Genomic DNA, 115,343 nt, shown 5'->3' on the forward strand with positions numbered 1-115,343 from the left:
CAGCAAACATCAACAACATCAATCTTCTTCTTGACAAATGAAGCGATTACGTCCATCAGTCTTAGCTTTTAGTAAGTTTTGATCGGCGCGATCGAGTAAGCTAATTCCCTGCTCGTCGTCATCGGATTTGAGAGTAGCAACTCCAATACTAACTGTAATTTGCAGGGCTAAATTTTTGTCAATCATGAAGGGTTGATCGGCAATTAAGGCGTTAAGACGTTGGGCAACTAATTTAGCTTCTTGAAGTTTGGTATTGCTGAGGATAATTACGAATTCTTCACCACCGTAGCGAAATGGGGTATCCTGAAAACGCAGATTGTGTCGCAAGCGGGCGCTAAGTAATTGTAAAACGCCATCGCCTACTAAGTGACCGTGAGTATCATTAACTGATTTGAAGTAATCTACATCTAAAATTAACAAACTTAGAGGTGTACAACGAATACGAGCATTATCAATTTGTCGAGGTAATTCCCAGTCTAAGGCGCGACGATTATTTAGTTCTGTTAAGGGATCGGCAAGGGCGATCGCTGATAAATAATCATTACTCTGCATCAAATTACGGTAAATTTGTACTTGGCGCACTCCTGTTTGAATCTGAGAACAAAGCAACGAATTTTGTAGCCGCCACTGAGCTTCCGCAAGTCTACAATTGGATTGCTTTGGCGACAAGTAGCAACAAGCATCCGCCCCTGCTTCTAACGCCGCTGCTCTCAATCCTGACTCCCAACTCCATCCAGGTAAAATTGCTTCCACAGCGTTTATTGGTTGATCTAATACTAAAATGCAATATATCCAAGCTAAATTGGAGTTTTGCTTCAGCAGGCGACAAACTTCTAAGCTGCTTGCCTGATTTGCTGCCAAAATCACCAAATCCGGTTTTTTTGCCCCAATTGAGGAGATAACTTCCTTGGCAGAAGTTATCACTTCAAAGCTACAGGTTGCTAAATCACGCAAGCGATTGAGAAGTGTGGCGTAAAATTCAACACTCCCAACTATCAAAATGGAAGTATTCATTTGGTGTAGAAATAAAAAAGAAATGTTATGTACAAATGATTTAACGTGACTTTCATAGGTATGGTAAGCCACTATGAATTTACCGTGCTAAGTAAAGTTATTTACAGAGATGCTTTCCGAGTATATCTAGATTTTGAATAGCCTTATCTAGTTATACATTAAGACTTCCCCGCTAAATTCATATTTTGTTGCATTGAAGCATAAATTTAAGCTATTAGCAACAAAACTGAGAAGCGGGTTGCCGACTTCCTATTGCTGATTAACTTTAACCTCCGATCATCTATTATCTTACTTCAACAAGACTTACACTTCAGGGGGTAAAAAACCCGGTTTAGAGCGTTAACCTCGCTCATCTAAAGCGACAATTTTGCTTTTTAACCGGGTTTTTTTGCGTAAGTCCTCTTCAATTTTCCTATGACCTTGGTTAATTACTTATAGCAACGAACATATCGGTTAGGACATGATATTTTGATTTAAAGGGAACTCCTGAACTCCTGAACAGGGAAATAGAGAAATTGTGGGGATTGCTATATAACCATGACATCGCCTTTTTTCCACCCGAAATCTTTGCAGATTTTGGTTAAAAAGTTAAAAGTTTTATGTCGAAAAAGAAGATTTTTAATCCTTTGTAATCTATTTTAATGTAAGTAATGATTTGTTGAATTACTTGTTCTAGATTTAGCCGATGGAATTAGCAATGACAATTGTAGATCGAAGCAATCAAGGTATATGCTTGCAGACTAAATATTTTAGTTGTCTTAACGGATATGCCAATACCAGTGATTGATGGCTATCAGGTGATGAAAAAAAGCTACGCTCAAAGAAAAAGAGCGCACACATATCGCCATTATTGCCAGTGCTTTTTAGGAAGATCGATCGCTCACCCCAACCGCAGGTTGTGATAATTTTATCCGCAAACCATGCTGAGAAAATGTATTATTTGAAAAAATAGCCAAATATTTAGGGGTAAGCTATATATAGGGCGAACAAAATTTACCAACCCAAGAATTTTGCTCAGTGAATTTACTTAGCAAAATTCCCGAAAAACAAAGCTTCCTGTTCAATGAACAAGCTTTGCAAATAATGCCTAACGAATGGGTTAAACAGTTACATCAAGCGGGTATTTGAGCCGATGAAGAACTAATTTTCAATTACTGAATCAAATCCAGAAAGCAAATGTTAATTTAACCAAGAGTTTAACCAATGCGAGTTAACAAGTTCTGCCTAGATCGAAAATAAATATCACAGAAGAATCTGCCGAATGAATACCAACCAACCAACTCCATATAAAGCCGATATTTTAGTTGTCGATGATAAACCAGATAACTTGCGGTTGTTATCTACCATGCTCACAGAACAGGGATATAAAGTTAGAAAAGTCATTAGTGGTGAATTAGCACTCAAAGCTTGCCAAATCATGCCACCAGATTTGATTTTACTAGATATTAATATGCCCAATATGAATGGTTACATGGTATGCCAAGAATTGAAATCTAGGCCAGAAACTCAAGATATTCCAGTAATTTTTATTAGTGCTCTTGATGGTGTAGTAGATAAAGTAGAAGCTTTTTCTCATGGGGGAGCAGATTACATCACCAAACCTTTTGAAATTCAAGAAGTATTAGCCAGAGTCAAAAATCAACTAACTATTCGCCAATTACAAAAAACATTGCAACAACAAAACGATCTCTTGTCTCAAGAAATTAAAGAGCGCCAACGTGCAGAATACGAACTGCAAAAAGTCAACAGAGAACTGCATCGCCTAGCTACTTTAGACGGTTTAACTCAAGTAGGTAATAGGCGTTGTTTTGATGAAAACTTTAACCTGGAATGGCGAAGACTGCAAAGAGAAAAAGCACCCTTATCTCTAATTCTTTGTGATGTTGATTATTTTAAGCTCTTTAATGATACCTACGGACATTTAGCAGGAGATTTTTGTTTAAAACAAATAGCACAAACAATCAGCGATACCTTAAAGCGTCCGGCTGATTTAGTAGCGCGTTACGGGGGAGAAGAATTTGCGATTATTTTACCCAATACAACTATGGAAGGCGCAGTTCATATCGCTGAATTAGTGCAGCAAAACATCAAACAATTAAAAATTGTTCACGGCAAATCTTCGGCTTCTGAATATGTCACTTTGAGTATGGGAGTTTCTTGCGTAATTCCGCAAGTAAATTTTGCCCCCAATCAACTAATTGATGTTACTGATGAAGCGCTTTATGCCGCCAAAGCTCAAGGGAGAAATTGCCTGGTGACGAAAATATTAGAAATTCCGGCACAGATTAGTAAACATTAACCAACTAATTTTTTGCCACTAGTGGAATCTTCCACTCCTCTTGCTTTAGTTTGAGCATTAATTTTTTCATTTAATTCTCGAATGCGGCGGGAAAGTAACCGAATAATATTAATAGCAATTCCTGGTGTTTCTTCAATGGCATCGTAGAGTTGTTGTTGGGTTAACATTAAACATTCACAATTTGCTAAAGTCGAAACAGAAGCAGAACGAGGTTCAGCATCAAATAAAGACATTTCACCGAAGCAAGCACCAGGCCCAAGTTTAGCTAATTCTTGGTTGCCGATGTGAACTTTTACTTGACCAAGTACTACGATATAGAGCGATCGCCCTTCTTGTCCTTGAGCAAAAATCGTATGTTTAGCTGGAAAAGATAACTCATCCATTACCGAAGCTAATCTCACAAGAAAATCATCCCGCAATTCTTGAAAGATCGGTACGTTTCTTACAAATAATAGTCTTTCTACACTGGTTAACATTGACTGCGAATTATTACTAATTATTTATTGCTGGAATAGGTAGTGGATAGTGGATAGTGGGTAGTGGGTAGTAGGTAGAAGCTGATTACTTATTACCTAACTCTGCCATTAATTGCTCCACTTGAGCAGCTACTAAGCGATCGGGATCTTGTTTTAGCTTCGGAAGTAGTTCAGGCAAAGAACGCGGGGAAGCTACTTTTAGGTAAGCGATCGTTGCTTCTCGCACAAAACCAGTGGGATGACGCAGACAAGCTAAAGTTGGTTCAGCCGTAAGATTCCAACGCATTGCAGCAGCTAAATGGAAACAACAAGCTAAAGACCAATCTGATAAAAAGCGCCTTAAAGATAGCAATCGCCGGATGCGATCGCGTGCCTCCAATGGTTGATAAGCTATTATACCCGCCAGATTCCGCAATTTTTCTTCATCTGAATGTCTTTCCAAAAAAGTTAATAGCTCTCGTTTATTGAAGATATCAACAGTTTGGTCTAATATTTCTAACCCCCTTGCCATATCTGATGGAGAACCCGATCGTAAATTAAACCCTGCTGCTTGAATAGTATCTGGAGAATAAAGAAACTTCATTAACAGAAAACACCTTTCAGCCGCATCTGCCAAATCGCCTTCAAAAGCTTTAAAAATTAAATCTATTTCTTGAACTTCCAAATTCGCTGCCCTCAGGTCTACCATAGCAGCATAAATTTGACCGACGAACATTAATTCTTGACCGATTAATGTTTCTACACCACTCCGACCTAAGCGATCGAGAACAGCGTCAATTCCCGCTTCTTGGGGTAATTTCAGTAAAATTTGTAGGATATGGCGGCGCGTATTTCCCCAAGCTGTCATCAAGTTAGCTACCAATACATTCTGTGCTTCTTTAGTCCCTATTCTCCCCAACACATCCCAGGCATATCTTCTAATTAAATCTGGTTTTTGGATATTAGTTGCTAAACTCACCACCATTGGAATCGCTTCATTATCCAACCTTTCCAAAGCCCGAATAGCTGCTTCTCTGGTTGATTTATATTCCAATCCTCGCAGCAGGGCGGGATAATATTCTTCTAAATGGGTAGCTGCGATCGCTTCCAACAAAGCCCGCCTTACTCGCAAAGATTTATCCTGTAACAAAACCGGAATATTCACCCGCAGCGCTTGTAAATACACCGCATCTCCCAACGCCCGACAACCCATCACCCGTTCTTCTTCTTCAGGATGAGTCAGCATTCGTCTTAAAGCCGAAGTCGCCTCAGCCTTTTGCACCCCATTACCCAACCTCAACAACAAAGCCCCTGCTGTTCCCCGCACTACTGGGTCAATTTCTGGCTCAAGATAATGTTTTAGGGCCCGTAAATCTGGATTAGGTTCAGTTAACCAAATGTAGCGTAACGCCAACGCCAACACTTCTGGCTGAACATTTTTAGGGGTTGGGGGTTGGGGGTTGGGGGAATTTTGGGGGTTAGGGGTTGGGGGTTGGGTGTTGGGGGAATTTTGGGGGTTAGGGGTTGGGGGTTGGGTGTTGGGGAAATTTTCTTCTTCTTCCCTAACCCCTAACACCTGACCCCTATCACCTAATTTCTCCCTAACCCCTACACCCTGACCCCTAACACCTTCTCCTTCTTCACCAATCAGAGCTTTAACGTGAGGTAGATAATTAGTATTAGGAGCAATCAGCATACTTTCCAGACTTTGGTATTGCAAAGCTGGCGGTAAAACTTTTAGTAATGGTGCTAATACATCTCCTACATTTTGCGGATCAATTTGAGTGAGTAATTCAATGCAGGAACGTTTATCTGCTTCCGAGGTTGTCCCTTCCAAAGCTTCTACCACTGCTCGTTTAAGGATGCGTAAATCGACTTCTCCGACTCCGCTTAATTGTCCTCTTTGGGCGCTTAGAACTAGTAGGTCTAGGTAGCGCGATCGTAACAGCCAAACTGTCAGCAACCAAGCCAAAGAAAACAACACTATTCCTAAAACAATTAACCAACCTAGCAGACTTGCTTTAGCGGTTTGGGAACTGTTATGATTTACCCAATTCAATAGCCAAATTACCGCTAAAATCCCAATTCCTGTCAAACCAGTTGCTACAGGTTCAGCAATACCACGCGCTTTTGTCTCAACATTCCCCCGTAAATTATCAGGAATAGGTTGAAACAAAACCGAAGCCGTACTAGCAACAAAAGTGTACCGCAACAACTCATCAGCAAATTTTATAATAATTAAACCAATAAATAACTGTACCAACCCCGTCAGAGGTATTAAACCCAAGGTACTCAACACCGCCCCAGGTAACATAGCAGTCAGAAATACTCCCATCCGTTCAATAACCCGGCTGGAAACGAACCATTGAGTAAGCAGTTCAAAAATCCCAACAATTCCGCTAAATAAACCTAAGAAACTCGCTATTTGTTTGACATCAAATTTTAATTCCAACTGTGTTAAATACTGGAAATCAATTAACAACAGAAGGATTTGCGAAATTATAAAGAATCCAAATAAATAAATCGCATATTCCTGTAACGGCCCTTTCAAACGACGGTTAGTATACTCTGATTGCTCATCCTGCAAATCTCGATAAGGCGCATCAGGGAAAGCTTGTTTATAACGTCTACTCAAATAAAATAATATCCCTGCACCTAGTACCAACATTCCTGCCGATACCAAAATTACATTATTCAACCCTACTAATTTCAGCAACAGAGGTAAAGAAAAACCACTCAATACATCTGCTACTAAAACCCCACTACTAATTAAAGGAAAAGTGCGTTTAATTTCTCGAATATTGAATAATTGATTAGCTGTTAGTGAAGTAGTTAAATGATTAAGAGAATAACCACCATCTACCCAAAGCGGTAACAAAAATATTGTCAACCAACCTAAAGAACCAACCTCCAAACCTAAGCGAAACAGTAATAAAGGAATAGCTGAGATTAAACCAATTAAAACCACAAACCGCCGCAGTGGTAAAACCCTTTGCATCCAGGTAGAGAGAATTCCCAAACCTGAACCCATGACAGCGCTAGCCATGTAAATCCAAGGCAACTTATCTGAGCCATACTGCTCTAAGAACAGAGCTACCGTCGTCGCTTCCAACCACAAAAGACCTACTGAAGTCGTGGTGTAAACAGCAAACATCAGCAAGGTGCGTTCGCTTTCTTCAGCACGAAGATTCAGCCCTTGAAGCAATATCCGTCCCCATCCACGGCTATTAAACAACGGATTTTTCAGCGTCATCTGAATCTCCGAAATCGATACTGCACACCTGCCAATTCTAGCCACCCAGTAATAATAGATTCATGGTTCATCATCATTTCTTACCAAACCAATGAACAATGAACCATCAACAATTCATTATTACTGAATTGCTGCTCCTCATGGCAAAATTTTCCGGCAATGTCTAGTGTGACAAGTTTTGCCGACGATCGCACCACGATAATACGAGAGTATCACGACTTTCTTGCTGATGATTCAAAGGGGGGCAGGGGAGCTCTCGGAGCTCTCGGAGCAGGGGGGCAGGGGAGCTCTCGGAGCTCTCGGAGCAGGGGGGCAGGGGAGCTCTCGGAGCAGGGGGGGCAGGGGGAGCTCTCGGAGCAGTAAGGTAAAAATTCTCAAGAGTCCCCTTGTCCCCTTGTCCCCTTGTCCCCTTGTCCCCTTGTCCCCTTGTCCCCTTGTCCCCTTGTCCCCTTGTCCCCTTGTCCCCTTGTCCCCTTGTCCCCTTGTCCCCTTGTCCCCTTGTCCCCTTGTCCCCTTGTCCCCTTGTCCCTACTTTTTGGGGGCTAACAGTAACATCATGTTGCGTCCTTCTTTTTTGGGCGCTTGCTGCACTTCTCCTAATTCCTGCAAATCTGAAGCCATGCGGTTGAGTAAGTTTTCTGCCAAGTTGCTGTGTTGAATTTCTCGACCACGAAACATTACGGTAGCTTTGACTTTGTTTCCCTCATTCAAAAAGCGCTTGGCGTGAGCTATTCTCACGTTATAGTCGTGGTCGTCAATGTTGTAGTGCATTTTTACTTCTTTGACTTCCGCCGTGTGCTGCTTTTTCCGGGCTTCTCGCGCTTTTTTCTCTTGCTCGAACTTGAATTTGCCATAGTCCATGATGCGGCAAACCGGGGGGTCTGCTTTATCACTGACTAAAACTAGGTCTAGTTCTTTTTCGTTGGCGATCGCCATAGCTTCTCTAGGAGTTATGATCCCTAGTTGAGCGCCATCGGTGTCGATTACTCGAATTTTGGGAAATCTAATCCTTTCGTTGATTTGAGGTTGATTATTGGTGCGTTTTGTTTCGATTACTGTCATTTAGTTGGGTATAAGGTTAACTAACAACTCAATTGAGCCTATAAGCGGTAGTTATTGGGATTACAGAACACATCAACGGCTGAACTTTCAAGTCAAAGCAAGAAACCGCCACAATTATCTACCAGCTTGTCTTTAGATTTTACTGAGCTTACTTTTTTTAGGCTCAATCTTAATTTTATTTTCCATTTGCCTGTTTTGTCTGTAAATAAACGGAACAGGGAACGGGGAAAGTTTTAAGTTATCCCGTTGTCCCCGAAGTTTTCTGCTATCGCTCGCAACACAGACTACAATGAGATTCAAGGGTTAGTTTTGTAAATATTTTTAAAGCAGAGGTTAGTGTGACAGTTTCCCTGCGTTGGCAGCAACGAATTGGAAGTCAGAGGGATTGGGTTTGGCGAGGTTGGCAAACTCGTTATACTTATATTCGTTCTCCGCAGTCTGCGGCTAATGCTACACCTTTAATTTTGTTGCACGGTTTTGGGACTTCGATCGGACATTGGCGGCAAAATTTGGATGTGTTTAGTCAGGTACATCCAGTTTATGCGCTGGATATGTTGGGTTTTGGGGCTTCGGAAAAAGCTTCGGCACGCTACAATGTGAAGCTTTGGGTAGAGCAAGTTTATGATTTTTGGCAAACTTTTATCCGTCAGCCTGTGGTTTTGGTGGGTAATTCGATCGGTTCTTTGGTAGCTTTGACGGCAGCAGCTACCTATCCAGAGATGGTGGCTGGGGTGGTGATGATGAGTTTACCAGATCCTTCTTTGGAAGAGGAGATGATTCCGCAGCAATTGCGATCGCTAGTAGCCACCATCAAAAACTTAGTACTCTCCCCACTACTCCTGAAAACCCTCTTCTATTGGGTCAGACATCCCCAACGAGTTAAAAGTTGGGCGGGACTTGCATATTCTAACCCAGAAGCCGTCACTGATGAACTAGTAGACATTCTCACCGGGCCAGCACAAGACCGAGGTTCAGTACAAGCTTTTTGCGCTATCCTCAAAGCGATGACCACTTCGGGATTTAACCCCAGTGTCAAATCTTTGCTTCCAGCTTTAAACATTCCCCTGTTGCTATTGTGGGGCGCACAAGACCGGATGGTTCCCAAAAAATTAGCACAGCAGTTCACTCAATACAACCCAAATTTACAGGTAATTGAAATCGAAAATGCTGGACATTGCCCTCATGATGAAAGCCCAGAGCAGGTTAACCAAATTATCCTAGACTGGATCGATTCATGGCAGACAGCCACAAATCAATTTCCAACGACACCTCAGCAACTAGTGGTTAAACGCGCTTAGGCATTCATCATCTTTGAATCAGAAAGAACCCAAAAATGCTCAACCAACCTGAACTTGATCGGTGTCTACAGAAGTGGCACCACTAACACCACCAGCAATCGATACCGCTTGGTCTAAAATTTCTTGAGTGGGAACCGATCCTTTCAAAACTACAGTACCACCAGTTTGAGCTACCCAAAGAGTGTTGATGTCATCTAGGCTAGAATCTTCATCGAAAGCAAGGGCAACTCTTTTGGCTAAACCGCTGTCATCATACTCACCATTCAACCCTACTCGCTCTGGGGGAATGTCACCCTCAGTCGGTGTTGGGTTTGTCTGAGCATCAGCAGGTTTTTCCAATCCAAACAATCGCTGTAACCAACCCATTGTATATTCCTCCAATAGCAATTAACATGAACAATTCTAAATTAAACAGTTTTTGCTGTATGGCGGCATGAATCTGTAGAAATATTTATTGATTGTAGGGTTAATCCAAAAGGAATGCGATCGCATTCCGCTACACTAACGAAAATCGAAAGGCTTCCTCTAGAATCAATAAAAGATGCTTAAGTAATTTTTTTAGCCCAACAATGCCAGTAATATAGTAATTATTACTAAAGATGCTTTTGCAATGTTTGGGTCAGCAGAAAGGTCGGTGTTACTAGAAGTGCATCGTGCTGTCCGCAGCAAAAGCTGTCTGCACTGAAGGATTTGTTACGGACAATGAAACACACACTTTCTGTTTTAGTTGAAGATGAAGCCGGGGTATTATCTCGGATTGCAGGTTTATTCGCCCGCCGGGGTTTTAATATTGAAAGTCTGGCTGTGGGGCCTGCGGAACAAATGGGGATTTCTCGGATTACGATGGTAGTGCCGGGGGACGATCGAGTAATTGAACAGCTGACTAAGCAACTCTACAAGTTAATCAATGTCCTGAAAGTTCAGGATGTGACTGAGATTCCCTCTGTAGAGCGAGAATTGATGTTGATGAAAGTCAATGCTACTGCGAGCACTCGTTCGGAAGTGATAGAGTTGGCGCAAATTTTCCGGGCGCGAGTTGTGGATGTGTCGGAAGATTCCTTAACTTTGGAAGTGGTGGGCGACCCTGGTAAAATGGTGGCGATCGTCCAAGTGCTACAAAAATTCGGAATTCGCGAAATTGCCCGCACTGGTAAAATTTCTCTGACTCGTGAATCTGGTGTTAATACCGAGTTCCTCAAGTCTTTGGAAGCAAAACTAGCCTAATAATTTGTGTACGTAGTTGCGCTGTCTTCGCTCTTAATTATCGCTGGGGTAAGAGCGCTCAAGCGCAACTACGTACCTAATCCATCAGTAGGACTAATTTACCTGTAACTGAGCCGGATTCTAGCAACCGATGAGCAGCAGCAGCTTCGTCTAAGGGAAAGGTTTGACTAACGTGGATTTTTAACTGACCTTGCTCTATTAAACGGGCTGATTGGGTTAAAATTTTTGCTTGATGTCGCTGATCTTCGACTAAGCCTTGCAGCATTGGTGTCAGCATTAATTCTAAGCTAATTCGCAGATTGCGTAATCTGGCGGTTTTTAAGTTTCCCTGTGTGGTATCGGGTTCTAAAATGGTGACGAGATCTCCATAAACCTTGACAGCTGGGACGGTTTTAAAGAAGGTTTCGCCGCCTACTGTATCAAAGGCTAAGTCTACTCCTTCTCCTTGAGTCCAATCTAATACTGCTTGGACAAAATCGGTTTGTTTGTAAAAGATAGCTTGATCTGCGCCTAGTTGACGGACAAAATCGGCTTTTTCTTGATTGCTAACGGTAGTGCAAACTTCTGCACCTTGTAATTTTGCTAGCTGTATTGCTACGTGCCCAACTCCACCTGCACCTGCATGAACTAAAACTTTTCTTCCGGCTTCTAGGTGTGCGCGATCGTACAATGATTCCCAAGCTGTAATAATCACTAAAGGTGCGGCGGCGGCTTCCGCAAAGCTGAGGTTTTTGGGTTTATAAGCCACAAATTTTTCATCTACAACTATTTTTTCGGCATAATTCCCTTGTTCTGTGCCTAGCCCACCACAACAAAAGTATACTTCGTCGCCAACTCGGAATTTTTGCACGCCGCTACCGACGGCTTCGACTACTCCCGCGCCATCACATCCTAAAATAGCAGGCATTCGATCGGGGTAAAAGGTTCCTCGTTTCCGCAGTTTGGTGTCAATGGGATTGACTCCTGCGGCATAGAGTCGAACGAGGATTTCTGTGTCTTTTTCGATTTTGGGTGAGGGGAGTTCCTGAAGTTGCAGGACTTCGGGCTCTCCTGCTGCTGTCATTAGTACTGCTTTCACGGCTTTTTTTGCAAGAGTTTATTCATCCAGATTTATCATAATTGAACCGCTCCAGACGCTCCAGGACGCTCCAGAGAAGAAAGCAGCAGCGATCGCACTTCGACAAATAAGTGCGATCGCCATATCTCATTCCAATTTTTCCCTACTTCTTCGCTTCTAATTCTGGCGGATCTTGTGAACTACCCACACTTACCCTACAGGTAAGTGTGGGCTTCCTGCCCAACAGAAAGCACAGTAGTGGATTTCTTACGTCCTCCCCTACTGCGTCTTACATCTGGACAACAGGCTTTATCCCCCGTTCCAGAGGTCAAAATTCGTAGTCCCTCATCCCGAAGATTAATACTAGCGTTGATGTCCCGATCATGTTTAGTTTGGCAGTTTTCACAAGTCCAAAACCTGACATCAAGAGGTAAACTACCAACTTGATGAAGACAAACATGACAGGTTTTAGAACTGGGGAAAAATCTATCCACTTCTAGATAAATCTTTCCATCCATTTCTGCTTTATATTTCAACATGGTGCAGAACATTCCCCATCCAACTTGGTGGATAGATTTAGCTAGTTTATGATTCTGCATCATGCCTTTAACATTAAGATTTTCCACAATCACAACTTGGTTTTCGTTAACTATCCTACGAGATAGCTTATGTAGAAAATCTTCACGGCAGTTAGTTATTTTTCGGTGAACTCTAGCGACTTTCTTTCTCGCTTTAATCCGGTTGTTGGAATCTTTTTGTTTCCTAGATAGTTGCTGCTGTTTCAGCTTCAGGTTCTTTTCATGCTTGGTAAGTATTCTGGGATTGTCAAATTTAGATCTGTCACTAGTAACAGCGAAGTGGGTTAAGCCAAGGTCAATACCAATCGCTTTGCCTTCTGTTGTCTGTTCTGGTTTATCTTTACCATCATTAAAAAGAATAGATGCAAAGTATTGATTAGAGCAGTTTTTGGATACGGTTACGGTTTTGATTTTACCCTCAATCGGTCTATGAATAATTGCCGACACATCTCCTATTTTTGGTAGCTTTAAATAACTATCGGCTACCTTAACATTTTGAGGATACTGTATTGACTGCTTACCATGTTTTGATTTGAATCTAGGGTATTTAGCTCTTTTTTCAAAGAAGTTATTGAAGGCTACTCCCAGATTCAAACAAACTTGTTGCAAGCACTGTGAGTAGGTTAAAGACAACCATTCATAGTCTTTTTTTAACTGCGGAATTATCTTTTTGACTTCGTACCCAGACAATCCAAAACCTGTTTCTTTATATGTTTGGTTCATTAAGTTCAAGCAATAATTCCATAACCAACGACAAGAGCCAAAAGCTTGTGCTAATGACTGTTGTTGTTGGGCATCTGGATATAACCTGACCTTAACGACCTTGAACATATTAGAGTAAACAACGTTTGTTATAAAAAAGTATAACACAGAAATTGTACCCTACGGGAAGCAAGCTACGTTTGGGACCTGTCTTCCTCCCTTGCTGTCGCATTGGTCTCTTATACTGTCGTCAACACAAGAGCAATTCATCTCATCACCTCCCTATCGGATAGGTGAGAAGCTTCTTGCAGATTTAGCTAAAAGAGAAATTGCCAAGTTTTTGGGAATTGCTGAGTCGCTGATTAAAGAAGTGAAAAATTGGCTTTACGTGATTTTTGTTCATCGCTTAGATAAAGGCGGACAATTTATCAGCTATAGGAAGATAGAAAGGTGGCGCAATGCTGTTGCTTGCCAGATTCAAAAATGTGTGAGTTTGGAGGAATTGCAGCAGTTGGCAAATGCGATTCGTAGAGATTGGAAAAAGCATCAGAAACAATACGACGATGTGGTATTGCGATTCATAGAAAAGATCTGGGATCAACGCAGGAAAGTTATTATGCAAGATTTAAATCAAGAATGCAGCCTAGCCAGTTTACCTGCATTATAATGTAAATATATTGAAGCTTCCTGTTTCAAAACAGCTTAGATACCACATAATAAAGATATTAATATCCCCCAAAAGATAGAAATAAATAAATTGATTTATCTAACAATATTGCCATGTATTTTAATTTTTGTTTAAAAGTGTATTGTTATAAAAAGAATTTAGTTAACCTGTTTTATTAACAGATTAAATTTAGTAATAGGGCGAAGAGTGCAGAGTCAGGAGAGAGAAGTAAACAGCTTCTTTGAATCCTGACTCGGATATTTGCATCAAAACTTTTCTCTTTGAATCACAACTTTAACAAGCTCATCCAATCAGAGAAAAAATATGGTTGTCGAAAACAGAGTTGCTAAACCGAGTCTGTCCTACGTTATTTTAATTTCCGATGTGGCTGCGATCGGGGGTTTCCTTTTCGGATTTGATACAGCAGTAATCAATGGTGCAGTGGCATCGCTACAAAGCGCGTTTGCTGCTACCAGTACCCAGACTGGTTTTGCGGTTTCTTCAGCATTGTTAGGTTCAGCGGTGGGTGCTTTTTTCGCTGGACAATTTGCCGATCGCTACGGTAGAGTCAAGTCAATGATGGTGGCTTCGGTTTTGTTCTTCCTCAGTGCGGTTGGTTCCGGGATTGCTGTTGGAATCTGGGATTTTAGCTTTTGGCGTTTGTTGGGTGGTATAGCAGTTGGTGCAGCGAGTGTAATTGCACCAGCTTACATTGCAGAAGTGGCACCCGCCCGTTTGCGGGGAAGATTGGGTTCTCTACAACAACTGGCTATTGTTATCGGGATTTTCATCGCTTTACTGTGCGATTATTTTATTGCCGTCGCCGCAGGTTCAGCTGATGCGCCTTTTTGGTTTGGTGTACCTGCTTGGCGCTGGATGTTTTGGACAGAAATTCCTCCAGCTTTACTTTACGGTATTGGAGCGTTTTTGATTCCTGAATCACCTCGTTACTTGGTGGCGCAAGGAAAAGAAACCCAAGCGGCGAAGGTATTAACCAAAGTCGAAGGTGGCGATGTCGAGAAAATAGTTAACGACATTCGCCAAACAGTATTGCGGGAACGTAAACCTAGATTATCCGACCTTTTAAGTAGAAGTGGTGGTTTGTTACCGATCGTTTGGGTTGGAATTGGACTTTCTATTTTCCAACAATTTGTAGGAATTAATGTCATCTTTTACTACAGCAGTGTGTTGTGGCGTTCTGTAGGTTTTTCCGAAGCAGACTCACTTTGGATTACAGTAATTACCAGCGTGACTAACATTGTAACTACTTTAATTGCGATCGCATTTGTCGATAAATTCGGACGCAAACCCCTACTTTTGTTAGGTTCAATAGGAATGTTTCTTACCTTGGGAACAATGGCAACAGTTTTTGCTAACGCACCATTAGATGCTGCTGGTAATCCCAATTTAACCGGAAATTCTGGGTTAGTTGCTTTGCTAGCAGCTAATCTTTATGTATTTTGTTTCGGCTTTTCTTGGGGCCCAGTTGTTTGGGTATTATTGGGAGAAATGTTTAATAATAAAATTCGGGGTGCTGCACTTTCTGTAGCAGCAGCAATGCAATGGATCGCTAATTTTATTATCTCGACAAGCTTCCCTGTACTTTTGAAAAATTTCGGCTTAGGTTCTGCTTACGGTCTTTATTGCGTTTCGGCAGCAATTTCTTTCTTCTTTGTTTTCCTGTTAGTCAGAGAAACCAAAGGCAAACAGTTGGAGGAAATGTAGTTATCATTCCTAAAACAAGTTTTTTTATAGCTAGCATAGCATATTACTGTTAAAGAGTGCAAGGAAGCACTCTTTTTTTGGGTAGTTCAATTTGTTATTCAAAATAAACTTTTAGCGATCTGCTCAAAAAGCTTAATTATTGGTCGATCGGCAAAGTTACGGTGAAAGTTGTTCCCACATTAACCTCACTAGTGACTGCGATCGTTCCACCCGCTTGCTCAATCACCTGTTTGACAATTGCCAACCCTAAGCCAGTTCCGGGAATCTTACCGACATTGCTGGCACGGTAGAAGGATTCAAACAACCGGGCTTGATCGGCTGGGGAAATGCCAATGCCCTCATCCTGCACTTGAAAGATTGCCACCCCTGCTTGACACTGCAATTTAAGCCGAACGGTGCTTTGGGGGGGTGAATATTTGATCGCGTTAGAGAGTAGATTCGTCAGAACTTGTCGCAGTAGTGCTTCATTGATGCAAGCCGTAAAGCATTCTTCTTCACAGTCGATCTCAATTATGTGATTGCTTCCTATGCCAACTTTAATTTCTTCAACCAAATTGTGGCAGAACGGCTCGATCGCCATCAGCGCAGCATTAGCAGTCAATACACTCACTTCAGCTTTGCCAAACGCCAAAACATCATCGAGTAAAGCCGTCATGGATTTAACCGCCTTGAGAATCCGTTGGGAAAAATCGGCTCGCCGTTCGGATGGCAAGTCGCTCCGCTCTAACAGGCGAGTAAATCCAAAAATGATATTGAGCGGATTGCGAAATTCATGAGAAACCATTGAGACGAAACGAGTTTTTAGTTCTTTGAGTTCGCGTTCTTGCTCCAGTGCAGCTTGAAGCTCAAGGGAGAGCCGCCGCGATCGCAACAGCATTTCCACCCGTGCCTGTAACTCTAACTTTTCGATCGGTTTGCTAATCAGTTCATCGACCGTTTGCCAGAGATGTCGCGTCAACAGTTTGACATCCGTCCGAAGTGTAATCAGCAAGACAGGCAAAAATACAGGCTGCTCTGCCTGTTTTCTTGCCTGGATCGATTCCCATAAGTAATGCAAGGCAGGACCGTCCAGAATGCACAGGTCAAATGGTTCGTTTAGCAGTGAGACGGCATTCCTTGCCTGCACCACAGATTCTCCTACCACCACCTCGTAAGATCGTTCAAGCCACTCTGCCAGGAGGCGGCGATTTTCCCTTTGCTCAACCAAGATCAAAATTCGGTTCATCGCTTACTCACCTTCGAGCAATTCGGGCACACCCGTTAGGATACCTCGAAGCTGATTGAGCGGACTGCTAACTTTAATTCCGTAGCGGCTGATTTGAAATTCGCGTAGCGTTTTTTCAAAATCGCTCATGCGCTTTTTGAGTACGCCGATCGCTCGTCGCAGTTCACCGCGAATTTCCATGTAGCGCAGAAAGATAATTGTGTCTGCTAGATAGCTAATGCCAATTTCGGTTGCCCGAAATTCTCCCGTAATCGATTCAACCTCGTTGACCAACAAGACCGCAACTCCCATGTTTTGCAGATACTTACAGAGGGCATGGAGGTGAGGCGTTAAGTCTTCGCCTCGAACTGAAAGTCGATAGCCAGCCACACTATCAATCATGACAATCCGCGCCTGCTGTTGCTCTACTTCCTGTCGCACGAGATTGGCAAATTCGTCCGGGGTGTAGTGGAGTGGTTCGATTTGCACGATCGACAGGGTGCCGCGCTCCTGCATCGCGTGAACCGGAACATTGACTCCTTGAGCACGGCGCAACAGCGTTTCCTTATTTTCCTCAAAGGTGTAAATCACCGATCGCTCTCCCCGTCCGGCTGCCTCTTTCATAAACTGAAGCCCCAGAGTACTCTTTCCTACGCCGCTCGGTCCGCTGACGATCGCGATCGTGCTGCGCTCTATACCACCATGCAGCAGTTCGTCAATTTCTGGAATCCCAGAGGAAATGGCTTCCGTAGTCAGCAGTTGTTCAGATACTTGGGGAATCAATTTTGGAAAAAGCTGCATTCCGTCACTGGTGAGGCGGAAGCTGTGGTCGCCATCCCGAAAACTACTCCCGCGAAACTTGGAAACCGATAGGGTGCGATCGCCCTTTTTAAAGTCTAAATTCAGTACTCCATCACTCATGAACTGTAGATCGTCGTCGGGGGCTTCGACGCTATGTTCTGAGGTAAACAGAACTGTGATGTCTTGCTCTGTCAAAAATCGGAGAAACGACAGAACTTGCTTGCGAAACTGGAAGGTATCTGTAGCTAGGTAGCGAAACTGCGTCATCGAGTCAATGAAAATCCGCTGCGGCTTCAGGGCTTCGACTTGCTCGACAATACGCTGGGTTGTCGGTTCGCGTTCGACTTCAGCAGGTGAGAAAATATCATAGGTCTGCACTTGAGCAAAAAACTCGGAAGTGGGGCTAAGGTCAAGAAAGGTGATGCTCTGAGTGTCAAACTTCAACCCTTGAGCCGTTCTTTTAAGTTGGGCAACCGTTTCTGCCAAGGTAATGAACAAAACGGATTCGCCGTTGGCGGCTCCTGACGCTAAAAAGTGCAGTCCCAACGTTGTTTTACCTGTGCCCGGTCCCCCGCGAACCAGGTAAGCACGACCGGGAACATAGCCACCGCAAAGAACTTCATTTAGTCCCGAAATTCCTGTGGATAAACGATTAGACATCCGCAAGCCACTCCTCCACTAAGAGTTTAGAACGGTGATGTAGGGTGCCCTTCCTGCGTTGGAGTTGACCATCCAATGAGAGCCAGAAAGCTTAGGCTTCAGTGGGTTGAGACACCTTTTCTGCAAAATAATGAAGGCAGCGATCGCCAGACAGAACCGTAAAGCTATATCTTCCAAGCTAGAGAATACCATTAAGAGCTTAACTTAATAAGAAATTGACCGAATTCCAAATCAAACAATGTAAAATTAAAAAGCGAATTCCCCCAAAAAAAGGGGGAATTAGCAAGTTTTTACAGGGTCAAAGATTGGGCATCATTTTCAATTAATTTCGCCAAATCTTGTAAGAATGCGGCAGCATGAGCACCGTAAATAATTCGGTGATCGGCGGTAATATTTACCTGCATTTGCTGTTTGACTCCGAACATTCCATCAGCGGTTGCTACTACTTGGGGACGGGAAGCACCGATCGCTAAAATTGCCCCTTGTCCTGGTGGTAAAATTGCATCAAAACGGTCTACACCAAACATTCCCAAGTTGGAAAGGGTGAAAGTTCCAGAGTTATATTCTTGAGGTTGGAGTTGTTTGGAACGAGAGCGATCGACCAAATCTTTCCAACTACGCGACAAGGAATAAATATCTAATTTGTCAGCATTTTGCAACACTGGCGTAATCAAACCACCATCATCCATTGCTACTGCAACGGCAACATTAATTGCTGAATTATACTGAATTCCTTGCTCGGTATAACTAGCATAAAGCAATGGGTGTTTAACTAATGTCACTGCCACCGCTTTAGCTAACAATGCCGTCATCGTTACACCTTTGGACTTAATCTGTTTGTAGAGTTTGTCCAAATTATCGGTAGTAATGGTGTAACCAACATGGAAGATAGGCACTGTTAAGCTGGCTACCATGTTCCGCACAACGGCATTTTGCAGCGTGGTAAAGCCAACTACTTGACCGGGAACTGCCGGAACGGGTGCGGGTGCGGGTGCAGGTCTAGCAGCGGGTGCGGGTGCGGGTGTAAAGGTGGGAACTGTAGGTGCAACGGCTACGGGTGCGGGGGCGGGTGCTTTTCCGGCAGCAGCTTCCACATCTTCTGCTACAATTCGACCGTGAGGGCCGCTACCTTTGAGACTATTTAAGTCTACTTTCAGTTCTTTGGCTAGTTTCCGGGCGCGTGGGGAAACTACAATGCGATCGTCACTGCGACTTGCTGCACCATTGGAAGTAGCCGCTGCTACAGCAACAGGTTCTTCTGTCTTTGCAGGTGCGGGAGTTGGTGCAGCAGCAGGACTAGTTTTGCCCGCTGCTTGTTGCTTGGCTGTTTCTATTTCGGCTTCGGTTTCTGCGACTAAGGCGATCGCTGCACCCACAGGCGCAACTCCACCCGCTTCTACAATAATGGTGGCTAAATATCCTCCATAGAAGGATTCTACATCCATATCTGCCTTATCTGATTCCACCACCACAACTGTTTCGCCTTTTTCAATCTTGTCCCCAGCAGATTTTACCCAGGAAACAATCTTGCCTTCGGTCATTGTGGAACTGAGGGCGGGCATGAAAACTTCGTGAATCATTGCTAATTCTTACTTGCTAATTACTAATTGACATTTGTCATTTGTCCTTTGTCATTCGTCATTTGTAATGGGTTTTCACCTATGAACAATGACCAATGACATAAGACTTTTAATCCTAAATATCACCGCGAATTTCTTCTACTACTCCATCTCGTAGCAGAATTTCAACTTGCCATTTATCGAGCAAATTGTCTCCCAATTCCACAGTAAAAATGCTTTCAATTGTGCCTTGACTCACTTCTTGGTTGAGTTCCAATAATTGCACTTGTTGGAGTTGTTGCAGAGATTGATTTTTCTGTTCTAGCAACTCGCTTTTTCTTTGATTGACCTGACTTTGAATGTTGTCTATTTGTTGCATTACTTGAGGGCCAGGGGGCTGAATACTTTGCTTTTGCAGTTCAGTAATTGCCCTTTGTCCTTGAACTTCTAACTGTTGCAATTGCTGATCTAGTTGATTGAGTTGTCCTTGGAGTTGTTGTTGTGCTTCTTCCTTCCAACGAGGAGTGACAATGGCTTTAATGTTAATTGGGCGCTTTAGTAGGAGTTGATTTTTGGGAATATCCATGACTAGGTTTAACTTTTATTGTGGTTAAGGAGCGATGTTTCATCAGTAGAAGTTAAAGGTAAATTGCAAATACATTTAAACTTTTAATTTGCATTTTTACCTGCAATGTGCATTTTAATTGTTCAAGGTGAAAGAGTGAAATAGGCTATTTTCTACTTCACCCTTTATTGTCCCTTATGCTGGGATTTACTCACCAATTACGGAGTCACCCCTTGTAACTTCTCACTGATGTTTTTAGAACATCCCGTCGATCATATCGCGATAGCGTTCCATCACGACAGGTCGGCGGACTTTCAATGTTTGAGTTAACATTCCATTTTCGATCGAAAATGCTTCCTCAAGCAATCTGAACGGGCCAATGCGATCGTCAGGACGGAAACCTGGACGGTTCTGCACTTCGCGAGTCAGTTCTTTACGGAATAATTCCTGAACAATCTTACTATCAAGTTTGATTTGTTCGTGGTCAGCTGAGAAGGTTTCGTTAGGTAGCACTAATTGTAAGTTTTGCGATAGTGCCCATTGCTTGAGGGCTTCAATGTTTGGCACAATTAGAGCACCTAGCGATCGCTGATCCTGCCCCACTAGCATAATCTGATCGATATAAGGGCTACGCAGACAAGCATCTTCAATTGGTTGAGGTTCAATATTTTCCCCATTGGTCAACACGATTGTATCTTTCTGTCTTCCAGTGAGTACCAAATCGTTATTTTCTGTTAACCATCCCAAATCACCGCTATCGAACCAACCTTCGGGATCGATCGCTTTTTTCGTAGCTTCCGGGTTCTTATAATATCCTTGCATCACCTGCGGCCCCCGCAGCAACACAATCCCAGTTTTCCCCACAGGTAAAGGTTGGCGAGTTTCTGGATCGACTATTTTCGCCTCAGTACCGGGAATGGGTTGTCCCGCAGAACCTCTTAAATTATGCCAATAACGACGGGCGTGAGTCACAGGAGAAGTTTCGGTTAAACCATATCCCACCAAAATTTCTAACCCGACAATTTGATAAAAGTTTTCTAAGTGCATCGCTAGAGAACCACCACCACTGATAAAATATTTCATCCTTCCACCAGTAGCTTCTCTGACTGTTTTATATACTAGCTTGTCTCCCAAAAAGTGCAAAGGCCAATAAATAATTGCTTGCAGTCCTCCTAATAGTTTGTCACCCAATGCAGGCGGGTGAGGTTTTAATACTAAACCTTGCCAAATTCGCTTTCCTTGAATGTGACGTAGACTAAATTCAAAAAGGTTATTAACTAATTTTTGCTTATTCTCTGGTTGTTCCCGGAATTTCTTTTGCACCCCTTCATAAACTGATTCTAAAAGTCGGGGAACACCGATCATATATTGCGGTTTAAAGTCTTTGAAGTCTTGTTTAATATGACGAATGCTGGTATAAATTTGGTGGCAACCTTGAGACAGGACATAATATTCCGCAGTCCGCCCAAAAGTATGCCAAGTGGGAAGAATGGAAAGGGCAATATCTCCGACATGAGGTTGGATAACTGCGCCCAAGGTAGTGATTTGATGCAGTAAATTTCCGTGAGTTAGCCTTACGCCTTTGGGTTTTCCGGTGGTTCCAGAGGTGTAAAGTAAAGTGGCGAGGGTGTTGTGATTTTGCTTAATTAGTTTTAACTCTTGAGATGCGCCATCTGCCATTACTTGAGAAAAGTTGAGAACTTTAATTTCTCCAAAACTTTCCAGTTTTTCATCTGAGAGTAAAACTATCAGTTGGATGGGGAACTTTAAAAGCCGATCGCCTAATTTTTTCAGCGTCTTTAAGTCTTCTACTACTAAAACCGTACTGCCGCTATGCTCGATAATATACAATAATTCTTCTGTTTCCGCAGTGGAACTGCGAACTACATCTGCTGCCCCAGCCATCATAATACCTTGGTCAGCAATCATCCACCGATAACTATTGTCAGAAATTAGGGCGACACGGGGCGGATCAGAAGAATCATCACTTTCTACTAATGACAATAAGCCATTGGCTTGCAATCCAGCTGCAAATTGCTGAATTTGCTGGTAAAGTTGGGGATACGTAAGTATAACCTCTGGTTTACTGTGCGGATCGTGGAGGGCGATCGCATTGGCGAATTTTTGGGCTGCGATCGGCCAAATTTCCGGCAAAGATTGGGCAAAAGAGTAATCTACAACGAGTTTTAACTTTTCCCGTTCTAAATCGGACATTCTGTAAGAACTGACAGCACTAGCAGAGTTTTTCATAGTCATTTCTTTAACCACTTCCGCTTTCACCATAACTCTTAGCGAGGCTATTTTAGCGATAATCTGTAGACAGAATCACTATTGTCTGGGTCAATTCCCGATCGTTGACGCACAAACAGCGTACTGTTTAGCTTAACTTATATCATTCACAAGTTATTCAAAAGCCAGTTTTGAACCGTTCTCCAGGTTTTCCGCTAAAAATAATACAGTAGAGATTTTTATCAAGGGGCAATGAATATGACATTAACAGATTGTCTATTACTGACTTTAGTAAACACCGTCATTTGCATTACTTTGCCCAGAGTATTGTCATTTGTCAAATCGAATCAAGCTGAAAACACAGTTAATGTAAACTAATGTTGCAAGAGTACGACTAAAGTCGTTACAACGAACCGTGAGAAATTTGGTTCGTTGTAGCGACTTTAGTCGTCCTTTAAGTAGGTGCAAATAAATAAAGTGATAATAGTTATATGAGGATGGGGCGGGCAGGATGCCCACCCCACAAGAAAGCTATAACTCTTGTGGGGTGGGCATCCTGCCCGCCCTACTTTTCACTTTATTTACCTATACCTACTTATTTATTTTGTTTCTGTCTCCATAAAGCCCGAACTACGCGAATTTCTCCATAGCTGTACTCTTCTTCGAGATATTCGTAAATTGGTTTTAACATTTCTACAGCACCAATGTCTTCCATTGCTTGCCAAATAACTTTTTGTCTTTCAGGAGAAACTAATTGATTGATATCTACCGTTTCTCCCATTTCCCACAATTCTGCTAAATGTACGAAAATAGTACTAGCTTTGAGATTGCGCTGTTGGGCAATTTCTTCAACGGTCAAACCTTGCTGAAATAAGTGTAAACTCATTAATTGAGTTGTGGATGGTGTTGGTGTTTCAATTTTCCCATCATCAGTAGCTACTGATAAACCTTGTTCTTGGCGATAAGCGCGAATTTCTTTTAAAAAAACCGCCCCATATTGCGAGAGTTTACTGCTACCAACTCCCGACAATTCTCCGAATGCTAATAAAGTTTCCGGTTGAACTTGCGCCATTAATTTCAAAGTAGAATCATGGAAAATTACATAAGGGGGAACGCCTTGATCGTCAGCGAGTTTTTTCCGCAGAGAACGCAACCTTTCATATAATACTTCCATCCCGGCTTTTTTCAGGTTTTTCTCTTCTTGAGTTACCTGCTTTTGCGCGGGCATTGCCAGGGAAACTTGCCTCTGTCGGCGCATAACTTCCCAACTTAACCCATTAAGTTTGAGGATAGCATAACCATCTGTGCTTTGCTCTAATAAACCTTGGTGAATTAGCGATCGACCTAAAAACTTCCACTCATCAGCAGTTTTATCCTTACCAATTCCATAAGTAGAAAGTTCATTATGCTTATTCTGTAAAACTTTCTGACCCTTAGAACCCCGCAATACATCAATAATATGATTCATGCCAAACCTTTCTTTACACCTAGCGACACAAGAGAGAAACTTCATCGCTTCAATTGTCCAATCTTCCACAGGTTTGGGATTAGCACAATTATCACATTTACCGCAATTTCCCGCAAAATATTCCCCAAAATAACTTAACTGAATCGTCCGCCGACAGTCCGTTCCTTCAGCATAATCAATCATTCTTCGTAACTGTTGACGGGCGATCATTTGTTCTTGAGGATCGGTTTTTTGATCGATCGCCCATTCAATTTTTTTCAGGTCGCCATAACTAAAATATATTGTACAATGAGCAGGTTCCCCATCTCTTCCCGCCCTACCCGCTTCTTGATAGTAACTTTCGATGTTTTTCGGCAAATCATAGTGAACTACTAACCGCACATCCGGCTTATTAATTCCCATGCCAAAAGCAATAGTGGCAACCATTACCTGCACATCATCTCGAATAAACCGCGTTTGATTAGTGCTGCGTTCTTCATCACTTAAACCTGCATGATAAGGCAAAGCATTTACTTCATCTTTTTGCAATCTAAAAGTTAATTCATCAACCCCCTTGCGACTGAGACAATAAACGATTACTGCCCCTTTAGCTTGCCGAATTTGTAATAATAATTCCGTATAACTGCTTTTAGCTTTGGGACGAACTTCGTAATAAAGATTTTGGCGATTAAAACTAGCAATATGAATAAAAGGATCTTGTAAATGTAACTGTTGTATAATATCTTGACGAACTCTTTCGGTAGCAGTAGCAGTTAATGCCATAACTGGCAGGTCTGGATAACGTTTGCGTAACAATTTCAATTGCCGATATTCAGGACGAAAGTCATGTCCCCACTCCGAAACACAGTGCGCTTCATCAATAGCAAAACCTGCAATTCCGACTTGATGCTGCACTAAATCTAAGAATGGTAAAAACTTTTCACTTAATAACCTTTCTGGGGCAACATAAAGTAGTTTAGTCTGTCCATTGCGAATACTTTCCTCTCGATGACGCACTTGCCAACCATTCAAACTACTATTAAGGAAAGTTGCGGAAATCCCATTATTTCGTAATGCTTCAACTTGGTCTTGCATCAGAGAAATCAGCGGTGACACCACCACTGTTACACCCTTTTTTAACATAGCTGGCAGTTGAAAGCAGAGAGATTTACCCCCGCCAGTTGGCATGACAATTAAGGAATCTTGATTTTTTAAAGCTTGTTCGACTATTTGCTTTTGTCCGGGGCGAAAGCTATCGTAACCAAAATAGTGTTTAAGTGCCTTTTCCAGGGAGGGAAACTGGGACATGATTTAATCAGTAGTGCGCTGACGATAGGAGTATTGTAGAACCATCGCTAGACAGGGCTGATTTGATCAGCGATTAGTTTATCCTAATAATTGTACTGGCAATTTAGCAAGGGAAAAATCACTTATGCCGAAAGCTGTTTGGAATGGTGCTATTTTAGCAGAGAGCGATCGCACTGAGGTAGTCGAAGGAAACCATTACTTCCCCCCCGACGCGATTAACAAAGAGTATTTTAAGGATAGTAGCACTCACACCACCTGTCCTTGGAAAGGTGTTGCCAGTTACTATACGATCGAAGTAGAAGGACAACAAAACAAAGATGCCGCTTGGTACTACCCCCAAACAAAAGATGCCGCCAAAAAAATACAAGGATACATAGCATTTTGGAAAGGCGTAAAAGTCGAAGCCTAACCTATAGCTTGTAGGGTGCGTTAGCGCAGCGTAACGCACCATTCCTTTAATTCCAACTAACCAGAACTAGCCCTAAAACTAATCGACATAGCAGCCAACTGAGCCGTATCAACCGTCCGCACAGTAGAATCAAAAGAAGCATACAAACTCCGACTCCCACGAGTACCCCTATCCAAATCACCCAACAAATCATCAATCACCAAACTAGCATCATCTTCCAAAGACAAAGGCCCCCCTCTTTCCCCCCGACTAACCGCAATAGACTGCAATTTCTTCAACGCCTCTCTTAAAGGACTAGCACTAGCAATTACCAAAACCTCCACATTTCCCAAAGGCTTACCAACAGTAATTTTAAACGAATCTTTCCCCACTTCAGGAATTTGTCGCCTTTCCCCAGCCTTAATTAAAGCAGCATCACTTGTAGCAGTCCAACTATTAGGAAACAAAACCACCATTTCCCCTTCCGGCGTAATTACCAACAAAGTAACATAAAGGTCTTTCTCCTCCTTATTTTCAACCAAAAATTGCACGCGAGTTCCCAAAGGTAAATTAGGAATTACCCCTTGTATTTCCCCGGAATTTGGTTTAAAATTATTAGGTAACTGTGGCGAATTAATAGCACTTCCCCGAACCGTAAAAGCACTCGCCGCCACATCAATTGGTTGCCCAGTTTGGGAATCTAAAACTTTCATCAAAGCCGAAACTTTCAACTTAGATGAATCAGCATTTAAAGTTAATTTAACTAATCTTGCCGCTAATAAAGAGCGAAACTTAGCCTTTAATCTTTCCACACCAGCCGTAACATTTTCCTTAGCAGCACCAAAAGAACCAGGAATTAAATCTAAACCAGGTGCATATAAACCCAAACTTCCAACTGGGGGAATATCAGCAACCTTTCTTTCTTGAAGTTCCTGATAATTCGCCTCAGTCATCCGACCAAAAATATATTGTACTTCCTTTTTTCCTAATTCTGTTGGTTCAATCCGATTCAGGCGAGAAAGGGCTTGAGAAGCTGTTGGTTTATCTGTCCCCAAAGACTCATCTAAACCAATGCGTAAACTTAAATTATTCGGAATTGCCCTAGCTTGTTCTTGTAAGATTAATCCCGGTTTAATTGCCTTTAATTGAGAAGTTTCGAGGATAGTTCCTTGGGCGACTAATCCATTATTTGGATTGCGGGAATCTAAGCGGACAATTCCCAAAATTTTGCTTTGATTATCGACAATAGAAAATAGCGCATTTTTGTTAAAGGCAGCAATAGATTGCGGTTCAATTCCGCCCAACCAAAACTCAACTGATTTACCGGAAACTTTGGTAATCACAGCTTCAGCCGAGGGGAGTTGATGTTTCAGGAAATAAGCAGGTTTTTTCTCGTTATTGCTATCTTTTTTAACTTCAAATTCCGGGATTTGTCGGGTACTAGAAATCCGGGTAGTGCTGCGAGCAACATTGGCGATAATACTATTAATTGGTTCATCAGAGGTAGTTTGCCAAAGATACTGAGTTAAAACATAAGTAAAAGCGCCAGCATGAAACCCATCAAAAGGCGTATCAGCCGCTAATTGACTTCGCGCCGCCGAAGCAATGACAATACCTTTAGCAATACTTTTTTGCCGTTCTTGTTTCAGCCATTCCCGTGATTTCCCCATCTGAGAAAGCCATTGTTCCTGATAGCTTCGTTCCATCGGGCTAGGGTTAACTTTTGCGCCGCCATTAATCGCACGAATAGTTAAATTACCGCGTTTTCCGCCCCCGGAATGACAGCTATCCAGAACTACCGCTACATTTTCCGTTTGTAAGGCAGACATTAATAAAAAGAGAGTTTCTCCCATAACATCCGAGACAATTGTTTGTTCGGCTGATGTGGAAATTTCCCGGTCAATGGGCACAAAGGTACTATTTAATAAGTCAGATGCACCACTATCAGGGTCAAAGACTCGCGAACCATGACCGGAAAAATGATAAACTACCACATCTCCCGGTTTGGCTTGTTTAATTAAGTGTTCTTCAAAAGCTTGTAAGATACCTGCACGGGTGGGTTTAATCGGGGTTTCATCGGTGACTAAAAGAATATCTTTGGGATTAAAACCAAAGCGGTGAATTAGTAATTCTCGTTGTAAATAAGTATCATTGATGCAACCTTTTAAGGGATCATCAGGATAGTTGTTAATTCCCACTAATAGCGCCAGTTTCCGGGGGGTGTTTTGTGCCAAGACTTTTGCATAGCGCCAACTGTGTTGTTGAATATCGAGTTGACTTAATCCCAGAGTGGCGAGGGTAGATGTAGCAAATTGAAGGAAATGACGACGTTTCATGAGGGGCGGGGTTAAGATATGAGGCAATATTTTCTAGAGATAGCTTAACTTAGGACGGGGAAACATCATGAACCAGAAAACGCTGTTGTGGACAACTGCCCTTATCGCCACATTGGGTATTGTAACGGGTGTTCCTGGTGGGATTTTTGCACAATCGTCAACACCTTCAACCCAACAATCTGCTGAACTGGAAGAAGCTAAACGTCTCCAGCAACAGGTTATTCAGCTTTACCAGCAGGGTAAATATGCTGAAGCAATTCCCCTCGCACAACGCTCTCTAGCCATCTTTGAAAAAGTCCTGGGTTCTGAGCATCCCAGTGTCGCTACTAGCCTCAACAACCTGGCATTACTGTACAAAGAGATAGGCAACTACGCCCAAGCCCTACCTCTGTATCAACGCTCTCTAGCCATCTCTGAAAAAGCCCTTAGCTCCGAGCATTCCATTGTGGCTACTAGCCTCAACAACCTGGCAGTACTTTACCGAAACATGGGCAACTACGCTCAAGCGGAACCTTTATACCAACGCTCTCTAGCCATCTTTAAAAAAGTTCTGGGTTCTGAGCATCCTCTTGTGGCTAATAGCCTCAACAGCCTGGCGGAACTCTACCTAGATATGGGCAACTATGCCCAAGCCGAACCTCTTTACCAACGCGCTCTAGCCATCAGAGAAAAAGTCCTGGGTTCGGAGCATCCCAGTGTTGCTACTAGCCTCAACAACCTGGCAGAACTGTACCGACAGATGGGCAACTACGCTCAAGCGGAACCTTTGTACCAACGCTCTCTAGCCATCTTAGAAAAAGTCCTGGGTTCGGAGCATCCCAATGTCGCTACTAGCCTCAACAACCTGGCAGCACTGTACCACCAGATGGACAACTACGTCCAAGCGGAACCTTTGTACCAACGCTCTCTAGCCATCCGGGAAAAAGTCCTGGGTTCGGAGCATCCCAGTGTTGCTACTAGCCTCAACAACCTGGCAGAACTGTACCGAGAGATGGGCAACTACGCTCAAGCGGAACCTTTGTACCAACGCTCTCTAGCCATCTTTGAAAAAGTTCTGGGTTCTGAGCATCCTCTTGTGGCTAATAGCCTCAACAGCCTGGCGGAACTCTACCTAGATAGGGGCAAATACGCCCAAGCCGTACCTCTATTGCAACGCTCTCTAGCCATCACAGAAAAAGCCCTGGGTTCGGAGCATCCCAATGTCGCTACTAGCCTCAACAACCTGGCAAGACTGTACCAAGATATGGGCAACTACGCTCAAGCGGAACCTTTGTACCAACGCTCTCTAGCCATCTTAGAAAAAGTCCTGGGTTCGGAGCATCCCAATGTCGCTCCTAGCCTCAACAACCTGGCAAGACTGTACCAAGATATGGGCAACTACGTCCAAGCCGAACCTTTGTACCAACGCTCTCTAGCCATCCAGGAAAAAGCCCTGGGTTCTGAGCATCCCGATGTGGCTACTAGCCTCAACAACCTGGGATTACTGTACCAAGATATGGGCAACTACGCCCAAGCGGAACCTTTGTCCCAACGCTCTCTAACCATCAGAGAAAAAGTTCTGGGTTCTGAGCATCGTGATGTGGCTACTAGCCTTAACAGCCTGGGATTACTGTACCAAAATATGGGCAACTACGCCCAAGCGGAACCTTTGTACCAACGCTCTCTAACCATCAGAGAAAAAGTCCTGGGTTCTGAGCATCGCGATGTGGCTACTAGCCTCAACAACCTGGCAAGACTGTACCAAGATATGGGCAACTACGTCCAAGCGGAACCTTTGTACCAACGCTCTCTAGCCATCTTAGAAAAAGTCCTGGGTTCTGAGCATCCCAACGTGGCTACTAGCCTCAACAACCTGGCAGGACTGTACCACCAGATGGACAACTACGTCCAAGCGGAACCTTTGTACCAACGCTCTCTAGCCATCCGGAAAAAAGTCTTGGGTTCGGAGCATCCCAACGTGGCTACTAGCCTCAACAACTTGGCAATACTGTACACACAGATGGGCAATTACGCCCAAGCCGAACCTTTGTACCAACGCTCTCTAGCCATCTTAGAAAAAGTCCTGGGTTCTGAGCATCCCAACGTGGCTACTAGCCTCAACAACCTGGCAGTACTGTACCGAGAAATAGGCAACTATGCTCAAGCCGAACCTTTGTACCAACGCTCTTTAGCCATCTTTGAAAAAGCCCTGGGTTCTGAGCATCCCGATGTCGCTCAAAGCCTCAACAACCTGGCAGTACTGTACCAAGCGCAAGGAGACATCGCCCGTGCGCTGGCATTTTTGACTCGTGGAGTTAATCTCGAAGAACAACACCTAGCTGTCAACCTTACCATTGGCTCAGAATCTCAAAAACGTGCCTACATGGATACTCTTTCTGGGACAACAGACGCAACTGTTTCTCTGCACATCCAATATGCAGCCAACAACCCGGAAGCTGCACGCCTCGCTCTAACTACAGTTTTACATCGCAAAGGTCGCATTCTGGAAGTTCTCACCGATAGCCTCATCAGTCTGCGTCAAAACATCACCCCAGAAAACCAAACCTTACTCGACCAACTTAACGCCACTCGCAGCCAACTCGCTGCCCTAATTTTCAACCCACCGAAAAACCTTTCCCTGGAACAATATCGCACTCAAGTTGCCAACCTGAAAACCCAAGCGGAAAAACAGGAAGCAGAATTAGCCCGTCGTTCCTCTGAATTCCGCAAGATTTCTCAACCTGCAACCATTGAAGCTATTCAAAAACTGATTCCGCAAAATGCCGCTTTAGTCGAATTAGTGTTTTACTATCCTCTTGATGCCAAAACTGACAAATTTGGCAAACCTCGTTATGTTGCTTATATTCTCAACCCTGACGGTAAGATTCAATGGGTGGATTTAGGGGAAGCAGAACCTATTAACCAAACTGTCACCGAATTCCGTCAAGCTTTGCAATCTCAATCTCCCAACATTCAAAAAATTGCTCGCACTCTCGATGAAAAACTCATGCAACCAATTCGGCAACGTTTGGGCAATACTCGCACTGTTTTAATTTCTCCTGATAGCCAACTTAATTTAATTCCGTTCGCTGCTTTGGTTGATGAAAATAACCGCTATTTAGTGGAAAACTATTCTATTACTTATCTCGGTTCAGGACGTGACTTATTGCGCTTACAAAATCCCGTCGCTAGTCGTTCTAATCCTGTGCTTTTAGCTAATCCTGATTATAGTAATCCCGGCAATCCAGCGGTGCAAGTTGCTAATAAAACTCGTGGCAATAATAGCCAACGTTCCACCGACTTAGCCCAAATCCAATTCGGCCCTCTACCCGGTACACTCAAAGAAGCGGAAGCTATTACACCTCTGCTTTCGGGAATCCAAAAATTAACAGGTTCTCAAGCTACAGAAAACGCCCTGAAAAAACTTAAAAACCCTCATATTGTACACATTGCGACTCACGGCTTTTTCTTGGAAGATGTGGAATTAGTCGCACCGCCAACTGGGTTTAGTCGCAGTCTTTGGGTTGAACCTGATTTTAGCGTTAAACCCCGTCGTCGGGTAACAGGAAATCAAGAAAATCCGTTATTAAGGTCTGGTTTAGCAATGGCGGGTTTTAATGTTCGTAAAAGTGGGGATGAAGATGGGGTTTTAACGGCGATGGAAGCTGCTGCTTTGAATTTATGGGGAACGAAATTAGTCGTATTATCTGCTTGTGAAACTGGGGTGGGAGATGTGGCAAATGGTGAGGGTGTTTTAGGTTTGCGCCGTGCTTTTGTGTTGGCGGGTGCGGAAACTCAGGTGTTGAGTTTGTGGAAGGTTGATGATGATGGAACTAAGGATTTAATGGTGAGTTATTATCGCCGTTTGTTGAATAATGAGGGGCGTTCTTCGGCTTTGCGTGAGATTCAGTTGGAGATGTTGCGGGGTAATAAGTATCAACATCCTTATTATTGGGCGGCTTTTATTCCTTCTGGTGATTGGAATGCGATGGGCTCGGTGTCGCGTTGATAAAATTTGTCATATTATGTCCGATAAGATTACCCAAAACAATGTAGAGACGTTATATATAACGTCTCTACATTATTTTGGATTAAAGATATTTGGCTGAGCAGCCGGATATGATATAAGGGCGGGTTTTGTTGTAATTCTTTGGTTGTGAATCCCTAGATTAAGGGCGGGTTTTGTTGTAATTCTTTGATTGTGATTACAGAATTTTCTGCTAAACCCGCCCCTACCAAATCAAATCTTTCCCAGTCCCCAGTCCCTAGTCCCCTGTGGAAATATGGTGGAATGGTGCGTTACACTGGCGTTAACGCACCCTACAAATCACATCTTTCCCAGTTCCCAGTCCCTAGTCCCCTGTGGAAATATGGTGGAATGGTGCGTTACACTGGCGTTAACGCACCCTACCAAATCAAATCTTTCCCAGTCCCCAGTCCCTAGTCCCCTGTGGAAATATGGTGGAATGGTGCGTTACACTGGCGTTAACGCACCCTACAAATCAAATCTTTCCCAGTCCCTTTTATTCAGCTAAATCCAGTTTTAATTCTACTCTACCAGTATCATTCAAACGCTCGTTGTCTCGGAAAGGTGCAGCGTTAATCGGTTGGGGAGTTTGCCGATTAATTTGTAATTCTGCGTCTTTCCCTACCTGTAATGGGTTGTGACTGCCTTTTTTTGTCATCTGATAGCTTTCATTAATTTGGATAGCCCCAGCATTTGAGCCAAAAAATTGCCGATAGTCGCCTTCTGCTGTGCGAGTTTCAATTCCTTCTAAAGAGTCACCAGATAAGGTGAAATCATCCGTTTGTCGATCGCGTATTGTCTGAGATTGCGCTTGTACTGAACCAGCTAACACAATACTGGTAGACGCTAAAATTAGTAAAGTAGTTGGAATGATGGTTTTCATTATTTTGAACCCAATTAAATTTGGTTTCTTTTCGGGTTTGAAAACTTATTTATTTATATTTTTATCATATAATAGCTCTCCTCAAAAAACAGTCATCTTCTATACTAAGAAATTTTGATTAATGGAAATATAACTTAAAATAAGTTTTAGTAGTGTATGGGGTTGGTAATCTAATAAAAAAACTCATAATAGCTATTGGTGAGGCTAATTTGTTGATGACGAAAACTAAGTCAAAAGGGGAACAAGTGGCTTTCAAGTTTTTGGAATATGTTTCAAGTGAAGAGTTTAAATTTTAACAAGCGATCGCCACAGGTGTTTCATCGATCGATTAATATGAAAAGTCGGCAGCCGTTTAGTTAAAGGTATGGGTGAAGCGATCGATCTGACTCTCTCAAGGTAACTCGCCGCCAAAACCCGCCGAACTCGCCTGGAATTTATATTTATTTTTGGTTCACTTTGGAAAAAAAATCTGCTATACTGATTTATCGTGTGAATCTGTTAATATATAGATTCGAGCGGATGTGGCGGAATTGGCAGACGCGCCAGATTTAGGTTCTGGTTTCGCAAGAAGTGAAGGTTCAAGTCCTTTCATCCGCATAAAAATTTCATTTTACCGATGCAGTGTTTTTGTGACTTTACCCATAACTTTGCCGCAATTGCAAGCTTATGGTTCCATTTAGGAGTGGCAAACTTATGGTTCCGAATTTCTGAGAAGTGAATCGGGGTCATTCTTGACTTCACTTAGCTGTTTAATCCAAGTTGATATCGTATTTCAGACAAGGCGGCCTCGACTTGTTTCTCTCTGAAATAGGCTGGCTTTGCTAAACGTTTAGCAACTCGGCTCCGAGTGGGTTCCTGTCCTTCAGCATAAATTTCCAAGGCTGTCTGCTGAACATCTTTGCAGAGTTGCTCTATTGTATGGGTACGAACAGTCTTTCGATAGTCAATGTATCGTTCTGAGATCGCACGACACAAATCCAAAAACTGTCTGCGAAGGAACCGAGTATTGTAGCCAAGGCGTTTAGCTACCTCTTCCATGCAAGGCGGCGGATACTCGTCACCATCTTTGATTGCTTCTAGCTTCTGCCTGAGTTGGTCTAGGTCGCAATTGCTTTTGGGAGATATTTCTGTTTTTGGTCTTTGATGCTGAGAAACTATCGTTGCCTCATCAAGCGTCGCAGCGACGCAATCGCCACTCAAAAAATCTAGCAATAAGACTTTTAGGTTGTAACAAATTTGCGTGAGTACGCTAATTTGTGGTAAAGCTTTCCCCGTCTGCCACGTCCAGACCGTATTTTTGGGTTTTCCAATAAGACGAGCAAACGCAGCTATGTTTCCTTCGGTTATCCTGTCTATACATATAGAAAAAGCTTTTCCAATTTTTTGACTAGAAGGTGTCCAAGTCAGATTAGCTTGTGCAGCAACTAGCTCTCCAATACTTTTCACAGCCCAGAGTTGATATCGTAGCTCCTGTTCTGTCAAGCGATCGCAGACAGAAGATTCCGTATCAAGCTTACTACCCAGCCATTGACCGCATTTTGAACAGTAACCAGGTCGCGATCGCCATGCTAAAGGAGAAAGTGATTTCCCGCAATGAAAGCATTGGTGGAGCAGGGGTTGATGATGCTTCATACAAATGTCAACTCCATTGATTGCCCAAAGAAGTGGTTCGTAGATAAGCTGTTGAGCTTCTCGCCACTCCTCATAACAAATAGAGCAATAAGCCCAATTGTTACGTAGCAATCCCTTTGCTGGGAAAACTTCTGCCCAAGTTAGCATAGTCAGGAAGCGTAAATCTTGCCTCTGGGTCAGTATGGATAGCGCTTTCATCCAATTCTCTGCCATTACGCCAATTCCGTTGAATGTTCCTGTGTGACCAAACACACCCGTCCGAGTTCGGTTTTTAGTTAAGTCAATATCAGCAGGGACTTCTTTTATAAGTGGGGCAAGTTCTCTTTCCATCAAAATCCCAGAAGGAACGCAATGAGCCTCGGCTAATCGAGCAATATAACCAGTTAAGCTTTCTACCAATGGAGTACCAATACCTACAGGCCCTAACTGATACAATCGACTACGAGATGGAATGTTTTCCTTTTTTAAATTCCAAGATTCGTAAGTTGTTAATTCATTAGCTAACATCTTGTTGCACTCCAATGGGATCTCTTTTAGGTTTGCGTTTACCAACTTTTCCTCGTGAATGAGTGGTTTTAGGGGCTTCTTCTGGTAGTGGAACTGGTTTTGTTCCCAGTCCTAAAGCGGAACGTAAGTTTTGCACATCTGTTTCTGTTTCCGATAGCTGTCTCTCACCCTCTTGAATTTCTTTAAACATCCGCTGGCATTGAGCAACTGACCATGCACGTTTTTGTAAGTCTTTGAGATTGACAGTTGCTGCTTCTCGATCGAGAACATCTTTAAGAGCGCGTGTTAGCCAATTTTTCAGTATGCCGACACACCCAAGAGTACGTTCGTAAAAATATTCCCAATGAACAACTAAATCTGGGGTTTCTATAAGTGGCATTTGTTGTTGAAAAGTCAACAAAATGCTTTTAAAAGCCTGTACATCTTCTGGAACATCAGCACAATAACGACGAAAATGAATATCTACGCTTCGTCGTGACAGTTGACCGCTCAAATTACGGAATGTCAGTAATTCGTATGTACCTAACAAACAATGTAAGATGCCTGTTGTATTTGCCACAGATTTGAGACAATCTAGTTGATCTTGTAGTTTGTATCCGCTTGCCATTTTCCCGAAATGTTGCGCTTCATCTATGAAAAATACATCTGGTTTACGGTAACTGAGGGCATTTTCCAAAGCCCTGCGTAAGGCAGGTGCAACTACTTTTGGTTCAACATTAATTTTGCCAAAAATATCCCGATAGATGCCTCGAACACCGTAATTAACTTTGTGGTCGATTAGTGGTTCTTCCAAAGCTATTAAGGCGCGTGTATAGTAATCTTTCCAGTTGAAATTTCTCGATTCTGGGGCTACAGCTTCAACCCCAACAACCGGAACGTAACCGCGATCGCTTTCTAGCTTAGGCAATGCTAATTCTGTTAGTTTCCGTTCAACTCGTATTCGTAAAGTTGTTTTGCCAATCCCGCTAGGGCCATAAACAAAGATGAATGAAGCTCCTGCTGGTTCGGCAATTGTCCGCATCAAAGTTTCATAAACTTCCTTCAGTCTTGGATGTGCTACCGTGAAATTTTCAAAGTAAGCAAGCCTTTCTCCAATAGGTTCTTTGAGGAGTTCAATCGGAAATCCGGTAGATTTTGTCATAACTAAAACTCCTCATAAATGACTAATGTTTCTGGGGTATTCGTGATATCGTCTGGATAGACTGACTCATCTTCTATTGCTTGATTGTCAGTACTGCCCAAGGGAATTTGGATAACATTTGGTGGCGTATTACGACTGAAAGTAGCTTTTCCACCCTCAATTACCCTAAAGACTTCTTGAGCTTCTGCATCATAGGAACGTTGTTCTAATAGCGCTTCTTGCGCTTCTATTGATGCCAGAAATTCTGCTAGATTTTTGGCTGAAACTTTAGATTGCTTTGTATGGTTTTGTTGGCGTTTACGTAGTTCAGCACTAGCTAATTTCAATTCTTTTTCTGAACGGCCTTGAAATTCTGCATAATATTGGGAAATACACTGCACCCACTGTCCTCGAACAAAAGCATAAGCAGTGCCAATATCAAATGGGTCATATCTTACCTGTACAGAAGTGTTTTCAATTTGCGGATCTCGGAAAGTATTAGACCAGTAGTAGATTGAGTTGATTTTTACACCACGTCCACATTGAACTTTTGCCTTTCCCTCTGAAGTTGTGGGTAGAGTAAGTATTTGGAAGTTTTCATCGTAAGGAATCATGCGATGAAACCGACTGCCGCCGATCGCCATCCCAGCAGCAAACGCATCTCTCGGACTCTGGAAAAATGCCGGATGTTCGTCGGTGTCATAAACTTCATAAGCCCAGGCACAAAGATATTCGTAAAGTAAACCTAGTGTCCAGACAGCCTGATTCTTAGGATTAATTGACTTCGTTACTTGGCGAACGTTACGAGTTATCTGTGTATTGCCAAGCAAGTTGTGGACGAATTGAGTGTTGGAAGTGCCAAATAGACGTTCGCAGACCGATCCGAATCGCGCTTTAGCTGGAGGTCGTTGCTTTTTGGTACACTCAAAAGCAGCCAAAAGTGTTTCAAAGTAAATACTGTGAAACTCCGTACCGTTGTCTACTACAACTATTTGAGGAAGTCGTCCGTGACGCTTAACGCAGATTCGCAGCACCATTAAGCAAGAGCGATAAGAAGGCGAGTCAAAGGTCAGGTAAACTGCCAGTAACCTCCGCGAGTAAGCGTCTATGAGAAACGTTGCCCAAGGTCTGCCAAGATTGCGACCTGTGCGGGAGCAAACTAGTTCTACATCCAACTCGGTATGGTCGATATGACTAATTTCAAATGGGCGATCGCCATGTCTCGGTGTAGTTCTGGTAAGTTCCCAATAGAAAGATTCTTGTTGATAAGCTGCTCTACGACCTTGGCGTTTTTTGGTTTGCTCGTAACCATCACGTCGCTTTATTTCCTTGGTAAACGCTTTATAGCTGGGAGCAATTACACCAGCTTGTTCGCAAGCACGAACCAAAGACCCGTAAACCTCCCACTTTCTTTTTTGTTTAAGGGTTTCGTAGTCTTCGGAAATAAACTTCTCCATGATTGTCAAGGTATCTTCAGGCAGCTTGCGCTGACGATTGCCCTTGGCACTGCGATGAGATAAAAGCCCGATATAGCCACAACCATGTTGTGTGAGTGCAGCTAAATATTTAGCTTTCCAGTGTCGCAGAGTACGGGCTGGTATTGTTTCGTTTTCTATGGGTTGTCCGTTCAGATATGGTTCAATAGCTTTGTAACGGCAAAGGGCTTCAGCTTGATCTTCAGGACTTGCTTGATAAAATCGCTGCCAAGATTCTGAGCTAATAGCTGGTTTTTGTGGTGTCTGGACACTTTTGATTTTTCCTTGCCGGACTAGGTTCTCAAATACTGGCTTTGTGAGTTGACGTAACTGATTATTTTCCCCACCAAGGACAACCTCTGTTTCTCCAATGTGGATAATGTTTAAACCTGTACCATCCCAACTAATAGTCGTTCCAATAGCTAAGTCAATTACGGGAGAGATAACAGGAGTAGTTGGATTTGACGGTTCAACCATTAATCCATGAGCAATGGCTGTTTGTCGATCGCCAAAAACAAGGCATTTATCTGGTTCTGCAAGTGGTGCAGTATTTAGCTCTACATACAGTTGCTCCGATACAATTAATTTGTAAATTTCATCGGACTTAACTGTTGGTGACTGATTGAGTAATTCTGCTAAATTTATACCTAGTTGTGCCCAAACAAGCGACAGAACTGATTTGAAAATAGATTCTTCTACTGTTAAAGATTCTGCTCGATAGTAATCTTCTAAAAATAGAAGATTACGTTGAAGAATCCAATTAATTTTGCTGTCTGAACGGACGCAGTAATAAAATCCAAACTGATTAGCATAATCTTCTCCGGGTGGACAATGCCATTCACCATCTTCAGAAAGAAAGTAGCGATTAGAGTTTTTCTCTTGCAGCTTTTTCAATTCTTGCTCAGTTTTACATTCTTCCCACCCAGCCGAATTAGTTCGGAGAACAAATAAATCAGGAGTGTGTAAAACGCCTAATTTACGCCCGTTTTTTCCTTGATAGTCCAGCTTAATTTGTGGTGGTTGGTCGTAAAACTCTAAGACATCTTCATCGTGTTCTAGCTGATAGATAACTGGTAATTCAACCCGATGAGATTCAAATTGAATAGTGACTCCCATCTTGCAACTAGGGTAGCGTCCAGAAACATTTCTGCTACCACCACCTACACGACGGGAAGGTTCTGAAGAGCGAATTCGATCTACGATTTTTTGTTCTGCCTCCGAGAGATTAAGGCGATCGCACCAGTCTTTAAAGTCTTCTTTTGAGAGCATAAACCCCCTATCCAAAGAAACGATTCAGCTTTGGATTATTGATAATTGCTGATTAAGTTGTTAGGTACTTAACTATTCCTGATTGGGTTCAGGAGCAGGAATATAAATCACAGAACGTCCTCTTTTCTTGTCGCTGCGTTGCCAACCTATGCCCTCTGGATCTCGCTTTCTTGTCCAATTTGTAAATCCAGCAGGGTCTTGATCTTTATATGTCTCTCTTCGGATTGAGCTAAGGCTGCGTTTTAAGCGTTTTGCGAGTTCTTCTAAAGTCAATTCCCTATTTTCAAGAACAGTTTTTTCTACCACATCTTCTGCGGGTTTGAGTGCTGGTAAATCTAGGTTGGGAGAAGGGATAGACTTATCAGCAGTAGTCGTAGATTGCTCGATAGTACTAGCACGCGATGCAGTTGGATTCACCAATTGATTGCTGTCAGTAGATTGTCCATTACGACTTGCTAGTTCTAAGGTTGGCTCTGGTATTTCGGTTGGCAGTTCTAATCCACTTCTCAAATGATCGATTAACTCTTTGAGCTTATCGCCCTGATAGAACTGAAGTAACTTCTCAGCTGCCTTCTTGGGATTGTCCATTCGGATAGGCTTGGAGCGATCCTTAATCCCCAGTAGGTCTTTGACGTGCCGATTGAGTTCGCGGCTATAAGCTGGTTCTTTATCCTCATCATCGGGAATTGGGTTAGTATAAATGTACTGGTTAATCCTTAACCCAATCAGATCTCGTTTGTCCACGTACTCTCGTTCTTCTGCGGCCAGATTATTGGGGTCTTTTATGTCACGCCCTAGCAGTGCGGCAATTTCTATGGCTATTAGTCCTCGATCCAGTAATTCTCCTATGGCTGGAATGGCTTCTGCTGCTCGGTTTGCAGCACGGAGGCGTTCTTGATGGCGATTTCCTAACTCCTCTGCCATTCCGCCTTCAAGTCGGGATGGATTAGTTATGTATTTTCCTGTCTCATCCCGTTCCTTTTCTTGAGCTTGGTAAATGATTGCCCGAAACTTCCTTTGCACTTCAGGATCGGCCTGTAGCACTCGGTCTATGGTTTCTACGCTTGTTTCTAAACCATTAGGGCGTTTAGCGGTAATAAACGCTCGAAAATTTTCAGAATCAGTGCCTTTGGTATAGCGGCAGTAGTAAGGGGTGACAACTCCCTTGGCAACATACAGACATTCCCACAGCTTGTTGTCGATAATTTCTTTGATAAAGCCGGGAATTTTGTCAACAAAGGCTAAATCTTTCCCAATTCCAGAGGCGATACCATCAGAGATTAGAAAAGCTCGGACTGCTTTATCGTGTTGATCTGTTGGTAGTTGCTCTTGATCGGATAAAACCTTCTGGATAACTGCCGTTTCTGGAATACTAAGTTCGCTCGGATCGATAATTTTGGCATCTGCGTGGTTCATAGAGCCTCCTTTCCCTTAATTTTGTTTGCCTCAGCAATGCGATCGCAAAGCCATTGATAGATGTTTTCCCATCCTTTGTGACCAATAAATTCACCCCCTCGAAATTTTTTTGCTTGTTTCGCTTTAGTATGAATCTCTTTAACTTTGGCTTTTTTCTCTTCTTCAGTGGCATTGGGGTAGAGAATGCAAGCCAAACGATAGGCTTTCTTGTTAGCTTTATCTCGAACAAATTCAAGCTTTTCATCATCGAGCCAATTGGCGTATTCAGAGGGAAACCTTGAGGAATAGGGGGTGTCGAGAAATTATGATTGATGGGCGTTTTCCTTGGAACTGCCTGATACTCTTGGTAAAGAAGATTGAACAGTGGTCGATCCTTCATCAACAACTGTGCTAGATGAGCGGGTGTTTTACTCCAATGCCGCCAAATCTCTTTATTTTCAATTGCCCATTCCGCAACAGCAGTAAACTCTGTAGCAATCTCTTCGCTGTCTACAATGTGGCTTCCTAATTCTCCAGTTGAGGCAAGCGGCTCAAATGTAGAGATAATTGGATCGCTGCCTTCATCTCCATCCTCTGAGTCCTTGTCGTTAGAAGTTTCTTCTTCCTCTCTCTCTCGGACAACATGGGCAACCTCATTCAAGGCATCTAATGCTAAGTCCCTCAGTGTTGGATGCGCCGGAATCAAAGTTTCCACTGATTCTGGGGCTTCTACAGGAAAAAGACGGAGCAATCGTCCCAGATCTTGCATAAAAGACAAAGGAGCGCGAATGTTAGTTGCATGGATTCGGTATTTGAGGCGATTTATGGAAACGCCTTCTCCCAGCATCGAAACGCCAATAATCCAAGACTTTGCTCCTACACCAGTTTCAGATGCGAACCGTTCAATTAGTTCGCTAGGATCTTCGCGGAAACTTAAACGCGAATTTGGATTTGGATCATCTTCTTTGGACACGATAACCAGAGCATCCTCGCCTGTGATGCGGCGTATGCGTTCTTTCATCTTTCGAGCAGCGCCGATTGTAGGAACTCGCACGTAAGTAGCACATTCGGGAAGACCCTTAGCGCGATCGCGCTGCATTCGCTTGTGCGCCCACAAAATCGCCTCCTTGACCCAATCACCATCAATATAGATAGCCGTGTTGAGGGCATCGGTTAATTCTTGTTCATCTGTAGTGTCTGTAAGAGTCTTACCCTCATAGACATAGCGATCGCGACGGTAGGTAAATTGCCCATCCATTGTTACAAACGAAAATGGAGGAATTATTGCATCCTGTAAGGCATCTGCCAGAGTGTACCGAAAGTCAGGAACACATTCAAAAGTGTTGTCCCCTACTGGTATATACGTGAGCCAATTTCCTAAAATCCTGTTGCCGTCTGAGCGAAAGGGCGTTCCAGAAGTCATCAGTCGGTGCGATACGATCCTATCCGAAAGGGCAATCTCGCAAGCCTGACCAAAAGCAAGTTTTTCGCTTGCATGGTGAACTTCATCCAGAATGGCAAATACCTTGCCAGCTAAAGTTTTTTGTAGAGCGGTTGCCAACCACTCAGCGTTGCCAGAGTATGTTAACCATTGATAGTTCACTACCAATCCTTGATATCCTTGCTGCAATAACTCTTCTGGGGTTGGTAGCCGCCCCAAGCTTTTTACTGTACCTGAGTAAAAAAGCTTGATACCAAAAAGCTTTTGTGCATCAACAGCATACTGTCGCTTGAGATGCTCCGATGGAACCACTACTACAAGAAATCGCCAACCAAAAACCTCCTTTAGCGACTCGTAAATATATAGACCTCCACCTGTTTTTCCCCCCGAAGTACAAACTTCGGCTAGAAAATTCCGTTTTCCTTTTGTTTGATATTCTCTCGTGCATCGAACTTGCCAGTCTCTAGGTATGAATGCCATTATTTGTTCCTCACTGATAAGATTGCAGTATGTATTTCACTCGTAGCTCAAAAGTATTCCGTATCTCAAAAGTAGCACAGATGTATCTCGGTGGTCATGTCAAAAACAGGGAAAGATAAAGCTATATCGGTCAGATTGTCTCAAGAGATGCTAGAGGCTCTTGATGCGCGTGCCGTGTTGGACGAAAAAGACAGGACTCAGGTGATTAGGGAGGCGATCGCGCAACATCTAGGGTTATCCCTCGATCCTGTAGAAGAGAGGATTGCAACATTGGAAGAGCGAGTGGATGAGTTAAGTCGGTTGGTAGCCGTCTGTTTAGAGCGGTTCACGGGCGGGAATGCCCGTTAGCGATCAAAGAAACAATTTGTCTCTTAGGAGCGACTGAAGTAAGGGTTTATAGGCAAAGCAGACAACGAAAGATCAAGATGGTAATTGTTGAGAAGTAATCCTTCGCCACCATTTAACTTGCCTTGTCGTCTTCACATGGTTGAAAGTATTGGCTAACCACAGGAATAACTGATTTAAACCAGCGAATGTGAAAGACGGTTTTGCCGTGTCCCCGCGCCGTGTCAATTACTGTTTCGCCATATTGCTTCCCGATTTCGGTCAAATGATAAACGACGCGAGGCTTGCCTTTGCTATTGATTGACCGTTCGGCTACTTGCAAACCAGAATCAATCAAGGCTTGATTAACCTTTTGTCCTGACGGAGCTTTTGTCCAGTTCATCTTCAATGCGATCTCCTTACCTTATTGATAAATCAGCAATCTTGCGGTACAAGCGGCAGTTGCAAAAATTGACTAAAACCTTAAGTTATGCTAAATTAAAAGAACGCAAAACCTTATGCCGCAAGAGCTTGAGCTTCTTGTGGTACTGGTAAGGGACACCAATCCGTTACCAGGTGAGGTCACAAAAAGAAAGTGACCTACAAACTAGCGGGTTTTTCCCGGTGGTTGATTAGGGCATAATGTGATCTCCAAAAAAAACTCCAAACATGGTTTTTAGGCTTAGCTAATCAATGCGTCGCCTGAAACAAGGTTTAGTTTTTTTGAGAGTGGTGGGAGTCGAACCCACAAAAACCCTGAGCAGGTCATATCCAGTTGGCATCTGGATGCGTTTACCCTTCCGCCACACTCTCTCACAGTATTTAACGCCGAATCTTTGAATGGCTAGTTCCAAGATTCGGCGTTAATCTTTTGAATCTTTTTGTGAAATTGACTCGATCACATAACGACCTCTTCCAGCTTTTTTCCACCCCTTTTTGTCTGCTCCTGTTCGTAATTCCGCACCAATCGAATTTCTGGCACGAGTAAATTCCTCCTTGGATTCGGTTTGATAGACAGCGAAAGCGATCTCAACAGCCCTCATCGGTCTCTGCTCTTGCTTTAGGATTGACAGGACAATATCAGTCATTGACTGGCCTTTGAACTGGGGCTTCAACATCTCCATTGGAGGACGCTCACTTTCTGTGGCAGAAAGCATATATTCGCCCTCTTCCTCATCATCTTCATTAGAAGTATCTACATCAAAATAGGCGGGCATTAAGGATAACTGCCTTGACTGTAAACTCCCATTTTCAGGAGAGCGAGCCTGGACTTCTTGAGCTTGTTGGGCTTGGCTTAAACTAGAAGATTCCTCATGAGAATCTCCATCTGCTGCTTCTGAGCTATCTTTGGATAGCCATCTGAGTAGCCCATCAAAGTAAGCAATATTACGCTCCACTAGTTTGAGTTCTTGCTGAGTTTGCTTAAGCTGTTTCTCAAGCTCAGTACGTCTTTCTACTTCCTTGGCTAGTTGTTCCTCAAAGATTTTTTTAGTTCGCTCTTCGGCAAGGTCGTAAGTCATTAATGCTCACCGCTTTCTTGTGAAAGTGATTTTATGTACCGCCTTCATTTCTAAGGTACAGCATAAAAACAAGTTTTGCAAGGTTTAAAAGCTTTATGAGCGCGTCCTTGGATGAAATTACCTTAACTAATATTTAAGTTGAAAATGATAACATATAATGATTAAAAATTAGAAAAAATGTCAATTTAACTACAGTTTGTTTCAAAATTTAATGGTTACAAAGAAACTCAATCTTTGCGATCGCTTGCAACCAGTTTAAGCAGACAATAAGTTTGTGGTGCTTACTCTATTGATTTTATTTCTCTTCTCTTCACACTTCTATAAAAAAGAAGTTTTTAAATGTCCACCAGATCTGTTCGCATTCCTTTCAACCGATGTGGCACTCTGTAAGCAGATGAATTTCATCTGCTTAGGTCAGGGACAATTTGTCCTTGATATTGATCCATTTCCAAAGCCGACAATTTGTCGGCTAAAAATTTGCAATACGCTGCAAAATCAAATAGCCAAATCCCTTGGGACTTCATCTGCATTTTCGCTCCCCACGACCCACAGGAGTTTGGGCTTCGCTTCAGTCTTATTTGTGAGGGGGGTCGAGCGATCGCATTCTCCAGATCAAGCTAAACAAGGGAAACGATCGCAAGGTGTTCGCATAACAGTTATCACCTTTTTCTAAATCAAACTCTATAAGGAAAAGCGATCAGTTGCACTGATGTTACCGCCTATAAGTAAGAGCAAGTTTAATCTTGACAAAATATAAATAGTGTGGTATAAAAACTCACTCCGATAGCAGGAGAGTTCCCCCATCGAACAATCAAGGGGTACTCATGGCAAGATTATGGTTCCTATTTAGACTCACGGCAAGGTCATGGTTCCAAGCGTCTAAAATATAGTTGATTCCACCTAACCACAGAATCACGGTTTGAATCACTGTAGCGGCAAAGTTATGATTCCTGTAGCGGCAAAGTTATGGGTAAAGTCACAGTTTTACTGTCGATCGCCATACTATTTTGTCCGCCTTGGCATTTCGGTTGACTACAAAAAAGCGATCGCATCTCTATCAAGTAGTCATTAAACCGTGACAAAATCAGCAGCAGCAATCAGATTAAAGCTGGTTCCAGCCACTCTCGACGGTTAAAATAAACAATATTAATTGTTTGCACAAAATTATATGACGCTGAAACTTAACTTTACAGGTTCTACCGATGTGGGACTGATTGCTTCTACTAATAAAGATGCTTACTATATAGACCCGGAAGGGCGATTTTTTATAGTTGCTGATGGTAATGGTGGTTATGAGGGAGGAGATGTAGTCAGTGGCATTGCTATCCAAAAAATTCCAACTTATTTGTCAGAAAAGTGGCTATCTTCTAGAGATTCAGATAAATTATTAGAGTTCGCTTTTTTAACAGCTAATGAAGCAATTTTGCAGGAACAGCAAGATCGTCCAGAACTTGCTGACATGGGAACTTCTGTGGTTGTGGTAATTTTTCGTTCTCCAGAGTCGCCTATTTGTGCTAATGTTGGAAATTGTCGATTGTACCGCTGGCGCGAATCGCAACTAGAACAAATCACAGAAGATCATACTTGGGTAGCTAAAGCTATCAAAGCAGGAGATATTACCCCTGAAGAAGCGAGGGTTCATTCCTTCCGCCATTTGGTATTGAGTTGCTTGGGACGCGAAGAAATAGCTTCTCTGAAGATACAGCCAGTAGATTTGAAAGTTGGCGATCGCTTACTATTATGTAGCGATGGACTTACCGAAGGACTCACTGATCAAAATATTGCTGACTATCTCCAACAAGCATCAACTCTCGAAGAAGCAGCATCATCTCTGATTGCAGCTGCAAAAGAGAAAGGTGGAAAAGATAATATTACTGTAGTTTTAGTAGACTTGCTGGAATCTGATTAGATTTTTTGCGAAGGTCTGAGATATCCGATTTTTTACCACAGATATCCACAGATAAACACGAGATTTACACAGATGGATTATGGATATTATCTATCTTTGCCAGAGGTCTATTGACTGGAGCAAAATATTCCCGACTTCTGGCAAAATTCGGGTATTTAAAGCATCCATTCCAAAATAATTCCTATTCGATTATCCTTTCTTTGCCTAGCATTCTGTTTTTGAATATCTGTAGATAAGCGAATATTTTCCGTTAAAGCATAACCTACAGAAATAGTAGTCAAACCCACCTCTTCACTAGTACCAGGAGACACCCAACTTTGAGTTAAAGAAATATCGCCTGCGCCAGTGCGAGAGAACACAAACAACAACTTTGCACCAACATTTAAACCACTAGTATTGTATCTATCAGTATCTATATGACGATAACCAATTACCGGGGCAATATTAATGTAACCACCCAAAGGCAAAATATAGTAACGTAAATCTCCACCGTAAAGAGAGTAATCACCATCAAAGGAAGTGTTATACTCGCCACTTAAAGTTAATCCGGTTTTTCCCAAAAATATATCTTCTACCCCGACTTTAATTCCTGAAGAGCGATCGTCCGAAGTATACTGAGAATAACCTAACCGCAACCTCGTCCGAAAACTTGGGTCATTTCTAATACTCTCCAAAACATTAGGAACTTTCCGCATCCAGCGCCGCAATACCGGGCTATTTTCAATAATTTCTGGACTTAAATCTAAATCTCTTGCTGAGGAGTTAGGCGTTGCTGTTTCTGGAGTTTGGGGAGTTTCCTGAGTTGGTGCAGTTTCAGGGGTTGGTTGAGTTTCTGGAGTTTGGGGAGTTTCCTGAGTTGGTGCAGTTTCAGGGGTTGGTTGAGTTTCTGGAGTTTGTCCCCAAACAGGTGTCGCCACCAGAGTTAAACAACCGCTAATTAATACAAACCAGTAGTTTAATTTCATCTTGTATGAATTTTAGGAGGTAAGTAGCTAGTAGTTGGTAGGGGTAATTTAAGAAATTAGATTGAAGATTTTGGATAGGAATTATAGCAGATTTACTCGGATGACCAAATTCCCATTACCAACTACCAACTACCCACTACCAAATAAATACATTACTGCATTATTGCTAAAAAAAACGGTTCCGCTAGTAGCAGAACCGTTATAATCAAGGAGCAACTAATGAAAATTTATTTGACTGTTCCTTGCAAAGATGTTACATCAATTGGTTTAATCAAATACAGCCGCAATAATTGCCAACCATTAGAAATGTACAGAGGTAATTTCCGCAGCAATTGCAGGAATTTTGGCTGATTGGAGTTAACTATTTCGGTCAGTTTGGCATTATTTTGGACACAAACATCCAAACGCTGATAGAATTCTGGATTATTGACATCCAACATTACTGGGAAGACTCTGCCAGCAGTTTCGTTGGTCTTTTCAATCACGTAGATATCATAATCCCGTGCATTTAGACCAATCGCCGCATAGAAATCAGCCCGCTGAATGTCATTGAGGAACATGGTAGCAAATACCGACAGCAGGAAGAACCGACACCAGAGTTTTGCTTTCCAGTCGTTCAAAGTGTCCGGTTGCGCTTTCATTATTGCGTCAAAGAAGTCGCCGTGACGGTTTTCGTCCTGACACCAGTTTTCAAAGAAGCGGAAGATGGGATAAACTCGGTCTTCGGGATGGGCTTCTAAGTGACGGTAAATGGTGATATAGCGCCAGTAACCAATCTTTTCGGAAAGGTAGGTGGCGTAGAAAATGAATTTTGGTTTAAAGAAGGTGTATTTCCGGCTCTTTGTCAGGAATCCTAAGTCTAAGGACAAGTTAAAGTCAGACAACGCTTTGTTGAGAAATCCTGCGTGACGTGCTTCATCCCGTGACATCAGGTTAAAGCATTCCGCCAAAACCGGACTTTTATCTTTTAAGCGTCGTCCAAGTTCTTTGTAAAGTAGGAATCCAGAGAACTCAGCAGTACAAGAACGTTCTAGGAACTCAACGAACAACCTGCGAGTTTCCCCGTCGATGTGATCCCAGGATTGTTCAAATTCTGCATCCCGGACAAAGTGATGGCGATTATAGTCAGCACGGAATTCTTCTAAAATCGCTTGCAGTTCGTCTTCGTTGGGTGAGATGTCCATCCGCGCCATTTCGTCAAAGTCAGTGGTGTAAAACCGAGGCGTGAGGATGGTTTCTTTTGCCGGAACTTTTATTCCTGGGCGTAATTCTTCAAAACTGGGTTTCTTAAGGGAATCTACCATAGGTATCTCTGTTTTTTGATCTGTAAGATCGATCGCTGCTGATGCGACGCTTGTTAGGGCATGGGTTTTAGTCTACCAAGGTATCGCCTCTCTTAGATGAGCGATCGCGTTAAGACTTGCAACAATGTATCAAGTTTTGTTACAAATAACTGCTACCAAAGGTACACCAAACACTCAATAACAAAATAACTATCATAAAAAAATGGACGATCGCAAAATAACTAATTCAGCAATGAATAACGTTAACAGTAACGTTGGTAATAATGTTGGCACTAGCTACATACTTTGGTTAGCTTGCTTGCTACAACTACACGGTTTACACCGCATCTATAACCGCAAAATGTTCACAGGCGTTATTTGGCTGTGTACCTTTGGCTTATTTGGAATTGGACAATTTATTGATTTATTTCTGATTCCGGGAATGGTAGAAGAACACAACTTAAAACTCCGAGGCAAATTCGGTTATGCACCTAATCTAATACCATTCAATCAACCAGCCGTTTCCCAAACTCTCCCCTTAAACCGTGACCAACTAATGGTTAAACTAGTCAAAACCGCAGCTGCTAGAGGTGGCAAACTTTCCGTTACTCAAGCAGTTATGGATACAGGTATGACTTTTTCGGAAATAGAAGGCGCATTAATGCAATTAGTCAAAGCTGGTTATGTAAGAATTGATAACGATCCCGTTACTGGTGTTGTAGTGTACGAATTTGTAGAACTGTGACAGATCCCCGACTTCTTCAAGAAGTCGGGGATCTAGAATCTCTAGCTTGCCAAACTAATTTCTGACTAGCCACTTTTGGGCATTTAAACGTTGGACAACGCCAAACACCAGTAAATCTAAACTGACTTTCCGTTCATCAATCAAGAAAGGTTCAAGAGTGCTAGGTTTACCTTCATTTTCCGAATAGGAAAAACCTTTTTGTCCGTTAATGTTTTCAGACAAGAAATACACGCGGAATTGACGTTTACCATTACCCCAGCTACCAATAACTTGCCAACATTCCGGCTGTGTTGCATAGCCAATAACAGGGATTTTTTGCTTCTCCAACTTTAGCTCTAAATCCTGAACGCCTTGTTTAGCTAGGGACTTTGTTAATGCGGGAAAATAATCTTGGGGAATAAACTCAGCAAAAGGTTTATCTTCAACTGCGGGGGCTTTTTCCTTTTTCGCAGCCGCAGGTTTTTTCGCAGCTTTTTCCTCATCTACCGTCTTTTTATCACCTACCGCATTCGGATTTTGTTCGGAACTAACTGCGTTAGGATCGGGTGCATTAGCACTAGGGATATCTGTCGCTACAGGTGAGTCAGTGCTGGGAGCATTTTCTTCGGAAACAGTAGGAGCTTGCTGTTCTACAGTGCTAGGAGCTACTTCTCCCGCTTCATTGTGATTGGTTTCTTCTGCCATAACTTCAGTTCAACCTTTAATTTACGATCGAGAACTCTAATTCAGCTGAGCAATTTCACCAGCTAAAAGGCAAGACACATATTTTTACAATATCTAATAATCTGCAATAAAGGGACTGGGGACTGGGGACTGGGGACTGGGGACTGGGGAAGTTTTGAGTTTTGAGTTAGGGAGAAAGTTCTGAGTTTTGTGCCCCTCTGCCCCTCTGCTCCTCTGCCCCTCTGCCCCTCTGCCCCTCTGCTCCGAGAACTCAACCGCCAGCTACAGCGGGAACGATGCTTACTTCGTCGCCATCTTTTAAGGGTGTGGTTTTTCCATCCAAAAATCTGATGTCTTCGCTGTTGACGTAGAGGTTTAAAAAGCGGCGAATTTGTCCATGTTCGTCACATAAACGTGATTTAATGCCGGGACAAGTTTCGTCTAAAGAATCAATTAATTCTTCGATACTGTCTGCGCTGCATTCTATAGTTGCTTGCTCGTTGGTAAACTTTTGCAGGGGTGTGGGAACTAAAACTTTAACGGACATAGTTAATTCGGTAATTGGTCATTGGTGATTATTAATGGGTAATTGGTGTTTCTTGGCACCGATTACCCATTATCTATTAGCACGATCGCAAAACGCAAAAAGCTAATACTTATACAAGCACTTGTTGCCACGAGGCGTTCTAAATCTGTAGGGTGCGTCAGAAGCTTAAAATTAGTGCGCCTCGCATAAATTTGAATTGTCTGACGCACCTTACTAAATCTAGCTGTCAACTTGCGTTAATAATTATACAAGTACTTGTTGCCAGTCGAGGCGTTCTAAGGTGCGAGAACGTTCCAAAGCACGCTCGAAACTGTCTAATTTTGGTTCAATTGTTAAAGGTTCGCCGATGTAACCTTGAACTGCTTCCTGAGTTTTCAAACCGTTTCCGGTAATGTAAACTACTGTGGTTTCTTCGGGGTCAATTTTACCAGCTTCGACTAATTTTTTCAGGACGGCAATTGTGGTTCCGCCTGCGGTTTCGGTGAAAATACCTTCGGTTTCTGCCAGTAGCTTCATGCCTTCTACGATTTCGGCATCGTTGACTGATTCAATGTTACCGCCTGTTTTCCGCGCCACTTCTAAGGCGTAGATGCCGTCTGCTGGGTTGCCAATTGCGATCGATTTTGCAATTGTACTCGGTTTTACTGGTTGCACAAAGTCCCGATTTTCCCGGAAAGCTTGAGCAATAGGCGAACAACCGTCAGCTTGTGCGCCGCTAAATCTCACACTCTTATCCGCAACCAAACCGACATTAATAAATTCTTGGAAACCTTTGTAAATCTTGGTGAACAAAGAACCAGAAGCCAAAGGCGCAACTATATGATCTGGTAATTCCCAACCCAGTTGTTCGGCGACTTCGTAACCTAAAGTTTTGGAACCTTCGGAGTAGTAGGGACGCAAATTAATATTGACAAATCCCCAACCTTGTGTATTTGCCACTTCACAGCAGAGACGGTTTACTTGGTCGTAATTTCCTTGGACTGCCATTACGGTAGGGCCATAAATCAGTGTACCCAGGACTTTTCCGGCTTCCAAGTCAGCGGGGATGAATACGCAGCAGTCGAGTCCGGCGTGGGCTGCGATCGCAGCTGTAGAATTAGCCAAGTTACCAGTGCTCGCACAAGAAACCGTAGTAAAACCCAACTCACGAGCGCGAGTCAAAGCCACCGATACCACCCTATCTTTGAAGCTGAGGGTAGGCATATTGACCGCATCGTTTTTAATATAAAGCTTTTTCAAACCCAGGCGACGAGCCAAACGATTCGCACGCACCAGAGGAGTCATCCCAGTTCCCACATCAATGGGGTTATCAGTTTCCACAGGCAAAAATGCCCGATAACGCCAAATCGAATTTGGGCCAGCTTGAATAGTTTCGCGAGTCACAGAACGACGAAGAGCATCGTAATCATAAGCCACTTCCAACGGGCCAAAACAGAATTCGCAAACGTGAATTGCCTTGGCTTCGTATTCAGCACCACACTCTTTACACTTCAAACCTTTAACGGTGCTTATCTTTCCTTGGTTTTGGGTTGTAATTGCCTGGGTCATGATCTTGCTCTCTCTCGCTCTGAAAATCTGCCGAACTATCAACTTTTTGGAATGCTATCACGCCCTGAAAATCACGTCAAACATACCCGACTTTTTTTGTCGGGTTTAAAATTCTTAAGTTCGTTGTACCCACTTCAGTGGGAGTAGCGCTAAAGCGCTCACAACAAACCGTTCGTTGTTCCCACTTCAGTGGGAAGAGCGCTAAAGCGCTTACAACAAACTTTTTGGCAGGGCGTAATGCTTTAAAATGCTTCTCCGATGAAAGTGAAAGCTGCCCAATCTTTTGGATGAGGGCGAGTTTTCATAATAGTTAACATTGCCTGACGTAACGCTTGCGCCTTATTCGGATTTGTCCTCATTTGCTGATAAAATTCCTTCATTAAATCAGAGGTTGGGGCATCAGGAACCGCCCACAAAGAAACAACAATGCTGGGTGTTCCCGCAGTAATAAAAGCGCGAGATAATCCAACTACTCCATCACCTGTAAGTTTTCCTCTCCCAGTATCACAAGCACTTAAAACTACTAAGGAAGCTTTCAATTTTAAATCGAGTATTTCATCAGAAGTCAGCAAACCATCTTCTTTTTCGTCGGGTGTAAATGCTAATGCACCCGGTACTCCTGCACGATATTTTCCTTGCAGTTCTCCATAATCTAAAAGTCCGTGTGTGGCGAAGTGAATAATGTTAGCTTGAGAGATTTGAGATTTAATTGTTGCTTCTTTAGCTTGAGAACCAATTAAAGGTTGAGTATTGAATAATTTACCAATTTCAATTGCTTCTTGTTGTGCTCCTGGTAAAGATGGTAATTGTTCTGGTGGTTCACCTATTTTTAAGGTTAAAGATGGCATGGTTGGATTACCGACAATTAAATTTTGGAAACTCTTTTCTCCTGCACCTCTGCTTTGCTGCATTTCTGCTTTTTTAGCATGAGTTAATTCTAAGACTTGAATCGAGGGTGCGGTGAGAATTGTATGTTTTTCGATTAAATGTTTGCCAATTTCGTCTTGTAAGGCGACGAAGGGAACTAAGAATAACTCTGATTGGGGTACGAATATAACATGATTATTGGGATCTGTTGGGAGTAAATCGGCTATTGGTTTGATTAGTATGTAGTGGAGTTTTTGCAGGCGTTGTTTTTCGTTAACTCCGGGTTTGGGGACGATGATTGCAGTTGCACGACCTCTGACACCAATAGAGTCACGAGTGTTAGTAACAAGTTCTCCAAGGGAAGTGTTTTGTTGTTGCCATAAAGGTTTGAGATCGACTTTGCGGAAGTTGACTTCACCTGTGGGTTTGATTACCCAAATGTACAATTCTGATTCTTTCGGTTGTTCTTTTCCTTGAATTTTGAAATCCTCAAAAATAATTGAATATTGTACTAAAGTGGCATTTTGCTTTTGGGCAATTTGTTTAATTTGGGCAATTGTTGGATTTAAAGATGCAGCAGGGATGATTTCTTTGGGGTTAGCTGAAAGTCTTCTGGTGAGTAATTCGACAAAAGCTCTGCCTCTACCTCGTTCGGAAATTTCTAATGCTGTTGTGGTTTTATTTTGGGCAATTAGGACTTTTTGTAAAATGCGGTAGGTACGAGCTTGTTCCTCAAAAATAGACACTTTGTTAGCATCGTCGTCACCTAATCTCTCTCGGAGAGATTCACTAACTTCAATTCCCTGGAATAGGGTTTTCTCTGCTTGGGCTAAATTTCCAGATTCGTAGAAAGCTGCACCCAAATTATTTAAAGCTGCTCCTTCACCTCGACGATCAGCAATTTCTCGTGCAATCGCTAAACTCTGTTGGTAATACTCAATCGCTTTGCGGTCGTCTCCCAAAGAATAGTAAGCAATACCCAGGTTTCCCAGTGCTATTCCTTCACCCCTACGATTGCCAATCACTCGTGCAATCGCTAAACTCTGTTGGTAATACTCAATCGCCTTGTGGTAGTCTGCCAAAGAACCGTAAGCATTACCCAGATTTCCCAGAGATTGTCCTTCACCCCTGCGCTCGCCTATTTCTCGTGCAATCGCTAAATGCTGCTGCTGGTAATCGATCGCTTTGCGGTAGTCTCCCAAAGAATCGTAAGCAATACCCAAATTTCCCAGTGCTGCTCCTTCACCTTGGCGGTCGCCAATTTGGCGTGCAATCGCTAAAGTCTGCTGCTGGTACTCGATCGCTTTGCGGTAGTCTCCCAGGGAATGGTAAGCAATACCCAGATTTCCCAGTGCATTTCCTTCACCTTGGCGATCGCCAATTTCTCGTGCAATCGCTAAACTCTGTTGGTAATACTCGATCGCTTTGCGGTAGTCTCCCAAGGAACGGTAAGCACCACCCAGGTTTCCCATAGATCGTCCTTCACCTCGACGATCACCAATTTCTCGTGCAATAGCTAAACTCTGTTGGTAATACTCGATCGCTTTGCGGTAGTCTCCCAAGGAACGGTAAGCAACACCCAGATTTCCCAGTGCATTTCCTTCACCTTGGCGATCGCCAATTTCTCGTGCAATCGCTAAACTCTGTTGGTAATACTCGATCGCTTTGCGGTAGTCTCCCAAGGAACGGTAAGCAACACCCAGATTTCCCAGTGCATTTCCTTCACCTTGGCGATCGCCAATTTCTCGTGCAATCGCTAAACGCTGCTGCTGGTACTCAATCGCTTTGCGGTAGTCTCCCAGAGAATCGTAAGCAAGACCCAAATTTCCCAGTGCTGCTCCTTCACCTTTGCGATCGCCAATTTCTCGTGCAATCGCTAAACGCTGCTGCTGGTACTCAATCGCTTTGCGGTAGTCTCCCAGAGAATCGTAAGCAAGACCCAGATTTCCCAGTGCATTTCCTTCACCTTTGCGATCGCCAATTTCCCGATAAATAGCTAATGCCTGTTGAAAAGACTGCAATGCTTCTCTAAATTTACTGGTTTGATACTGCTGAGCACCTTGCTCTAAAAGTCGATCTGCTTCCGCTTTGTGAGGGTTATTTTGTTGTTGAACTGTTGAAAGTACTTGCTGAACTGACTGTTCGAGTCTCGGATCTTTGAGTTCCCTGGCAATGGCTAAACTCTGCTGCAAGGAATCTAACGCTTTCTGGTAATCTTCCAGAGCATTGTAAGCAAGACCTAAAGTTATGAGTGCTGCTGCTTCATGCTTGAGATCGCCTATTTCCCGATAAATAACCAATGCTTCTTGCCAAGACTGTAATGCTTCTCTATGTTGACTATTTCTAAGCTGCTGAAACCCTTGCTGTAAAAGTCGATCTGCTTCAGCTTTTCTTTCACTATTCGTCTGCGCCAAAACTTTTGGCACTGGCAAACTTGTCAACGAATAGAAACTAATAGAAGTATCTGCAAAAACAGTGAGTAAAGCAATAAATGTAGCAATTGAGAGTTTTGGTAAACGCATAGCGGTTAATTAAAAAGCTCCTCAGTGGCATATATATCTAGCACCTGAGAACTTATGCAGTTAAAAAGATTTTCCCAAAAGTATAAATTATTAACCCCTCTCTGTCATCCGCAATTTCTTTCAAATCCCCTTGCCAAGGAGATTTAGATTCAAGTCCCCCTTGCTAAGGGGAATTTAGATTCAAGTCCCCCTTGGTAAGGGGGATAATGGGGGATCTTTTTCGCTGAAATCTTGCACCTGCGATTGCGAGCCCGCCTGCGAATCAATTCCCTGGCTAATAGCAGTACGGGCGGGTTTTGTTGTGAGATTCTCTGTGAGAAACAAAATATACTTTCTAAACCCGCCCCTACAACAAGTGGACTGAAAACAAATGAATTTCACATATTTTTGCGAAGATTTAGATAAACCTAGTTCGTTGTTCCCACTTCAGTGGGAAAAGCGCCCAAGCGCAACAACGTACTTGTATTAACCGCCACTCACAGGGGGAATAAACACCAGTTCATCGCCGTCTTGCAAAATTGTATCCGGTTCTACAAACTGAAGATTGACACCAAAACGAGTAATTTCCCGCCATTGAGCAAGTTCTGGATGTTCGGTAATGATGTTTTCTAATACTTTGCCCACAGAAGTTTCTGAGGGAAATTCTCGCACTAATTCCGGTACGCCGTAAGCTTCTTGATAGGCAGCAAACAATTTAATTGTAATAGTAATTTTATGTTGAGTCATATTACACTTAGTTAAGTATTGCTGATTTGTTTTTAGCTGGGATAAGCTAGAAAATAAACATTATATTATATAATTAACCTAGCGAAGCTAACTTAATGGTATTTATCTAGTAACTAATTCTAGGAGTAGAGAAGGAAAGTTATATGGGAAAACCTGAATTTGAAAGGCTTCCGGTTTATCAAGTATCGGAAAAGTTGGCTAACGAAATTTGGCGGTTAGTGCAAGATTGGAATGATTTTGATAAGGATTCTCTAGGTAAGCAAATAATTATTTCGGCTGATTGTATTGGAGCAAATATCGCTGCGGGAACTGTGCAAGAGCAGCAAGATAATCAACAGTTGGTGCGGCAAGCTAGGGGTTGTTTATATGAGACTATTCATGCTTTGCGATTGGCTTGGAATCGGAAGTTAATTACGCAGGAGCAAGCTAGTAAAATTAAGCCAATTATTGATGAATTGTCTTCTAAGCTTAGTGCTTACTTGAAATCTTTGGGTAGTTGAGTTTGAATATAGGGATGGTGCGTTAGCGCCAGCGTAACGCACCCTACAATGTTGCCTTTCCCTATTCCCTATTAACGCAAGTTGCTAGTTGTTAATTCTTTCGGAGTTCCCCCCTTGAGTAAGGGGGGTTAGGGGGGATCTTCGGCTGTGATTACTATGTTTAGATCCCCCCAACCCCCCTTAATAAGGGGGGCTAAGAAAGAGCCAAACTTATAACTAGCAACTTGAGTTATTAATATATTTGTTCGATGCGGCGGAAGTCTCTTTCTACTTCTTGCCAGAGGGAACGGTTGTGGGGGTCGATTTTTAGGGCTTTTTTGAGATAAACTCTGGCTTTTTCTAGTTGTTTACGATCGACAAAATGCCGACCTGTACGCTGATAAGTAATAGCCTGCCACTGACGCACTTCTAAATCTTCGGGGAGACGTTGGGCTAATCCTTCGACTAGGGCGATCGCTCTCGGATACCTTTGATCTCTCAACAAAACCTGAAGTTGATTATAAGATTGCCACTTTAACTTTTGTTCTTCTGGTGAGAGCGGCGGTTGAATCTCAATAGTTTTTACTTTATTAGTCTTAGTTACTTTGGCTTGAGGCGGTGTCGATACCTTTTGTTGACTTTGTTGACTCGCCGTTGACTGGGGAGAAACTTCTGGTTCCTTGACATTTTCCATCAGGAAGTCATAAGCTTCCTGAATAGCAATAAACTTGTCCTTCGCTTGTCGATCGTCACGATTAACATCAGGATGATATTTTCTTACCAAGCGACGATAGGAAGCTTTAATTTCCTCTCTAGAAGATCCCGTATTTAGTCCTAATGATTTATAACAATCTGCCAGATTCATGGAAGTAACTATAAAACTTACGCCGATAATAGCAAAGGCTGGGATAAAGATCAGCTGGTGTTCTGGGAAGCTAACCATAATAACCAGAAATTCAAGGTAGTTGGTTATAAAAATTGGTTAAGAAAAGCGTCTTTTTGGCTCAGACAGATTGACAATGTAAATATAGACATATTTTTGCGGATTGGTAAGCTATTATTTTCTTGGTTTTGAGCCGATGACAACATTTCAATCCAGGGAAGCTCTAGAAGCCGGACGGAAGTATTTAGCTAAGGGTGCGATTCCTGCTGATAGTCTGCGTGACGTGATTTATCGAGCTTGGGAAAGATCTCACATTCAAGGAGCAAATCCCCAGGCTTTGAAAGCAGAAAAACTCTCTAAATTAGATACTCAGCGGTTACTAGAACAGCAAGATCCTCTGATTTGTGCGGCTCGTCCATACATGAAAATACTATCCCAAGCTGCGAAGTCCGATCGCCATGCCGTAATGCTTAGCGAACAAAACGCGATCGTATTAGATGTTGTTGGTGACGAACAAAGTGTCAATGGTCCCGAAAGAGTTCCCGATCCTGGATCTTTGCTATCAGAAGCGGTAGGTGGTGCTAACGGCATTGGAACTCCCTTAGCCGAAAATAGCTATGTGGAAATCGTAGCCGCAGAACATTTTATTGCAGGCTTTCATCCCTTTACTTGTCAAGGAATACCCTTACGAAATGACAAACATCAAGTCATTGGTGCATTAAGTATTTCCGTTCGCCAACGGGAAGTCGGACAACGGCTCAAAGACATCTTAATTTGTGCATCTCACGGTGTTGAAGCCGAAATGCTATTCCGACGTTTGGAAGCCGATGTTCGTAGCGTAGTGACGACTAATCCAGAAAATGCTCAACCATTAGATAATTTGTATCAAGATATAGTTCAAGCACATTCTGCGGCACGTCTCCGACTAGAAATGACCTCTCGTTTAGTAGCGGGAAACAAATTTGATTATGCCAAACAATTACTCCACCAAGCTGAAGAATTAATTCAGTTATTTCGGCATCGAGCCACACTTTGGCGTAATCTAGCTTCCTTTGCAGAAACAGAACAAATGCAACCTATTTGTTTAAGTGATGCAGTTCAGGAATTAGTTGATTTATTAGCGACAGAAACCAAAATTCGAGAAATTGAAATTATTATCCAAACTGAGGAGGAAGTTTGGGTAGAGGCAGATTACCAAATCTTTTTCAAAAATCTTTTTCATTATTTCTTGCGGGCTTTTGAACTGGTAGGTTCAGGTGGGTCAGTATTAGTAAAAATCTGTAAAATACCAACTTTAGGTTTAGGAGAAATTACTATAACACCAATTCCTGCACTGAATATGGTTCGATCGCAGCCGCATCCTTTTATTCTGAGAATACCAACACTAAGGAAAATTTATGAATATCAGTAATCAAGTAAAAGGTAAAATTCTTATTGCTGACGACGATGATGATAACCGCATCTTACTTTCTATTTTCATCGAGAGCGAAGGGTGGGAGGTTATAGAAGCACAAGATGGTCAAGAAGCTTTGGAAAAGGCAATAAAAGAACAACCAAACCTTATTTTATTAGACAACCGAATGCCCAAGTTAACTGGGACAAAGGTTTACGAAAAATTATGTGAGCAAGGAATGAAATTTCCGGTTGTTTTGCTGACAGCTTACGCCGATATCGAAGAATTAGCTGATTCTTTGGGGATTTGCTATTACTTAAACAAACCTTACGATCTTTCCAATTTAATGGCGATTATTAATAAGTTTTCTGGGGAGTCAATGTAGGGTGCGTTACACTGCGTTAACGCACCGAATCCTGAATTGATGGTGCGTTACTAATTAGGGCTTGCTGAAAAAGTCTGTTGGTGAGGGTAGGGACACGGCATCATTAATATTTGCAACTCCTACGTTATCTTTTGAATGCCGTGACCCTACAATTTCCCCCAAAAAGGCAAGGTTTTTGCACTAAAAGATTGTGATAGCCTTGCATTTATTGTGGGCAAAAAATGGCTAAAACCTTTGCATATCTTACCTTTTACCTTTTTGAAGCAAGCCCTCATTAGGGCAAGAGTGTAGGGTGCGTTAACGTAGAATTGATGGTGCGTTACGGCTTGCGCCTAACGCACCCTACTGATTAGCGAGTGGCGAGTGTTTCTGCTTTGGCTTCGGGAGAACGTTCGTCAATCACTTTGTCGATTAAACCGTACTCTCTTGCTTGTTCAGCTGACATGAAAAAGTCACGATCCATGTCTTTTTCGATCTTTTCTAAGGTCTGACCAGTCATTTGGACATAGATATCATTAAGTTGACGACGAATTCTCAAGATTTCTCTGGCTTCGATGTCAATGTCTGTTGCTTGTCCTCTGGTACCGCCGGATGGTTGGTGAATCATGATCCGAGAGTGGGGTAGTGCTAGGCGTTTGCCTTTGGTGCCAGCGGCTAGGAGGAAGGAACCCATTGAAGCAGCTAGACCGACACAAATCGTCACTACTTCTGATTTAATGTATTGCATGGTGTCATAAATTGCCATACCAGCAGTGACCGATCCACCGGGAGAGTTGATATACAGATAAATTGGCTTTCCTTGATCGTCGGAATCTAAGTAGAGCATATAAGCAACGATCGCATTGGCGATCGTATCATCTACTTCTTCAGTCAAGAAAATAATCCGTTCCCGAAATAGACGATCTTCGAGATCGATCCATTGTTCGTAGGTACTACCGGGAAGGCGATAGGGAACTTTTGGGATACCAATAGGCATAGTTTTCGGGGGGTTTTGGTGTAATTTTTTCTGGGAATAGTTGAACAGACTTGATTAAGTTAAGGCTGCAACTGTATTGGGTAGGGCTTTGCTGCTAGTGAGAACGCGATCGATCAGTCCGTACTCTTGGGCTTCTTGGGGTGTCATGTAAAGAATGCGTTCGGTATCTTTAGCGATTCTCTCAACTGATTGCCCAGTATTTTGGGCGAAAATTTCTAACAGCAAGGTTTTTTTGTCCAACACTTGTTTAGCACTAACTTGAATGTCGGTTGCTTGTCCTTGGGTGAGGCTGCGAAACTGAGTCAGTGCGATCGAAGCATGAGGTAAACTAACTCGTTTTCCTTTGCTTCCAGATGATAGAATCAGCGCTGCCATGCTAACTGCTTGACCTAGACAAATGGTGAAGATTTCTGACTTAACGTGCTGCATTGAATCATAAACTGCCAAGCCAGCCGTAATTGACATCATCCCCAGACTTTCATTTGTCATTCCTGCCAAGACTGGATCGCCCAAAGAATTGATATAGATGTATATCGGTTTACTTTGGTCTTCCGAGTCCAGATATAACATTGCCGTAATTAAAGAATTTGCCACATCAGTTGTTAGTGGCTGATTTAAAAACAGAATGCGTTCCTGGCTTAAGCGAGTGTAAATATTCACCCATTGCCAGTAGTTACTACCTGGAATATTGTACGGAACTCGAAGTGCTGAATTAACAGGCATAATGAATAACTTGCTGTTCCTTAAACTAAGGCGGGTATTTGCGCTGGCAGATCTTTTCTGCTTTCGAGGACGCGATCGATCAGCCCGTACTCTTGGGCTTCTTGGGGTGTCATGTAGAACATCCGTTCGGTGTCTTTGGCAATTTTATTTGCGGGCTGTCCTGTATTTTTCGACATGATATCTAGCATGGCTGCTTTGTTTGCCAAGACTTCCTGTGCGTAGATTTGGATATCTGTTGCTTGTCCCCTGGTTCCACTGCGAGGTTGATTCAAAACAATAGTGGCATGAGGTAAACTAGCTCGACAGCCTTTTGTGCCTGCGGATAGGATCATGGCTGCGGTACCCATTGCTTGACCGATACAAATGGTATGCACAGGGATATTGATGTAGTTGATGGTGTCGCAGATGGCAAAGGCTTCTGTTTCGTAGCCGATCGCGTCGCCAGTATACCAAGATGTTCCTGTGGAGTTAATGTAGAAGAAAATCGGCTTCTCTGGATTGTCAAATTTCAGATAAAGCAACTGGGCAATAATTAGCTTAGTAACATCAACTCCCATTTGGCGCTTATATTCATCTGGGGAAACTATCGGAGTTCCCAAATAAACAATTCTTTCCTTCAGCAATAGAGAAGGCAAATCTGGAGGTGGTGTTCGGAAAGAGGCATCTCCGTAATATGAAGCTTGCATTGCCTTTATAGGTGATTCCATAAGCGCGTTGAGCCCAATTAATTCTATGGCATTGTGTATTTTTCATAGTAACGCGCTTTGGGATATGCCTGAAATATAACTGGTGTAGTGATCCCTACACCACTTGTGGTGTTTTATCCTGGGGTAATTGTGCGTAACCCTCTGAGTTTGCCGTGAAGTATAGCTACTAAAAGCATAGACAAATATTAATGGTCTTAGTTTTATTAGGAGGTTTTACCCTAAATGGATGGCTACTCACCCTCTATCCCATCATCAGATTGATATTTGGGACTGCTTCAACTTAAGTTATTACTTAAGGTTTTTGCCTGACTGAATTTTAGTTATCACTCATTAGTGACTATGGTCTGAAGCTAAAATTATAGCTTAATTGAGCATTTAAGTCTATATTTAAGTAGGCTTAAGTACAAATTAAGTGAAGTTTAACAATACTGCAACGGTCAAAGGCTCAGCTTTTGGTTGTTATTAGTCATTCGTCATCAGCCAACCAACGATCGATGATTAATTAATGATTAATTTTCCCGATCGACTCCGAAAAGCTCTTTTTTGACCTTGCTAAGTATAACTAAATATTCCTTTTTTCTGCCTTGGGAGCACAGATTATGAAAGTTGGTTTACAACCGCTGTTAAATGATGCCAATCTGGATGCGACTCAATCTACAAGTCAGCGTCAATTGGAGATTTCCGTTTCAGCGATTCGAGGTGAATTTGTCGAAAATGTGCCGCTGAATTTGTGCCTGATTTTAGATCATTCTGGTTCAATGAGTGGTAGACCGTTGGAAACGGTGAAACAGGCAGCTGGACAATTAGTGGATAAGTTGAAGTCGGGCGATCGCCTTTCTGTTGTCATCTTCGATCATCGTGCCAAGGTATTAGTTGCTAATCAACTAATTGAAGATACCCATAAAATTAAACGGCAAATTAATCAACTTAAACCTGATGGCGGCACTGCCATTGATGAAGGTTTACGCCTGGGAATTGAAGAACTGGCTAAGGGCAAAAAAGATGCTATTTCTCAAGCTTTTTTATTAACTGATGGCGAAAATGAGCATGGTGATAATGCCAAATGTTTAAAATTGGCGCAATTAGCAGCAAGTTATAATTTAACGCTGAATTCTTTAGGTTTTGGTTTGCATTGGAACCAAGATGTTTTAGAAAAAATCGCTGATGCTGGTGGCGGTACTCTATCTTATATTGAACAACCAGAACAAGCGGTTGATGCTTTTGGTCGGTTGTTTAATCGCATTCAATCAGTAGGCTTAACTAATGCTTACTTGCTATTTTCTTTAATGCCGAAAGTCAGGTTAGCCGAATTAAAGCCGATCGCGCAAGTTTTCCCAGATACAATTGAATTGCCAGTGCAACCAGAAGGCGATAAATTCTCCGTAAGATTGGGAGATTTAATGACAGCGCAACAACGGATAATTTTAGCTAACCTTTATATTGGTCAAATGCCGGAAGGTCAACAAACTTTAGCTAATTTACAAATCCGTTACGACGATCCAGTTCAAGGCAAAGAAGGATTACTTTCGCCAGTTTTCCCAGTCACAGGTAATTTTGTCCAGAACTACCAACCAAATTTAAATCCACAAGTCCAAAAGTCAATTTTAGCTTTAGCAAAATATCGCCAAACTCAAATTGCTGAAACGAAATTACAACAAGGCGATCGCACAGGTGCAGCTACAATGTTACAAACTGCCGCTAAAACTGCCTTACAAATGGGAGATCAAAGCGCAGCTACAGTATTACAAACAAGTGCGACTCGCTTACAAGAAGGACAAGATCTTTCAGAAGCCGATCGCAAAAAAACCCGCATTGTTTCCAAAACAATTTTACAAAGCGACTCTTAGCAGGTAGATGGGGAGATGAGGAAATGGGGGGATGGGGAGATGGGGAGATGGGGAGATGGGGAGATGGGGAGATGGGGAGATGGGGAGATGGGGAGATGGGGAGATGGGGGGAGCCTGGGACTCTTGAGAAGTTAATCAATTCAAAAGTCTGTCCAAAACTCAAAACTCTCCCACTTAGAACTCCCCAAACTCTCCAAAACTCAAAACTCTCCCACTTAGAACTCCCCAAACTCTCCAAAACTCAAAACTCTCCCACTTAGAACTCCCCAAACTCTCCAAAACTCAAAACTCAAAACTCTCCCACTTAGAACTCCCCAAACTCAAAACTCAAAAAACGAAGCTAAGAACTCTCCCACTTAGAACTCCCCAAACTCTCCAAAACTCAAAACTCAAAACTCAAAAAACGAAGCTAAGAACTTTCTTCCGTTCTGCCCTAAACTGATATCAAGCAAACAATAATAAATCAAATGGGGCAAATTAGAGCAGTATTGTGTGGTTACTACGGGAAAGGTAATGGCGGGGATGAAGCATTGTTAGCTTCGTTATTACAAATGTTGCCACCGAATGTTAAGCCTTTGGTGCTTTCGGGAAATCCGCGAGAAACTAAAGAAAGATATCAGGTGGAAAGTTACGATCGAATGTCAGCTTGGCAAGTCTTCAAAGCCATCCGTAGTGCGAATGTTTTTATTTGGGGTGGCGGAAGTTTGATGCAAGATGTAACAAGTTTTGCTAGCCCAATGTATTATGCTGGATTGATGGGATTAGCCAGACAATGGGGGCTGAGAACAATTGCTTGGGCGCAAGGAATTGGCCCAATAGAACGTCCGATAATTCGGGCAATTGCCAAACAAGTTTTTGCCAAATGTGAATTAGTCAGCGTGCGCGATCGCGCCTCAGCTAACCTACTATTAAATTGGCAAACACCCTGTTGTTTAGCACCCGATCCTGTATGGGCATTAGAAAGTTTACCAGTAAAAGGACTTTGGGATTTACCTGCACCAAGAGTAGCTGTAACTTTACGTCAACATCCCGAACTGTGCCCAGAAAGAATTGCTAATTTAACTAAAGCTTTAATAGACTTTCAAAAAGCTACCCAAAGTTTTATTTTACTAGTACCATTTCAGAAATCTAAAGATTTAGCGATCGCTAAATCTTTAGAGTCACAATTACCAGGTGCTAGTAAAATTTTGACACTGGATAATCCCAGAGAATTAAAAGGCTTATTTCGGGGAGTGGAAATGGCGATCGGAATGCGTTACCATAGCCTGATTATGGCAGCAGCCCAAGAATGTCGTTGTTTTGCCCTCAGCTATGACCCAAAAGTTAGCCAACTAATGCAAGAACTGTCAATTCCCGGATGGAAATTATCAGAAATCCCTGAAGATCCGAAAATAATTACCCAAACTTGGTTAGACTGCTATGCTAACGGTGATAGTCTATCATCAGCACAGATTCAATCCTTAGTAGACAGAGCGCTGATTCATCGAGAATTGTTAACTCAAGCTTTAGCAGTTGATTAAAAGGTAAAAATGTTGCAAATCACCTAGAATAATCATCTGATCTGAGATAGGCTATTCACAATGCGACGACTAGTGCAGCAGGGCAGAAATAACTATATAGTTAAAAATTAGGTGAAAAAGCTGTTGTATAAACCTTCTTTCCTTGGAGCCTTCTACCCTGGAACCCTCTGCCAAATTGTACTAGTACGCATTCAGGATTCTTAACTGTTTTGAACTAGAACCATGAGTGAAGCCCAAAACCCCTTTGATAATCCCATACCAGAACCGAGTAACTCCCCTAACGAGACTCAATCCAATGATATTAAGTCGGTTGCAGATTTAGGCGCACAAGACCAACCAAATCAACCAGAGATATCTTTTGTAATTCAGAAACAAGATGCAGCCAAACCTAACACCCCAGAAGCAGTGATTTCCGAAGAAACACCTGCAACAAAAGCAGTACCGGAAGAACAGCCAAGGATATCATTTATTGGAGATTCTGGGGGATTGCGGTTTGACATCTCTAGAGAATCATCGCCACAAACAGCAGAGGTAGACGAGACAAATCTGTTTGAAATTAATTTAGAAGCGATCCTAGCATTTGAGCCAGTAAATACTACTTCTGAGGATTATCCTAGCTCTAGCGAAAGCACGGAAACAGCTGATTCCCAGAATGAAAGTACTGCAATAGCGGAAATCTCTAACACAGAAACAGCCGATTTTGATGTTTTAGAGTTAGTGAATTTAAGTGAAGCACTGCAACAGCAAAACAACGATTTACTTGCTCATGTACAGGATGTAGAAAGATTATTAGATGAGTGTAACCGAGCTTTGGAATCGCAGATTAAGCGATCGCAAACCGCCGAAACCAAACTCGCTGAACAATCCAAAGAATTATATACCACCCAAGAACAACTAGGCCGCTTATTCCGCGAATTAGAAGCTTCTCACCAAGTCGCCCAACGTCAGCAAATATTAATTGAAACTTTAAATCATCAATTAGAAAGTAGCCAAGAACGAGTCGCAGAATTAGAACGTCAATGCGCCTTCGTTCAACAACGTTACAACGAACAATCTCAACTACTTTTGCAAACCGAAAACACCCGTCAAGAACTGCAAGACCGTTTACAGCGACAACAACGTTATACTCTGCAATTTAAAGCGGCATTAGACAAATGTCTCGATATACCAACTATCAAAGAAATTAATGCCGAAATTAGTGCCTTGCTTAACTCTTCAGAAAATCAAACCAACCCTCAAAATATTTCGGAAGCAGTGCAATTATTACTCAAACCTCAACCAATCAAACCTTGGTCAGCAGTGTCGCAAATTACCAGCGAGCAATCAAATTTCACTCAAGACGAAAGTAGCAGAAATTTGATATTACCTCAATTTAATAAACTGCAACCTCAGCTAGAACCAAGCAACGAATCTTTGAGTAATCCATTTTTAGAAATTGCCAAATCCGATCCTTATTTAGCACCAGACATATCAAAAGAATCAACAGATAATCCTCCGGCAAATTTTGGTGCCGATGAAGAAGCGATGTGGGAAGAATTAGAAAGACTCACTCAAGGTACAACAGTAAATGTTAATCCCCAAGAAACTTCTGTGATTCCTCAAGCTTCTAATTCATTGCCAGCAAATACTGAAGAATCTCCGGTTAAAGAAGTAGAATTGCTATCAGTAACACCAACAACAGAGCCTAATTTAGCAGCTACTAAAAATCATGAGTCGGTTGATTCTAAACCTTACCCCAGTTCGCCTTCACCTATAGTTTACCCGCAGCGAACTCCGAAGAAAATTAAATCATTAGCTGCCGTCGATTTGCCTAGCTTTCCTCGACCCAGCCAAACCAAGTAAATTAGCAAAATGAGAAATTGGCAACTTTTTGGATTACCAGCTTTTTTTCAACCGCAAATCGCTTAAAAAACAGTTGCCATTTTCCAATTTAGATTTCATTTCATCCCCGCTCGACAACATTAACAATTGCTGTTCCTACAGGGATTTCTCCCTGCAAACCTACTCGTTGTGCAGTTACTCCATAAAGTAAAGTTGTTTCACTTCCCGGAGCCATTCGCACTCCAGTTAATTCTACTTTTAAATTAGTGTTAGGAGTTACTGGTTGAGCAAAAGTAATGGTGATATTTCTATCATTTCTGGCAACAGTCGCTGGGATTTCTTTACCTGCTTGATCTGTCACTTTTATACCTTGAAAAGGTTGCATTTGACTGGGTAGAGCGATCATTACATCTTGCAAAGACATTCCTATAACTGCAATCTCAATAAAATGACTACTACCTAAAACTCCAGAGTTTGTAATTACAGGCGCACTAAATTTAAATACCATTTGTGCTTGTGCTGCGGGAATCATTATAGGAGTAACAACAGTTGTAGTAGCAAATACTAATGCAGATAAACTTTTATAAATTAAGCTTTTCATTTGGCTACCCTCAAAACTAATCTTCGATTAATTAGCATGATGATTCGCCAACCTGAAAATAAGCTGAGTAAAAGATGAAAGAAAAGCAATAATTGAATAATTTTAAGCTGAAACTTCTATTTGTAGGGTGCGTTAACGACAGTGTAACGCACCATTCCATCATATTTAGTGCCAGTGCGTAAGTCCTGAATTCAAAATTCAAAACTCTTTTCAGTGTTGTACTTCCAAGCTTTTACTTTGGTAAGCTGAGAGTTGAAAGCTGCGAGGTTTAGGTTTTCCCATGCCAGTGGTGAAGGCGTAACTTTGAGAGAGTAACCATAACCAAAGTGCTGGATAACGCCTTTCTAACCAAGGTTGTTGACTGCGTAACCAGTTGGGAAACCAACCGGATAATAGCCAACTAATTAAGGCGTTTAAGGTAAATGTGAAGTAACTACCTAACCAACGAAAAATGTCTTTTGCGCCAGCGAGTTCCCAAATCCAAAGTAATAAAGCTGGGTTAATTCTTGCAGCTATTAATGCTAGTCGATTGAAGGTTAACCAATCAAATCTGTCTTTGATAAATGTTTCGGCTACATTTTGCGGTTCGGCGGCTAAGATTCCAAAGAAAGTGTTTAACATGGAGTTGATTCTTTGGGGTGGTAAATATTTACCTGTGGGAACCATCATGCCTTTAGAAAATAGCCAGGTGACGGCAATGTTACTTTGGTAAGCACGAATTTGGTTTAAATGTTTGGCTTTGAGAAGGTCATGTTTTAAGGCGGTATCTAAAAGTTCTGTTAAGCGGGAAAGGTTACGCACTAATGAACCAAATCCGGTAAAGACTAAGGGTGATTGTAAGGAAGCTGCATCGCCAATGGAAATTAGTCGATCGATCGCCACAGTGCGATCGCGACTTCCCACGCTAAAATGTCCCGGAATATAACCAAAAGTCGGCTTTTTCCACTCTAATTTATCTAAATCGCAACGGCGATATTCCGGTAAAATCGTAAAAAAGTCCTCGTACATTTCCAACAAAGAACCGGGATTTTCCGGGTGTACTTGATGGTAATGAAATAAATAAATTGTCAGTTCATCACCTTCGCCTGGAAACAATTCCCAAATTAACTGACGACCTCTAGAAATATCCCCGTGACTAAACAGAACATCACCATATTTGGCATCCCAAACCTCTGGCGTTATCCCACTTAAAACTGCTCCAACTGTAGGACAAACACTATCAAAAGCTCGACCTTTATTTAATTGCCAAGCGATCGGGGAAGCTGTCCCCATTGCATCTACCAACAATCTCCCAGTTGCTTGTTTATCTGTTTGGCTCGGTAAATGTTTTAACTGCACAATTACCTGTTCTTCGCTAATATCGGCGCGGACAAATTCAGTTTCATCCCAAATTTCCCCCCCTAATGCTTTCAGTTTTTCCCCACATAAACGCAGCAATTTTTCCGAATTCAGGGCGATATTTAACACGGTGGGCGTGTGTAAAATTGGCGCTTTTAAATGTGGCGGATTATTCCCATCAAAAAATTTGCTAAACCCATCAATATATTCCCTAGCAATTACACTTTCAAATTCAGCGGGAGTAAACAAACCCAAATCAATTAAACTTTGAAATTCCATTCGGGAAATATTCCATTCCCGATTCATTCTGCCAAAAGGTAAACGTTCCACCAATAAGACACGATAACCCAATTGCGCCATGACTGCGGCGTGAATTACTCCCAGCGCACCACCAATATAAATTAGGTCGTATTTTTGAGTTGTTTCGCTGTTTTGCTGTTGGGTTTTTGACTCAAAAATCACTTGTTTGGGTTGTTGAGGATTTCGCACACCTTCGCGCCAACGCATTTCCCACCAATAAGCCCGTTTTAAGTCATATTCACCGTTGGGCATTTTTTGGAAGTAACGCACGGTTAAGGGGTAGTTAGGGGCGAGTGCGTCAAAAATTGATTGGCTAGAAAGATCGATCGCAGGTGGTTCAGGATATTGATTGGGAAATTGCTTCCTGAGTTGGGCGGTTAACTGTTGTAATATTTGTGGTTCTTGGGGAAAAGGTCGAGTTCCCCAACGAAATACCTTTAAATATGTCGATCGCTGTACCGACCAGACAAAAACCGCAAGCTGAACATCTGTGTCTGGAATGTTTGTCGTACTACTTGTAGTTTTAGGACAACTCAGACAAAAGCCATCTTGAGTTATCACCTTTTCGCCCCAAACTGGCTCAAACTCCTGTTGTAACCAAGTGCGAACTACATCTGTGTTCGGGGTGGGGACTTCTAAATAAAGGATTTCTTTCATGTTCAGTAAGGTCGCTAAAGCTAAGTAACGAGATGGTGTTGACAGGCACTAAAAGTGCGATATAATAGCCGATACTCAATATCGTTTAAAAAACTTTACAATTATCTCATTTTTGTAAATCTTTACGGAGATAACTTAAATAACTAGCTATGAATTATCCCATTCCAGCCAACCCAAAAGAGGTGATGGCTTTACAACAAAAAAGTGTAGATGAAGAAATAGTTGCAGCTGCGATCGCCGGAGTGATTAAAATTTCGCGAAGGGAAGGCAAATCCTTAGAGCAACTAACTGCGGAAGTCCTAGCTGACGACTGCTTACTGGATATGCAGCAACGGCGCTGGCTCAAAGAAGTTGTCGCCCAAGCGTGGGAAAGCATCGCTTAAGCCACAACATCAACTCAACTAACTTCAAATTTTTTCATCACTCTTAAAACTAAAAAACAGAGCAGAGCGCTAATTAAGCCCAACTGCCATAAGCCACAGCCAGCAGCAACCCCTAAAGCCGCTGAAGCCCAAATCGCAGCAGCGGAAGTCAATCCACTAACTTGAATCGAATCAGATTGCTCTCCTGAAGATCTGACTATTTCCCCAGCACCTAAAAAGCCGATACCAGCGGCTATTCCCTGAACTACCCGCGAAATGCTATCACCATCTTTGAGAGCTCCCAAAACTATGGGAACCATGACAAACAAAGCAGCAGCAAAACTGACTATCATGTGAGTTCTTAAGCCAGCTGGTTTACGTTTGCGTTGGCGTTCCCAGCCAACTATTCCTCCTAGCAGTAAGGAGAATAATAACCGAGAAAGCAAACCCAGCCAATCATCGGGAGCAAGGGAGAGAGAGCTAATCAATGTCTACCTAAGAGAAAAATGACGTTGCCATCAGTTTAGAGATTTTTGGGACTGATTGCGATCGGTGAAAAGGAAGATTATCTGCTAGCTCTCTCCCTTGTCTAGAACACACCCTTGATTTATCTTTTCTGCGGTAACGGTGACTTAGATTCTATGGGAAAAAATTCCCTAGTATCTGGTGAATATTCCCAAGCAATTCCTTCTGGATCTCTTCTGCGACTCCATTCGGTAAAACTGGGATCGTCTCTTCTTTTCATCACCGTGCTGGAATGTACACGCAACCGTCTAGCTAATTCCGATTGAATCAAAGATTGAAAAATCGGATGTTTTCTGGGAATTGCTTCCAGGGTGGGATCGGATTCTGGAATATAATCTTCTTCGGATTCTTCTTCCAGATAATCAAGGGTTTTATCTGTAGTTTCCGGTTCAGGAATTGCCTTTAACAACAACTCTTTTGGCTGACTTAGGTATTTGGTGTCCTCACGATCGTCATCCGTATCACTCGCGTCAAATATTTTGCCGAGAGTGTTAGCGGTAATGAAGTAATACACCGCACCTTTGTCTTCATAAGTGTGTTTTTGGGCAGCAAATTCCTCAGCCTTAGCATCTAAGAACCTTTGGGCCGATCTTCCCGAAATATTTGCCTTCATGCTCAAGTCTAGTGCAGTTACACATCCTTGGTTTTCTGAGATTAACTGATGGAACACAGGGTTGAGTTGTCGGCTCAACTTTTGTAATTGATAGCGTTGCCAAAGGCTCCCAGCACTACTGAGCAAAACTAAAATCAGTAGTATGGGCCAAGCTTTAAATAGCAGTATGATGGCGAACGCTATGGGGATAATTAGAATTAGAACGCCTGTAGCGTTGTTGTCGATGTCTCTTTGGGCCATGTCCTTTTTTGCCAATACAACTTCATGGCAATTACATAAACTCCTTGCAGAAGCAGGGGAAAAGGGTAAACAAAGCGGAAAAAGGGTCGGATTTCCTCCTTTGCCCTTTAACCTTTGCCTTTTGCCCGGGTGGAAATAAACTTTTGCAAGAGGTCTAACATTAATCTTGGCAAATATTGGGATCTTTAATTTGCCTTATAGCAAATTGTCTTTGGCAATTTTTAATTTTTTAGGCGATCGCACCCCTTCACCTGCTTTTTCGCAGTATTACTTATCATAAACAGCACCAAATAGCAGCATCTTTTGCAAAAATTAACAAAACAGGCAAATCGGTTAATCGTTAATTTTTTTAACTTACCCCTGCCTCGGTCTTTTCGAGATAACTAAACAAAGCTGCGAGCACTGTGTTAGAAAACAAAAACCCTTCGGGATCAGTTAATTTTAACCTGCCAGTGGCAGGGAAGGGAAAGTTTCCCCCTGTGGTTTCTATTATTTCTATCCAACCTTTTTGCTGTAATGGTTGTAAGCAATGGCAAATTTTTTCTAAGGTTTCTCGACCAAACTTTTCGGCTAAAACTGCTATTTCTAAACCTTCAGCTAACCGCAATCCTAACATTAAGGTTTCTAATAAAATATCATGTTCGTCTAATTGGGGAGCATCTAAAATCCCACCGGAAGCGATGAAATTTTCTACCCATTTGTAGTATTCTTGGCGTTTTCTGGGGCGAGTAAAACGCTGACGGTTGAGGTAACTAGCGGCACCCATGCCAAAAGCGTAATAGGGGCGATTTTCCCAATAAACTCGATTATGACGGCATTGATGTCCGGGTTGAGCGTAGTTAGAAATTTCGTAATGTTCGTAACCGGAAAGGGTTAAGATTTGTTGGGTAAGGCGGTACATTTGAGCGGTAGTTTCATCGGTGGGTAAGGGTTGAGAACCGGGTTGATAATAGCGCCCAAAAGCTGTACCATCTTCGATAATTAAATCATAAACGGAGATGTGAGTTGGTGCGATCGCCACAGCCTTTTCTAAACTTTCTTGCCATTGTGCGATCGTTTGTTTCGGCAACCCAGAAATTAAATCAATGCTCAATTCTGGCGGATTAATTTGGCGAATTAAATCAATTGCGGCTAAAATATCGGTGGTAGTATGCGATCGACCACAAACTTGTAGTAACTCGTCCTGAAAAGCTTGCACGCCTAAACTAAACCGCGTAATTCCCGCATCTTTATATCCCTGAATTTGCGGTAAATCAAAAGTTCCGGGATCGATTTCTAAAGAAATTTCCGCATCACTGGCAATCCCATATTTATTGGCTAAAGCTGTTAAAATTGTTTCGATTTGTTTGGGGGATAATAGCGAAGGAGTTCCCCCGCCAAAGAAAACAGTTGTTAAGGGTTTTCCCTGGGTGGGAGTCGCGGCAATTTCTTGGCAGAGAATATCAATATACTGGACAATTGTGCCAGAGTTTTCGCCTCTTGTGCGATCGCCCAGCACCGAAATCGGAAAATCACAATAAAAACAACGCCGCCGACAAAAAGGAATATGAATATAAGCAGAAGTCGGAATATTTAAATCTATGTGGTAATTGCTACTTTCTCTGGTGAAATTTCTCATCATTTGATTTTAGATTGAACTTACAGATAAATCTGAGAGATTGAACTGATGTGATTCCGGCAATACTTTAAAGTAGCTTCGCCGGAAATATTAATTCCCAAATTGCCAAAAAATGCCAAATTATGAACAAACCTTAATTAATTCGTAAATACTTGTAAATTAAATCAAATAAATTCTTAAAAATCCGGCTGAACTGTTGTGCGTGTACGGTCTTCCTACCAGGAATCTACGAAATAACCAAAAACAAACCAAGGAGTATAATGGAACGATATAAATCTCAAAAGCTGAGATTTTTTTAATGGTTTCTTCATTCTTCCCGGATGGAAACTAAAACACAATCAGCCTAAAAAAATGCTTGACGCAATCATTATTATTTTATTCATCCTAGCAGCAGCTGGTATTGGGTTCGATAGCATTGACCTCTTGCCCAGCACGATGCTCAAACCAGTGACGAACATAGAAGGTTTACGATTGGTACTTGCCGGGTTTGGTGCCATTATCGGCGCTGCCATTGGCTTAAGTGTCCAAACTACCTATCGTCGCTTGGAAAGAAAAGTGCGGGAAATGCCTGTGGAGGTGCTTTTAACACGCGCCATTGGCTTAGTGTTAGGCTTGCTGGTAGCCAACTTGATGCTAGCACCAATTTTTCTACTACCCATTCCCACAGACTTTGGTTTTATTAAGCCAGTAGTTGCAGTTTTGGGTAGCGTGATGTTTGCCTTTACGGGCGTTAGTTTAGCAGACACTCACGGGCACAACTTTCTGCGGCTAATTAATCCCCATTCAGCAGAAACTTTGCTGGTGGCAGAAGGTACCCTCAAACCTGCGGCGACAAAGGTTTTAGATACTAGTTGCATTATCGACGGTCGCATTGAAGAATTACTCGCTACTGGTTTTGTGGAAGGGCAAATTTTAGTGCCACAGTTTGTCCTGCGAGAATTACAACAAGTTGCCGATGCTTCTAACGACCAAAAAAGAGTCCGAGGTCGTCGCGGTTTGGAAATTCTGAACCGGATGAAAGAAGACTACCAGGAAAGAATTGTCATTCATTCTGCTGACTATGAAGATATTCCTACGGTAGATGCTAAGTTAGTGCGTTTAGCGCAGGAAATTAATGGCACTTTATTAACTAATGATTACAACTTGAGTAAAGTTGCTAGTCTGCAAAAAGTACCTGTGTTGAATATCAACGACTTAGCCCACGCCATTCGTCCTAGTTACTTACCGGGTGACAGCCTGGATTTGAAAATTCTTAAGGAGGGTAAGGAACCTAGTCAAGGTATCGGTTACTTGGATGATGGCACCTTAGTTGTAGTTGAGGAGGGTAGTAAATACGTGGGTAGTGAATTGCGAGTGATAGTAACTTCTGCTTTGCAAACTACTGCGGGAAGAATGATTTTTGCCCGCCCCCAGGCAGCTGAAGGTTTGAAGGTTTGATGTTGACAATCAAAACTCAAGGCTTTTACACCCTCACCCCCCGATCTAAAGTAATATAGCACTTTAGATAGGGGGAAATTTATTGCCAATTTAATTAATTTTGAAAATAGCATTACTGAGTGTAATATGTTTTGTTTATAAAGGCAAAATATACAATTGCAACCAGGTGAATTTGGGGATCACTTTTATAATGAAACCTTAACTTAAGAAATTAGATTGAATCGTAGGTATATTTTATACATTGCTAGCATAAAAATCCGTTGTCCGGTTACTTATCATGACGTTTGTAGTAGCGACTTTAGTCGTTTCTTTGGGCAATAAGGAGCCTGGTTGCAGTAGACAAAAACTGGCAGTTTTTGTAAAATCCTGCTAATTGTATTCTTGATATCAATTTTTCTTGAATGCTTGCAGTATAATTGTCATCTATGTTCAAGGGATTTAGTTAATCAGTTTTAACGAAAAAGTGGAAAAGTTAAGAGTAGCACAACTGTATTGCCAAAAAAAAGGGAGATAAACAAATGTCTTGGTGGTTGGAGATTGTTACCAAGAATCCTAGCTGTATTTACTATTTTGGGCCTTTTGATAGTTTAAGGGAAGCGGAATTAGAGAAAGGCGGTTACATAGAAGATTTAAGACAGGAACAAGCAGAGATAATTGATACAAGGATAAAATTTCTGAATCCTTTGCAATTAACGATCGACTTAGACGAGCCAGAAAGGGAGAGAGAAATGAAGGTTCCGGCTTAGCTTCGGGTTGCCATCATTTAATGAGATTACTAGCTGAGAATTTTGTTACTGGGGAACTCAGCTAGAATAATTTACTAACTTATATTTATAAAGATATATTAGTTAATTCAACTAAGATAACATAAAATAAATTTTATTTATTGTTGAAGAATGCACGTACTTTCAATCCCTACTTGGATCATTCACGTTTCCAGCGTTATTGAGTGGATTGCTGCGATTTGGTTAATTTGGACTTATGGTGAAGTGACTAAGAACCGAGCGTGGTATGCTTTGTCTATGGGGATGCTGCCAGCTTTAGTGAGTGCGATGTGTGCTTGCACTTGGCACTACTTCGATAACCCAAAGTCTCTGGAATGGTTGGTAACGCTGCAAGCTGCGATGACGGTACTGGGGAATTTTACTTTGTTACTCGCGGGTTGGTTGATTTGGCGAAGTGCTAAATCTGCTATGGTAAAAACACCTGGAAGTCAGGAGCAAACGCCATCTTCTACTAAATTAGGACTATGATTTCTAAAGACACCCTGTTTATTGTGTCGCTATTTCCCTATTTGGGTTTCTTGTGGTTTATTACTCGTTCCCAACAAATGCCACGATTAGGTTTAATAGGGTTTTATATGACCTTGGTGTTTGTCGGTGTTACCATTCCTGCGGGAATTTACGCAAAAATAGTTTATGGTGAATCTTTAGCAAATGTTGATTGGTTGCATGGTGGTGCTGAGTTTTTTTTAACACTGGCAAATATTTTGGTAGTGTTAGGCTTTAGACAAGGCATAATGGAACAGAAGCGATCGCAAAGAGAAAAAAGTTAACCAAGAAGATAGTATCAAGACAGAAAAACCTGCTAAATAGAACAAATTAAGCCTGCGGGTGCCTTGCCAATTATGATATGTTGCCTCAACCCCAATTGTAAACAGCCATTAAATCCTCCAGGTAGAAAGGTCTGCCAAAACTGCGGTAGCAAACTAGAACCTCTGCTGAGAAACCGTTACCGAGTAATTAAACCTATTGGACAGGGAGGGTTTGGCAGAACCTATCTCGCAGCGGATCAAGATATGTTAAATGCTAGCTGCGTGATTAAGCAATTTTCCGTACAATCTCAAGGGACGCAATCTCACGAAAAAGCGATCGAACTTTTCAACAAAGAAGCATATAGACTGCATGAACTAGGAGTACATCCCCAAATTCCTACTCTGTTAGCTTACTTTGAACAAGATAAACGTTTGTATTTAGTACAACAATTTATTGAAGGACAAAATTTATATCAAGAATTGCTGCAACAGGGAATATTTAAGGAAGACAAAATTCGGGAAGTTTTACAAGATATTTTACCTGTATTAAAATTTGTTCACGAACGACAAGTAATTCACCGCGATATTACGCCAACTAACATTATTCGCCGCAAAAACGATGGAAAATTCGTGTTAATAGATTTTGGCATTGCTAAACAAATTACAGAAAGTACAGCCTCGCAACCAGGAACTAAAATTGGTACAGAAGGTTATGCACCATTAGAACAATTGCGGAACGGACAAGTGTTTCCCGCTAGTGATATATATAGTTTGGGTGCAACCTGTATTTACTTAATGACCCAAGTTAAGCCGGATAGCCTTTATAATCCTTTAAATGGTCAATGGATTTGGCGAGATTATTTGCGTAAAAAAGGCTTAGATGTTAGCGATAACTTAAGCCAAATCTTAGATAAAATGCTCAAAGATTGGGTGAATGAACGTTATCAATCAGCCGATATAGTATTGCAAGATTTAAGTGTCGTGGGTTGGCAACCCGCTACTAGACAAAATCCTACACCTACCAAACCACCTACAGTTACTCCCCCGCCTGCGGTTTCCCGACAACCTGCACCTAATCCCAGTGTTTCTGGACGTTTAAATATTAGTAAAACTCCAGTTACTCCGGGAAGAAATACACGCCGTCCGATAACGCCTCCACCTATTTCCCTCCAACCAAAAACCAATTCTACACAGCGAATTTGGAGATGTGTGAATACCTTAACTGGTCATACTTCTTGGGTAATGGCGGTGGCTATTAGTCCTAATAAGCAAGTGATTGCTAGCGGTGGTTTAGATGACCAAATTAAAGTTTGGAGTTCCCAAACAGGAGAAATTTTACATAATTTATCAGGACATACAAAGGCAGTTAATTCTCTAACTATTAGTCCTGATGGATTAATTCTTGCTAGTGGTAGCGATGATGAAAAAATCAAACTTTGGAATTTACACAGCGCTACTTTAATGCAAACTTTAACCGAACATTCCAGAGATGTGAATGCACTGGCAATTTGCCCAGATGGACAAATTTTAGTTAGTGGTGGAGATGACAGAACTATCAAATTGTGGCGGCTAAAAAATGGCTTGCCAATCCGCACTTTATTTGCTTCTGCCGGAATGATTAAGGCAATAGCAATTGATCCGAAAGGGGTATTAATTGCCACTGGCGGTTTAGATAACCAAATTAGACTTTGGAAGTTAGGGACAGGAGAATTAGTTAATACTCTCAATGGGCATTTTAATTCAGTTTATTCTGTAGCATTTAGTCCTGATGGACAAATGCTTGCCAGTGCGAGTAAGGACAAAACAGTTAAATTGTGGAACTTACAAAACGGAGAAGTAATTCGGACTTTTTCGGGACATTCTGGGTATGTAAATGCTGTGGTAATTAGTCCTGATGGTAGAACTGTAGTTAGCGCCAGTAGCGATAAAACAATTAAGATATGGCGCTTAGAAACAGGCGAATTACTGTTTACTTTGAATGAACATACAAGTGCGGTTAATGGTTTAGCAATGAGTGTTGATGGACAATTACTTGTTAGCGCCAGTTCCGATAAAACCATCAAAATTTGGCAGGGATTTGGTTGATTAATTGGTCATTTGTCATTTTCAAAAGTTAATTGGGGAGTAGAGTCTAGCATTAAATTTGGCATTTTTGAGCCGAGAAACAGCATATTCGTAATCCTGTACCCAATATTCTTTACCAAAGCGCACAGCTTGACGCTGATTTTGATTCATAACAATTGCGATTACCGGAATTTTCGCGTCAGCGTCACCCCTACATTCTTGTAAATTTGCTCTGAGATTTTCGAGTAGTTGCTGTTCCTCTATTTGCTGCGGTGTTAGTTCCAAAACTACCATAACTTCTGATTCTTCGATTTCTGTTGTAGCAGTTTCTTCTAAAGTCGCCAGTGTATCAGCTGGAACTAATTTTGCTTCATAAACAATTAACTGAAGTTGTTCTTTTTCTGTGTCTACTTTACCTTTGAAAATTAATGGCACATCTGTTACCAAATCAGCGTTAACTTTGTCATAAGTTTTGCTAAAAACAACTGCTTCATATTTGCCAGTTAAATCTTCTATTTGCAGAATTGCCATTGGGTCACCTTTTTTTGTTACCACTCTTTTAATTTCGGTAATCATGACAATGACATGGACATTTTTTCCCCGGTTTTCTGCTAATTGATTAAGGGTAATGGGAGAAGGATTTAAGCCTAATTTAGGAGCTAATTTTTCAATAAATTTTAAGGGATGAGCAGAAACATAAAAGCCTAGCAATTCTTTTTCAAATTGTAGCTTTTCTTTGGGGTCAAAATCATTTATTTGTGGTGGTTTTGGTGCGGGACTTCTGACACTTTCTAAGGGAAATAAAGTTGGTTGATCGGAAACTCCTTTACTTTTTTGTGCCCAACTGATGACAAAAGGTAAATGTTCAATGAGTTGTTGACGGTTTTGGTTTAAACAATCTAATGCACCACATTTAATTAAGGCTTCTAAGGCGCGACTGTTGACGCTGTGTAGGTTAATGCGATCGCAAAAATCCGCCAAATCCTTAAACTCCCCTCCCTGTTTCCTCACTTCCAAAATATTTTTAATGGCATTTTCACCCACATTTTTGATTGCCGACAAACCAAACAAAATTTTGCCATCTGAAGGTGTAAAATTCATGTCTGATCGGTTAATATCTGGCCCTTCTACTTTAATGTTTAATTCCTGACAGTTAGCAATATATTTTTGGACTTTATCTTGATCGCCACTGTTAGCTGTTAGCAATGCAGCCATGTATTCTACTGTGAAATTTGCTTTTAAATAAGCGGTTTGGTAAGTGACGTAAGCGTAGGCTGTAGAATGGGATTTATTGAAGCAATTAGAAGCGACTAAGCCATTTGTCAAAATAAAGTTATGATCGCGTTCAACGCCGATATCGTAGACAGGTTGAGTTCCTAATGATTTACGACTAACAATTTTAACTATTATCTGTTCTATTCGCTTTAAATCTAACCCTTTGGCGAAAATTTCATCAATTGGCAACATTTGACCATCAGTAGTCATAAATTTATGGTCTTTTGTTGCTCGAATAATTGAACCATCTTCTAAGGAATATTCAAAAAGTTCTTGTTGTCCTCGGTTATGAAATTGAGCGATCGGTTGAGTATAGACAAATCCATTACTATCAACACTATAAACTGTGCAGTCGATTCCTTCTTCAACAATTTTACCGATCGCCATTACACCATATTCCACAGTCATGATCTCTGTGTCATAGCTTAAACAATATTCAGCGAACAAAACCATTTGATCGAATAATTGTTCTGCTATTCTTCTATTAACACCATTTTTAGTTGAACCATCAATAAAAGTTTCGCGCTGTTTCTGCATTTCTTCAGCTTTCTTTTTGCCCATTGCCCGCCTCAATAAATCGGCTTGACCTAAAGTATATCCTGCCAAATCTTGCGCCATTTTCATGATTTGTTCTTGATATACTAAGACTGCATAAGTTTCTTGAAGTATGGGTTCTAGCAATGGATGTTCGTAGTTAATTTCTTCTTTGCCGTGTTTGCGATCGATAAATTTAGGAATCAACCCCGCATCTAACGGCCCCGGTCGATATAACGCTAAAATTGAAGAAATATCTTCTATACTCGAAGGTTTCAACTTTTGCACCACATCAAGCATCCCCGAAGATTCTAATTGAAATACCCCTTCCAAATGCCCTTTTTCTAAAACTTTATAGGTTTTTTCTACCTCTTGCGGTCGTTTTTTTAATTCACCTTTGCCTAAGATTTTAAACGCCTTTCTTTCCTCACAGGTAATATCATCAGGATTAACTGCAAAGCCGCGATTTTTCTTAATTAAATCTAAGGTATTTTGAATAATCGTGAGGTTTTTCAAACCCAAAAAGTCCATTTTTAACAAACCCAGCGATTCCAAATCTTCCATGAAATACTGAGTAATAACTGAACCGTCATTATTTCTTTGTAAAGGTACAACTTCATCCAAAGGTTGAGCAGAAATTACCACACCCGCCGCGTGAACACCAAAGGTTTTGTTAGTACCTTCAATCCGCATTGCCATATCAATCCAACGCCGGACATTTTCATCATTATCATATTTTTCTTTAAACTCTTTGGCAGGAGTATCATCAGAAATCATCACCTTTAACTTAGTTGGTTTTCCCCGCACAACCGGAATTAATTTTGCCATTTCATCCGCTTCTTTGTAGGGAATATCCAACACTCTAGCGACATCTTTTAACACCGCTTTAGAAGTCAATCGGTTAAAAGTAATAATTTGCGCTACCCTTTCTTTGCCGTATTTTTCCGTAACATAATCAATTACTTCTTGCCTTCTTTCAATACAAAAGTCGGTATCAATATCTGGCATTGATTTCCGTTCTGGATTTAAGAAGCGCTCAAATAAAAGCCCGTGATGTACAGGATCGATATTAGTAATTTTTAAAGCATAAGCAACCAAAGAACCCGCCGCCGAACCTCTTCCCGGACCTACTGGAATCCCTTTATCTCTAGCGAATCTGATGTAATCTCCCACTACTAAAAAGTAAGTGGAAAATCCCATCTGTTCGATCATTTTTAATTCATATTCCAAGCGTTCTTTATATGCTTGTTCGATGTCGGCATAATTGCGATCGCATCTTTCTTGCAATCCTTCCCTAGCCAGTTTTTCTAAATAAGTACTAGCTGTATGATCGGGAGGAACTGGATAATCAGGTAATCTTGGTTCGTTAAATATTTCATATTTTTTTACTTTATTTGCTACTTCTATAGTGTTTTCAATTGCCTGTTTAATCACTTCATCGGGCAAATGATCGCGAAACAATTGCGCCATTTCGTCAGGGGATTTTAAATATTCTGTCCCGCTATAGCGCATTCTTTGTTCTTCTATTAATTTCTGACCTGTATTAATACATAATAAAGCGTCGTGTGCTTCGACATCGGAACAACCTGTAAAATGAGAATCATTTGTTGCGACAACTTTTATGCCTAATTCTTGGGAAATTTTAACGATTTCAACATTAACAATTCTGTCTTCTAAATAACCGTGATCTTGAATTTCTAAATAATAATCATCTTTAAAGACTCCTTGATACCATTTAGCGCATTCTCTGGCTTCTTTTAATTTGTTTTGTAAAATTAATTGCGGAACTTGACCCGCACGACAACCACTAGTAACAATTAACCCTTCGTGATATTTTTCTAATAATTCTCTGTTAATACAAGGACGGGAAAAAATACCTTTTCCTTGAACGCCTTGCAGGTGGGAAATAGTAGTTAATTTAACTAGGTTTTTGTAGCCTTGGGTGTCTTTAGCTAAGACAATTTGGTGATATTTGCGGCGACGTTTTTCTTGTTTTTCGATGTCGCCTTCTACCACGTACATTTCGTTACCGACGATCGGCTTTACGTTCTTATTGCGGCAAACTTTAATTAATTCGATCGCACCATACATTACACCATGATCCGTAAGTGCGATCGCAGGCATTCCCAATTCTATAACGCGATCGATCAATTCAGGAATTTGACTTGCGCCATCAAGTAAACTGTAATCGCTGTGTGTGTGTAAACCAACAAAAGACATAATTCTTGGTAATTGGTAATCGGTAGTTGGTAATTGGTAATTGGTGAGGAATTAGGAATTGGGAATTTCCCAGTCCCTAGTCCCCAGTCCCTTATTAATCCAAATTAGGTTTATGTTGATTCCAAGTAGTTGCTTGTTCGTAAGCATAAGCCACTTGCAGCAACAATTCCTCTTGCAATACTCTGCCGATCAATTGCATTCCAATTGGTAAACCTTGTTCATCAAAACCGCAAGGAATACTCAACCCAGGTAAACCAGCCAAATTAACTGGAATTGTCATCAAATCTGTTAAGTACATACTCAAAGGATCGGCAGTTTTATCACCTACTTTAAAAGCCGTTGTTGGCGCAGTAGGAGAAACTAAAATATCCACCTTTTCAAAAGCACTATCGAAGTCTTTTTTAATCAAAGTGCGGACTTTTTGCGCCTTCAAATAATAGGCATCATAGTAACCTGCTGATAAAGCATAAGTTCCTAACATAATCCGCCGCTTTACTTCCGGCCCAAATCCAGCAGCACGAGTCTTAGTATACATAGATAAAAGATTATTAGCCTCTTCATCGCGTATACCATATTTCACTCCATCGTAACGGGCTAAATTTGCCGAAGCTTCCGAAGGAGCAATGATGTAATATGCTGGTAAACCATATTGGAATCGGGGACAAGAGATTACATGAATTTCTGCACCTAACTCTTGCAAAACTTCGATCGCTTTAGTCACAGCTTTTTCCACACTTTGATCTAAACCTCGACCAAAAGTTTCCGAAATTACGCCAACTCTCAGAACACCCCTAGTTTTGAAATTCGGTTTCAAAGATTTAGCATAGTTGGGGATTTTCACATTTAAACTAGTGGAATCTTTGGGATCGTAACCTGCGATCGCACCGAGTAAAATAGCTATATCTTCTACCGATCGTCCAAAAGGCCCAATTTGATCCAAAGAAGAACCATAAGCCACCAAACCGAAACGGGAAACCAAACCATAAGTCGGCTTCATCCCCACAATACCGCAGAAAGACGCAGGCAACCGAATCGATCCCCCCGTATCCGAACCCAAAGACACCACAGCCTCGTCAGCCGCCACAGCCGCAGCCGAACCCCCCGAAGATCCACCGGGAACCCTTTCCAAATCCCAAGGGTTAGCTGTAACTTGATAAGCCGAAGTTTCCGTAGAACTACCCATTGCGAACTCATCCATGTTCGCCTTACCCACCATCACCGCCCCAGTTTCCGCCAACTTTTGGGTTACGGTTGACTCGTAGGGAGGAATAAAACCTTGCAAAATTTTTGAGCCGCAAGTTGTGGGAATTCCTTTAGTACACATATTGTCCTTAATGGCAATAGGAATTCCTGCCAGCAGCCCAATTTCTTCACCAGCTGCAATTTTTGCGTCTACCGCCTTAGCCTGTTCTAAAGCCTTATCTGCTGTAACGCACAAAAAACTACGCACTTTCGGTTCTACCGCCTCGATGCGTTCCAAAGCTTCCTTTGTTATTTCTACAGCCGAACGTTCTTTGCTGATGAGTTGTTGGTGCAACTCGCGGATGGATGCCATGCAGCGACCTCTTTTTATCTGATTGCCCAGATCTATAAGTATATGTTTCTTCATCCATTGAAAATTACCCTGATTATCACTGATGCAATTCTCAGAAGCTTATGCTGGGCAGATGAACACGCTATTGTAACGTTTAAATATCTACTTTTAAGCAATTAAATGTAAAGTTTTGTGGCATCTAGCGATGACCGCAACAAGCCAGTATTGGACAGACCATGTAAAATCGACGCAAGTAACCTCTTCAAATCACCGTAAATTGTTTTTAGAACCAGCATGGCTGAAAAATCAAAAAAAACTAAGGAACAGAGAACAATTCCTTTTGGATTTACGCTGCTTCAAAGATTTCATGAGCAACAGGGCTTTATCAATGACATAGCTTGGTCGCCTGACGGACAGATGATTGCGATCGCCACAAGCAATAACACGGTTCAGGTTTGTGATGTAGCGAATGGAAAGGTGATTTGGACACTCCGAGGGCCATCAAGCCAAATTAGCAGCATCTCTTGGTCTCCAGACGGAACAATGCTCGCATCAGGTTGTGGTGATACGACTATTTGGCTTTGGAATATCAAAACGGGAAAGCGCCGCAAGCAATTAAAAGGTCATAACGACTGGGTTTGGAAAGTATCGTGGTCGCCAGATGGCAGAACTCTTGCGTCTAGTTCTCGCGATGAAACTATCCGACTGTGGGATATGAAGACTGGAAAGTGCCAAAAGGTATTGGAATGGGGATTTTTTCATCTTAAAAGCCCGAATATAGTTTGGTTTTCGCATAGCCAAACCTTAGCTTCTTCATCTCTCAAAATGATTGGGATTTGGGATGTAAAAACAGGTGAACTAATGGATATCAAAAAAATCAAGACTAATGAATCCATTGCAAGCATGGCAGTTTCTCCCTGTGGCAGTTTGGTTGCTCTTGGAAATAGTTCTGTAATCTTGATCTTAAAAGAAGGCATAATAACAAATCAATTGGAAGGCCACGTAACAGACGTAACAAGTGTTTCCTTCTCATTTGATGGTCGTCTTTTAGCCTCTAAAGCTGAAGATGGAAGAGTAAGGTTTTGGCGTACTGATACTTGGGATACAGTGGCGGTATTGGAGGAACCTACAATAGGTTTGTCCGATCGGGAAATACAATTTTGTCCAAATTCATCGCTCTTAGCAACTATAGGTAATCAAGATCAAGAGATTTTTATCTGGAATGTAAATATTGATGCTTTATTCAATAAATATATACAATCGGAATCAGTTCGATATCGAAATGCAAAAATCGTATTGGTTGGAGATCAAACTGTAGGCAAAAGTTCACTTGGTATGGTTTTAGTAGGAGAACAGTTTAAAGCAACAGATGCAACACATGGTCGCCGAGTTCTAAATTTATCTGTAAAACCTCATACTTCAAAAGAGGGTCTTAAAGAAACTCGTGAAACTCTAATTTGGGACTTAGCTGGACAACCAGAATTTCGATTAATTCATCAACTGTCACTTGATCAGACAGACGTAGCACTAGTTCTGGTAGATGCTTCAGATCCTAATGATCCGTTTCGTGGAGTTTCATTTTGGAATAAAGCACTACAACAAGCAAAAGGTAGCGATCATTTAGTTAAATATCTTGTTGCAGCTAAAACGGACGTTTGTACACCAACAGTCACTCTTGAACGGATGCAGACTTATGCAGCCGAGGCAGGTTTTCAAGGGGCTTTCTTTACCTCCGCTAAAACTGGAGAGGGGATAAAAGATTTACTCAAGCAAGTTGAAAAAGCGATCAATTGGGAGAATTTACCTCAAAATGTATCTCAGCCTTTGTTCAAGAATATGAAAGATTTTGTTGTCAATCAGAAGCAAAACAATCAAATTCTTAAAACAATAAAGGAATTAAGACAACATTTTCAAATTTTATCAAAAGCAAGTTTTGATGAGGAAGAATTCACGACTGCTATTAAGCAGGTAGAAGCACATGATCTAGTGAGAGTTTTATCTTTTGGTAATTATGTCCTACTACAATCTGAACTTCTAGATAATTATGCTTCAGCGATGGCAAGTGCTGCTCGAAGACAACCTGATGGTCTTGGTTTTTTAGAGGCGAAAATAGCACGAGAGGGTAAGTTTGATTTTGGTTCTCTTAAACGTATTAATCAAGATGATGAGCAAATCATTCTTCAATCGACTGTTGAATTGTTTATTACAAAAGAATTAGCTATTCTTGATGAAGGCAAACTTATCTTTCCTTCGCAATTCAATCGAGAGCTACCTGAGCATCCAGAACCAGATGGAATTCTTGTTACATACAGGTTTGAAGGTGCCATTTTGAATGCTTACGCAACACTTGTTGTTCGTCTCTATTACAGTGAAGCGTTTAATATGGAACCTCTCTGGAAAAATGCTGCTATATTTCTACCCTTTGGCTTAACAGATACATCAAGTAGATGTGGCTTTATTCTAAAAGAAATTGACGAGGGTACTGGTTTACTCACTGTATTTTTTGGTGCTGATGTTCCAGAACCCACAAAAATTTTATTTTTAAAATATGTTCATGAACATCTAAAGCGCAAAGCATTGGATGGCAAAGTTGAGAGAGAGCGTATTTATAGATGCTTAGAATGTCATAACGAGGTAGAAAGTAGAAAAGCGGTGAAATTTCACCTTGAACAAGGACGAACTACTATTCCTTGTCAATTCTGCTACGCTGATATTCCGCTAATAGATCTAATAGAAGAAACCTTTGGTAAAAACGACGAGTTTCAAGCAAAGGTTCATAAATTAGATGAGCAGATTGATCAAAGCCTTGATAATGCAAGCAAGAGAATAATTCTCGAAGGGGAAATGTTTACTTTAGTTGGCAAAGCAGGACAAATACCGCGCCCAATAACTAATGATGACTGGGGAATTGACCTTGAGATTGAATTCAAAAACAACAAGCGAGAGGCTTCAGGTGAACGTATTTATATACAGTTAAAATCAGGAGACTCTTACTTAAAACCTGACAAAAAAGGAGTTCTTAAGTTCTACATAAAGAATGAGCGACATATAGAGTATTGGTTGTCTCAACGTTATCCTGTATATATTGTCATTCGAGACAGTGACGGTAAAATGTTCTGGATGAATATCACTGAGTACTTGAGAAAGCAAGGAGATAAACCATCTCGCACTGTTATTTTTAATGGCGAAGAATTGACAATTGATGCAATTAAAGCTGTTAGATTAGAACGATTAGCCCAAGCCCCGCGAGCATTAAAATCAGGTAATCAAAAAAAGCAAACAAACACAAATTATTAATTATCGCAATGAGGGTGAATAGCTTTAATGGAATTTAACAGATTTTGACAAAAATTTGAATCAAAACTTGGAAAAGTTTGCTTATGATGGGCAATTCCTACGATATGCGATCACGCTACCAGCAAAAAAGGCGTTCGCGTAGCGTGCTCTCTTGCGTATCGCTTTTTTCAGCTAAGTTTGGAAAAGGCGATCGCTCTTTTTGTATTGATGGGAAAAGTGCGATTGGGTTGTTTTTGGTTATGCGATCGGACTACTAGCAAAAAATGCGATCGCTTTTTCGACTAAGTTTAGAAAAGGCGATCGCTCTTTTTTGTGCTGATGGGAAAAGTGCGATCGGGTTGTTTTTGGTTATGCGATCGGACTACCAGAAAAAAATGCGATCGCTTTTTGTTAAGAAATGATTTTGCGCTCCTTAAAAATGCGATCGCCACTAAATTTATTCATTTAATGATTTTTATGATATAATTCATCTAATTTATAAAGTTTTTAACTGCAAAAAACAAATATTATGGAGGTTGAGAAACGCTGGATAGTTCGCGATCGCTATGGAAATAATATATATTTGAGTGAGGAACGATGGTCACACATCATCGACCCAGAAAATCATCCAGAAATGGCAGATTGTGAAGAATATCTTGAGCAAACGATTCGTTCAGGTCGTCGTACCCAAGATTCATTAAACCCACAAAAATATCGCTATATAATGGCTTTTGAAGATTTAGAACCAGGCAATACCCATATTGTTGCAATCGTTCTCTGTCGATATACTCAAGGTAAAGACGGTCAACCAGTACCAAATAACTATATTGTGACAGCCTATCAAAAATTCATTGGTTAATTGTATGAGCAACCCAAATATAAAATATGATGAAATCAGCGACACTCTCACCATCTCCTTTGAATCAGGGGTGGAAGCAACGGGCATAGAATTGACAGAACATATTTTGTTACGCATTAATAAATCCCAACGAAAAGCAATAAGTATAAATATTTTTGAATACTCCGTATTAAGTCAAAAAACAGAAATGGGAATCCGCAGTTTCCCGATCGCAGGATTAGCTCAACTATCAAGGGAAATGCAAGAAATTGTCTTTGATATATTGCTCAACGAACCAGTCAGCAAATATTTACATCTTTCAGCTTACACGCTGTCGCTCGTTGAAACAATTCCGATCGTATCCGTACAATCAATACCTGTTGGGATTGAAGGTTAAAGCTAAAATTAAATGCGATCGCTTTTTTCGGCTAAGTTTAGGAAAGGCGATCGCTCTTTTTTGTGTTGGTGGGAAAAGTGCGATTGGGCTGTTTTTGGTTATGCGATCGGACTACTAGCAAAAAATGCGATCGCTTAATGTGAATTAGGCATATTGCTTCCATTTTTTACGCTACAATTATCGATATCTCCTACTCAATTATTAAACATGAGTACAGTTCAACTCCAAATTCCCGAAGAAGTATTAATCAGCCTTAAAGAAACACCCGAAACAATTGCCAGAGAACTGCAAATATTAGCCGCAGTCAAATTATTTGAACTCGGCAAATTATCATCAGGACGTGCGGCACAGTTAGCCGGAATGTCACGAGTACAATTCCTTCTTTTACTAGGAAAATATCAGGTATCGCCCTTTTCCTTAACCACAGAAGAATTAGAGCGAGATGTACATAATGCCTGAAACTACAGTCATTGTTAACACATCACCATTGCTCTACCTTCATCAAGTAGGACAGCTACAATTACTTCAACAATTGTACGACAAAATTACAGTTCCTCCTGCCGTAACCCAAGAATTAGAAGTTGGTAAAGAGCAAGGAGTTAATGTACCTGAAATCAATTCAATGGCATGGATTGAAATTCGTCCTGTTACTTCAGCTGTTCTTGTACCCGCTGTAATTGATTTAGGACAAGGTGAGGCAGAAGTTTTGGCTGTTGGCTTGGAAATACCTGATAGTTTGTTAGTTTTTGATGATAGATTAGCACGTCGAATTGCTGATTTATATAAATTGAAATACACTGGCACTCTTGGCATTTTAGTCAAAGCAAAACAAGTCGGTTATATTCCTGCTGTCGCTCCAATTATTGCCATGCTTCAAAGTCAAGGAATGTGGTAAAATGACAAAATTGTTAATGATATTTTGAGATTATGTGGAGAGTGAACTTTATAACTATTTCTATCAGGTGCGATCGCACTACCAGCAAAAAATGCGATCGCTTTTTTCAGCTAAGTTTAGAAAAGGCGTTCGCGTAGCGTGCTCTCTTGCATATCGTTCTTTTTGTGTTGGTGGGAAAGAGTGCGATTGGGTTGTTTTTGGTTATGCGATCGCACTATGTTCTGTTATTTATGCGATCGCCCTGATTAATATCATTAACTGAAATAGATGAGCCATCAAATAATATAATTAATACATAGAGTATGAAAATCCCTAATGACTCGTTTTCCCCACGATCAATTTGCCAAAGAATACCTCAAAGAATTATTAACACCATTAGGACAAGTAGAAACTAGCCGCAACGTAGCCGGAGAAGTCCGAGAAATCGATGTTTTGTTTACCCCAACATCAACACAAACAAGCACCGCACAAACCTTGGGATTATTAGGTAAGATTGCTACTACTCCCGCCATTATTGAACCATTTCGCAATCCAGTCACCGCCAGCCAAATTCGCAGTTGTCTGAGCAAATTATTTGACGTTCATGCAGAATTAGAACGTCAAAGAAAAAGAGAAAATACGCGGATTAACGAAGCTGAATTACCAAGATTATGGATTCTGACTCCTACAGCATCACCACTTTTATTAGATGAATTTAGAGCAATTTCTGATGGCGAAAACTGGCTTGCTGGAGTTTATTTACTAGGAGAGGGGTTGAAAACTGCGATCGTAGCCATTCATCAGTTACCAGCTACTCCAGAAACACTCTGGCTGAGAATTTTGGGTAAGGGAACAGTCCAAAAAAAAGCAATTAATGAATTGACAGCACTACCAAAAGATAACCCATTACGAGCAAATGCGCTAGAGTTACTGTATAATCTGCGCGTTATTTTAGAGACAAATCAAAATTTAGATGCAGAAGACAGGGAGTTAATTATGGAATTATCACCACTTTATTTAGAGAGGTTAGATGAGGCTACACAACAAGGTATTCAACAAGGTATTCAACGAGGAATACAACAAGGAATACAACAAGGTGAAAGCATTGTTGTAGAAAACTTGCTCAGAGTTCGTTTTGGAGTATTAGATGAGGAACTACAGTCAATAGTTGCTCCTTTGTTAGAGTTACCACCAGAAGAGTTTACCTTGTTGCTGTTGCAATTATCCCGTGATGAATTATTGGCTAGGTTTAGCAGATAGAATTAAGAATGATTTTCTTAATAACCTTTTCAGAAACTTGGTTTTCTAGAAAAACTGGGTTTCTTTAGCAAGTGCGATCGAACTGTTTTGAGTTAGGCGATCGCTTTTTTCAGCTAAGTTTAGAAAAGGCGTTCGCGTAGCGTGCTCTCTTGCATATCGTTCTTTTTTGTGTTGGTGGGAAAAGTGCCATTGGGTTGTTTTTGGTTATGCGATCGCCTCCATTAATTTGATTAACTGAAATAGATGAACCACCAAATAATATAATTAATACATAGAGTATATAAAAATCCCTAATGACTCGCTTTCCCCACGATCAATTTGCCAAAGAATACCTCAAAGAATTATTAACACCATTAGGACAAGTAGAAACTAGCCGCAATGTAGCCGGAGAAGTCCGAGAAATCGATGTTTTGTTTACCCCATCATCAACACAAACCAGCGCCGCACAAACCTTGGGATTATTAGGTAAGATTGCTACTACTCCCGCCATTATTGAACCATTTCGTAATCCAGTCACCGCCAATCAAATTCGCAGTTGCATGAGCAAATTATTTGATATTCATGCAGATATAGAACGTCAAGCAAAAAGAGAAAATACGCGGCTTAACGAAGCTGAATTACCAAAATTATGGATTCTTTCCCCTACAGCATCACCACTGTTATTAGATAGTTTTGGAGCAAGTGTTGATGTTGAAAACTGGGTGCAAGGAGTTTATTTACTACCAGAAAATCTCAAAACTGCGATCGTAGCCATTCACCAATTACCTCGCACCAGAGAAACGCTTTGGCTACGAATTTTAGGTAAGGGAAAAGTCCAAACACAAGCTATTAATGACCTCGCCGAACTTTCCCAAGATAACCCATTGCGAGGAAATGCGCTAGAGTTACTATATAACCTGCGCGTTACTTTAGAAGCAAATCAAAGTTTAGATACAGAAGATAGGGAGTTAATTATGGAATTATCACCACTTTATTTAGAACGTTTAGATGCAGCTTTACTCGAAGGACAGCGCATTGTTGTAGAAAACTTGCTCAGGTCTCGTTTTGGTGTAATAGATGAGAAACTACAGTCAATAGTTACTCCATTGTTAAAGTTACCACCAGAAGAGTTTACTTTGTTACTGTTGCAATTATCCCGTGATGAATTATTGGCTAGGTTTAGCAGATAGAATTAAGAATGATTTTCTTAATAACCTTTTCAGAAACTCGGTTTTTTAGAAAAACTGGGTTTCTTTAGCAAGTGCGATCGAACTTTTCAATTAACAAAGTAAACTGCGATCGCCAAACCTTATAATCGAAGAAACTAGACTTATCCACGCCAAAAATAGAAATGTTAACTAAATACATCCAAGCGGCGCTGCGGCAAGCAAAATATGAAATTTTCCCCGATGATGGCACTTTCTATGGAGAAATTCCCATCTGTGAAGGAGTCTACGCCAATGCTGCATCTCTTGATGCCTGTCGAGAAGAATTGCAGGAAGTTTTGGAAGATTGGATATTACTCAGCCTTACCCTAAACCTTCCCTTACCCGTAATTGATGGAATCGATCTAACTATTAGCAAGGAAGCCGCCTGATGCCACCTTTAGGCCCGATTAAACGCCAGGATTTAATTTATTATTTGAGACAGTTGGGATTTGTTGGCCCCTATTCTGGTAAAAAACACCAATTCATGTTAAAAAATACCCAGCGAATCACAATCCCAAATCCTCATGAAGGTGACATCAGTACCAATTTTTTAGCCAGAATATTGCGACAAGCTAAAATCGATCGCGAAGATTGGGAACAGCTTTAAATAATAAGAGTAAATTTTACCGAAAATCCGAATCCAAGGCGGAAAAATTTTGCTGGCGATCGCTAATTCCTACGATATGCGATCGCCAGCAAAAAATGCGATCGTTCTTTTTTGTGTTGGTGGGAAAGAGTGCGATTGGGTTGTTTTTGGTTATGCGATCGCACTATGTTCTGTTATTTATGCGATCGCCCTGATTAATATCATTAACTGAAATAGATGAGCCATCAAATAATATAATTAATACATAGAGTATGAAAATCCCTAATGACTCGTTTTCCCCACGATCAATTTGCCAAAGAATACCTCAAAGAATTATTAACACCATTAGGACAAGTAGAAACTAGCCGCAACGTAGCCGGAGAAGTCCGAGAAATCGATGTTTTGTTTACCCCAACATCAACACAAACAAGCACCGCACAAACCTTGGGATTATTAGGTAAGATTGCTACTACTCCCGCCATTATTGAACCATTTCGCAATCCAGTCACCGCCAGCCAAATTCGCAGTTGTCTGAGCAAATTATTTGACGTTCATGCAGAATTAGAACGTCAAAGAAAAAGAGAAAATACGCGGATTAACGAAGCTGAATTACCAAGATTATGGATTCTGACTCCTACAGCATCACCACTTTTATTAGATGAATTTAGAGCAATTTCTGATGGCGAAAACTGGCTTGCTGGAGTTTATTTACTAGGAGAGGGGTTGAAAACTGCGATCGTAGCCATTCATCAGTTACCAGCTACTCCAGAAACACTCTGGCTGAGAATTTTGGGTAAGGGAACAGTCCAAAAAAAAGCAATTAATGAATTGACAGCACTACCAAAAGATAACTCATTACGAGCAAATGCGCTAGAGTTATTGTATAATCTGCGCGTCATTCTCGAAACAAATCAAAATTTAGATGCAGAAGACAGGGAGTTAATTATGGAATTATCACCGCTTTATTTAGAGAGGTTAGATGAGGCTACACAACAAGGTATTCAACAAGGTGAAAGCATTGTTGTAGAAAACTTGCTCAGAGTTCGTTTTGGAGTATTAGATGAGGAACTACAATCAATAGTTGCTCCTTTGTTAGAGTTACCACCAGAAGAGTTTACCTTGTTGCTGTTGCAATTATCCCGTGATGAATTATTGGCTAGGTTTAGCAGATAGAATTAAGAATGATTTTCTTAATAACCTTTTCAGAAACTTGGTTTTCTAGAAAAACTGGGTTTCTTTGGCAAGTGGGAGCGAACTATTTTGAGTTAGGCGATCGCTCTTTTTTGTGCTTATGGGAAAAAGTGTGATGGGCTGTTTTTGGTTATGCGATCGCACTACCAGCAAAAAATGCGTTCGCGTAGCGTGCTCTCTTGCATATCGCTTTTTTCAGCTAAGTTTAGAAAAGGCGGTCGCGTAGCGTGCTCTCTTGCATATCGTTTTTTTTGTGTTGGTGGGAAAAAGTGCAATTGGGTTGTTTTTGGTTATGCGATCGGACTATGTTCTGTTATTTATGCGATCGCTAAACAGTTTCTACTGAAACTAACTCCCCAAAAATTGCTAGTTCTCTAATAATTTTATAATCCCCTATAGATTCTTCTAAATTTAGCAAAACTTCCAATTCCCGTGCTTCTTTCGGAGTTAAATCTTCCCGTTCGGTTGCATAAACAATTTCTCCAAGCATAATTAACTTTGATTCCACAGGAATATTATTTCTGATACCCAATTCGATCCTTTGTTTAATACTATTAAAATTTTTCTCCATTATCCAATTCCTCCCTAGTTAAAACCTGAATTCTACCATCATTAAAAACCAAAGCTATTTTTTGCAACAGCCTTTCTGTATCCCAAACCATAGCTCTAGCAATCCCTCTATTAATATCTCCAATATCAACATCTTTATCTATATGGTAAGCCACATTAGGAGCGCGTTTCTTAGCTACAGCCACACAAGGTTAAAGCTAAAATTAAATGCGATCGCTTGAGACAAACAAATTAAAGAATCATTATAAAAATGTGCTAAAATGATTTTTAATTTGCTATTTTGTAAAAAAATAAATAAGGTAGCCTGATGGAAAGCTGTACAGTTGCGATCGGCAGCACATCTTACAAAACCCTGCAAGAAATGGCTGCACGTTCTGGAGAATCAATCCAAGAAATTCTTGACAAAGCGATCGAACAATACCGAAGACAAAAGTTTTTGGAAGAAGCAAACAATGCTTACGCCGCTTTACGCAATAATCCAGAAGCGTGGGCTAACGAAATAGAAGAAAGAGAAGCCTGGGATGTAACTTTAACTGATGGATTAGAATGACTTCAATTAAACCATCTCGCGGCGATATATGGCTCGTTGATTTAAATCCTACCAAAGGCCGAGAACAGGCGGGTAAACGCCCCTGTTTAGTCGTATCTGTAGACCTATTCAATCAAGGTGCATCTGGTTTAGCAGTGGTTTTACCAATTACTTCAAAAGACAAAGGAATTCCTTTTCATGTTGAGATTAATCCTCCTGAAGGAGGACTAATACAAAAAAGTTTTATTAAATGTGAAGATGTACGCTCAATTAGTGTAGAAAGGCTTTCTCAAAAGTTGGGTATAGTTTCTGCAACAACAATGAATATGGTAGAAGAAAGACTACGCATTCTTTTGGGATTATAGGAAAAAACTGCGATCGCATAGCGTATTCTTTTGCCTATCGCTTTTTTCAGCTAAGTTTAGAAAAGGCGATCGCTAGTCATTTCTTTTTGTGGCAAAATGGGAAAACAGACAACAAAAAACTGAATTATCATGACTGAAAAACCAGACAGAATTGAGACTGATTCAGCAACAATAGCTGAACTGCTTTCAAGAGTAAACTCGTTATTACAAAGAGCCAAAGTTAATCAACTTAATCCTGAAGCAAGCCAATCTAAATTTGAGTTAAGTCAAAGTCAGCACCATATTGAAGAAAGCCAACTTAACTTTGAGGCAAGGCAACGCAATATTGAAAAAATGATGGCAGAGATTAAAGTATTGAGAATTGAAAGCCAGCGGATTTTAGAAACTTTCTTTGGTAAAGAAGAAAATGGGGGATAAATTTGATGGTTTCATTTACTAATTTTTGTTTTGGGGCGAGCGCTTTTTTCAACTAAGTTTAGAAAAAGCGCTCGCTCTTTTTTGTGCTGATGGGAAAAAGTGCGATTGGGCTGTTTTTGGTTATGCGATCGCAATACAGCTAAAAAATGCGATCGCGTTGTTTTTGGTTATGCGATCGCAATACAGCTAAAAAATGCGATCGCTTTTTGTTAGGAAATGATTTTGCGATCCTAAAAAATGCGATCGCGTAGCGTGCGCCTAGCGCAGATCCCACTTACAATAAAAACATCAGCATCTCACCATCTCATGAGGTAAATTATGCCGATAATCCGAGTCTTTCTCTTGCTACTCACTTTCACATTCTTCCTTTGGACATCACCCGCCCAAGCCGCTACTAGAATTTCCCCACAATTAGAAGAACAAGTTTTACAAATTATCCGCCAACATCCAGAAGCAATAGTTGAATCTGTACAAGCATACCAACAGAAAATTCAAAATCAATTAGTGCAGGCACAACAAGCATTTGTGCAACAAATGAAAACCAATCCCGATGCTATAATTGGTCAATCTCCGATGACGGGTTCGCCTGCAAAAAAGATTATTTTAGTAGAATTTTCTGACTTTCAATGTCCCTACTGTGCCCAAGCACATAAAACAATTAAAGACTTCATGGCAAAACATCAGGATGAAGTCACTTTAGTTTACAAACATTTCCCTTTATCTAGCATTCATCCAGAAGCTTTACCAGCAGCAAAAGCAGCTTGGGCAGCTGGACAACAAGGTAAATTTTGGCAATATCATGATGCCCTATTTACTCAGCAAAATAAACTTGGTGAAGAGTTATATTTAGAGACTGCCAAAAATCTAAATCTGGATTTGGAGAAGTTTAATAGCGATCGCCAAATCGCCGAAAAATCCATCACCGAGGATATGATTTTAGGGGAAAGCGTTGGCATTTCCGGCACACCATTTTTTGTGCTCAATGGCGCAACATTTTCCGGCGCAGTACAATTATCAGACGTGGAAGATGTTTTAGCCCGTGTTAAATAATTAATCCTGTTTTAGTTATTAGTCATCGGTCATTAAACAAAATTACTAACAAATGACTAATGACAAATGACAAAGGACAAACAATAAAAATGCAACTCAACGTTAACATTCAGGGCAAAGGATTTCCCATTCTTTGCTTACATGGGCATCCTGGTTCTAGTAACAGTATGTCCGTTTTTACCAAACACCTTTCCCAACGCTTTCAAACCATCGCCCCTGACTTGCGCGGATACGGTCAAAGTCGTTGCGAGGGCAATTTTGTCATGCAAGACCATTTAAGCGACTTAGAGAACCTTCTAGACCGCTTAAAGATTCAGCGTTGCCTAGTACTGGGGTGGTCGTTAGGAGGAATTCTTGCTTTAGAATTAGCACTGCGAAACCCGGAAAAAGTCAGCGGATTAATTTTAATTGCCACCGCTGCCCGCCCGCGTGGTAGTCATCCACCCATTAGTTGGCAGGATAACCTTTACACTGGATTAGCGGCGATCGTAAATCAATTACAACCGGGTTGGCAATGGAATATTGAAACCTTTGGCAAAAAATCCCTGTTTCGTTACCTGATTCAACAACACACTCCAGCCACTTACAACTTTATTGCAACAGAAGCAGTTGTAGCCTACTTGCGAACATCATCAGCTGCTACACGCGCCTTAACTACAGCGATTAGAACAGGTTATAACCGACTCGAAGACCTCTCACAAATTCAATGTCCGGCTTTGGTATTGGCTGGATCAGCCGATCGCCACATCACCCCAGAATCCAGTTTAGAAACAGCACAGCATCTCAAAAACTCACAGTGGCAATGTTATCCCAACACCGCCCATCTTTTCCCTTGGGAAATCCCAGAACAGGTACTTCAAGATATCGATCGCTGGATTGCCGATCGTCCCCAAGTAGTCGGAGGTGGGGAGATGGGGAGATGGGGAGATGGGGAGATGGGGAGATGGGGAGATGGGGAGATGGGGAGATGGGGGGACAAGGGGACAAGGGGAAGTTAATTAACTCAAAATTCAAAACTCAAAACTTTCTTCCGCCTTCTGCCTTCCCCTGTCCTAAAACTGACCGCTAAAAGCTGGTGAAACCTTGCGGTCAATTCTCTCCCCCAAATCTTCTTCTACAGTCAGTTTGTTTGGCTTACAGCGTTGGATAAACACATGAAAACCCAACGCCCCTTCCATTTCTAAATCTTCTAAATAGCCAGTCTTAGCCGTTAGCGCTTCCTTAGCTGTGAGAAAAGGGCCGAAATAGTAAGTACAGTGGGGTTTTTGAGTAATAATTTCGATCCACCAAGCCAAACCGAAGAAATTTAGAATGCTGAGCAAAACTTCTTTCATGACCTCAACCTGTCCTCTAGAATGCTATGCCGTCTATTGAGCTTTTCTGTTTAAATTTCTTTATACTCTGTTACCTTTCTTTTCTCAAAGTATCTTTTTTTAACTTATCTAGGTGTAGTGTAGTTGACCAACGTTGGCGAAAAATCTCGTAAAGTGCCATTCCTGCCGCAACTGAAGCATTTAAACTCGGCGTTTTTCCTCCTAAAGGAATAGACACGAGAAAATCGCAGCAACGTTGAGTTAACAAACTCAGACCTTCCCCCTCAGAACCAACCACCAAAACTATTGGGCCAGTAAACTGAACAGTATGCAAAGCTTGATTAGTATTAGCTTCGGTTCCATAAATCCAAAAACCAGCCGCTTTTAATTCTTCTAAGGCCGATCGCAAATTCACCACCCTAGCAACTGGTATATTTTCCAAAGCCCCTGAAGCTACTTTAATCACAGTTGACGTGATCCCTACCGCACGTCGTTGCGGGATCACCAAACCATGAACTCCCAACGCTTCTGATGTGCGAATAATTGCACCTAAATTATGGGGATCGGTGACGCTATCCAAAACCACAATTACTGGTTGTTCCGAAACACTTTTAGCTATTGAAATCAAATCTGCTAATTCCACATACTCATAAGGCGCAACCTGTGCGGCAATTCCTTGATGATTCGCTCTGTGAGTAATGTAATCTAAACGTTTTGCTTCTACTTCATCAATTACCGTACCATTTGCCTTAGCTTGAGTTAACAATGTATGAAAACGGGGATCGTAACGCAGATGGGGCAAAATCCAAATTCGATTCAGAGAACGCTGATTCGTCAAAGCGGCTAACACCGACTGACGACCATAAATCATATCAATATCTTCCGATTCTGCATTGACCTCATGATTTACCTGTTGCGGTTCCTGTCGAGTAGTTACCTGTCGGATTATCTTTCGAGGTTCTCGTCGCAGTTCCTTCCGAGGTTCCCGTCGCGGTTCCCGTCGCGGTTCCCGTCGCGGTTCATTACCTGGTTTATTGCCAGATTCATTGCCAGATTCACTCCTCGATTCATTTCGCAATTCCGGTAAGGGAACGTTACTATTTATCTTCCGAATTGGTTTTACCGTTGGTCGGTTTAACCTGCCTTTGAGAGGTCTACTGCGCTTGGGCTGACCTGGATTTTCTGGGCGGTAATTTTTACTCATTATTTTGTGAGGAATTTCAGTTACTTCTAGGTATAGGCAATAGGTGATTAATGAAGTAGTCTCTTGTGTAGCAGGGAAATAGCAGATAGCAGACTGCTACTCATCAACTCTTTGACTAATCACCAATTGCCTATCTACTTTTCGATCAGGTGTCTGATTTTAATGTACATAGTCCAATTTGGTAGTTTCAGCTGTCTTGAGTTTTATTTAAGACTCTTCCCCTTGAGGGAAATCTAAGTCTAATTTGGCTAACAGCTGAGCTAAACGCTGAGAATCTGTGAGATAAAGATATCCAATCAAAGTTTCTAGGCTACTAGCTTCTTGATAGATTTTTGGCGATACTCGCCTTGGCCCTCCACCAGCAGCATTTCTACCACGCCGCAAAATTTCGCTCTCCGCTTCTGTGAGATGGGGTTGGAGCGATCGCAAATGCCTTACCTGACTCTCTGCTCTCACTTGAAACACCACCTGCCGATGATAATTGTCTATCCTTTTAGCAGGGAAAAGATAACGACTCCGAACATATAGCTCAAAAACTGCATCTCCTATATATGCCAAAGCTACAGGAGAAAGTTGATTAACCTCTGTCAACGAATAAGTTATATCTGAGAGCGGCTGATGAAACATCGCTTGTGAATTTTACCATAAATACTCATGGGGAACCATTAAAATTTTGCACAACAAATTTGCTATCCAGAAATCCACCGGATAGCATGAGCAATATTTTGTCTTGCCAGCTTATTTTTTGAGGTTTTCTAGGGCAGCTTCTACCGATGATTGCAAAGATAGAAACTTTTCTAAACGTACTAGCTTAACTGTTTGGGTTACACGGGGGTTAGGGACAATCTGTAGACTGCCGTTGTTATTTTGAGCTTCCTTGGCTATTTGCACCAAAGCACCCAAACCAGAACTATCGAGAAAATCGATTTGGGAAAGATCCAAAATGATATTTTTTGGCCCGTCTTGTTGGATAAAGCCAATTATCGCTTTCCGAAAGTTCGGTTCCGAAAACGCATCTAATAAGCCTGTCAGACGAAATAACTGGTAATTTTCCTTGACATCTCTTGTGCCTCTTAGGCTCACAGTCAAGTTCAGTGCCTCAGCAATAGTTCCCTCCTAGCTCCATAGTCCTTCACTAGAGGCTCCAGTATATATAGTTTCTAGGATTTTGTCTAGGTATTTAAGGAGGGATTTCTGAGATTGGGGACTGGGGACTGGGGACTGGGGACTGGGGACTGGGGATTGGGGATTGGGGACTGGGGATTGCGGACTGGGGACTGGGGAGAGTTGTTGATGTAAATTAAGGAAATTCCCCCCATCCCCTTATCCCCTTGTCCCCTTGTCCCCTTGTCCCCTTGTCCCCCCATCTCCCTAACCCCTAACCCCCAACCCCTAATTGGCGATTTTGGCGCATTGATTGGACGAACTGTTCAAAGAGGTAATCAGCGTCATGGGGGCCGGGACTGGCTTCTGGGTGATACTGTACAGAGAATAATGGTAGAGATTTGTGGCGTAAGCCTGCGACGGTGCGATCGTTCAAATTAAGATGAGTAATTTCTACATCTGTATCGGGAATTGTGTCTGGATCGATCGCAAAACTATGATTTTGACTAGTAATCTCAATTTTTCCCGTTAAACCAGCAGGTTGATTTAAACCCCGATGACCAAACTTGAGTTTATAAGTATCGCCACCCAAAGAAAGACCTAAAATTTGGTGTCCCATACAAATACCAAACACAGGTTTTTCAGCCTTCAGTAAAGCCTTGGTAGTTTCAATTCCCTCAATATTTGCCGCTGGATCGCCAGGGCCATTAGAAAGGAAGATACCGTCTGGATTATATTTTAAAATCTCCTCTGGCGGTGTATCTGCCGGAACCACAATTACCCGACAACCATAACTTGCTAAACGGCGAAGAATATTCTTTTTCACACCGAAGTCAAGCGCCACAACCGTAAAAGATTCCTCAGCTTTTTCTACTGGTTTAAATTCCCAAACAGGGTTAGTAGGTTCAGACCACTCGTAAACCTTCTTAGTAGTGACATTTTTAACTAAATTTAATCCAGCCATACTCGGAGCCGCTTTTACTTTAGCAAGTAACTCAGAAGGATCGAGGATTTCGGTAGAAATTCCCCCGTTCATTGCCCCAAACTCGCGAATTTTCCGGGTTAAGGCGCGAGTATCAATGCCATAAATTGCCGGAATATTGTATTGTTTCAAATAATCAGGTAAAGATTGGGTAGAGCGCCAATTGCTAGGACGGATGCAGATATTCCGGGCAATAGCGCCTCGAACTTGAGGACGTTCTGATTCTTCGTCTTCGGGATTAATACCCGTGTTACCTAGTTCAGGATAAGTAAAAAGCACAATTTGACCGCAATAACTAGGGTCAGTTAATACTTCTTGATATCCAGTGATGCCAGTGTTAAACACTACTTCTCCAATAGTCGTTCCTGGCGCACCGAATGACCACCCCCGAAAAGTTGTGCCATCTGCTAAAACAAGCAGCGCTGGTTGAGCATCTAAAAGTGCCATAGTTTCCTGTCTTTGATTCGTAGCGATGTTGATCTTACACGACCTCTGAGAGTTGTGCGGTTTTTCTTTTGATTAATGTTGGGATTTGATTACATTCCCTTTTTTGTTTATAAAAGTTTAAATTTCGATTTTTCTGCCTGGGGGCAAGGTTAAATTAGGTGCAGAGTAGAGTATGGCTATTAAAGTTTTTTATGGAAAAAGTTTCTCGCGATCGGGGGCTGTTAATCTTACTTTCGGGAATGATAGCACTTCTGAGTATGGCTTGTAGTAGCGATCGTGCTACTCAAAGCCCGGTGGTTAAAGTTGAGTCTAAAGTAAATGCAACGGTTGCGAAACCAAAAACTGAGGTGGTGAAGCAGAAGCAGGAGCAAGTAGTAGTAGAGGATAGTTATGAGGAAGCGATCGCCAAAGCAGGCCGTGCTAAAAGTATAAGTGAATCTGCCCAATCCCGCGAAGATTGGAAATTAGTTCATAGTCAATGGCAAAACGTAATGCAACTGCTCAAAGCAGTACCAGCTTCCAGCCCCAATTATGCCAAAGCCCAAACCAAACTCAAAGAATACCAAGAGCCAGCTGATTACGCAGCTAAACAAGCAGACCCCAGAGCCAAGCAAGTTTCTTTGGAAAGTAAGTGTACTACAAAAGTCAGCACTAATGCGCCCTCTGGTACAGTAATTCGCGTACCAATTAAACGGCGTGAATTTGGCACTTTAGTAATAGATGTCACCCTGACTAACGGCAATATTAAGCAGACTTTTGAGATGATGTTGGACACAGGGGCTAGTGGTACAGCCATTACTCAAGAGATGGCAGCCAGATTAAAGGTAGAAACTTTCGCAGTGGCAAAGGTGAGTACTGCTGCTGGTGGTGCTTTAATTGGTGTCGGCTGTCTGGATGCAATACAAGTGGCTGGTGCTTCCCTGAAAAATGTCCCTGTAGGGATTCCACCAGGATTGGAGATGGGATTATTGGGACAAGACTTTTTTTCCCGCTATGATATGACCATCAAAAATAATATGGTCGAATTCCGGGTGCGGTGACAAGGAGACAAGGGGACAAGGGGACTGGAGGACAAGGGGACTGGGGGACAAGGGGACAAGGGGACTGGGGGACAAGGGGACAAGGTGAATTTAAAACTCAAAATTCAAAACTTTCTCCCCAACTCAAAACTCAAAACTCACAACTCACAACTCACAACTTCCCCCTTTTGCCTTCTGGCGCTACCGAAGTAGCAGATGGTCACAACAGCCATAAAATTAATAAGGGCAAGCAAATTAATTGTGTAAAATCTGGCTAATTCATGACTTCCCAATCATTTCTTATAGTTGATGACCAGCCCATTTTTTTAGAACAAGCTTTGCGATATCTGCAAAGTTGTGGAAAACTTGGGATTTTTATCGGGGATATTCTGCGACAGCACATTATCGAGCAAGAACAACTAAAGCAGGGAGATCCTCAAATTCAAAATGCACTTGTGGAACAGGCAATAATTGATTTTCGCATTCAAAGTCAATTGACCGATCCTAAGCGTTTTCAAGAATGGCTAAATAGTAAGGGTATAGATTACCCGACTTTTCATAATCAGTTTGCTTTTAATTTTAAACTAGACAAACTGAAGATGGAAATCACTTCATCCCACTTGCAAAATTATTACAATGAGCGCAAAATTTTTCTAGACCGTGTGGTTTTGTCGCGCATTATTGTTGATAATCCCGATATTGCGGAAGAACTGCGCGAGCAAATTGAAACAGGTGATACTTTTGAACAAGTGGCGCGAGAAAATTCTTTGACTGAAGAGCGTTTAGCTAATGGTATGATGGGCGCTATCAGTATAGGAACTTTACCAGAACCTCTCCTGAGTGAGGTAAAGAAGGCTGAAACTGGGACTATTTTAGGGCCTTTACAAGTGGAAGGACGTTGGGGTTTGTTTCGTGTTGAGCAGTTTTTACCTAGTTCTTTAGAAGATTTCCAAGTAAGACAAGCATTACAAAATGAGTTGTTTGAACGTTGGTTAGGGGAAAGACTGCAAAAGCTGAATGTGAAGTTGCAAGTTAGTTAATCTCGATTTTGAGTAGAGGCGTTTCTTGATTTTGAGTAGAGACGTTTCATGAAACGTCTCTACAGCCAGTTAAATGTTAGGGATAGATAAGTTACTTTTAAAATATAGAATTTTTGCAAAAATCATGAAAGTATTTATTGTCCATGCCCACGCAGAACCCGAAAGTTTTAATGGTACTTTAACTCGTCATGCTAAACAAGTGTTAGAAACCGCAGGTCATGAAGTAATAATTTCTGACCTTTATGCGATGAATTTTGATCCAGTTTCCGATCGCCGCAATTTCACTTCCCAGAAAAACCCGGATTACTTCAAACAACAAATAGAAGAAATGTACGCTACTGAAGTTAACGGCTTTGCTCCTGATATTCAGGCGGAAATGGAAAAATTAGAATGGTGCGATTTATTAATCATGCAGTTTCCTTTGTGGTGGTTTTCTTTACCTGCGATTCTTAAGGGATGGGTCGATCGCACTTTTGCACTGGGCAAAATTTACGGTGGTGGTAAATGGTATGATAACGGGGTTTTTCAAGGGAAAAAGGCGATGCTCTCCTTAACTACTGGAGGGCCGGAAAATATGTATACTGCGATCGGCATTAATGGTAATATTAACGAAATCCTTTTTCCGATTCATCACGGAATTCTCAGATTTGTTGGTTTTGATGTATTGCCACCTTTTATTGCTTGGGCGGTGGCTCATGCCGATGAAGAAAAACGCCAAGCTTACTTAAATGCTTATCAAGATAGATTGTTAAAAATTGCAGAAACCGAACCAATATTTTATCCGTCTTTGAGTGATTATGACGATCGCTTTCAATTGAAAAGTAAATAATTTTTGGGGACTGGGGACTGGGGACTGGGGACTGGGAATTTTTTATGGAACAAGCTTTTTGCTGATGAAAATACCAACCACTAGAAACTATCGAGACTACTTGATAAAATCCCTTCAAGACCCCGAAAGAGCATCTAGCAATATTGAGGTTGCTTTGGAATTAGAAGAAAAAGACCCGGAACTATTACGTCTGACACTCAAAGATGTGGTAGATGCTCGTTTACAGATGAATGAGCTTTCCGATCGAGCTAAAGAACACTATGCAAAACTTGATAAAATATTATCAGAAACAGGATGTACTGAAATTTACACTTTAGTAGCTCTGTTGGATTCGCTGGGATTGCGGTTAGCTGTCACCGTAAAAGAGATTAATCAATAAAAATATTGCAGGTTATGGAATGGAAAACTTGGTCTAATCTCCCATTAACACGACGCGAACTATTACCCAGTCAACCTGGAATTTATGTGGTTGTGGATGCAGAAGAACAAGTGTGGTATGTTGGGCGATCGATAAACCTCAACGCTCGCTGGAATGGAAGAGGACATCACAGGTACAAACAATTAAGCCGCACAAACAATAAACGGTTATATAAAATTTACTGGCAATTCTTTCCATCAGAAAAGCTTAATGAAAAAGAGCAATTATACATTGAGCTATTTAAACCACACCTCAACTACAGTCGGGTGAAAAACTATGTTAGAAAGGCTATACAACCAAATGAAGAAATAAGCCGTCTTCTCAAAGTTATAAACAAAAAGACTCTCCTATTCCCTGATGTCAGGTCTGCAGTTCTCGGATACTATAGAGAAATAGATGAAGTTGAAGAGGGAGATCTCAAAGAGTATACCTGTATTGTTATAGTCGTCACCGTTAACGATCATGATGGGCCGATCCTTAAGTCATATAACAAGTCACATCAAAGAAAAGGAAATAACCTTAAAGGATGCTGGTATATTTACGAAAGCGAGTGCGGAAGTAATGACCCTAACATAAAGCCTGCATCAATTCTTGTCTTTCTGTTTGGAAACATAATTTATGAATTTGTCTGTTATCCCAGTTTAATAGAGAGGTTGGCACAGAACAGATCGAGCCTTCATAATGTGGAGATTGCCAAACAGAGTGTTTTGGCTTTGAAAGATACAAGTATCCTTCCTTCATTGATTGTTCCCGACGGGAATTTTATGTCTAGACAAAAGGATTATTTAGAGTATCGAGCCGGGGATTTGCAATCTGTTTTACCAGCCAGAGATTTCGGGAGGCTGACTTAACCACCACAAATCAATATCTTGTAACAATTGGGCTTCTAATGATTATGATTTTCCTAAGATAATGCCAGAATGTTAAATAGCTAACATAGTCTTGTTGTAATACCGATTAATCTTTGCCATAAGTGTTTACTTCAACTACATCAGTGTCTCGTCTTGCCATTGCCCCAAGCCAAGTAATTCGCTGTACCCTAGCTCAGAGTGGGGAAGCGATCGCACGGATAGGCAAAAACCCCTTGGTAGTGGGGGGCGTGCAATCTCTTGCCGTAGTTCAACCGCAGTTGCAGCTAGCATTAGAACAACAACAGCTAACTACTGCCTTTGCTCACTATAGTCCAGATTGTTCCGAATCAACTTTGGCTTCCTTGAGAGCTAAGGTAGAACAACATCAAGCTGACATGATTATCGGTGTTGGTGGTGGTAAAGCTTTGGATACTGCCAAACTTTTAGCCCAGCAATGTCACATACCTGTTGTTACCATACCTACATCAGCGGCAACTTGTGCGGGTTGGACTGCCCTTTCTAATATTTACTCCGAACAAGGCGCTTATCTCTACGATGTGCCTTTGGAACGTTGTCCCGATCTATTTTTGTTGGATTACAGCTTAATTCAAACTGCCCCACAGCGGACTTTAGTTGCGGGAATAGGTGATGCTTTGGCGAAATGGTACGAAGCATCCGTCAGTAGCGGAAATTCTCAGCAAACCTTTATTATTGGCGCAGTTCAACAAGCCAGAGTTTTACGAGATATCTTATTCCAAAAGTCTCACGCTGCTTTACAAGAACCAGGGGGAGAAGATTGGCGAGAAGTGGTTGATGCCACTGTGATGTTAGCAGGTGTGATTGGTGGGTTAGGTGGGGCGCAATGTCGCACTGTCGCCGCCCATGCTACACATAATGGATTAACTCACATTCTGGCAGCACACAATGCCCTGCATGGTGAGAAGGTGGCTTATGGGATTTTGGTGCAACTGCGTTTGGAAGAAATGCTGCAAGGTAATCAGTTAGCAGCTGCGGCGAGACAACAATTACTCAAGTTTTACGCGGAAATTGGTTTACCGCAATCTCTGGATGATTTAGGTTTGGGGAATATTACTTTAACCGAGTTGCGCCAAGCGGCTGAAATTACCTGTTCTCCTAATTCTGATATTCATCGCTTACCTTTTGAGGTTACGCCGGATCATTTGATGGCAGCTATGGTGTCTACGAAGATTCAGGAAGAGGCGAGGAAGAAGTAGGTTGGGGACTGGGGACTGGGGAGATGGGGAGATGGGGAGATGGGGGGATGGGGGGATGGGGGGAAAGTAAGGACAAGAAGTAGGGTGCGTCAAAAATACAAGAGGCAGAGCCTCTGTCTTTCGTTCCCAGGTTGAACCTGGGAACGAGATTGGGGAGGTTCTACCTCCCCTGCTGCAAGATCTGAGCCCACAACTTAAAACTTTCCTAGTCCCCAGTCCCTAGTCCCTAGTCCCCAAAAGGTGACATACTTTTCAAACACCCTTATTGGGTGGGTTTTTTTCTCTTATTGGGTGTTTAGGCAGTTGTGCAATAAGTTATAAAGATGAGTTTAAATTGGATTACTCCGGCTGAACGATTACAAGCTTTGCCTCCTTATGTTTTTGCGCGGTTGGATGAGTTGAAGGCGCGGGCTAGGGAACAGGGTTTGGATTTGATTGATTTGGGGATGGGAAATCCTGATGGGGCGACTCCTGGGCCTGTGGTGGAGGCGGCGATTCAGGCTTTGCAAAATCCGGCTAATCATGGTTATCCGCCTTTTGAGGGGACTGCTAGTTTCCGGCGAACTATTACTGATTGGTATAAGCGTCGTTATGGGGTGGAACTCGATCCGAGTAGTGAGGCTTTGCCTTTGTTGGGTTCTAAGGAGGGTTTGACTCATTTGGCGATCGCTTACATCAACCCAGGCGATCTGGTTTTAGTTCCTTCCCCTGCTTATCCCGCCCATTTTCGCGGCCCGGTGATTGCTGGTGGTGAGGTTTATAGTTTAATGTTAAAGCCGGAAAATGATTGGTTAATTGATTTAGGGGCGATTCCTGATGAGGTTGCCCAACGTGCCAAAATTCTCTACTTTAATTATCCGAGTAATCCGACTGCGGCGACTGCTCCCCGTGAACTTTTCGAGGAAATTGTCGCTTTTGCCCGTAAACATGAAATTATGTTAGTTCATGATTTGTGTTATGCGGAGTTGGCTTTCGATGGTTATCAGCCGACTAGTTTATTAGAAATTCCCGGTGCAAAGGAAATAGGTGTGGAGTTTCACACTATGTCTAAAACTTATAATATGGCTGGTTGGCGTGTGGGTTTTGTTGTGGGAAACCGTCATATTATTCAAGGTTTACGCACTTTAAAAACTAATTTGGATTATGGGATTTTTGCGGCTTTACAATCAGCTGCGGAAACGGCGCTGAAGTTGCCAGATGTATATTTACAAGAGGTGCAAGAAAGATATCGCCTGCGTCGGGATTTTTTAATTGATGGGTTGGCGAGTTTGGGTTGGAATGTGCCAAAAACTAAGGCGACGATGTATCTTTGGGTGCCTTGTCCGCCTGGTGTGGGATCAACAGATTTTGCGCTTTCCGTATTGCAACAAACTGGTGTTGTAGTTACTCCGGGAAATGCCTTTGGTGTTGCTGGTGAGGGTTACGTGCGAATCAGTTTAATTGCTGATTGCGATCGCCTAGCTACTGCTTTGCAACGCTTGAAACAGGCTAACATCCGTTACCAATCAGAAGCATTAGTTGCTAGTTCAGAGTGAAAGTTAAATTTGTAGTAAATTACGTAATTATTGGCTGGGCTTTTGTTGGCTTAGTTATGATTTGGTGGCAAAACCAATTTGTTGCTAATGGGTATAGTTTTTCCACCAATTCTATTCATTCAGATCCCCGACTTCTTGAAGAAGTCGGGGATCTAGTGTCAGTCAATCAATCAGCAATTAATCCGCAAGTTATAGCTGCTAATACGCGATTTAGTTTAAAGCTATTTTCGCAGTTGCAAGCCAAACAAGCTAATCAGAATATTTTTATTTCTCCTGCTAGTGTGAGCATGGCTTTGGCGATCGCTTACAATGCCAGTAATGGTGAAACTAGACAAGCGATCGGTCGAACATTAGAATTACAAGAAATCAGCATTCAAGATGTCAATGAAGCGAATGCACTAATCAAGAATCAGCTGCAAGAATCTGATTTAAAATCTCAGCTTCAGATAGCTAATTCCTTGTGGATCGATAAACAAGAAACTATTAAACCAGATTTTAGTCAAAAAATTCAACAGCACTATCAAGCGGAAATTCAAAGTATTGACTTCCGAAAACCTCAAGCCTCGGCTACGATTAATAATTGGGTGCGAAAAAGTACCAATGGCAAGATCGATAGTATTATTGAGCGTATAGAACCAAATACAGCTTTTCTTTTACTCAACGCGATTTACTTTCTCGGTAACTGGAAATATCCCTTTGCTAAAGAGTTAACTCAAGACTATCCCTTCACTTTGGTAAATGGAACTAAAAAGCCAGTCAAAATGATGTTTCAACAAATACCTGGGCTGAAATATTATGAAAATGAATTATTTCAAGCAATTTGCTTACCTTATGCTGATAATCGGTTAAGTATGTATGTTTTTTTACCTAATCCCAATTTGGGTTTAAGAGGTTTATATGAGAATTTAAACCATATAAATTGGCAAAAATGGATGAAAAGTTTCAATAGTAATGAACTAGAAAATGATTATTCTCAATTAATTTCCGTTGGATTACCTCGCTTTAAATTAGAATATGGAACTGATTTAGTAGATGCTTTAAAAGCTTTAGGAATGCAGATAGCTTTTAGTCAGAAAGCTGATTTTTCGGCTATTACTGTTCCTCCTTTATGGATTGGTAAAATTCAACACAAAACTTTTGTAGAAGTTGATGAAGAGGGTACTAAAGCCGCCGCAGTTACCGCGATAGGGGGTACTAGAGGAGGAGTAACCCAAATAATTGTCGATCGCCCTTTCTTTTGTGTAATTAGTGACAATCAAACCGGAACTATACTGTTTATGGGATCTATTGTAGATCCTCAGTAAAATGTGACTTTAGTCGATAAAATATAATTATCATGGGAGTAAATAAATAATGCTGGGCAAAAGTCAGCTATTTTCGTTCACAATTAAATTAATCACCCATAATTAACTTAAATACTCTATGTCAGAACCTCGCTGTGTCATGATTTGCCAACACACCTCTTGCTTGAAAAATCGATCGGCAGAAGTGTTAGCCGCCTTTCAAGCCAGAGAAATGGCAGAAGTAGAGGTAAAAGCTAGTCCTTGTCTTGGACAGTGCAGTTCTGGCCCTACGGTGAGAATTTTACCTGATGAAACTTGGTATTGTCGCGTTCAACCCATTGATGTTCCTGAAATTGTGGAACAACATCTCCAACAAGGCAAACCCGTACAAGCCAAGCTGAACCCTAGAATTCATTTAAGAATGGAAATGTTTTTCTCTCCTTAGCAATTTAACATTAAAAAACCATGAAGTATGAACAAGATAAATTAAATTATAAATTTTCCTGGTTTGACTGGTTTTGTCTGTGGTATCCACCAGGTTGGTTGATTTTATTTAACCGCCATTGGCAAAGATATCACGCCGATCCTGATGGTTGGAATTGGCTAGAATATATTTTGTTTTTAATTCCCGGTGGTTTTTATTTAGCATTATTAATTCGGTGGTTGCGGCTTGGTTGTCGTTCTCCCCGCCAAGAAAGTGGAGAATTTAACCCGAATTATCAACAAGCTTTTCGCCAAGAAATTCTTGCTCCCATTGCTAAATACTATTTTCGAGGAGAGTTAAAACAGGTAGAAAATTTGCCAGAAAGTCCACCGTTAATAGTAGCAATAAATCATGCGGGAATGTGTTTCCCTTGGGATTTTTTAGTGTTAGCCTATTTGTTAGGAGAAGCCCGCAATTGGACTGTGCAACCTTTGGCTGGTGTTTCCTTATTTGAACATCCTTGGATGATGTGGTGGCTACCACCTGGATGGTCAAAAGTTTTAGGCGGTGTGAGAGCAGAAATAGATGATTTTGCAGATGCAGTTTCCCACGAAATCATTTTACTTTATGCGCCAGAAGGTATACGTGGGCCTGGTAAAGGTTGGTTTTCCCGTTATCAGTTAGAAACTTTTCATCCTAGTTTTATTAGTTTAAGCGATCGCTATGAGATCCCTATTTCCCCAGTAATTTGTTTAGGCAATGAATACCTCCATCCTTGGACGATCAACTTCAGAAAAGTAGGTAAAATCTTTGGTCTACCTTTTTTACCCGTTTCGTTTTTAATGCCTATATTTGCACTTTTTCCTTCAATGGGTGTTTGGGCAATGAAAACTCGACTGTCTTATTATGTTCAACCTATTTGTTTACCAAATAATCCAACTGATAGTAATCACAGTAATGCTTATCGTCGCGCCCAAGAACTCAAAGAAAATATGCAAAAACAAATTAAAGAATTAAATAAGATCTGACGGGAACTTTTTATGCTACACATCGACTTAGGATCTGTAAATGCTTTTTAAGAGAGCAATTAACCAAGGGTAATTATGAAAAAACAACTCCTGAGTCTCATGAGTTTAACGTTAAGTTTAATCGTAGTCATTTTACTAACAGGTTCATTGATTCGACAACCCAAAGAAGTGCAAGCTAACGTAACAAACAGCAGTTTCACTAAACAAAATTCTAATAATATGAATCAAAAATTAGTGCAAGCAAATACTAATTTTGGGTTTAAATTATTTTCCCAAATTTTCGCCAAAAAGACCGATAAGAATATTTTTGTTTCCCCTAGTAGTGTTGCGATCGCGCTACAAATGACCTACAATGGTGCTACTGGTTCCACTCAACAAGCAATGGCTCAAACCTTACAATTACAAGGAATGAGTTTAGCAGAAATTAATCAATCTCAGTTAGCTTTAATGGAAAGTTTAACGAAGATCGATCCAAAAGTGCGGCTAGATATTGCTAACTCTCTTTGGTTAAAACAAGGATTTCCTTTTAAACCTGAATTCTTGCAAACAACAGAGAAATATTACCAAGCAAAAGCGACAAACTTAGATTTCAACAATCCCAATTCAGTAAAGATTATTAATAATTGGGTAAGCCAAAACACTAACTCGAAAATACCCACAATCATTGATAGTATCGATCGTTCAGCAGTTCTTTTTTTAATTAATGCCATTTACTTTAAAGGTAGTTGGCAAAAAGAATTTTCTAAGTCTGCTACCCAAGAAAAACCTTTTACCTTACTTAATGGAACGCGCAAACAGCATCCTTTAATGTCTCAAACTGGTAAATATCGTTACTACGAAAACGCTCTGTTTCAAGCTATTAGTTTGCCCTACGGTTCAGGACGTTTAAGTATGTTTGTATTTCTGCCTAAACCTAATGTTAAACTGGCAGATTTTTCCAGGAGTTTGACTGCGGAAAACTGGCAACAATGGATGAAACAATTCTCTTCTAGAGACGGACAAATAGTTTTACCACGATTCAAATTAGAGTATGATATTACTTTAAATGAAGCACTGCAAGCATTGGGAATGGGAGTAGCTTTTCAAAACCAAGCGAATTTTTCTAACATGACTTCAAAGGAAGTACAAATTGATGAAGTCAAACATAAAACTTTTGTGGAAGTTAACGAAGAAGGGACAGAAGCAGCAGCAGTAACCTCTGTGGGTATTAGGACAACTGCCGCATTACCAAGAGAAGAACCACCTTTTAACATGGTAGTCGATCGACCTTTCTTCTGTGCAATTCGCGATAATCAAACTGGAACAATTTTATTCATGGGTTCCATTGTAGAGCCGAAATAATGAATCCTGTAGGGTGCGTTACGGCTTGCGCCTAACGTACCATCAACCAATTTTTCTAGTAAATACAAACAAAATCGCAATATGAGCTATAACAAATTAGTGAGTGCTAATACTAAATTTGGGTTTAATTTGTTTTCCCAAATTGTTGCAAAAAATGCTGATAATAATATTTTTGTTTCGCCTAGTAGTGTAGCGATCGCGCTACAAATGACCTATAATGGTGCAGATGGTTCTACTCAACAAGCAATAGCTCAAGTCTTACAATTACAAGACATAAGTCTAGCAGAAATTAACCAATATCAGTTAGCTTTAAGGCAAAATTTAGCCAATATTGATCCAAAAGTGCAGCTAGATATTGCTAACTCCCTTTGGTTACAACAAGGATTTCCCTTGCAACCAGAATTCCTGGAAATAACAGAAAAATATTACCAAGCACAAGTTAGAAATTTAGATTTCAATAATCCAAATTCGGTAAATATTATTAATGATTGGGTGAACCAAAACACCAACACAAAAATTCCCACAATCATCGATAAAATCGATCGTTTAGCCGTTCTATTTTTAATCAACGCCATTTACTTTAAAGGTAATTGGCAAGAAGAGTTTTCCAAATCTGCTACCCAAGAAAAGCCTTTTACCTTACTCAATGGAACTCGCAAACAACATCCTTTAATGTGCCAAACTGGTAAATATTGGTTTTATGAAAATGCCGAATTCCAAGCCATTAGTTTACCCTACGGTTCAGGACGTTTAAGTATGTTTGTATTTCTGCCTAAACCAAACGTTAAACTGACAGATTTTTATGCTAATTTGACAGTGGAAAACTGGCAACAATGGATGACACAATTCTGGTACAGAGACGGAGAAATTGTTTTACCGCGCTTCAAATTAGAATATGATATTACTTTAAATGAAGCACTAAAAGCATTGGGAATGGGGGTAGCTTTCCAAAACCAAGCTAATTTCTCTAATATGACTTTAGAACAAGTACAAATCGATCAAGTCAAACACAAAACCTTTGTGGAAGTCAATGAAGAAGGTACAGAAGCAGCAGCCGTAACCTCTGTGGCGATGACAAGGGGGTTAAGTATAGGTTTTAAAATGATAGTCGCTCGACCTTTCTTCTGTGCAATTTGCGATAATCAAACCGGAACAATTCTATTTATGGGTTCAATTGTAGATCCGAAATAAAACTTGTTGAAGGTTCGTTGTAAGCACTTTAGTGCTAGTAGCGCTGAAGCGCTTACAACAAACGATTGGTTCGTTGTAAGCACTTTAGTGCTAGTAGCGCTGAAGCGCTTACAACGAACCTTAATTTTCTACGAAGCGATAACCTTTACCATAAACAGTGTGAATTAATTGAGTTTCATTATTTGCTTCGATTTTTCGACGCAACAAACGAATTAAAGCAGCTAACACATTGCTACTCGGTTGTTCTTCGCCACTCCACAAATGTTCGTAAATTTCTGTGTGAGTTAGTAATTCTCCGGGATGACGCATTAAATATTCTAAAAGCTGACTTTCTTTCTCTGATAATTCGATCGTTCTTCCTTGACGATAAGCTACTTGATTTTCTAAGTCTAATTCTAAATCTCCAACTTTTAATCTTTGATGAGTTGTGGCAGATTCTAACACCGTTACTCGCCGCAATAAAGCGCGAACTCTTGCTAATAATTCTCGTAATTCAAAAGGTTTGACTAAATAATCATCTGCGCCAGCATCTAAACCTTGTACGCGATCGTCTAAAGTATCTTTAGCAGTTAGAAATAAAACTGGAGTAGTTTTTCCTTGGCGACGCAACTCCTGACAAATTTCTAATCCTGAGATGTGCGGTAACATCCAATCAAGAATTAATAAATCATAATTTCCCTGGATTGCTAACTGACTTCCAGAAATGCCATCATATACTACATCTACAGTGTAACCATCGCGAGTTAACACTGCTTTGAGAGGATCGGCGAGTTCAGTTTCATCATCAACTAAAAGAATTTTCATAGAATTATTGAGAAAGGTACGTTGTTGCGCTTTAGCGCTAAATTCTAGCGCTAAAGCGCAACAACGTACTTAGTAATTATTTCTGCCATGCGGCACTACCTGTTACACTTTAAGATCCAACTAAGTTAAACATCAAAAATCGCTATGTTGACTGTTGCATTGCCAAAAGGCGCACTTCTGAAAGATACAATTCGATTATTGCAAACTGTGGGATTAGATTTCAGTGCTTTTTTAGAGTCTAACAATCGCCAATTACAAATTTCCGATCCTAGCAACACCGCCCAAGCTTTGTTAGTGAGGGCGCAAGATGTTCCGGTTTATGTAGAATACGGACAAGCACAGTTGGGAGTTGTCGGTTATGATGTATTGCGGGAAAAACAACCGAAAGTTGCCCATATAGCCGATCTGAAATTTGGTTATTGTCGGTTATCTGTCGCTGTAAAACAGTCTAGCCCTTATCGATCGGCCTTGCAACTTCCGCCTCATGGAAGAGTCGCTTCTAAGTTTGTTAAATGTACAGCACAATATTTTGAGGCTTTGGATTTACCTGTGGAAATTGTACCGCTTTCTGGTTCAGTAGAATTAGGGCCGATTACAGGAATGTCGGAAGCAATTGTTGATTTGGTTTCTAGCGGACGAACTCTTAAAGAAAACGGTTTAATTGAAACTGATGTGTTGTTTGAAAGTACTGCTAGATTAATTGCCCATCCTTTGAGTTATCGCCTTAATTCTGATGATTTACATGGTTGGTTGGATAAAGTGCGATCGGCAATTCTAGCAGTAGTATAATTGATTATTTCTCATTTGTCATCAGCCATTAGTAGAAGAAAGCAGAAGGGAAGAAAGTTGGCACACAGCTTTTTAACCTTTTTCATATTTTTAAATCTAAAATATAAAATGGAATAGCAGATAATTGCCAATTAGGTTTTAGAATGACTCGTTTATCACCCCTAAGAAAGGAAGATGTTTATCAAAAAGCGCCGCGCCGGGAAAGTGATTGGCGATTATTTTTGTGGCTAGTTCCTTATGCACGCCGGAATCAGAGATTATTAGTAATATCGATCGCCCTGTTACTCCCAGTAGCAATTTCTGGTTCAATTCAACCATTATTAATTGGACAAGCCGTTTCTTTAATTCGGGGCGAAAAATCAACTTTTCCTTTTTTACAAGGACTTCCTTTATATCAAGGTATCAATATTCTGGCAGGGTTACTATTACTGTCAGTAGCCATTCGCATCGTAGTTGTTAGTTTTCAATCTTACACAGTCCAGCGAATTGGACAACAAATTACAGCCGCAATTCGTGAGGATTTATTTACTCATGTAACCTCTTTAGCGGTGAGATTTTTCGATCGAACTCCAGTGGGAAAACTAATTACTCGGTTGACTAGTGATGTTGAAGCTTTGGGAGATGTGTTTTCTACTGGTGCGATCGGGATTGTCAGCGATTTATTCAGTATTTTAGTAATTGCCATTTTCATGTTAACTTTGCAATGGCAATTAGCGCTGATG

Annotated in this window: 105 protein-coding genes, 2 tRNA genes and 1 pseudogene (1 of these 108 running past the window's edge); 57 read left to right on the forward strand and 51 right to left on the reverse strand. The window is 41.4% G+C overall.

Going from position 1 to position 115,343, the window contains the following annotated elements; genetic code table 11:
• Positions 1–18: 18 nt before the first annotated feature.
• Positions 19–1,014 (reverse strand): GGDEF domain-containing protein, encoded by a 996-nt coding sequence (locus ACE1CI_RS29120; protein ID WP_413267811.1) that lies wholly within the window; start codon positions 1,012–1,014, stop codon positions 19–21.
• 1,261 nt (positions 1,015–2,275) lie between these two features.
• On the opposite strand from ACE1CI_RS29120, the gene ACE1CI_RS29125 reads away from it, so the two are divergent.
• Entirely contained in the window at positions 2,276–3,313 is a 1,038-nt protein-coding gene (locus ACE1CI_RS29125) for a diguanylate cyclase domain-containing protein (protein WP_413267812.1), read from the forward strand.
• On the opposite strand, the gene ACE1CI_RS29130 is transcribed toward ACE1CI_RS29125, so the two are convergent.
• The 3 genes from ACE1CI_RS29130 to infC all read right to left on the reverse strand — a co-directional run bounded on the left by ACE1CI_RS29130 (position 3,310) and on the right by infC (position 8,083).
• Positions 3,310–3,789: a Crp/Fnr family transcriptional regulator gene (locus ACE1CI_RS29130; RefSeq protein WP_413267813.1), complete on the reverse strand. Its 480-nt coding sequence runs from the start codon at positions 3,787–3,789 to the stop codon at positions 3,310–3,312. The genes ACE1CI_RS29125 and ACE1CI_RS29130 overlap by 4 nt on opposite strands.
• An 85-nt stretch (positions 3,790–3,874) precedes the next feature.
• Positions 3,875–7,021 carry a HEAT repeat domain-containing protein gene (locus ACE1CI_RS29135; RefSeq protein ID WP_413267814.1) on the reverse strand — a complete coding sequence of 1,049 codons (3,147 nt, stop codon included), beginning with the start codon at positions 7,019–7,021 and terminating at the stop codon, positions 3,875–3,877.
• A gap of 528 nt (positions 7,022–7,549) precedes the next feature.
• Complete coding sequence (infC, locus tag ACE1CI_RS29140; RefSeq protein WP_413266108.1) at positions 7,550–8,083, reverse strand: translation initiation factor IF-3; 534 nt, start codon at positions 8,081–8,083, stop codon at positions 7,550–7,552.
• A gap of 338 nt (positions 8,084–8,421) precedes the next feature.
• Here infC and ACE1CI_RS29145 point away from each other — a divergent pair, with 338 nt between their 5' ends.
• Positions 8,422–9,381 carry an alpha/beta fold hydrolase gene (locus ACE1CI_RS29145; RefSeq protein WP_413266107.1) on the forward strand — a complete coding sequence of 320 codons (960 nt, stop codon included), beginning with the start codon at positions 8,422–8,424 and terminating at the stop codon, positions 9,379–9,381.
• Between the two features lie 39 nt (positions 9,382–9,420).
• Here the strand turns inward: ACE1CI_RS29145 and ACE1CI_RS29150 are convergent, their stop codons facing one another.
• Complete coding sequence (locus tag ACE1CI_RS29150; protein WP_413266106.1) at positions 9,421–9,747, reverse strand: BON domain-containing protein; 327 nt, start codon at positions 9,745–9,747, stop codon at positions 9,421–9,423.
• A 336-nt stretch (positions 9,748–10,083) separates the two neighbouring features.
• Here ACE1CI_RS29150 and ilvN point away from each other — a divergent pair, with 336 nt between their 5' ends.
• Positions 10,084–10,605, forward strand: coding sequence for an acetolactate synthase small subunit (gene ilvN, locus ACE1CI_RS29155; protein WP_073596161.1), 522 nt, complete (start codon positions 10,084–10,086; stop codon positions 10,603–10,605).
• A gap of 76 nt (positions 10,606–10,681) precedes the next feature.
• On the opposite strand, the gene ACE1CI_RS29160 is transcribed toward ilvN, so the two are convergent.
• Together ACE1CI_RS29160 and ACE1CI_RS29165 are read right to left on the reverse strand one after the other, a co-directional pair.
• Positions 10,682–11,683, reverse strand: coding sequence for a zinc-dependent alcohol dehydrogenase family protein (locus ACE1CI_RS29160; protein WP_413266105.1), 1,002 nt, complete (start codon positions 11,681–11,683; stop codon positions 10,682–10,684).
• A gap of 194 nt (positions 11,684–11,877) precedes the next feature.
• On the reverse strand, positions 11,878–13,071 hold the full coding sequence (locus ACE1CI_RS29165) for an RNA-guided endonuclease InsQ/TnpB family protein (RefSeq protein WP_413266104.1): 1,194 nt from the start codon (positions 13,069–13,071) through the stop codon (positions 11,878–11,880).
• A 211-nt stretch (positions 13,072–13,282) separates the two neighbouring features.
• Between ACE1CI_RS29165 and ACE1CI_RS29170 the strand changes: the two genes are divergently transcribed.
• Positions 13,283–13,609: a hypothetical protein gene (locus ACE1CI_RS29170; RefSeq protein WP_496615905.1), complete on the forward strand. Its 327-nt coding sequence runs from the start codon at positions 13,283–13,285 to the stop codon at positions 13,607–13,609.
• A gap of 324 nt (positions 13,610–13,933) precedes the next feature.
• Complete coding sequence (locus ACE1CI_RS29175) at positions 13,934–15,334, forward strand: sugar porter family MFS transporter (protein ID WP_413266102.1); 1,401 nt, start codon at positions 13,934–13,936, stop codon at positions 15,332–15,334.
• Between the two features lie 136 nt (positions 15,335–15,470).
• On the opposite strand, the gene ACE1CI_RS29180 is transcribed toward ACE1CI_RS29175, so the two are convergent.
• The 6 genes from ACE1CI_RS29180 to recQ all read right to left on the reverse strand — a co-directional run bounded on the left by ACE1CI_RS29180 (position 15,471) and on the right by recQ (position 25,107).
• Complete coding sequence (locus ACE1CI_RS29180) at positions 15,471–16,559, reverse strand: hybrid sensor histidine kinase/response regulator (RefSeq protein ID WP_413266101.1); 1,089 nt, start codon at positions 16,557–16,559, stop codon at positions 15,471–15,473.
• A gap of 3 nt (positions 16,560–16,562) precedes the next feature.
• Positions 16,563–17,999, reverse strand: a complete 1,437-nt coding sequence (locus ACE1CI_RS29185; protein WP_413266100.1) for an ATPase domain-containing protein — start codon at positions 17,997–17,999, stop codon at positions 16,563–16,565.
• 290 nt (positions 18,000–18,289) lie between these two features.
• Positions 18,290–19,579, reverse strand: a complete 1,290-nt coding sequence (locus tag ACE1CI_RS29190; protein ID WP_413266099.1) for a dihydrolipoamide acetyltransferase family protein — start codon at positions 19,577–19,579, stop codon at positions 18,290–18,292.
• 115 nt (positions 19,580–19,694) lie between these two features.
• Positions 19,695–20,144, reverse strand: coding sequence for a YlqD family protein (locus ACE1CI_RS29195; RefSeq protein WP_413266098.1), 450 nt, complete (start codon positions 20,142–20,144; stop codon positions 19,695–19,697).
• Between the two features lie 234 nt (positions 20,145–20,378).
• The gene (locus ACE1CI_RS29200; protein WP_413266109.1) at positions 20,379–22,373 is read right to left on the reverse strand and encodes an AMP-dependent synthetase/ligase; all 1,995 of its coding nucleotides are present in this window, start codon (positions 22,371–22,373) and stop codon (positions 20,379–20,381) included.
• A 574-nt stretch (positions 22,374–22,947) separates the two neighbouring features.
• On the reverse strand, positions 22,948–25,107 hold the full coding sequence (recQ, locus tag ACE1CI_RS29205; protein ID WP_413262964.1) for a DNA helicase RecQ: 2,160 nt from the start codon (positions 25,105–25,107) through the stop codon (positions 22,948–22,950).
• Positions 25,108–25,231: 124 nt separating this feature from the next.
• On the opposite strand from recQ, the gene ACE1CI_RS29210 reads away from it, so the two are divergent.
• Entirely contained in the window at positions 25,232–25,516 is a 285-nt protein-coding gene (locus tag ACE1CI_RS29210; RefSeq protein WP_413262963.1) for a DUF427 domain-containing protein, read from the forward strand.
• Positions 25,517–25,572: 56 nt separating this feature from the next.
• Here ACE1CI_RS29210 and ACE1CI_RS29215 read toward each other — a convergent pair whose 3' ends face one another.
• Positions 25,573–27,831 carry a caspase family protein gene (locus ACE1CI_RS29215; RefSeq protein WP_413262962.1) on the reverse strand — a complete coding sequence of 753 codons (2,259 nt, stop codon included), beginning with the start codon at positions 27,829–27,831 and terminating at the stop codon, positions 25,573–25,575.
• Positions 27,832–27,898: 67 nt separating this feature from the next.
• Here ACE1CI_RS29215 and ACE1CI_RS29220 point away from each other — a divergent pair, with 67 nt between their 5' ends.
• Together ACE1CI_RS29220 and ACE1CI_RS29225 are read left to right on the forward strand one after the other, a co-directional pair.
• Positions 27,899–31,819, forward strand: a complete 3,921-nt coding sequence (locus tag ACE1CI_RS29220) for a tetratricopeptide repeat protein (RefSeq protein WP_496615906.1) — start codon at positions 27,899–27,901, stop codon at positions 31,817–31,819.
• 192 nt (positions 31,820–32,011) lie between these two features.
• A complete protein-coding gene (locus ACE1CI_RS29225) occupies positions 32,012–32,254 on the forward strand; it encodes a hypothetical protein (RefSeq protein WP_496615907.1) in 243 nt (80 codons plus the stop codon).
• A 79-nt stretch (positions 32,255–32,333) separates the two neighbouring features.
• Here ACE1CI_RS29225 and ACE1CI_RS29230 read toward each other — a convergent pair whose 3' ends face one another.
• Complete coding sequence (locus ACE1CI_RS29230) at positions 32,334–32,720, reverse strand: hypothetical protein (protein ID WP_413262960.1); 387 nt, start codon at positions 32,718–32,720, stop codon at positions 32,334–32,336.
• 515 nt (positions 32,721–33,235) lie between these two features.
• Between ACE1CI_RS29230 and ACE1CI_RS29235 the strand changes: the two genes are divergently transcribed.
• A tRNA-Leu gene (locus tag ACE1CI_RS29235) sits at positions 33,236–33,317 on the forward strand.
• Between the two features lie 144 nt (positions 33,318–33,461).
• On the opposite strand, the gene ACE1CI_RS29240 is transcribed toward ACE1CI_RS29235, so the two are convergent.
• The 5 genes from ACE1CI_RS29240 to ACE1CI_RS29260 form a co-directional block, all read right to left on the reverse strand.
• Positions 33,462–34,859 carry a TniQ family protein gene (locus ACE1CI_RS29240; RefSeq protein WP_413262958.1) on the reverse strand — a complete coding sequence of 466 codons (1,398 nt, stop codon included), beginning with the start codon at positions 34,857–34,859 and terminating at the stop codon, positions 33,462–33,464.
• The gene (locus tag ACE1CI_RS29245) at positions 34,849–36,000 is read right to left on the reverse strand and encodes an ATP-binding protein (protein WP_413262957.1); all 1,152 of its coding nucleotides are present in this window, start codon (positions 35,998–36,000) and stop codon (positions 34,849–34,851) included. Before ACE1CI_RS29245 ends, ACE1CI_RS29240 begins: the two co-directional genes overlap by 11 nt.
• A 2-nt stretch (positions 36,001–36,002) precedes the next feature.
• Positions 36,003–38,723 (reverse strand): TnsB C-terminal domain-containing protein, encoded by a 2,721-nt coding sequence (locus ACE1CI_RS29250; protein ID WP_496615908.1) that lies wholly within the window; start codon positions 38,721–38,723, stop codon positions 36,003–36,005.
• Positions 38,724–38,795: 72 nt separating this feature from the next.
• Positions 38,796–40,139, reverse strand: a complete 1,344-nt coding sequence (locus ACE1CI_RS29255; protein ID WP_413262955.1) for a hypothetical protein — start codon at positions 40,137–40,139, stop codon at positions 38,796–38,798.
• Positions 40,096–42,039 carry a DEAD/DEAH box helicase family protein gene (locus ACE1CI_RS29260; protein WP_496615909.1) on the reverse strand — a complete coding sequence of 648 codons (1,944 nt, stop codon included), beginning with the start codon at positions 42,037–42,039 and terminating at the stop codon, positions 40,096–40,098. Before ACE1CI_RS29260 ends, ACE1CI_RS29255 begins: the two co-directional genes overlap by 44 nt.
• Before the next feature lie 96 nt (positions 42,040–42,135).
• Between ACE1CI_RS29260 and ACE1CI_RS29265 the strand changes: the two genes are divergently transcribed.
• Positions 42,136–42,387: a ribbon-helix-helix protein, CopG family gene (locus ACE1CI_RS29265; RefSeq protein WP_413262953.1), complete on the forward strand. Its 252-nt coding sequence runs from the start codon at positions 42,136–42,138 to the stop codon at positions 42,385–42,387.
• Positions 42,388–42,499: 112 nt separating this feature from the next.
• Here ACE1CI_RS29265 and ACE1CI_RS29270 read toward each other — a convergent pair whose 3' ends face one another.
• The 4 genes from ACE1CI_RS29270 to ACE1CI_RS29285 all read right to left on the reverse strand — a co-directional run bounded on the left by ACE1CI_RS29270 (position 42,500) and on the right by ACE1CI_RS29285 (position 44,980).
• The gene (locus ACE1CI_RS29270; protein WP_413262952.1) at positions 42,500–42,766 is read right to left on the reverse strand and encodes a hypothetical protein; all 267 of its coding nucleotides are present in this window, start codon (positions 42,764–42,766) and stop codon (positions 42,500–42,502) included.
• Between the two features lie 321 nt (positions 42,767–43,087).
• A tRNA-Gly gene (locus ACE1CI_RS29275) sits at positions 43,088–43,176 on the reverse strand.
• Between the two features lie 50 nt (positions 43,177–43,226).
• Positions 43,227–43,883 carry a hypothetical protein gene (locus tag ACE1CI_RS29280; protein WP_413262951.1) on the reverse strand — a complete coding sequence of 219 codons (657 nt, stop codon included), beginning with the start codon at positions 43,881–43,883 and terminating at the stop codon, positions 43,227–43,229.
• A gap of 941 nt (positions 43,884–44,824) precedes the next feature.
• Positions 44,825–44,980 (reverse strand): hypothetical protein, encoded by a 156-nt coding sequence (locus tag ACE1CI_RS29285; protein WP_496615910.1) that lies wholly within the window; start codon positions 44,978–44,980, stop codon positions 44,825–44,827.
• A 77-nt stretch (positions 44,981–45,057) separates the two neighbouring features.
• Here ACE1CI_RS29285 and ACE1CI_RS29290 point away from each other — a divergent pair, with 77 nt between their 5' ends.
• On the forward strand, positions 45,058–45,792 hold the full coding sequence (locus ACE1CI_RS29290) for a PP2C family protein-serine/threonine phosphatase (protein WP_459564021.1): 735 nt from the start codon (positions 45,058–45,060) through the stop codon (positions 45,790–45,792).
• A 155-nt stretch (positions 45,793–45,947) separates the two neighbouring features.
• On the opposite strand, the gene ACE1CI_RS29295 is transcribed toward ACE1CI_RS29290, so the two are convergent.
• Complete coding sequence (locus tag ACE1CI_RS29295; RefSeq protein WP_496615911.1) at positions 45,948–46,757, reverse strand: hypothetical protein; 810 nt, start codon at positions 46,755–46,757, stop codon at positions 45,948–45,950.
• A gap of 227 nt (positions 46,758–46,984) precedes the next feature.
• A complete protein-coding gene (gene acsF, locus ACE1CI_RS29300; RefSeq protein ID WP_413262948.1) occupies positions 46,985–48,061 on the reverse strand; it encodes a magnesium-protoporphyrin IX monomethyl ester (oxidative) cyclase in 1,077 nt (358 codons plus the stop codon).
• A gap of 202 nt (positions 48,062–48,263) precedes the next feature.
• Between acsF and ACE1CI_RS29305 the strand changes: the two genes are divergently transcribed.
• On the forward strand, positions 48,264–48,785 hold the full coding sequence (locus ACE1CI_RS29305; RefSeq protein WP_413262947.1) for an NINE protein: 522 nt from the start codon (positions 48,264–48,266) through the stop codon (positions 48,783–48,785).
• 54 nt (positions 48,786–48,839) lie between these two features.
• On the opposite strand, the gene ACE1CI_RS29310 is transcribed toward ACE1CI_RS29305, so the two are convergent.
• From ACE1CI_RS29310 to ACE1CI_RS29330, 5 genes are all read right to left on the reverse strand, one after another.
• A complete protein-coding gene (locus ACE1CI_RS29310; protein WP_413262946.1) occupies positions 48,840–49,469 on the reverse strand; it encodes a DUF2996 domain-containing protein in 630 nt (209 codons plus the stop codon).
• A gap of 250 nt (positions 49,470–49,719) precedes the next feature.
• Entirely contained in the window at positions 49,720–49,995 is a 276-nt protein-coding gene (locus tag ACE1CI_RS29315; RefSeq protein ID WP_496615912.1) for a MoaD/ThiS family protein, read from the reverse strand.
• 243 nt (positions 49,996–50,238) lie between these two features.
• Positions 50,239–51,543, reverse strand: coding sequence for a threonine synthase (thrC, locus tag ACE1CI_RS29320; RefSeq protein ID WP_413262944.1), 1,305 nt, complete (start codon positions 51,541–51,543; stop codon positions 50,239–50,241).
• 242 nt (positions 51,544–51,785) lie between these two features.
• Positions 51,786–54,932, reverse strand: coding sequence for a tetratricopeptide repeat protein (locus tag ACE1CI_RS29325; protein WP_496615913.1), 3,147 nt, complete (start codon positions 54,930–54,932; stop codon positions 51,786–51,788).
• 465 nt (positions 54,933–55,397) lie between these two features.
• On the reverse strand, positions 55,398–55,658 hold the full coding sequence (locus tag ACE1CI_RS29330; RefSeq protein WP_413262915.1) for a MoaD/ThiS family protein: 261 nt from the start codon (positions 55,656–55,658) through the stop codon (positions 55,398–55,400).
• A 143-nt stretch (positions 55,659–55,801) separates the two neighbouring features.
• On the opposite strand from ACE1CI_RS29330, the gene ACE1CI_RS29335 reads away from it, so the two are divergent.
• Positions 55,802–56,158 (forward strand): four helix bundle protein, encoded by a 357-nt coding sequence (locus ACE1CI_RS29335; protein WP_413262914.1) that lies wholly within the window; start codon positions 55,802–55,804, stop codon positions 56,156–56,158.
• Positions 56,159–56,390: 232 nt separating this feature from the next.
• Here the strand turns inward: ACE1CI_RS29335 and ACE1CI_RS29340 are convergent, their stop codons facing one another.
• A complete protein-coding gene (locus tag ACE1CI_RS29340; RefSeq protein WP_413262917.1) occupies positions 56,391–57,002 on the reverse strand; it encodes a J domain-containing protein in 612 nt (203 codons plus the stop codon).
• Between the two features lie 214 nt (positions 57,003–57,216).
• Here ACE1CI_RS29340 and ACE1CI_RS29345 point away from each other — a divergent pair, with 214 nt between their 5' ends.
• Both ACE1CI_RS29345 and ACE1CI_RS29350 read left to right on the forward strand, forming a co-directional pair.
• On the forward strand, positions 57,217–58,431 hold the full coding sequence (locus tag ACE1CI_RS29345) for a GAF domain-containing protein (protein WP_413262913.1): 1,215 nt from the start codon (positions 57,217–57,219) through the stop codon (positions 58,429–58,431).
• Positions 58,418–58,798, forward strand: coding sequence for a response regulator (locus ACE1CI_RS29350; protein WP_413262912.1), 381 nt, complete (start codon positions 58,418–58,420; stop codon positions 58,796–58,798). The genes ACE1CI_RS29345 and ACE1CI_RS29350 overlap by 14 nt, the downstream gene beginning before the upstream one ends.
• Before the next feature lie 349 nt (positions 58,799–59,147).
• Here ACE1CI_RS29350 and ACE1CI_RS29355 read toward each other — a convergent pair whose 3' ends face one another.
• Genes ACE1CI_RS29355 through ACE1CI_RS29365 form a run of 3 tightly spaced genes read right to left on the reverse strand, consistent with a single transcriptional unit; the run spans position 59,148 to position 61,204 of the window.
• A complete protein-coding gene (locus ACE1CI_RS29355) occupies positions 59,148–59,774 on the reverse strand; it encodes an ATP-dependent Clp protease proteolytic subunit (RefSeq protein WP_413262911.1) in 627 nt (208 codons plus the stop codon).
• A gap of 54 nt (positions 59,775–59,828) precedes the next feature.
• Positions 59,829–60,497, reverse strand: a complete 669-nt coding sequence (locus tag ACE1CI_RS29360) for an ATP-dependent Clp protease proteolytic subunit (protein WP_413262910.1) — start codon at positions 60,495–60,497, stop codon at positions 59,829–59,831.
• 20 nt (positions 60,498–60,517) lie between these two features.
• Positions 60,518–61,204, reverse strand: a complete 687-nt coding sequence (locus ACE1CI_RS29365) for an ATP-dependent Clp protease proteolytic subunit (protein ID WP_413262909.1) — start codon at positions 61,202–61,204, stop codon at positions 60,518–60,520.
• Positions 61,205–61,803: 599 nt separating this feature from the next.
• On the opposite strand from ACE1CI_RS29365, the gene ACE1CI_RS29370 reads away from it, so the two are divergent.
• The 3 genes from ACE1CI_RS29370 to ACE1CI_RS29380 all read left to right on the forward strand — a co-directional run bounded on the left by ACE1CI_RS29370 (position 61,804) and on the right by ACE1CI_RS29380 (position 66,413).
• Entirely contained in the window at positions 61,804–63,051 is a 1,248-nt protein-coding gene (locus tag ACE1CI_RS29370) for a vWA domain-containing protein (RefSeq protein WP_413262908.1), read from the forward strand.
• A 467-nt stretch (positions 63,052–63,518) separates the two neighbouring features.
• Positions 63,519–64,571 (forward strand): polysaccharide pyruvyl transferase CsaB, encoded by a 1,053-nt coding sequence (gene csaB / locus ACE1CI_RS29375; RefSeq protein WP_413262907.1) that lies wholly within the window; start codon positions 63,519–63,521, stop codon positions 64,569–64,571.
• Between the two features lie 222 nt (positions 64,572–64,793).
• Positions 64,794–66,413, forward strand: a complete 1,620-nt coding sequence (locus tag ACE1CI_RS29380) for a mitotic spindle assembly checkpoint protein MAD1 (protein ID WP_413262906.1) — start codon at positions 64,794–64,796, stop codon at positions 66,411–66,413.
• 100 nt (positions 66,414–66,513) lie between these two features.
• Here ACE1CI_RS29380 and ACE1CI_RS29385 read toward each other — a convergent pair whose 3' ends face one another.
• Together ACE1CI_RS29385 and ACE1CI_RS29390 are read right to left on the reverse strand one after the other, a co-directional pair.
• The gene (locus ACE1CI_RS29385) at positions 66,514–66,993 is read right to left on the reverse strand and encodes a DUF2808 domain-containing protein (protein WP_413262905.1); all 480 of its coding nucleotides are present in this window, start codon (positions 66,991–66,993) and stop codon (positions 66,514–66,516) included.
• A 210-nt stretch (positions 66,994–67,203) separates the two neighbouring features.
• Positions 67,204–69,288, reverse strand: coding sequence for an NAD(P)/FAD-dependent oxidoreductase (locus ACE1CI_RS29390; RefSeq protein ID WP_413262904.1), 2,085 nt, complete (start codon positions 69,286–69,288; stop codon positions 67,204–67,206).
• A gap of 149 nt (positions 69,289–69,437) precedes the next feature.
• Here ACE1CI_RS29390 and ACE1CI_RS29395 point away from each other — a divergent pair, with 149 nt between their 5' ends.
• Positions 69,438–69,671, forward strand: coding sequence for a hypothetical protein (locus tag ACE1CI_RS29395; protein WP_413262903.1), 234 nt, complete (start codon positions 69,438–69,440; stop codon positions 69,669–69,671).
• 14 nt (positions 69,672–69,685) lie between these two features.
• On the opposite strand, the gene ACE1CI_RS29400 is transcribed toward ACE1CI_RS29395, so the two are convergent.
• The 3 genes from ACE1CI_RS29400 to hemW all read right to left on the reverse strand — a co-directional run bounded on the left by ACE1CI_RS29400 (position 69,686) and on the right by hemW (position 72,649).
• Positions 69,686–70,138, reverse strand: a complete 453-nt coding sequence (locus ACE1CI_RS29400; protein ID WP_413262902.1) for an MgtC/SapB family protein — start codon at positions 70,136–70,138, stop codon at positions 69,686–69,688.
• Between the two features lie 119 nt (positions 70,139–70,257).
• Entirely contained in the window at positions 70,258–71,028 is a 771-nt protein-coding gene (locus tag ACE1CI_RS29405) for a hypothetical protein (RefSeq protein ID WP_413262901.1), read from the reverse strand.
• A 349-nt stretch (positions 71,029–71,377) separates the two neighbouring features.
• Positions 71,378–72,649: a radical SAM family heme chaperone HemW gene (gene hemW, locus ACE1CI_RS29410; RefSeq protein WP_413262900.1), complete on the reverse strand. Its 1,272-nt coding sequence runs from the start codon at positions 72,647–72,649 to the stop codon at positions 71,378–71,380.
• A 348-nt stretch (positions 72,650–72,997) separates the two neighbouring features.
• Between hemW and ACE1CI_RS29415 the strand changes: the two genes are divergently transcribed.
• The 5 genes from ACE1CI_RS29415 (at position 72,998) to ACE1CI_RS29435 (ending at position 77,702) form a co-directional block, all read left to right on the forward strand.
• A complete protein-coding gene (locus ACE1CI_RS29415) occupies positions 72,998–74,083 on the forward strand; it encodes a PIN/TRAM domain-containing protein (protein ID WP_413262899.1) in 1,086 nt (361 codons plus the stop codon).
• 518 nt (positions 74,084–74,601) lie between these two features.
• Complete coding sequence (locus ACE1CI_RS29420; RefSeq protein WP_413262898.1) at positions 74,602–74,829, forward strand: DUF1816 domain-containing protein; 228 nt, start codon at positions 74,602–74,604, stop codon at positions 74,827–74,829.
• A 150-nt stretch (positions 74,830–74,979) separates the two neighbouring features.
• On the forward strand, positions 74,980–75,336 hold the full coding sequence (locus tag ACE1CI_RS29425) for a DUF2499 domain-containing protein (protein WP_413262897.1): 357 nt from the start codon (positions 74,980–74,982) through the stop codon (positions 75,334–75,336).
• Positions 75,333–75,638 carry a DUF3593 domain-containing protein gene (locus ACE1CI_RS29430; RefSeq protein ID WP_413262896.1) on the forward strand — a complete coding sequence of 102 codons (306 nt, stop codon included), beginning with the start codon at positions 75,333–75,335 and terminating at the stop codon, positions 75,636–75,638. The genes ACE1CI_RS29425 and ACE1CI_RS29430 overlap by 4 nt, the downstream gene beginning before the upstream one ends.
• Positions 75,639–75,710: 72 nt before the next feature.
• On the forward strand, positions 75,711–77,702 hold the full coding sequence (locus ACE1CI_RS29435; protein ID WP_413262895.1) for a protein kinase domain-containing protein: 1,992 nt from the start codon (positions 75,711–75,713) through the stop codon (positions 77,700–77,702).
• 21 nt (positions 77,703–77,723) lie between these two features.
• Here ACE1CI_RS29435 and ACE1CI_RS29440 read toward each other — a convergent pair whose 3' ends face one another.
• From ACE1CI_RS29440 to gatA, 3 genes and pseudogenes are all read right to left on the reverse strand, one after another.
• On the reverse strand, positions 77,724–79,100 hold the full coding sequence (locus ACE1CI_RS29440) for a helix-hairpin-helix domain-containing protein (RefSeq protein WP_496615971.1): 1,377 nt from the start codon (positions 79,098–79,100) through the stop codon (positions 77,724–77,726).
• Positions 79,095–81,710, reverse strand: a pseudogene (locus ACE1CI_RS29445) (DNA polymerase III subunit alpha); the annotation flags it as partial. The pseudogene ACE1CI_RS29445 and the gene ACE1CI_RS29440, both read right to left, overlap by 6 nt.
• Positions 81,711–81,804: 94 nt before the next feature.
• Positions 81,805–83,265, reverse strand: coding sequence for an Asp-tRNA(Asn)/Glu-tRNA(Gln) amidotransferase subunit GatA (gene gatA / locus ACE1CI_RS29450; RefSeq protein WP_413262893.1), 1,461 nt, complete (start codon positions 83,263–83,265; stop codon positions 81,805–81,807).
• Positions 83,266–83,538: 273 nt separating this feature from the next.
• Between gatA and ACE1CI_RS29455 the strand changes: the two genes are divergently transcribed.
• The 14 genes from ACE1CI_RS29455 to ACE1CI_RS29520 all read left to right on the forward strand — a co-directional run bounded on the left by ACE1CI_RS29455 (position 83,539) and on the right by ACE1CI_RS29520 (position 92,835).
• Positions 83,539–86,541: a WD40 domain-containing protein gene (locus ACE1CI_RS29455; protein ID WP_413262892.1), complete on the forward strand. Its 3,003-nt coding sequence runs from the start codon at positions 83,539–83,541 to the stop codon at positions 86,539–86,541.
• Between the two features lie 263 nt (positions 86,542–86,804).
• A complete protein-coding gene (locus tag ACE1CI_RS29460) occupies positions 86,805–86,942 on the forward strand; it encodes a hypothetical protein (RefSeq protein WP_413262891.1) in 138 nt (45 codons plus the stop codon).
• Positions 86,943–87,049: 107 nt separating this feature from the next.
• Complete coding sequence (locus tag ACE1CI_RS29465) at positions 87,050–87,379, forward strand: hypothetical protein (protein ID WP_413262890.1); 330 nt, start codon at positions 87,050–87,052, stop codon at positions 87,377–87,379.
• A gap of 4 nt (positions 87,380–87,383) precedes the next feature.
• Positions 87,384–87,755, forward strand: a complete 372-nt coding sequence (locus ACE1CI_RS29470) for a DUF2283 domain-containing protein (protein ID WP_413262889.1) — start codon at positions 87,384–87,386, stop codon at positions 87,753–87,755.
• Between the two features lie 12 nt (positions 87,756–87,767).
• Entirely contained in the window at positions 87,768–87,893 is a 126-nt protein-coding gene (locus tag ACE1CI_RS29475; protein ID WP_413262888.1) for a hypothetical protein, read from the forward strand.
• 69 nt (positions 87,894–87,962) lie between these two features.
• Positions 87,963–88,214, forward strand: coding sequence for a UPF0175 family protein (locus tag ACE1CI_RS29480; protein ID WP_413262887.1), 252 nt, complete (start codon positions 87,963–87,965; stop codon positions 88,212–88,214).
• Complete coding sequence (locus tag ACE1CI_RS29485; RefSeq protein ID WP_413262886.1) at positions 88,207–88,650, forward strand: PIN domain-containing protein; 444 nt, start codon at positions 88,207–88,209, stop codon at positions 88,648–88,650. The genes ACE1CI_RS29480 and ACE1CI_RS29485 overlap by 8 nt, the downstream gene beginning before the upstream one ends.
• A gap of 34 nt (positions 88,651–88,684) precedes the next feature.
• Positions 88,685–88,912, forward strand: a complete 228-nt coding sequence (locus ACE1CI_RS29490) for a hypothetical protein (protein WP_413262885.1) — start codon at positions 88,685–88,687, stop codon at positions 88,910–88,912.
• 53 nt (positions 88,913–88,965) lie between these two features.
• A complete protein-coding gene (locus ACE1CI_RS29495) occupies positions 88,966–89,889 on the forward strand; it encodes a hypothetical protein (protein WP_496615914.1) in 924 nt (307 codons plus the stop codon).
• Positions 89,890–90,182: 293 nt separating this feature from the next.
• On the forward strand, positions 90,183–91,058 hold the full coding sequence (locus ACE1CI_RS29500; RefSeq protein ID WP_413262921.1) for a hypothetical protein: 876 nt from the start codon (positions 90,183–90,185) through the stop codon (positions 91,056–91,058).
• 161 nt (positions 91,059–91,219) lie between these two features.
• Positions 91,220–91,465, forward strand: a complete 246-nt coding sequence (locus tag ACE1CI_RS29505) for a type II toxin-antitoxin system HicB family antitoxin (protein ID WP_413262920.1) — start codon at positions 91,220–91,222, stop codon at positions 91,463–91,465.
• Positions 91,465–91,683, forward strand: coding sequence for a type II toxin-antitoxin system HicA family toxin (locus ACE1CI_RS29510; RefSeq protein ID WP_413262919.1), 219 nt, complete (start codon positions 91,465–91,467; stop codon positions 91,681–91,683). The genes ACE1CI_RS29505 and ACE1CI_RS29510 overlap by 1 nt, the downstream gene beginning before the upstream one ends.
• 49 nt (positions 91,684–91,732) lie before the next feature.
• The gene (locus tag ACE1CI_RS29515) at positions 91,733–91,894 is read left to right on the forward strand and encodes a hypothetical protein (protein ID WP_413262918.1); all 162 of its coding nucleotides are present in this window, start codon (positions 91,733–91,735) and stop codon (positions 91,892–91,894) included.
• Positions 91,895–91,947: 53 nt separating this feature from the next.
• A complete protein-coding gene (locus ACE1CI_RS29520) occupies positions 91,948–92,835 on the forward strand; it encodes a hypothetical protein (RefSeq protein WP_496615915.1) in 888 nt (295 codons plus the stop codon).
• Between the two features lie 346 nt (positions 92,836–93,181).
• Here ACE1CI_RS29520 and ACE1CI_RS29525 read toward each other — a convergent pair whose 3' ends face one another.
• Together ACE1CI_RS29525 and ACE1CI_RS29530 are read right to left on the reverse strand one after the other, a co-directional pair.
• Positions 93,182–93,424, reverse strand: a complete 243-nt coding sequence (locus tag ACE1CI_RS29525; protein ID WP_413266660.1) for a hypothetical protein — start codon at positions 93,422–93,424, stop codon at positions 93,182–93,184.
• Complete coding sequence (locus tag ACE1CI_RS29530) at positions 93,408–93,608, reverse strand: CdiA C-terminal domain-containing protein (RefSeq protein WP_413266659.1); 201 nt, start codon at positions 93,606–93,608, stop codon at positions 93,408–93,410. The genes ACE1CI_RS29525 and ACE1CI_RS29530 overlap by 17 nt, the downstream gene beginning before the upstream one ends.
• A gap of 122 nt (positions 93,609–93,730) precedes the next feature.
• Here ACE1CI_RS29530 and ACE1CI_RS29535 point away from each other — a divergent pair, with 122 nt between their 5' ends.
• From ACE1CI_RS29535 to ACE1CI_RS29555, 5 genes are all read left to right on the forward strand, one after another.
• Positions 93,731–93,973 (forward strand): ribbon-helix-helix domain-containing protein, encoded by a 243-nt coding sequence (locus tag ACE1CI_RS29535; RefSeq protein ID WP_413266658.1) that lies wholly within the window; start codon positions 93,731–93,733, stop codon positions 93,971–93,973.
• Complete coding sequence (locus ACE1CI_RS29540) at positions 93,970–94,317, forward strand: type II toxin-antitoxin system PemK/MazF family toxin (RefSeq protein ID WP_413266657.1); 348 nt, start codon at positions 93,970–93,972, stop codon at positions 94,315–94,317. Before ACE1CI_RS29535 ends, ACE1CI_RS29540 begins: the two co-directional genes overlap by 4 nt.
• 129 nt (positions 94,318–94,446) lie before the next feature.
• Positions 94,447–94,734, forward strand: coding sequence for a hypothetical protein (locus tag ACE1CI_RS29545; RefSeq protein ID WP_413266656.1), 288 nt, complete (start codon positions 94,447–94,449; stop codon positions 94,732–94,734).
• A 318-nt stretch (positions 94,735–95,052) separates the two neighbouring features.
• The gene (locus ACE1CI_RS29550; protein WP_413266655.1) at positions 95,053–95,784 is read left to right on the forward strand and encodes a DsbA family protein; all 732 of its coding nucleotides are present in this window, start codon (positions 95,053–95,055) and stop codon (positions 95,782–95,784) included.
• Between the two features lie 59 nt (positions 95,785–95,843).
• Complete coding sequence (locus tag ACE1CI_RS29555; protein ID WP_496615916.1) at positions 95,844–96,782, forward strand: alpha/beta fold hydrolase; 939 nt, start codon at positions 95,844–95,846, stop codon at positions 96,780–96,782.
• Positions 96,783–96,836: 54 nt separating this feature from the next.
• Here the strand turns inward: ACE1CI_RS29555 and ACE1CI_RS29560 are convergent, their stop codons facing one another.
• The 5 genes from ACE1CI_RS29560 to carA all read right to left on the reverse strand — a co-directional run bounded on the left by ACE1CI_RS29560 (position 96,837) and on the right by carA (position 100,834).
• Positions 96,837–97,118, reverse strand: coding sequence for a DUF1816 domain-containing protein (locus ACE1CI_RS29560; RefSeq protein WP_496615917.1), 282 nt, complete (start codon positions 97,116–97,118; stop codon positions 96,837–96,839).
• Positions 97,119–97,188: 70 nt separating this feature from the next.
• Positions 97,189–98,301 (reverse strand): 23S rRNA (guanosine(2251)-2'-O)-methyltransferase RlmB, encoded by a 1,113-nt coding sequence (gene rlmB, locus ACE1CI_RS29565; protein ID WP_496615918.1) that lies wholly within the window; start codon positions 98,299–98,301, stop codon positions 97,189–97,191.
• A 207-nt stretch (positions 98,302–98,508) separates the two neighbouring features.
• Positions 98,509–98,928 (reverse strand): Mini-ribonuclease 3, encoded by a 420-nt coding sequence (locus ACE1CI_RS29570; protein WP_413264696.1) that lies wholly within the window; start codon positions 98,926–98,928, stop codon positions 98,509–98,511.
• A 111-nt stretch (positions 98,929–99,039) separates the two neighbouring features.
• The gene (locus tag ACE1CI_RS29575; RefSeq protein ID WP_459564064.1) at positions 99,040–99,390 is read right to left on the reverse strand and encodes an STAS domain-containing protein; all 351 of its coding nucleotides are present in this window, start codon (positions 99,388–99,390) and stop codon (positions 99,040–99,042) included.
• 289 nt (positions 99,391–99,679) lie between these two features.
• Positions 99,680–100,834: a glutamine-hydrolyzing carbamoyl-phosphate synthase small subunit gene (gene carA / locus ACE1CI_RS29580; protein WP_413264695.1), complete on the reverse strand. Its 1,155-nt coding sequence runs from the start codon at positions 100,832–100,834 to the stop codon at positions 99,680–99,682.
• Positions 100,835–101,025: 191 nt separating this feature from the next.
• Between carA and ACE1CI_RS29585 the strand changes: the two genes are divergently transcribed.
• The 12 genes from ACE1CI_RS29585 (at position 101,026) to ACE1CI_RS29640 (ending at position 113,028) form a co-directional block, all read left to right on the forward strand.
• The gene (locus ACE1CI_RS29585; RefSeq protein WP_413264694.1) at positions 101,026–101,874 is read left to right on the forward strand and encodes a retropepsin-like aspartic protease family protein; all 849 of its coding nucleotides are present in this window, start codon (positions 101,026–101,028) and stop codon (positions 101,872–101,874) included.
• 260 nt (positions 101,875–102,134) lie between these two features.
• The gene (locus ACE1CI_RS29590) at positions 102,135–102,893 is read left to right on the forward strand and encodes a peptidylprolyl isomerase (RefSeq protein ID WP_413264693.1); all 759 of its coding nucleotides are present in this window, start codon (positions 102,135–102,137) and stop codon (positions 102,891–102,893) included.
• A gap of 124 nt (positions 102,894–103,017) precedes the next feature.
• Positions 103,018–103,722: an NAD(P)H-dependent oxidoreductase gene (locus tag ACE1CI_RS29595; protein WP_413264692.1), complete on the forward strand. Its 705-nt coding sequence runs from the start codon at positions 103,018–103,020 to the stop codon at positions 103,720–103,722.
• A gap of 64 nt (positions 103,723–103,786) precedes the next feature.
• Positions 103,787–104,101, forward strand: coding sequence for a helix-turn-helix domain-containing transcriptional regulator (locus tag ACE1CI_RS29600; protein WP_413264691.1), 315 nt, complete (start codon positions 103,787–103,789; stop codon positions 104,099–104,101).
• Positions 104,102–104,115: 14 nt separating this feature from the next.
• Positions 104,116–104,991: a GIY-YIG nuclease family protein gene (locus ACE1CI_RS29605; protein WP_413264690.1), complete on the forward strand. Its 876-nt coding sequence runs from the start codon at positions 104,116–104,118 to the stop codon at positions 104,989–104,991.
• 143 nt (positions 104,992–105,134) lie between these two features.
• Positions 105,135–106,226 (forward strand): iron-containing alcohol dehydrogenase family protein, encoded by a 1,092-nt coding sequence (locus ACE1CI_RS29610; RefSeq protein ID WP_413264689.1) that lies wholly within the window; start codon positions 105,135–105,137, stop codon positions 106,224–106,226.
• Between the two features lie 323 nt (positions 106,227–106,549).
• Entirely contained in the window at positions 106,550–107,761 is a 1,212-nt protein-coding gene (locus ACE1CI_RS29615; RefSeq protein WP_413264688.1) for an aspartate aminotransferase, read from the forward strand.
• On the forward strand, positions 107,758–109,065 hold the full coding sequence (locus ACE1CI_RS29620) for a serpin family protein (RefSeq protein WP_413264687.1): 1,308 nt from the start codon (positions 107,758–107,760) through the stop codon (positions 109,063–109,065). The genes ACE1CI_RS29615 and ACE1CI_RS29620 overlap by 4 nt, the downstream gene beginning before the upstream one ends.
• Before the next feature lie 118 nt (positions 109,066–109,183).
• Complete coding sequence (locus ACE1CI_RS29625; protein ID WP_413264686.1) at positions 109,184–109,489, forward strand: (2Fe-2S) ferredoxin domain-containing protein; 306 nt, start codon at positions 109,184–109,186, stop codon at positions 109,487–109,489.
• 20 nt (positions 109,490–109,509) lie between these two features.
• Positions 109,510–110,496 carry a 1-acyl-sn-glycerol-3-phosphate acyltransferase gene (locus ACE1CI_RS29630; protein ID WP_413264685.1) on the forward strand — a complete coding sequence of 329 codons (987 nt, stop codon included), beginning with the start codon at positions 109,510–109,512 and terminating at the stop codon, positions 110,494–110,496.
• Between the two features lie 75 nt (positions 110,497–110,571).
• Complete coding sequence (locus ACE1CI_RS29635; protein WP_413264684.1) at positions 110,572–111,837, forward strand: serpin family protein; 1,266 nt, start codon at positions 110,572–110,574, stop codon at positions 111,835–111,837.
• Between the two features lie 81 nt (positions 111,838–111,918).
• Positions 111,919–113,028, forward strand: coding sequence for a serpin family protein (locus ACE1CI_RS29640; RefSeq protein WP_413264683.1), 1,110 nt, complete (start codon positions 111,919–111,921; stop codon positions 113,026–113,028).
• 120 nt (positions 113,029–113,148) lie between these two features.
• Here the strand turns inward: ACE1CI_RS29640 and rppA are convergent, their stop codons facing one another.
• Positions 113,149–113,832: a two-component system response regulator RppA gene (gene rppA / locus ACE1CI_RS29645; protein ID WP_413264702.1), complete on the reverse strand. Its 684-nt coding sequence runs from the start codon at positions 113,830–113,832 to the stop codon at positions 113,149–113,151.
• 144 nt (positions 113,833–113,976) lie between these two features.
• On the opposite strand from rppA, the gene hisG reads away from it, so the two are divergent.
• Both hisG and ACE1CI_RS29655 read left to right on the forward strand, forming a co-directional pair.
• Complete coding sequence (gene hisG, locus ACE1CI_RS29650; protein WP_413262467.1) at positions 113,977–114,621, forward strand: ATP phosphoribosyltransferase; 645 nt, start codon at positions 113,977–113,979, stop codon at positions 114,619–114,621.
• Between the two features lie 143 nt (positions 114,622–114,764).
• Positions 114,765–115,343, forward strand: partial view of an ABC transporter ATP-binding protein gene (locus tag ACE1CI_RS29655; RefSeq protein ID WP_413262468.1) — the beginning only. The gene runs 1,269 nt beyond the window's last position; only the first 579 of its 1,848 coding nucleotides appear in the window; its start codon is at positions 114,765–114,767; its stop codon lies off the right edge, out of view.

Source organism: Floridaenema flaviceps BLCC-F50, from assembly GCF_041929275.2.
Taxonomy (GTDB): domain Bacteria; phylum Cyanobacteriota; class Cyanobacteriia; order Cyanobacteriales; family Aerosakkonemataceae; genus Floridanema; species Floridanema flaviceps.

Bases quoted from the DNA above. Each gene is read 5' to 3' on its own strand.
- ACE1CI_RS29340 (WP_413262917.1), bottom strand. From the start codon at position 57,002: ATGAATCTGGCAGATTGTTATAAATCATTAGGACTAAATACGGGATCT.
- ACE1CI_RS29355 (WP_413262911.1), bottom strand. From the start codon at position 59,774: ATGCCTATTGGTATCCCAAAAGTTCCCTATCGCCTTCCCGGTAGTACC.
- ACE1CI_RS29335 (WP_413262914.1), top strand. From the start codon at position 55,802: ATGGGAAAACCTGAATTTGAAAGGCTTCCGGTTTATCAAGTATCGGAA.
- ACE1CI_RS29270 (WP_413262952.1), bottom strand. From the start codon at position 42,766: ATGAACTGGACAAAAGCTCCGTCAGGACAAAAGGTTAATCAAGCCTTG.
- ACE1CI_RS29545 (WP_413266656.1), top strand. From the start codon at position 94,447: ATGACTGAAAAACCAGACAGAATTGAGACTGATTCAGCAACAATAGCT.
- ACE1CI_RS29245 (WP_413262957.1), bottom strand. From the start codon at position 36,000: ATGACAAAATCTACCGGATTTCCGATTGAACTCCTCAAAGAACCTATT.
- ACE1CI_RS29630 (WP_413264685.1), top strand. From the start codon at position 109,510: ATGAAGTATGAACAAGATAAATTAAATTATAAATTTTCCTGGTTTGAC.
- carA (WP_413264695.1), bottom strand. From the start codon at position 100,834: ATGGCACTTTTAGATGCTCAACCAGCGCTGCTTGTTTTAGCAGATGGC.
- ACE1CI_RS29520 (WP_496615915.1), top strand. From the start codon at position 91,948: ATGACTCGTTTTCCCCACGATCAATTTGCCAAAGAATACCTCAAAGAA.
- hisG (WP_413262467.1), top strand. From the start codon at position 113,977: ATGTTGACTGTTGCATTGCCAAAAGGCGCACTTCTGAAAGATACAATT.
- ACE1CI_RS29165 (WP_413266104.1), bottom strand. From the start codon at position 13,071: ATGTTCAAGGTCGTTAAGGTCAGGTTATATCCAGATGCCCAACAACAA.
- ACE1CI_RS29455 (WP_413262892.1), top strand. From the start codon at position 83,539: ATGGCTGAAAAATCAAAAAAAACTAAGGAACAGAGAACAATTCCTTTT.
- ACE1CI_RS29130 (WP_413267813.1), bottom strand. From the start codon at position 3,789: ATGTTAACCAGTGTAGAAAGACTATTATTTGTAAGAAACGTACCGATC.
- infC (WP_413266108.1), bottom strand. From the start codon at position 8,083: ATGACAGTAATCGAAACAAAACGCACCAATAATCAACCTCAAATCAAC.
- ACE1CI_RS29295 (WP_496615911.1), bottom strand. From the start codon at position 46,757: ATGAAATTAAACTACTGGTTTGTATTAATTAGCGGTTGTTTAACTCTG.
- ACE1CI_RS29550 (WP_413266655.1), top strand. From the start codon at position 95,053: ATGCCGATAATCCGAGTCTTTCTCTTGCTACTCACTTTCACATTCTTC.
- ACE1CI_RS29215 (WP_413262962.1), bottom strand. From the start codon at position 27,831: ATGAAACGTCGTCATTTCCTTCAATTTGCTACATCTACCCTCGCCACT.
- recQ (WP_413262964.1), bottom strand. From the start codon at position 25,107: ATGTCCCAGTTTCCCTCCCTGGAAAAGGCACTTAAACACTATTTTGGT.
- ACE1CI_RS29500 (WP_413262921.1), top strand. From the start codon at position 90,183: ATGACTCGCTTTCCCCACGATCAATTTGCCAAAGAATACCTCAAAGAA.
- ACE1CI_RS29120 (WP_413267811.1), bottom strand. From the start codon at position 1,014: ATGAATACTTCCATTTTGATAGTTGGGAGTGTTGAATTTTACGCCACA.
- ACE1CI_RS29590 (WP_413264693.1), top strand. From the start codon at position 102,135: ATGACTTCCCAATCATTTCTTATAGTTGATGACCAGCCCATTTTTTTA.
- ACE1CI_RS29615 (WP_413264688.1), top strand. From the start codon at position 106,550: ATGAGTTTAAATTGGATTACTCCGGCTGAACGATTACAAGCTTTGCCT.
- ACE1CI_RS29330 (WP_413262915.1), bottom strand. From the start codon at position 55,658: ATGACTCAACATAAAATTACTATTACAATTAAATTGTTTGCTGCCTAT.
- ACE1CI_RS29540 (WP_413266657.1), top strand. From the start codon at position 93,970: ATGACTTCAATTAAACCATCTCGCGGCGATATATGGCTCGTTGATTTA.
- ACE1CI_RS29600 (WP_413264691.1), top strand. From the start codon at position 103,787: ATGAAAATACCAACCACTAGAAACTATCGAGACTACTTGATAAAATCC.
- ACE1CI_RS29230 (WP_413262960.1), bottom strand. From the start codon at position 32,720: ATGAAAACCATCATTCCAACTACTTTACTAATTTTAGCGTCTACCAGT.
- ACE1CI_RS29185 (WP_413266100.1), bottom strand. From the start codon at position 17,999: ATGTCTAATCGTTTATCCACAGGAATTTCGGGACTAAATGAAGTTCTT.
- ACE1CI_RS29350 (WP_413262912.1), top strand. From the start codon at position 58,418: ATGAATATCAGTAATCAAGTAAAAGGTAAAATTCTTATTGCTGACGAC.
- ACE1CI_RS29555 (WP_496615916.1), top strand. From the start codon at position 95,844: ATGACAAATGACAAAGGACAAACAATAAAAATGCAACTCAACGTTAAC.
- ACE1CI_RS29220 (WP_496615906.1), top strand. From the start codon at position 27,899: ATGAACCAGAAAACGCTGTTGTGGACAACTGCCCTTATCGCCACATTG.
- ACE1CI_RS29195 (WP_413266098.1), bottom strand. From the start codon at position 20,144: ATGGATATTCCCAAAAATCAACTCCTACTAAAGCGCCCAATTAACATT.
- ACE1CI_RS29150 (WP_413266106.1), bottom strand. From the start codon at position 9,747: ATGGGTTGGTTACAGCGATTGTTTGGATTGGAAAAACCTGCTGATGCT.
- ACE1CI_RS29360 (WP_413262910.1), bottom strand. From the start codon at position 60,497: ATGCCTGTTAATTCAGCACTTCGAGTTCCGTACAATATTCCAGGTAGT.
- ACE1CI_RS29405 (WP_413262901.1), bottom strand. From the start codon at position 71,028: ATGGCCCAAAGAGACATCGACAACAACGCTACAGGCGTTCTAATTCTA.
- ACE1CI_RS29585 (WP_413264694.1), top strand. From the start codon at position 101,026: ATGGAAAAAGTTTCTCGCGATCGGGGGCTGTTAATCTTACTTTCGGGA.
- ACE1CI_RS29325 (WP_496615913.1), bottom strand. From the start codon at position 54,932: ATGCGTTTACCAAAACTCTCAATTGCTACATTTATTGCTTTACTCACT.
- ACE1CI_RS29460 (WP_413262891.1), top strand. From the start codon at position 86,805: ATGCGATCGCTTTTTCGACTAAGTTTAGAAAAGGCGATCGCTCTTTTT.
- ACE1CI_RS29505 (WP_413262920.1), top strand. From the start codon at position 91,220: ATGTTAACTAAATACATCCAAGCGGCGCTGCGGCAAGCAAAATATGAA.
- ACE1CI_RS29570 (WP_413264696.1), bottom strand. From the start codon at position 98,928: ATGTTTCATCAGCCGCTCTCAGATATAACTTATTCGTTGACAGAGGTT.
- ACE1CI_RS29430 (WP_413262896.1), top strand. From the start codon at position 75,333: ATGATTTCTAAAGACACCCTGTTTATTGTGTCGCTATTTCCCTATTTG.
- ACE1CI_RS29280 (WP_413262951.1), bottom strand. From the start codon at position 43,883: ATGACTTACGACCTTGCCGAAGAGCGAACTAAAAAAATCTTTGAGGAA.
- hemW (WP_413262900.1), bottom strand. From the start codon at position 72,649: ATGATGAGAAATTTCACCAGAGAAAGTAGCAATTACCACATAGATTTA.
- ACE1CI_RS29595 (WP_413264692.1), top strand. From the start codon at position 103,018: ATGAAAGTATTTATTGTCCATGCCCACGCAGAACCCGAAAGTTTTAAT.
- rppA (WP_413264702.1), bottom strand. From the start codon at position 113,832: ATGAAAATTCTTTTAGTTGATGATGAAACTGAACTCGCCGATCCTCTC.
- ACE1CI_RS29465 (WP_413262890.1), top strand. From the start codon at position 87,050: ATGGAGGTTGAGAAACGCTGGATAGTTCGCGATCGCTATGGAAATAAT.
- thrC (WP_413262944.1), bottom strand. From the start codon at position 51,543: ATGACCCAGGCAATTACAACCCAAAACCAAGGAAAGATAAGCACCGTT.
- ACE1CI_RS29525 (WP_413266660.1), bottom strand. From the start codon at position 93,424: ATGGAGAAAAATTTTAATAGTATTAAACAAAGGATCGAATTGGGTATC.
- ACE1CI_RS29200 (WP_413266109.1), bottom strand. From the start codon at position 22,373: ATGAAAAACTCTGCTAGTGCTGTCAGTTCTTACAGAATGTCCGATTTA.
- ACE1CI_RS29385 (WP_413262905.1), bottom strand. From the start codon at position 66,993: ATGAAAAGCTTAATTTATAAAAGTTTATCTGCATTAGTATTTGCTACT.
- ACE1CI_RS29470 (WP_413262889.1), top strand. From the start codon at position 87,384: ATGAGCAACCCAAATATAAAATATGATGAAATCAGCGACACTCTCACC.
- ACE1CI_RS29135 (WP_413267814.1), bottom strand. From the start codon at position 7,021: ATGACGCTGAAAAATCCGTTGTTTAATAGCCGTGGATGGGGACGGATA.
- ACE1CI_RS29495 (WP_496615914.1), top strand. From the start codon at position 88,966: ATGACTCGTTTTCCCCACGATCAATTTGCCAAAGAATACCTCAAAGAA.
- ACE1CI_RS29395 (WP_413262903.1), top strand. From the start codon at position 69,438: ATGAATTATCCCATTCCAGCCAACCCAAAAGAGGTGATGGCTTTACAA.
- rlmB (WP_496615918.1), bottom strand. From the start codon at position 98,301: ATGAGTAAAAATTACCGCCCAGAAAATCCAGGTCAGCCCAAGCGCAGT.
- ACE1CI_RS29260 (WP_496615909.1), bottom strand. From the start codon at position 42,039: ATGGCATTCATACCTAGAGACTGGCAAGTTCGATGCACGAGAGAATAT.
- ACE1CI_RS29125 (WP_413267812.1), top strand. From the start codon at position 2,276: ATGAATACCAACCAACCAACTCCATATAAAGCCGATATTTTAGTTGTC.
- ACE1CI_RS29365 (WP_413262909.1), bottom strand. From the start codon at position 61,204: ATGGAATCACCTATAAAGGCAATGCAAGCTTCATATTACGGAGATGCC.
- ACE1CI_RS29415 (WP_413262899.1), top strand. From the start codon at position 72,998: ATGCTTGACGCAATCATTATTATTTTATTCATCCTAGCAGCAGCTGGT.
- ACE1CI_RS29380 (WP_413262906.1), top strand. From the start codon at position 64,794: ATGAGTGAAGCCCAAAACCCCTTTGATAATCCCATACCAGAACCGAGT.
- ACE1CI_RS29305 (WP_413262947.1), top strand. From the start codon at position 48,264: ATGGACGATCGCAAAATAACTAATTCAGCAATGAATAACGTTAACAGT.
- ACE1CI_RS29475 (WP_413262888.1), top strand. From the start codon at position 87,768: ATGCGATCGCTTTTTTCGGCTAAGTTTAGGAAAGGCGATCGCTCTTTT.
- ACE1CI_RS29255 (WP_413262955.1), bottom strand. From the start codon at position 40,139: ATGAACCACGCAGATGCCAAAATTATCGATCCGAGCGAACTTAGTATT.
- acsF (WP_413262948.1), bottom strand. From the start codon at position 48,061: ATGGTAGATTCCCTTAAGAAACCCAGTTTTGAAGAATTACGCCCAGGA.
- ACE1CI_RS29210 (WP_413262963.1), top strand. From the start codon at position 25,232: ATGCCGAAAGCTGTTTGGAATGGTGCTATTTTAGCAGAGAGCGATCGC.
- ACE1CI_RS29390 (WP_413262904.1), bottom strand. From the start codon at position 69,288: ATGAAAGAAATCCTTTATTTAGAAGTCCCCACCCCGAACACAGATGTA.
- ACE1CI_RS29250 (WP_496615908.1), bottom strand. From the start codon at position 38,723: ATGCTCTCAAAAGAAGACTTTAAAGACTGGTGCGATCGCCTTAATCTC.
- ACE1CI_RS29635 (WP_413264684.1), top strand. From the start codon at position 110,572: ATGAAAAAACAACTCCTGAGTCTCATGAGTTTAACGTTAAGTTTAATC.
- ACE1CI_RS29315 (WP_496615912.1), bottom strand. From the start codon at position 49,995: ATGTCCGTTAAAGTTTTAGTTCCCACACCCCTGCAAAAGTTTACCAAC.
- ACE1CI_RS29310 (WP_413262946.1), bottom strand. From the start codon at position 49,469: ATGGCAGAAGAAACCAATCACAATGAAGCGGGAGAAGTAGCTCCTAGC.
- ACE1CI_RS29510 (WP_413262919.1), top strand. From the start codon at position 91,465: ATGCCACCTTTAGGCCCGATTAAACGCCAGGATTTAATTTATTATTTG.
- ACE1CI_RS29240 (WP_413262958.1), bottom strand. From the start codon at position 34,859: ATGTTAGCTAATGAATTAACAACTTACGAATCTTGGAATTTAAAAAAG.
- ACE1CI_RS29180 (WP_413266101.1), bottom strand. From the start codon at position 16,559: ATGAACCGAATTTTGATCTTGGTTGAGCAAAGGGAAAATCGCCGCCTC.
- ACE1CI_RS29640 (WP_413264683.1), top strand. From the start codon at position 111,919: ATGAGCTATAACAAATTAGTGAGTGCTAATACTAAATTTGGGTTTAAT.
- csaB (WP_413262907.1), top strand. From the start codon at position 63,519: ATGGGGCAAATTAGAGCAGTATTGTGTGGTTACTACGGGAAAGGTAAT.
- ACE1CI_RS29485 (WP_413262886.1), top strand. From the start codon at position 88,207: ATGCCTGAAACTACAGTCATTGTTAACACATCACCATTGCTCTACCTT.
- ACE1CI_RS29605 (WP_413264690.1), top strand. From the start codon at position 104,116: ATGGAATGGAAAACTTGGTCTAATCTCCCATTAACACGACGCGAACTA.
- ACE1CI_RS29265 (WP_413262953.1), top strand. From the start codon at position 42,136: ATGTCAAAAACAGGGAAAGATAAAGCTATATCGGTCAGATTGTCTCAA.
- ACE1CI_RS29420 (WP_413262898.1), top strand. From the start codon at position 74,602: ATGTCTTGGTGGTTGGAGATTGTTACCAAGAATCCTAGCTGTATTTAC.
- ilvN (WP_073596161.1), top strand. From the start codon at position 10,084: ATGAAACACACACTTTCTGTTTTAGTTGAAGATGAAGCCGGGGTATTA.
- ACE1CI_RS29560 (WP_496615917.1), bottom strand. From the start codon at position 97,118: ATGAAAGAAGTTTTGCTCAGCATTCTAAATTTCTTCGGTTTGGCTTGG.
- ACE1CI_RS29190 (WP_413266099.1), bottom strand. From the start codon at position 19,579: ATGATTCACGAAGTTTTCATGCCCGCCCTCAGTTCCACAATGACCGAA.
- ACE1CI_RS29175 (WP_413266102.1), top strand. From the start codon at position 13,934: ATGGTTGTCGAAAACAGAGTTGCTAAACCGAGTCTGTCCTACGTTATT.
- ACE1CI_RS29345 (WP_413262913.1), top strand. From the start codon at position 57,217: ATGACAACATTTCAATCCAGGGAAGCTCTAGAAGCCGGACGGAAGTAT.
- ACE1CI_RS29370 (WP_413262908.1), top strand. From the start codon at position 61,804: ATGAAAGTTGGTTTACAACCGCTGTTAAATGATGCCAATCTGGATGCG.
- ACE1CI_RS29535 (WP_413266658.1), top strand. From the start codon at position 93,731: ATGGAAAGCTGTACAGTTGCGATCGGCAGCACATCTTACAAAACCCTG.
- ACE1CI_RS29435 (WP_413262895.1), top strand. From the start codon at position 75,711: ATGATATGTTGCCTCAACCCCAATTGTAAACAGCCATTAAATCCTCCA.
- ACE1CI_RS29425 (WP_413262897.1), top strand. From the start codon at position 74,980: ATGCACGTACTTTCAATCCCTACTTGGATCATTCACGTTTCCAGCGTT.
- ACE1CI_RS29625 (WP_413264686.1), top strand. From the start codon at position 109,184: ATGTCAGAACCTCGCTGTGTCATGATTTGCCAACACACCTCTTGCTTG.
- gatA (WP_413262893.1), bottom strand. From the start codon at position 83,265: ATGGCATCCATCCGCGAGTTGCACCAACAACTCATCAGCAAAGAACGT.
- ACE1CI_RS29480 (WP_413262887.1), top strand. From the start codon at position 87,963: ATGAGTACAGTTCAACTCCAAATTCCCGAAGAAGTATTAATCAGCCTT.